The 115343-nt window shown below is 62.7% G+C and carries 100 protein-coding genes and 3 pseudogenes (2 of these 103 running past the window's edge); 46 read left to right on the top strand and 57 right to left on the bottom strand.

What is annotated here, in order from left to right:
* From VGN58_RS08340 to VGN58_RS08320, 5 genes are all read right to left on the bottom strand, one after another.
* A protein-coding gene (locus VGN58_RS08340; RefSeq protein WP_327482796.1) for a hypothetical protein crosses the window boundary here: on the bottom strand, window positions 1–95 show its 5' end (the start). It extends 400 nt beyond the left edge of the window; only the first 95 of its 495 coding nucleotides appear in the window; the start codon lies at window positions 93–95; the stop codon falls past the left edge of the window.
* A 228-nt stretch (window positions 96–323) separates the two neighbouring features.
* Window positions 324–1745, bottom strand: coding sequence for an HlyD family type I secretion periplasmic adaptor subunit (locus tag VGN58_RS08335; RefSeq protein WP_327482795.1), 1422 nt, complete (start codon window positions 1743–1745; stop codon window positions 324–326).
* Window positions 1742–3916, bottom strand: a complete 2175-nt coding sequence (locus VGN58_RS08330; protein WP_327482794.1) for a type I secretion system permease/ATPase — start codon at window positions 3914–3916, stop codon at window positions 1742–1744. The genes VGN58_RS08335 and VGN58_RS08330 overlap by 4 nt, the downstream gene beginning before the upstream one ends.
* A gap of 218 nt (window positions 3917–4134) precedes the next feature.
* Window positions 4135–4686, bottom strand: coding sequence for a hypothetical protein (locus VGN58_RS08325; RefSeq protein ID WP_327482793.1), 552 nt, complete (start codon window positions 4684–4686; stop codon window positions 4135–4137).
* A gap of 27 nt (window positions 4687–4713) precedes the next feature.
* On the bottom strand, window positions 4714–5646 hold the full coding sequence (locus tag VGN58_RS08320; RefSeq protein ID WP_327482792.1) for a DNA-binding protein: 933 nt from the start codon (window positions 5644–5646) through the stop codon (window positions 4714–4716).
* A gap of 102 nt (window positions 5647–5748) precedes the next feature.
* On the opposite strand from VGN58_RS08320, the gene VGN58_RS08315 reads away from it, so the two are divergent.
* The gene (locus VGN58_RS08315) at window positions 5749–6828 is read left to right on the top strand and encodes a site-specific integrase (protein ID WP_327482791.1); all 1080 of its coding nucleotides are present in this window, start codon (window positions 5749–5751) and stop codon (window positions 6826–6828) included.
* Between the two features lie 125 nt (window positions 6829–6953).
* Here VGN58_RS08315 and VGN58_RS08310 read toward each other — a convergent pair whose 3' ends face one another.
* Window positions 6954–7868 (bottom strand): helix-turn-helix transcriptional regulator, encoded by a 915-nt coding sequence (locus tag VGN58_RS08310; RefSeq protein WP_327482790.1) that lies wholly within the window; start codon window positions 7866–7868, stop codon window positions 6954–6956.
* A 112-nt stretch (window positions 7869–7980) separates the two neighbouring features.
* Between VGN58_RS08310 and VGN58_RS08305 the strand changes: the two genes are divergently transcribed.
* The 3 genes from VGN58_RS08305 (at window position 7981) to VGN58_RS08295 (ending at window position 12819) form a co-directional block, all read left to right on the top strand.
* Complete coding sequence (locus tag VGN58_RS08305; RefSeq protein WP_327482789.1) at window positions 7981–9159, top strand: nucleotidyltransferase; 1179 nt, start codon at window positions 7981–7983, stop codon at window positions 9157–9159.
* 663 nt (window positions 9160–9822) lie between these two features.
* Window positions 9823–10926 (top strand): SAVED domain-containing protein, encoded by a 1104-nt coding sequence (locus tag VGN58_RS08300; protein ID WP_327482788.1) that lies wholly within the window; start codon window positions 9823–9825, stop codon window positions 10924–10926.
* A gap of 63 nt (window positions 10927–10989) precedes the next feature.
* Complete coding sequence (locus tag VGN58_RS08295) at window positions 10990–12819, top strand: hypothetical protein (protein WP_327482787.1); 1830 nt, start codon at window positions 10990–10992, stop codon at window positions 12817–12819.
* Between the two features lie 225 nt (window positions 12820–13044).
* Here the strand turns inward: VGN58_RS08295 and VGN58_RS08290 are convergent, their stop codons facing one another.
* The 5 genes from VGN58_RS08290 to VGN58_RS08270 form a co-directional block, all read right to left on the bottom strand.
* Window positions 13045–16182, bottom strand: coding sequence for a CHAT domain-containing protein (locus VGN58_RS08290; RefSeq protein ID WP_327482786.1), 3138 nt, complete (start codon window positions 16180–16182; stop codon window positions 13045–13047).
* A gap of 217 nt (window positions 16183–16399) precedes the next feature.
* Window positions 16400–16792 (bottom strand): 4-oxalocrotonate tautomerase family protein, encoded by a 393-nt coding sequence (locus VGN58_RS08285; RefSeq protein ID WP_327482785.1) that lies wholly within the window; start codon window positions 16790–16792, stop codon window positions 16400–16402.
* A gap of 26 nt (window positions 16793–16818) precedes the next feature.
* Window positions 16819–17829 carry an NAD(P)-dependent alcohol dehydrogenase gene (locus tag VGN58_RS08280; RefSeq protein WP_327482784.1) on the bottom strand — a complete coding sequence of 337 codons (1011 nt, stop codon included), beginning with the start codon at window positions 17827–17829 and terminating at the stop codon, window positions 16819–16821.
* 763 nt (window positions 17830–18592) lie between these two features.
* On the bottom strand, window positions 18593–19354 hold the full coding sequence (locus VGN58_RS08275; protein WP_056878762.1) for an SseB family protein: 762 nt from the start codon (window positions 19352–19354) through the stop codon (window positions 18593–18595).
* 2 nt (window positions 19355–19356) lie between these two features.
* Window positions 19357–19629 (bottom strand): BPSL0761 family protein, encoded by a 273-nt coding sequence (locus tag VGN58_RS08270; RefSeq protein ID WP_046935214.1) that lies wholly within the window; start codon window positions 19627–19629, stop codon window positions 19357–19359.
* Window positions 19630–19852: 223 nt separating this feature from the next.
* Here VGN58_RS08270 and VGN58_RS08265 point away from each other — a divergent pair, with 223 nt between their 5' ends.
* Window positions 19853–20497, top strand: a complete 645-nt coding sequence (locus VGN58_RS08265) for a DsbA family protein (protein WP_327482783.1) — start codon at window positions 19853–19855, stop codon at window positions 20495–20497.
* Here the strand turns inward: VGN58_RS08265 and VGN58_RS08260 are convergent.
* The 3 genes from VGN58_RS08260 to VGN58_RS08250 form a co-directional block, all read right to left on the bottom strand.
* Window positions 20400–20954 (bottom strand): hypothetical protein, encoded by a 555-nt coding sequence (locus VGN58_RS08260; protein ID WP_327482782.1) that lies wholly within the window; start codon window positions 20952–20954, stop codon window positions 20400–20402. The genes VGN58_RS08265 and VGN58_RS08260 overlap by 98 nt on opposite strands.
* Window positions 20955–20996: 42 nt before the next feature.
* Complete coding sequence (locus VGN58_RS08255) at window positions 20997–23549, bottom strand: heavy metal translocating P-type ATPase (protein ID WP_327482781.1); 2553 nt, start codon at window positions 23547–23549, stop codon at window positions 20997–20999.
* Window positions 23550–23626: 77 nt separating this feature from the next.
* The gene (locus tag VGN58_RS08250) at window positions 23627–23989 is read right to left on the bottom strand and encodes a hypothetical protein (RefSeq protein WP_327482780.1); all 363 of its coding nucleotides are present in this window, start codon (window positions 23987–23989) and stop codon (window positions 23627–23629) included.
* 151 nt (window positions 23990–24140) lie between these two features.
* Between VGN58_RS08250 and VGN58_RS08245 the strand changes: the two genes are divergently transcribed.
* The 11 genes from VGN58_RS08245 to VGN58_RS08195 all read left to right on the top strand — a co-directional run bounded on the left by VGN58_RS08245 (window position 24141) and on the right by VGN58_RS08195 (window position 36997).
* Window positions 24141–24545, top strand: a complete 405-nt coding sequence (locus VGN58_RS08245) for a hypothetical protein (protein WP_187572539.1) — start codon at window positions 24141–24143, stop codon at window positions 24543–24545.
* Window positions 24546–24599: 54 nt separating this feature from the next.
* Window positions 24600–25868 carry a TolC family protein gene (locus VGN58_RS08240; protein ID WP_327482779.1) on the top strand — a complete coding sequence of 423 codons (1269 nt, stop codon included), beginning with the start codon at window positions 24600–24602 and terminating at the stop codon, window positions 25866–25868.
* A 10-nt stretch (window positions 25869–25878) separates the two neighbouring features.
* Window positions 25879–26916, top strand: a complete 1038-nt coding sequence (locus tag VGN58_RS08235) for an efflux RND transporter periplasmic adaptor subunit (RefSeq protein ID WP_327482778.1) — start codon at window positions 25879–25881, stop codon at window positions 26914–26916.
* Window positions 26917–26926: 10 nt separating this feature from the next.
* On the top strand, window positions 26927–30115 hold the full coding sequence (locus VGN58_RS08230) for a CusA/CzcA family heavy metal efflux RND transporter (RefSeq protein WP_327482777.1): 3189 nt from the start codon (window positions 26927–26929) through the stop codon (window positions 30113–30115).
* Window positions 30116–30196: 81 nt separating this feature from the next.
* The gene (locus VGN58_RS08225) at window positions 30197–31093 is read left to right on the top strand and encodes a cation diffusion facilitator family transporter (RefSeq protein WP_327482776.1); all 897 of its coding nucleotides are present in this window, start codon (window positions 30197–30199) and stop codon (window positions 31091–31093) included.
* The gene (locus VGN58_RS08220; RefSeq protein WP_327482775.1) at window positions 31086–32804 is read left to right on the top strand and encodes a phosphoethanolamine--lipid A transferase; all 1719 of its coding nucleotides are present in this window, start codon (window positions 31086–31088) and stop codon (window positions 32802–32804) included. The genes VGN58_RS08225 and VGN58_RS08220 overlap by 8 nt, the downstream gene beginning before the upstream one ends.
* Before the next feature lie 108 nt (window positions 32805–32912).
* Complete coding sequence (locus tag VGN58_RS08215; protein ID WP_327482774.1) at window positions 32913–33284, top strand: diacylglycerol kinase; 372 nt, start codon at window positions 32913–32915, stop codon at window positions 33282–33284.
* A 22-nt stretch (window positions 33285–33306) separates the two neighbouring features.
* Window positions 33307–34053, top strand: coding sequence for a hypothetical protein (locus tag VGN58_RS08210; protein WP_327482773.1), 747 nt, complete (start codon window positions 33307–33309; stop codon window positions 34051–34053).
* A gap of 66 nt (window positions 34054–34119) precedes the next feature.
* Entirely contained in the window at window positions 34120–35823 is a 1704-nt protein-coding gene (locus VGN58_RS08205; protein ID WP_327482772.1) for a glycosyltransferase family 39 protein, read from the top strand.
* Window positions 35824–35891: 68 nt separating this feature from the next.
* Complete coding sequence (locus tag VGN58_RS08200) at window positions 35892–36626, top strand: glycosyltransferase family 2 protein (RefSeq protein WP_327484607.1); 735 nt, start codon at window positions 35892–35894, stop codon at window positions 36624–36626.
* Window positions 36623–36997 (top strand): lipid-A-disaccharide synthase N-terminal domain-containing protein, encoded by a 375-nt coding sequence (locus VGN58_RS08195; RefSeq protein ID WP_327482771.1) that lies wholly within the window; start codon window positions 36623–36625, stop codon window positions 36995–36997. Before VGN58_RS08200 ends, VGN58_RS08195 begins: the two co-directional genes overlap by 4 nt.
* Here the strand turns inward: VGN58_RS08195 and VGN58_RS08190 are convergent.
* A complete protein-coding gene (locus tag VGN58_RS08190; RefSeq protein WP_327484606.1) occupies window positions 36994–37632 on the bottom strand; it encodes a cation transporter in 639 nt (212 codons plus the stop codon). The genes VGN58_RS08195 and VGN58_RS08190 overlap by 4 nt on opposite strands.
* Before the next feature lie 100 nt (window positions 37633–37732).
* On the opposite strand from VGN58_RS08190, the gene VGN58_RS08185 reads away from it, so the two are divergent.
* Window positions 37733–38140: a MerR family transcriptional regulator gene (locus VGN58_RS08185; protein WP_327482770.1), complete on the top strand. Its 408-nt coding sequence runs from the start codon at window positions 37733–37735 to the stop codon at window positions 38138–38140.
* A 78-nt stretch (window positions 38141–38218) separates the two neighbouring features.
* Here the strand turns inward: VGN58_RS08185 and arsH are convergent, their stop codons facing one another.
* From arsH to VGN58_RS08155, 6 genes are all read right to left on the bottom strand, one after another.
* On the bottom strand, window positions 38219–38938 hold the full coding sequence (gene arsH, locus VGN58_RS08180) for an arsenical resistance protein ArsH (RefSeq protein WP_327482769.1): 720 nt from the start codon (window positions 38936–38938) through the stop codon (window positions 38219–38221).
* Window positions 38931–39578, bottom strand: a complete 648-nt coding sequence (locus tag VGN58_RS08175; RefSeq protein WP_327482768.1) for an MIP/aquaporin family protein — start codon at window positions 39576–39578, stop codon at window positions 38931–38933. The genes arsH and VGN58_RS08175 overlap by 8 nt, the downstream gene beginning before the upstream one ends.
* Entirely contained in the window at window positions 39575–40078 is a 504-nt protein-coding gene (locus tag VGN58_RS08170) for an arsenate reductase ArsC (protein WP_327482767.1), read from the bottom strand. The genes VGN58_RS08175 and VGN58_RS08170 overlap by 4 nt, the downstream gene beginning before the upstream one ends.
* Before the next feature lie 21 nt (window positions 40079–40099).
* A complete protein-coding gene (locus VGN58_RS08165) occupies window positions 40100–40420 on the bottom strand; it encodes a metalloregulator ArsR/SmtB family transcription factor (protein WP_327482766.1) in 321 nt (106 codons plus the stop codon).
* 337 nt (window positions 40421–40757) lie between these two features.
* Window positions 40758–41225, bottom strand: a complete 468-nt coding sequence (cueR, locus tag VGN58_RS08160; RefSeq protein ID WP_327482765.1) for a Cu(I)-responsive transcriptional regulator — start codon at window positions 41223–41225, stop codon at window positions 40758–40760.
* Entirely contained in the window at window positions 41225–43657 is a 2433-nt protein-coding gene (locus VGN58_RS08155) for a heavy metal translocating P-type ATPase (protein ID WP_327482764.1), read from the bottom strand. Before VGN58_RS08155 ends, cueR begins: the two co-directional genes overlap by 1 nt.
* 169 nt (window positions 43658–43826) lie before the next feature.
* Here VGN58_RS08155 and VGN58_RS08150 point away from each other — a divergent pair, with 169 nt between their 5' ends.
* The 6 genes and pseudogenes from VGN58_RS08150 to VGN58_RS08130 all read left to right on the top strand — a co-directional run bounded on the left by VGN58_RS08150 (window position 43827) and on the right by VGN58_RS08130 (window position 50659).
* Window positions 43827–44087 carry a heavy-metal-associated domain-containing protein gene (locus tag VGN58_RS08150; RefSeq protein WP_327482763.1) on the top strand — a complete coding sequence of 87 codons (261 nt, stop codon included), beginning with the start codon at window positions 43827–43829 and terminating at the stop codon, window positions 44085–44087.
* 137 nt (window positions 44088–44224) lie between these two features.
* Window positions 44225–44620, top strand: coding sequence for a hypothetical protein (locus tag VGN58_RS08145; protein ID WP_327482762.1), 396 nt, complete (start codon window positions 44225–44227; stop codon window positions 44618–44620).
* Between the two features lie 74 nt (window positions 44621–44694).
* The gene (locus VGN58_RS08140) at window positions 44695–45999 is read left to right on the top strand and encodes a TolC family protein (RefSeq protein ID WP_327482761.1); all 1305 of its coding nucleotides are present in this window, start codon (window positions 44695–44697) and stop codon (window positions 45997–45999) included.
* Window positions 45996–47150: pseudogene (locus tag VGN58_RS08135) on the top strand (efflux RND transporter periplasmic adaptor subunit); the annotation flags it as partial. The gene VGN58_RS08140 and the pseudogene VGN58_RS08135, both read left to right, overlap by 4 nt.
* Window positions 47151–47348: 198 nt before the next feature.
* Window positions 47349–47441 (top strand): annotated as a pseudogene (locus VGN58_RS18340) (heavy metal-binding domain-containing protein); the annotation flags it as partial.
* A gap of 65 nt (window positions 47442–47506) precedes the next feature.
* Window positions 47507–50659 (top strand): CusA/CzcA family heavy metal efflux RND transporter, encoded by a 3153-nt coding sequence (locus VGN58_RS08130; protein ID WP_327482759.1) that lies wholly within the window; start codon window positions 47507–47509, stop codon window positions 50657–50659.
* Window positions 50660–50751: 92 nt separating this feature from the next.
* Here VGN58_RS08130 and VGN58_RS08125 read toward each other — a convergent pair whose 3' ends face one another.
* The 8 genes from VGN58_RS08125 to VGN58_RS08090 form a co-directional block, all read right to left on the bottom strand.
* Window positions 50752–51582: a DUF4198 domain-containing protein gene (locus VGN58_RS08125; RefSeq protein WP_327482758.1), complete on the bottom strand. Its 831-nt coding sequence runs from the start codon at window positions 51580–51582 to the stop codon at window positions 50752–50754.
* A 26-nt stretch (window positions 51583–51608) separates the two neighbouring features.
* The gene (locus VGN58_RS08120; RefSeq protein WP_327482757.1) at window positions 51609–54647 is read right to left on the bottom strand and encodes a TonB-dependent receptor; all 3039 of its coding nucleotides are present in this window, start codon (window positions 54645–54647) and stop codon (window positions 51609–51611) included.
* A 98-nt stretch (window positions 54648–54745) separates the two neighbouring features.
* Window positions 54746–55687, bottom strand: coding sequence for a FecR family protein (locus VGN58_RS08115; protein WP_327482756.1), 942 nt, complete (start codon window positions 55685–55687; stop codon window positions 54746–54748).
* Window positions 55684–56247 (bottom strand): RNA polymerase sigma factor, encoded by a 564-nt coding sequence (locus tag VGN58_RS08110; RefSeq protein WP_052756062.1) that lies wholly within the window; start codon window positions 56245–56247, stop codon window positions 55684–55686. The genes VGN58_RS08115 and VGN58_RS08110 overlap by 4 nt, the downstream gene beginning before the upstream one ends.
* A 115-nt stretch (window positions 56248–56362) precedes the next feature.
* Window positions 56363–58189: a PepSY domain-containing protein gene (locus tag VGN58_RS08105; RefSeq protein ID WP_327482755.1), complete on the bottom strand. Its 1827-nt coding sequence runs from the start codon at window positions 58187–58189 to the stop codon at window positions 56363–56365.
* On the bottom strand, window positions 58186–58875 hold the full coding sequence (locus VGN58_RS08100) for a PepSY domain-containing protein (protein ID WP_054668670.1): 690 nt from the start codon (window positions 58873–58875) through the stop codon (window positions 58186–58188). Before VGN58_RS08100 ends, VGN58_RS08105 begins: the two co-directional genes overlap by 4 nt.
* A gap of 68 nt (window positions 58876–58943) precedes the next feature.
* Entirely contained in the window at window positions 58944–61664 is a 2721-nt protein-coding gene (locus VGN58_RS08095) for a TonB-dependent receptor (protein WP_327482754.1), read from the bottom strand.
* Between the two features lie 117 nt (window positions 61665–61781).
* A complete protein-coding gene (locus VGN58_RS08090; RefSeq protein ID WP_074053011.1) occupies window positions 61782–62174 on the bottom strand; it encodes a CopL family metal-binding regulatory protein in 393 nt (130 codons plus the stop codon).
* A gap of 157 nt (window positions 62175–62331) precedes the next feature.
* On the opposite strand from VGN58_RS08090, the gene hutC reads away from it, so the two are divergent.
* The 4 genes from hutC to hutG are packed head-to-tail and all read left to right on the top strand — an operon-like array spanning window position 62332 to window position 67253.
* A complete protein-coding gene (hutC, locus tag VGN58_RS08085) occupies window positions 62332–63057 on the top strand; it encodes a histidine utilization repressor (protein ID WP_046932594.1) in 726 nt (241 codons plus the stop codon).
* A gap of 7 nt (window positions 63058–63064) precedes the next feature.
* The gene (gene hutU / locus VGN58_RS08080) at window positions 63065–64756 is read left to right on the top strand and encodes a urocanate hydratase (RefSeq protein WP_414710770.1); all 1692 of its coding nucleotides are present in this window, start codon (window positions 63065–63067) and stop codon (window positions 64754–64756) included.
* Window positions 64753–66291 (top strand): histidine ammonia-lyase, encoded by a 1539-nt coding sequence (hutH, locus tag VGN58_RS08075; RefSeq protein WP_202924162.1) that lies wholly within the window; start codon window positions 64753–64755, stop codon window positions 66289–66291. Before hutU ends, hutH begins: the two co-directional genes overlap by 4 nt.
* Window positions 66288–67253: a formimidoylglutamase gene (gene hutG / locus VGN58_RS08070; RefSeq protein WP_046934806.1), complete on the top strand. Its 966-nt coding sequence runs from the start codon at window positions 66288–66290 to the stop codon at window positions 67251–67253. Before hutH ends, hutG begins: the two co-directional genes overlap by 4 nt.
* A gap of 2 nt (window positions 67254–67255) precedes the next feature.
* Here the strand turns inward: hutG and VGN58_RS08065 are convergent, their stop codons facing one another.
* Complete coding sequence (locus tag VGN58_RS08065; protein WP_080955572.1) at window positions 67256–67654, bottom strand: MerR family transcriptional regulator; 399 nt, start codon at window positions 67652–67654, stop codon at window positions 67256–67258.
* Window positions 67655–67701: 47 nt separating this feature from the next.
* On the opposite strand from VGN58_RS08065, the gene VGN58_RS08060 reads away from it, so the two are divergent.
* From VGN58_RS08060 to VGN58_RS08050, 3 genes are read left to right on the top strand one after another with little or no spacing between them, the layout of a single operon-like run.
* Entirely contained in the window at window positions 67702–68064 is a 363-nt protein-coding gene (locus VGN58_RS08060; RefSeq protein WP_046934791.1) for a mercuric transporter MerT family protein, read from the top strand.
* A gap of 10 nt (window positions 68065–68074) precedes the next feature.
* Window positions 68075–68368, top strand: coding sequence for a heavy-metal-associated domain-containing protein (locus tag VGN58_RS08055; protein WP_046934792.1), 294 nt, complete (start codon window positions 68075–68077; stop codon window positions 68366–68368).
* A gap of 1 nt (window position 68369) precedes the next feature.
* Complete coding sequence (locus tag VGN58_RS08050) at window positions 68370–68582, top strand: GDCCVxC domain-containing (seleno)protein (protein ID WP_080955569.1); 213 nt, start codon at window positions 68370–68372, stop codon at window positions 68580–68582.
* Window positions 68583–68657: 75 nt separating this feature from the next.
* Here the strand turns inward: VGN58_RS08050 and VGN58_RS08045 are convergent, their stop codons facing one another.
* The 9 genes from VGN58_RS08045 to VGN58_RS08005 all read right to left on the bottom strand — a co-directional run bounded on the left by VGN58_RS08045 (window position 68658) and on the right by VGN58_RS08005 (window position 77737).
* Window positions 68658–69182, bottom strand: a complete 525-nt coding sequence (locus VGN58_RS08045) for a DUF305 domain-containing protein (RefSeq protein ID WP_046934793.1) — start codon at window positions 69180–69182, stop codon at window positions 68658–68660.
* Between the two features lie 74 nt (window positions 69183–69256).
* The gene (locus tag VGN58_RS08040) at window positions 69257–69571 is read right to left on the bottom strand and encodes a hypothetical protein (RefSeq protein WP_327482753.1); all 315 of its coding nucleotides are present in this window, start codon (window positions 69569–69571) and stop codon (window positions 69257–69259) included.
* A gap of 28 nt (window positions 69572–69599) precedes the next feature.
* Window positions 69600–71990, bottom strand: coding sequence for a heavy metal translocating P-type ATPase (locus tag VGN58_RS08035; protein WP_327484604.1), 2391 nt, complete (start codon window positions 71988–71990; stop codon window positions 69600–69602).
* Between the two features lie 76 nt (window positions 71991–72066).
* Window positions 72067–72609, bottom strand: coding sequence for a DUF411 domain-containing protein (locus VGN58_RS08030; protein ID WP_080955570.1), 543 nt, complete (start codon window positions 72607–72609; stop codon window positions 72067–72069).
* A gap of 70 nt (window positions 72610–72679) precedes the next feature.
* The gene (locus tag VGN58_RS08025) at window positions 72680–73528 is read right to left on the bottom strand and encodes a cytochrome c (protein WP_327482752.1); all 849 of its coding nucleotides are present in this window, start codon (window positions 73526–73528) and stop codon (window positions 72680–72682) included.
* Window positions 73529–73540: 12 nt separating this feature from the next.
* Complete coding sequence (locus VGN58_RS08020) at window positions 73541–74812, bottom strand: copper resistance protein B (RefSeq protein ID WP_046934796.1); 1272 nt, start codon at window positions 74810–74812, stop codon at window positions 73541–73543.
* Entirely contained in the window at window positions 74809–76677 is a 1869-nt protein-coding gene (locus VGN58_RS08015; RefSeq protein WP_046934797.1) for a copper resistance system multicopper oxidase, read from the bottom strand. The genes VGN58_RS08020 and VGN58_RS08015 overlap by 4 nt, the downstream gene beginning before the upstream one ends.
* 113 nt (window positions 76678–76790) lie before the next feature.
* On the bottom strand, window positions 76791–77210 hold the full coding sequence (copL, locus tag VGN58_RS08010) for a transcriptional regulator CopL (RefSeq protein WP_327482751.1): 420 nt from the start codon (window positions 77208–77210) through the stop codon (window positions 76791–76793).
* Between the two features lie 176 nt (window positions 77211–77386).
* Window positions 77387–77737: a helix-turn-helix domain-containing protein gene (locus tag VGN58_RS08005; protein WP_046934799.1), complete on the bottom strand. Its 351-nt coding sequence runs from the start codon at window positions 77735–77737 to the stop codon at window positions 77387–77389.
* Window positions 77738–77857: 120 nt separating this feature from the next.
* Here VGN58_RS08005 and VGN58_RS08000 point away from each other — a divergent pair, with 120 nt between their 5' ends.
* On the top strand, window positions 77858–78616 hold the full coding sequence (locus VGN58_RS08000; RefSeq protein ID WP_228903388.1) for a hypothetical protein: 759 nt from the start codon (window positions 77858–77860) through the stop codon (window positions 78614–78616).
* Window positions 78617–78636: 20 nt separating this feature from the next.
* Here VGN58_RS08000 and VGN58_RS07995 read toward each other — a convergent pair whose 3' ends face one another.
* Entirely contained in the window at window positions 78637–79689 is a 1053-nt protein-coding gene (locus VGN58_RS07995; RefSeq protein WP_054668669.1) for a DNA-binding protein, read from the bottom strand.
* 262 nt (window positions 79690–79951) lie between these two features.
* On the opposite strand from VGN58_RS07995, the gene VGN58_RS07990 reads away from it, so the two are divergent.
* Together VGN58_RS07990 and VGN58_RS07985 are read left to right on the top strand one after the other, a co-directional pair.
* A complete protein-coding gene (locus tag VGN58_RS07990) occupies window positions 79952–81529 on the top strand; it encodes an ATP-dependent nuclease (protein WP_327482750.1) in 1578 nt (525 codons plus the stop codon).
* On the top strand, window positions 81507–82595 hold the full coding sequence (locus VGN58_RS07985; protein ID WP_327482749.1) for a UvrD-helicase domain-containing protein: 1089 nt from the start codon (window positions 81507–81509) through the stop codon (window positions 82593–82595). Before VGN58_RS07990 ends, VGN58_RS07985 begins: the two co-directional genes overlap by 23 nt.
* Before the next feature lie 281 nt (window positions 82596–82876).
* Here VGN58_RS07985 and VGN58_RS07980 read toward each other — a convergent pair whose 3' ends face one another.
* From VGN58_RS07980 to VGN58_RS07955, 6 genes are all read right to left on the bottom strand, one after another.
* A complete protein-coding gene (locus tag VGN58_RS07980; protein ID WP_046935218.1) occupies window positions 82877–83152 on the bottom strand; it encodes a hypothetical protein in 276 nt (91 codons plus the stop codon).
* A 9-nt stretch (window positions 83153–83161) separates the two neighbouring features.
* Complete coding sequence (locus tag VGN58_RS07975; RefSeq protein ID WP_046935219.1) at window positions 83162–86350, bottom strand: efflux RND transporter permease subunit; 3189 nt, start codon at window positions 86348–86350, stop codon at window positions 83162–83164.
* A gap of 8 nt (window positions 86351–86358) precedes the next feature.
* Window positions 86359–87309: an efflux RND transporter periplasmic adaptor subunit gene (locus VGN58_RS07970; protein WP_327482748.1), complete on the bottom strand. Its 951-nt coding sequence runs from the start codon at window positions 87307–87309 to the stop codon at window positions 86359–86361.
* Window positions 87306–88583, bottom strand: a complete 1278-nt coding sequence (locus VGN58_RS07965; RefSeq protein ID WP_056878741.1) for a TolC family protein — start codon at window positions 88581–88583, stop codon at window positions 87306–87308. Before VGN58_RS07965 ends, VGN58_RS07970 begins: the two co-directional genes overlap by 4 nt.
* A 412-nt stretch (window positions 88584–88995) precedes the next feature.
* Window positions 88996–89613, bottom strand: coding sequence for a cation diffusion facilitator family transporter (locus VGN58_RS07960; protein WP_046932167.1), 618 nt, complete (start codon window positions 89611–89613; stop codon window positions 88996–88998).
* A complete protein-coding gene (locus VGN58_RS07955; RefSeq protein WP_127170488.1) occupies window positions 89610–90794 on the bottom strand; it encodes a DUF3703 domain-containing protein in 1185 nt (394 codons plus the stop codon). The genes VGN58_RS07960 and VGN58_RS07955 overlap by 4 nt, the downstream gene beginning before the upstream one ends.
* 99 nt (window positions 90795–90893) lie before the next feature.
* Between VGN58_RS07955 and VGN58_RS07950 the strand changes: the two genes are divergently transcribed.
* From VGN58_RS07950 to VGN58_RS18335, 4 genes and pseudogenes are all read left to right on the top strand, one after another.
* Complete coding sequence (locus VGN58_RS07950; RefSeq protein ID WP_046932166.1) at window positions 90894–91316, top strand: MerR family transcriptional regulator; 423 nt, start codon at window positions 90894–90896, stop codon at window positions 91314–91316.
* The gene (locus tag VGN58_RS07945) at window positions 91313–92581 is read left to right on the top strand and encodes a site-specific integrase (protein WP_046932193.1); all 1269 of its coding nucleotides are present in this window, start codon (window positions 91313–91315) and stop codon (window positions 92579–92581) included. The genes VGN58_RS07950 and VGN58_RS07945 overlap by 4 nt, the downstream gene beginning before the upstream one ends.
* Before the next feature lie 24 nt (window positions 92582–92605).
* Window positions 92606–93652 (top strand): annotated as a pseudogene (locus VGN58_RS07940) (DUF4158 domain-containing protein); the annotation flags it as partial.
* Window positions 93624–93827: a Tn3 family transposase gene (locus VGN58_RS18335; protein WP_414710769.1), complete on the top strand. Its 204-nt coding sequence runs from the start codon at window positions 93624–93626 to the stop codon at window positions 93825–93827. The pseudogene VGN58_RS07940 and the gene VGN58_RS18335, both read left to right, overlap by 29 nt.
* Before the next feature lie 344 nt (window positions 93828–94171).
* On the opposite strand, the gene VGN58_RS07935 is transcribed toward VGN58_RS18335, so the two are convergent.
* Window positions 94172–94498 (bottom strand): helix-turn-helix transcriptional regulator, encoded by a 327-nt coding sequence (locus VGN58_RS07935; RefSeq protein ID WP_327482747.1) that lies wholly within the window; start codon window positions 94496–94498, stop codon window positions 94172–94174.
* A 97-nt stretch (window positions 94499–94595) separates the two neighbouring features.
* Between VGN58_RS07935 and VGN58_RS07930 the strand changes: the two genes are divergently transcribed.
* Entirely contained in the window at window positions 94596–95345 is a 750-nt protein-coding gene (locus tag VGN58_RS07930; protein WP_327482746.1) for a hypothetical protein, read from the top strand.
* On the opposite strand, the gene VGN58_RS07925 is transcribed toward VGN58_RS07930, so the two are convergent.
* Window positions 95342–95740 carry an H-NS family nucleoid-associated regulatory protein gene (locus VGN58_RS07925; protein ID WP_187572563.1) on the bottom strand — a complete coding sequence of 133 codons (399 nt, stop codon included), beginning with the start codon at window positions 95738–95740 and terminating at the stop codon, window positions 95342–95344. The genes VGN58_RS07930 and VGN58_RS07925 overlap by 4 nt on opposite strands.
* Window positions 95741–95950: 210 nt before the next feature.
* A complete protein-coding gene (locus VGN58_RS07920) occupies window positions 95951–97024 on the bottom strand; it encodes a hypothetical protein (RefSeq protein ID WP_187572562.1) in 1074 nt (357 codons plus the stop codon).
* Window positions 97025–97180: 156 nt separating this feature from the next.
* On the opposite strand from VGN58_RS07920, the gene VGN58_RS07915 reads away from it, so the two are divergent.
* The 4 genes from VGN58_RS07915 to VGN58_RS07900 all read left to right on the top strand — a co-directional run bounded on the left by VGN58_RS07915 (window position 97181) and on the right by VGN58_RS07900 (window position 101620).
* Window positions 97181–97441 carry a hypothetical protein gene (locus VGN58_RS07915; RefSeq protein WP_244966571.1) on the top strand — a complete coding sequence of 87 codons (261 nt, stop codon included), beginning with the start codon at window positions 97181–97183 and terminating at the stop codon, window positions 97439–97441.
* 717 nt (window positions 97442–98158) lie between these two features.
* On the top strand, window positions 98159–98776 hold the full coding sequence (locus tag VGN58_RS07910) for a hypothetical protein (RefSeq protein ID WP_187572560.1): 618 nt from the start codon (window positions 98159–98161) through the stop codon (window positions 98774–98776).
* A complete protein-coding gene (locus VGN58_RS07905; protein ID WP_187572559.1) occupies window positions 98769–100667 on the top strand; it encodes a hypothetical protein in 1899 nt (632 codons plus the stop codon). The genes VGN58_RS07910 and VGN58_RS07905 overlap by 8 nt, the downstream gene beginning before the upstream one ends.
* Window positions 100664–101620, top strand: a complete 957-nt coding sequence (locus VGN58_RS07900; RefSeq protein WP_327482745.1) for a hypothetical protein — start codon at window positions 100664–100666, stop codon at window positions 101618–101620. Before VGN58_RS07905 ends, VGN58_RS07900 begins: the two co-directional genes overlap by 4 nt.
* Before the next feature lie 1432 nt (window positions 101621–103052).
* On the opposite strand, the gene VGN58_RS07895 is transcribed toward VGN58_RS07900, so the two are convergent.
* Window positions 103053–104054: a glucokinase gene (locus VGN58_RS07895; protein ID WP_327482744.1), complete on the bottom strand. Its 1002-nt coding sequence runs from the start codon at window positions 104052–104054 to the stop codon at window positions 103053–103055.
* A 156-nt stretch (window positions 104055–104210) separates the two neighbouring features.
* Here VGN58_RS07895 and VGN58_RS07890 point away from each other — a divergent pair, with 156 nt between their 5' ends.
* The 4 genes from VGN58_RS07890 to VGN58_RS07875 all read left to right on the top strand — a co-directional run bounded on the left by VGN58_RS07890 (window position 104211) and on the right by VGN58_RS07875 (window position 108805).
* Window positions 104211–104618 (top strand): CopL family metal-binding regulatory protein, encoded by a 408-nt coding sequence (locus tag VGN58_RS07890; protein ID WP_327482743.1) that lies wholly within the window; start codon window positions 104211–104213, stop codon window positions 104616–104618.
* A gap of 118 nt (window positions 104619–104736) precedes the next feature.
* On the top strand, window positions 104737–106539 hold the full coding sequence (locus VGN58_RS07885) for a copper resistance system multicopper oxidase (RefSeq protein WP_327482742.1): 1803 nt from the start codon (window positions 104737–104739) through the stop codon (window positions 106537–106539).
* Complete coding sequence (locus VGN58_RS07880) at window positions 106536–107447, top strand: copper resistance protein B (protein WP_327482741.1); 912 nt, start codon at window positions 106536–106538, stop codon at window positions 107445–107447. The genes VGN58_RS07885 and VGN58_RS07880 overlap by 4 nt, the downstream gene beginning before the upstream one ends.
* Before the next feature lie 119 nt (window positions 107448–107566).
* Complete coding sequence (locus VGN58_RS07875) at window positions 107567–108805, top strand: serine hydrolase domain-containing protein (protein WP_327482740.1); 1239 nt, start codon at window positions 107567–107569, stop codon at window positions 108803–108805.
* Window positions 108806–108808: 3 nt separating this feature from the next.
* Here the strand turns inward: VGN58_RS07875 and VGN58_RS07870 are convergent, their stop codons facing one another.
* The 7 genes in view from VGN58_RS07870 to VGN58_RS07840 are tightly spaced (each overlapping or abutting the next) and all read right to left on the bottom strand, a layout consistent with a single transcriptional unit that may run on beyond the window.
* Window positions 108809–110044, bottom strand: a complete 1236-nt coding sequence (locus VGN58_RS07870; RefSeq protein ID WP_327482739.1) for a beta-ketoacyl-ACP synthase — start codon at window positions 110042–110044, stop codon at window positions 108809–108811.
* Entirely contained in the window at window positions 110041–110775 is a 735-nt protein-coding gene (gene fabG, locus VGN58_RS07865) for a 3-oxoacyl-ACP reductase FabG (RefSeq protein ID WP_327482738.1), read from the bottom strand. Before fabG ends, VGN58_RS07870 begins: the two co-directional genes overlap by 4 nt.
* A complete protein-coding gene (locus tag VGN58_RS07860) occupies window positions 110772–111227 on the bottom strand; it encodes a hotdog family protein (protein WP_327482737.1) in 456 nt (151 codons plus the stop codon). The genes fabG and VGN58_RS07860 overlap by 4 nt, the downstream gene beginning before the upstream one ends.
* Window positions 111227–112417 carry a beta-ketoacyl-ACP synthase gene (locus VGN58_RS07855; RefSeq protein ID WP_327482736.1) on the bottom strand — a complete coding sequence of 397 codons (1191 nt, stop codon included), beginning with the start codon at window positions 112415–112417 and terminating at the stop codon, window positions 111227–111229. The genes VGN58_RS07860 and VGN58_RS07855 overlap by 1 nt, the downstream gene beginning before the upstream one ends.
* The gene (locus tag VGN58_RS07850) at window positions 112414–112962 is read right to left on the bottom strand and encodes a DUF3261 domain-containing protein (RefSeq protein ID WP_327482735.1); all 549 of its coding nucleotides are present in this window, start codon (window positions 112960–112962) and stop codon (window positions 112414–112416) included. Before VGN58_RS07850 ends, VGN58_RS07855 begins: the two co-directional genes overlap by 4 nt.
* Window positions 112950–114182, bottom strand: coding sequence for an NAD(P)/FAD-dependent oxidoreductase (locus tag VGN58_RS07845; RefSeq protein ID WP_327482734.1), 1233 nt, complete (start codon window positions 114180–114182; stop codon window positions 112950–112952). Before VGN58_RS07845 ends, VGN58_RS07850 begins: the two co-directional genes overlap by 13 nt.
* Window positions 114179–115343, bottom strand: the final stretch of a protein-coding gene (locus VGN58_RS07840) for a hypothetical protein (RefSeq protein ID WP_327482733.1). The gene runs 1202 nt beyond the window's last position; the window shows 1165 of its 2367 coding nt (coding positions 1203–2367); its start codon lies off the right edge, out of view; it ends in the stop codon at window positions 114179–114181. Before VGN58_RS07840 ends, VGN58_RS07845 begins: the two co-directional genes overlap by 4 nt.

Below are 115343 nucleotides of genomic sequence, written 5' to 3'. Positions count from 1 at the left end.
ATTTCCGATTGCTTCCAGGCCTTAGGCCCACCGAGTTCCGAGTACTTCTCTCCGTCGGCGGTTCGCTCGACCAGCACACGTAGCTCGTCGTTCACATCAGCGTGCTCCTGCCAATGCAGCGTTACGTCATTGCAACCAGCGAGAATAACTGTCAGTAGAACTATGAGTACTCGAAGAATCGCGTCGCGTGGCGACTTGTGTGACAAACGCGGCCGAAGCTGCTCTCCATTCAGATTCAGTGTAGCCACAGGTCCTCCGAGTTTGATTCGCAATCTTAAGTAAGAAGCCCAACTTCTCGTGCGGCATTCATAAGACCCTAGAAGTCACCTTTCCCTGAGTGATTCCTCACCATGTTGCTTCAGAGGGCTCAACAGGTAGTCGATCAATCGCCTTCTTCCCGTCTTAAACTCGACACTCAAGCTCATGCCCGGCGTAAGCGCCACTTTCACACCATCCACCACTAGTGTGGTATCTGTCAGTCGAACCCGGGCTGGAAAAACCAATCCCAGCTTTTCATCCTGCGCTGCATCATGGGAAATGGTTTCGACCACCCCGTCTAAGTATCCATAGCGGGTATAAGGAAAGCTTTCTACTTTGACTGTCGCCCGCTGACCCGGCCGAATGAAGCCGATGTCCTTGTTCAGAACGGTGGCCTCCACTTCCAGCGACTCCTCGCTGGGCACTACGGCCATGAGGGCTTGCGCGGGCGTCACGACACCCCCGATGGTATGTACCGTCAACTGCTGTACGTTGCCGTCTACGGGAGCGCGCAGCTGCATCAGCCTGTCTCGCTGCTGCGTCTTGGCGACCTGAGGCCGGTACTGCCCCACTTGCTCGCGTGCCTGGCGAAGGCCTTCGAACATTTGCTGACGCGTGTCAGCCTCCAGCACCTGTAGTTCCTCACGCGCTCCGGCGAGTGCCGAACCTGTCTCCAACAAGGTTGCTCGTTGTGCCGTCAGCGAGCGCTCCATCTCGACCATCTCCTGTTTTCGCGCCAGAAACTCGTGCCGACTGACGTACTGCCCATCCAGCAGCTTCTCCAAGTCGGCCACGCGCTCTCTGGAGATCGCCAGACTTTGCTCCATCGGCGAGATCTGGGAGCGCACGGTGTTCTCTTGTGCCTGACGCTGGGCGATGGTTGCTTGAAGGCTCTGTCGCCGCGCCTGGTACTCCGCCAGCTCGCTTGCCGCCAGCAACCACTCAGCACGCACACGATCATTTGGCAGGCCGGGCTCCTCAGGAGCACCGGGAAGAAGACCCGACTCGAGCGCCTTTGTCATTGCCTCAAAGCGGAGCGCAGCCAAGCGAGCATTGACCAGCGCGTCGCCCGCCTGCTCGAAATCCGCTCCGGTCGCAGTGGCATCCAGCTCGACCAGCACATCGCCCTTCCGTACCGCCTGTCCATCCCGGACCAGGATGCGGCGCACCACGGCGGTTTCGGCGGTCTGAATGACCTTGGTACGAGAGTTGACGACGGTCTTGCCCGAAGCGACCGCGACGATGTCCAGCTTTCCGAAGATCGACCAAAGCAGAGCCACACAGAACAAGGTCATGATGATCCGCATCGTCCAGCGTGCTGCTGGCGATGCCGGGCTCTCGACCAGCTCCAGCTGAGCGGGCAGGAAGGCTAGTTCGTCGTCCGACCGCTTCGGTGGGTCCAGTTGTGCGCGCACCTTCCAGGCCGCTGAGAACGCCTGGCCATAACGAGCCAGGAACTCTTTGGTCGCACTCAGGATGTGCTTCATGCGACACCTTGCTGGAGCTTGTAGAGGTGCGCGTACTGGCCGCCCGGACGGTCGACCAATTCCTCGTGGCGGCCCGACTCCACAATCTTACCCTTGTCTACAACGACGATCCGGTTGGCCATCCGCACGGTAGAGAGACGGTGGGCGATGATGAGTACCGTGCGCCCCTGGCAGATCGCCCGCATGTTCTGCATGACGGCATGCTCGGACTCGTAGTCCAGCGCACTGGTGGCTTCGTCGAAGATCAGGATACGAGGATTGGTCACCAGCGCTCGAGCAATGGCGATGCGCTGACGCTGTCCGCCCGAAAGCCCTGCCCCGTTGTCGCCCACCTTCGTGTCATAGCCTTCCGGCAGCTGGGTGATGAAATCGTGCGCGCCGGCCAGCTGTGCGGCGTGGATTACCCTCTCCAGCGCCATGCCAGGATCACCCAAGGCGATGTTCTCGCGGATGCTCCGGTTGAACAGGAAGTTCTCCTGCAGCACCACTCCCAACTGCCGGCGCAACCACGCCGGATCGGCCAGCGCCAGATCATGGCCGTCGATCAGGACGCGCCCGCGCTCGGGTACATAGAGGCGCTGCACCAGTTTGGTCAGCGTGCTCTTGCCCGAGCCTGAGCGCCCCACGATGCCAATGACCTCCCCCGGCGCGATATCCAGGTCGATGCCTGCCAGGACCTCTGCCGTATCCGGGCGGTAACGGAAGCCAACGCCCTCAAACGTCACGCGACCCTGTATCGCCGGCAGCGTCATGCGGCTGCCGGGCACTTCGGTCCGAGTATTGAGGATGTCGCCCAAGCGCTGGACAGAAATGCCTACCTGCTGGAAGTCCTGCCAGAGCTGGGCCAACCGCAGGATGGGCGCCGCCACCTGGCCGGAGAGCATGTTGAAGGCGATCAGCTGGCCAACCGACAGATCCCCTTGGATGACCAAGCGGGCGCCAAAGAACAGGATGGCGACGCCTACCAGCTTCTGCACCAACTGGATGCCCTGCTGGCCCACGTTTGCCAGGCGCGCCACCTTGAAGCCGGCACCCACGTAGCCCGCCAACTGCGCATCCCATGTGCGGGTTATGCGCGGATCCACGGCCGTGGCCTTGACCGTGCCTATTCCATTGATGGTCTCGACCAGGAAGGACTGGTTTTCGGCACCTCGTGCGAACTTCTCGTCCAGGCGCTTTCTCAGCACCGGCGTGATGGCAGCCGACCACAGTGCGTACACGGGAAGGGAGAGTACGACGATCAGGGTCAGCCAGAAGCTGTAGTAGAACATCACCGCCAGGAACACACCGGTGAATAGCAGATCCAACACCGAGGTCAGCGCTTGCCCGGTCAGGAAGTTGCGGATGTTCTCAAGCTCACGGACGCGAGCTACCGTCTCACCTACCCGGCGCGATTCGAAGTAGGCCAGCGGCAAGCTTAGGATGTGGCGGAAAAGGCGAGCTCCCAGCTCTACGTCTATCTTGCTGGTGGTATGCGAGAAGACATAGGTCCGCAGCCCGTTAAGAGTCACGTCGAAAACAGCGATCGCCACCAAGCCGATCGCGATGACTTCCAAGGTCGTCAGGCTCTGATGGACAAGCACCTTGTCCATGACCACCTGGAAGAACAGGGGCGTGACCAAGGCGAACAACTGGATGAACAGAGAAACGACGAAGACTTCCAGCAGTATCCGCCGATATTTGACCACCGCAGGCACAAACCAGCGGAAGTCGAACTTGGCCAACTCGCCCAGCACGGAGGCGCGCGACGCCACTAGCAACAATTGCCCACTGAAGCGTTCGGAAAACTGCTCTCGGGACAACACTTGGGGTCGCTGCAGCTTCAGATCCTGAATCAGGATTTGTTGATCATTGGCTTTGGCAACGATGAAGTGCTGGCCGTCGGGCTGGAACGCCATCGCCGGCAACGACACTTTGTCCAGACGATGGATGGGTACGGCGGATATCTTCGCCTTAAGTCCTAGTCGCTTTGCGGCCAGCAGGAGGCCGGTTGCATCAAACGGCTCGTTCCCTTGTCCGTACTCATGCTTGAGTTGACTGGCATCGGCCGCCACGCCGTGATACTGAGCAAGCAGCACCAGCCCAGCGAGACCCAGGTCTATGGGTGAGTCGTCTTCCTCGTCGGACGGCAATTCGTCCACCAGCACCAGTGGGCTGCTTCCCTGAGCCATCAGTAGATCCCCAAATCACTGTCAGCGCGTTCCCTACGCTCTCTGGCGGAATGGCTACCAGAGCGAACGGAGCCCGAGATGCCTACGCCGTCAGTGGCACGCGGCTCTCGGACGTATCCTGATTTTCCGAGCGCTCCCTTGTCAACAAGCTCGATCGGTTGTTTAGGCGTAAATGCATTTCTGTATGTGCATTTACCAGTGCGGCGGAGTCCTGGCCGTCAACCGTGCTCGGAACTGTGCCTTCGTGCAAAGCAATCACGCGGTAGTGTGAGCTCCCAGACGGAATGCATGGCTTGGACGCCTGGGACGCCGAGGGCCAACAGACCACGCAACATGCCCAGTCGCCTATGGCCTTCAATGAGCAGACGCGCCGGCATCGGCATGCCCCGAGGATGGGTGAGACCTTCGCTATTTGTGGCGACGATGATCGGGGTGGGGAATGTGCCGTGTTCGGTCATGTAGCGCCCAACCCAGAAGTCCAGATCTTCTTTGGGGTCCAGCTGGCGCGCAGCCAGATCGTCCCAGGAGTCGAAGCGGCCAATGTCCAGAATGGCCTGGTTGTCATACTGGCGTGGCTGAAATGCAAAGCGCTCGATACCGCGGCTGATCCACAGGCGTTCAAAGTCATCCCAATGCCGCCAGACCCACTCGCGGATGACGTCCTCCGGAAAATTGCTCAGCGCAGCCGGCCAGCGTTCTAGATAGGCCTCGAACGACTCCTTCTCCATGCCGCCATACCCGCGCACACGCAGCGTCTTCGGATCAACCATTGGGTTTGTTCCCGTCGGCGAGCTGAGCTAAGACGAGGTTTTGCGTCGCCGAGAACCTACTTGGGCCTTGGGCGGTGCGCTCGCTTTACGTGGCCGCGGTTGGGGCTGCTGCAGCTGCGCCAGAGTGGCTTGCAAAGCCGCGGGCAATTCGCCCAACCCCGCTAACTGATGCGCGAGCGCGTCGGCCCGGCCGCGCTGCACTCCAGCCTCGCGCTGCGCGGCAGCGGTGGCGGCCTGTGCGTCCTCTCGCTGCTGACGAAGGGTTTCGCTGGTGCGTTGCAGGGATGCCAGCTGGCTTCGCACGTCCTTCGCTTCCTGGCGAGCGCGATCGATCTCCCCATGCGCCCGGTCCTCCAACGCCCGCAGGTGCTGGGCTTGGGCATCGCGTTCGGCGATCAGACTTTCCTCGCGCTGCGTTGCGCGCTGTTGAGCAGCGTAGAGGTCAGCCTCCAAACGAGCACTGCGTGCCTCCAGGCTTGCGCGTTGTCCGCTCAGGTCGCGGATCTGCTCCTGCTGCAGATTGTTTGCCCGCTGCAGGTCAGCCAGACGCTGCTGGGTGGCCGCCAGCGCTTGGCTCGCCTGGTCTGCCGCGTCTGCCGCGTTGCGTAGCTGCGCCTGCCGCTCCCCTTCCCGGCTTTCAAGGTCGCGGCGCTGAGCATCCAACTGAAGCCGGTCCTGCGCCATGGCCTGTTCGGCGTCAGTTCGGGCAATGCCCACCGCTTGCTCCCAGAGCTGCTGCGCCAGGCGACTGACCGGTGCTGGCAACTCCGGTATCGCCTGCTGAGCGCTATGCAACCGCGGCGCCAGCCCCCGCCACCACGTCTCCAACCAACGCGTGACTGTGTTGGGCGAGCCGGTGCCCAGGTGCGCGCGGATGCGATCAACGGTAGGCCGTTCGCCGGCGGCGACCAGTTCATCGGCGGCGGTATGCACGTCGGATTCGGTGATGCCGCGGGCCATCGAAGGTCTCCTCCTGCAAAAAACGGGCTGGTCGCGCTGTACATCCGATAAGTGATGATTATCGCTAGTAGGCACCCTATTTCATAACGTACATTACATAGTATGAAACGAAATAGCACATTACCTACCCTGCCGGCGACGACCACGCACCTAGTGTTGCCGGAACAACTGGCCCAGCAGGCCGCCGACGCCGTGCGCGAACTGCTCGCCGAAGCGGCCGCGGCCAATACCACCCGCAGCTACGCGACCGCCCTGCGCTACTGGGCCGGCTGGCACCAAGCCCGTTACGGCGTCGAGCTGGCCTTGCCAGCCAGCGAGGCCGTGGTGATCCAGTTCCTGGTCGACCACATCCAGCGCAAGAACAAGACGGGGCTGGTCAGCGAGCTGCCGCCGGTGATCGACCAGGCCTTGGTCGCGGCCGGCCTCAAGGTCAAGGTCGGCCCGCTGAAGCTGTCGACCGTGGTCCAGCGCGTGGCCGTGCTGTCGACCGCGCACAAGCTCAAACGCCTCGCCAACCCCTGTGAGCTGCCCAGCGTGCGCACGCTGCTCAGCCGGGCCCGGCGCGCGGCGGTCAAGCGCGGCGAGCGCCCGACCAAGAAGACCGCGATCACTCGCGCCGAACTCGAGGCGATGCTGGCCACCTGTGACGACAGTCTGGAGGGCCGGCGCGACCGCGCCCTGCTCTGCTTCGGCTTTGCCAGTGGCGGGCGCCGGCGCAGCGAGATCGCGTCCGCCGATCTGCGCGACCTACGCAAGGTCGGCGAAGACGGCTACATCTATCGGCTGGAGTATTCGAAGACCCAGCAGGCCGGGGTGAAGGCGGATTCGACGCCGGACAAGCCGATCCTGGGGCGCAGCGCCGACGCGCTGGCGGCTTGGCTCGAGGCCGCCGGGATTCACGAGGGGGCGATCTTCCGGCGCATTTGGAGAGGGCGTGTTGGCCCCGCCCTGCTCCCCGGCTCAGTGGCCACTATCGTGAAGCGCCGGGCACGCTGGGCGGGGTTGGAAGGGGACTTTGGAGCGCACAGCCTGCGCTCCGGGTTCGTGACCGAGGCCGGCAAGCAAGGCGTGCCCCTGCCGGCGGTGATGGCGATGACCGAGCACCGGTCCGTGGCGAGTGTGATCGGCTACTTCCAGGCCGGCGCTGCAGAGGACAATCCGGCAGCCCGACTTCTGAAATAGTTAAGAACCAGCCTACGCAACATTCGCGTGGGTAGGTGAATTCACAAACTTGGAGACGTCCGAACTCCGAGCCGACCGACAGACACGCCTCCGCTCGAAGTCGAGATGCGTTCTCGGCAGTGCCATCATCTAGGAGTTTGGGTCCGCGCGATGCCTGCACGATCTTCGCTCATCCAGCGCTTCACTTCTTCAACGTTGTCAACTACGACGTGCTGGGTGGCCGGATTGTCTGAAACAACTAGTTCTTGCAAGTTCAAGTGGCGCAATGTGTAAAAGAGCATCGCTTTACGACACTCGAGCACACATCGATCCTCCTTCATGCCGTAGTCGCGCATCACGGCTTGTCGCTGCAGCGGGCTGAGATCTGGATGAGGCTTCAAGCAGACTGCCACGGTTGTGTTCCAGCCAACATCCGACTCGGGGTCGATCGGTTCTGGGCTCTCCACCGTTCTCTCAATAGACAGTCGGCCGATCGCAAAATCTCTGAAGAGCTGCCGCGTATGACACCACGCGCGAACATGCCATCTCAGGCCATCAAATCCGACCGCATGCGGAGTCAGCAGCCAATGGCGCGGCTCGGGTGCATCCATGGATTGATACGTCACCTGCAGGGTGTGCCGATCTCGTATTGCTCTCACGATCGTGGCCACTTCTGCACTGTGAATGGTGCGCGCCGGCGTGGCGACCACACCGGTCGGCGGGACAAAGCCAATGAAGCTGTCTTCCTCGGCAATGACTCCGCGGGCCAAGCGGCTCAGCTCATCTAGATACCGGGTTGCAACGGAGCGACCAAACTGAGGATCAAAGGTGGGAAGCGCAACGTAGGTGCGAAGCCTGGGGTCGTACTCCAGGTTTGACGGCGCTATGGACTGGTACAAGGCCAGATCGGCCGACGCCTGCGGAACTGAGATATCGAAGAACGCGATCAGGTCTTTCCGGTTAATGCGCCCGTCGTACTGCAGACGGACGTCAATGAAAGCCAACCGACGCGCTTGGCCCCATCGGGGTCTATCTGCGGCCAAGCCTGACGTCGAGGTCATGTAAACGGTTCCATCGGGACTTAGTCTAGGCTACCATGCGAATAGTTACTTGCCGATAAAGAAACTATTCGGATAGACTGTCAAGTGCCCCAGACTTGGCAGTCCCCATCCCATGACTCGTTTCTCAAACGACCGACTAGTGGCTTTGCTCAGGGAGATCGAACTGCCTGACCTGGCGTACGAGAAGGCCGAATCCCGCTATCAAAGCCTGGCAAAGTGGTTTTCACGTCCCGGCTCGGAGCTTCAACCCTACGACGCCCACCTGTTCGTCCAAGGCTCGTTTTCTCTAGGCACCTCCGTGCGGCCCATCAGCGCGGAAGAAGAGTACGACCTGGACTTCACCTGCAAGCTGCGCCGTGGCATGACGCGGCAGACCCACTCACAGGCCGACTTGAAGGCCCTGGTCGGTCGCGAGATGGCGGCCTATCGCGTCGCTCAGCAGATTCAGAAGCCGCTTGAACCCAAAACCCGCTGCTGGCGGCTGAGCTACCAGGACGCGATGCCCTTTCATATGGACGTCGTGCCCGGCCTGCGTGCGGACGATGTTCGTCGCAAGTACCTCAGCCACCGAATGCTGAGCCAGACCCTTCCCATGGCGCTGGCCGAACAAATCGCACGGCGTGCGCTCTGGATCACCGACGACACACTCAGCACCTACCCGCGGATCAGCGACGACTGGCCATCCAGCAATCCGGGCGGCTATCAGCAGTGGTTTCTCTCGCGCATGCAACAGGAGGATCCGTCCAAGATCCTCGCGAAGGCACACGTGGATCCCATGCCGGTATACCGAGGCAAGTCACCTCTGCAGCAGACCGTGCAGCTGCTGAAGCGCCATCGGGACGCCCAGTTCTCCGATGATCCCGATCTGAAGCCCTCCTCGATCATCATCACCACGATTGCCGCGCACGCCCATGTTCCGGGAGATGACCTGACCACATCCCTGCATCGAGCCCTGGCAGCACTCGAACAGGTCAGAGCATCCGACATCAACAACATCCTCAACCCGGTTGAGCCGGATGAAGACTTCGCCGATCGTTGGCGCCGGGCGGATCTCAGGCACCTCAATCTCAAGGGCCACTTCCATGATTGGATCAATACAGCGCGCAGCGCGTTTCAGCGCTATCTGACGCAGGACGTTCCCCAGCGTCTACTGGATAGCGCATACGATGACTTCCGGGTAGGAATGTCTGGTGATACGGCACGGGCACTCACCGGCGCCTCTGTCGTAGTGCCTTCAGCCCCTACCAAGGTCGCCCTGGCCGCCACTCCCGCAGCGCCGTGGGCTGAGTAATCCCATGCACTTTCGGGAGTCCGACATCGTGCAGGGGCTGGAGAAGTGGCCCCGCTTGCGTCGGCGTCCCAGTCGTGTCGCCTCGATAGCGGTCCTTGAGGGCGAGATCTTCTTTGAGCTTTCACCGGTAGGTAAACCGACGGTGCAAGACACGTATCGAGTTCGATTGGAAATCCCGATCGAGCCCGGCGCCAAGTTCCCGCTCGCACAAGAAGTTGGGGGGCGGATTCCCCAGGGATTGGACAGCCACAATCCAGAAGGGCGTTTGTGCTTGGGCTCTCCGCTCCGGCTGCTTACTCTGCTAGGTCAAGCTCCCAGCCTCAACACCTTCATTGAGCAGTGCGTCGTGCCCTTTCTTTATGCCCACACGCTGCGAGAACAAGGGTATGACTATCCGTTCTCCGAGCTAGCGCACGGTACGGCGGGACTTGTTGATGACTACGTACAGCTGTTCGGATTGAAGGGCGGCCATCAAGTGCCCAGCGCTCTGCATGCGCTAAGCCTTCGAAAACGCGTGGCGAATAAGCGGCCTTGCCCGTGTCAGTGCGGAAAGCGGCTGGGTCGGTGCCAAACTCGCCAATACCTAGCGCCATTCCGACACCTGGCACCACGATGGCTCTACCGCGCCGAACACATGGGCAGAAACTGGGGTAGCAAGCTGACATGAGCGCAACATGGACGCTGTGGTCCCAGCAGATTCTCGAGCACCTCGTTAGGTGGACAACGCGCCGCAGGCACGGCGGCCGTGTGCTGCTGAAGACTGGGGCCATGATCGTGATAGCCACCTTTGCCGGCGGCTATTCGCTTCAACTGAAACACCAAGCAACGCTTGGCAGCTGGACGGCCTGGCTGTCCACGGGTGAAGGCTTGCCCTTGGAGATGCTCAGGGTTGCCTTCTGGCTCGGGACGGTGCTGATTGCTATTGGCACGCTATGGATGTGCGTCAATGCCGCCGACGACCGCCGTAACGCCTCCCGTGCGACAGTTATTGCAGTCGAACTTCGCGGCTTGGTGGACACCTCCGACACACCGCTCAACGCAGCGATCCCACGACGGCTACCGGGTGCGCGTCTATCGATCCTGCTAGATCTGCGCCCTCAGGCTCGTGCAGGCGCGGCCGAGGCCGCCCTGCAGGAGCTGTTGCGACTACCGGACTTGCTGCGCCTTACGCGCGTAGATCGCCCTCGTGAGTTGACGCAACTTGTGGTCGGAGGTGTGGTGCAAGTGCCCTTCCTCTTTGCCGCGGGCATGCTGCTCGACGATGAAGGTGCGATTTTTTCCATGGACTGGGACCGTCAGGGAAGCAGGTGGCGAGAGCTTGATGAGCCTGATGACGGAGAGCGCTTTGAAGTGAAAGGCGTGGAAAGTCTGCCTGAGCATTCACCTCGGATATTGGTCGCGATCTCTGCTTCTTACGTGGTGGATCGCCGCGCGATCTCTGAAACTTTCTCAGGACTGCCTATGGTGACGCTGTCATTGCCAGACCCGCGCCCCAATGTCCTTTGGTCTGCAGAAAAACAGGCGGCACTTTCCCAACAATTCCTCGAACTGATGGCCATGCTCACAAACCGCGCGGTTGCACGTGTTGACCTGGTACTAGCCGCGCCGGCTTCCCTGGCCTTGCGCTTGGGGCGCGCTTATGACCTCAGAAATATGTCGAGCGTGTACTGTTACCAATACCAGAAGGACCACGTGCCGCCGTATCCATGGAGCGTCAATGCATCTCTGGGAGAACCTCTAAGTTTGAACTACACGCCCTCCAAGTAATCGCATCCACTTTCGGAGAAGAATCGTCCTGTGGTGGGAATGGATATCGGTCAGGGGAATCCCATGCTCTACGCTCCGACGTTCCAAGATTGTGCACTTGTAACTGATGACGCACTTCTGGCAGCGCAGGTATCCGCGCTCTTTACTCGTCAGGGACGCTATTTTCCGGTCATGGATGGGCCGCGGCTAGGACGTGAGGACGCGGAGAACGAAACGATACGTCGACGAAACGCGCTGGTTCTCGCTGGAATAGAACAAGTCCTGATCGGCGGCTTACCTGACGACGCGGCAGTAGCAATGGCGGTTGGCTGGCCGCGCTGTGCCCACCATGACGCATATCCGGATCTTAAGGCGATTGTTGGCGGGCGTAGTCGCTCAAGAGGAGCGCTGCACTGGGGAAAGGACAACTTGGGCGTAGGGGTGTACCAAGCGCGTCTTTCCTCACGCGAACTTGTAATCGACCTCGACGCCTCGCCGGAGATATCGTTGGTAAGCCGGGGCCAACATCTGCTTGTAGTGTTCGAACGGGGTGATGCATTGGCGGAAGTGATCGCCAGCAACATCGCTTTCGCGAGCAATGCTTCTTTCGCGACCATCCCAGAGTTGGCCGAGGAACTGCATGATCATTGGATCGAGGATATATACGATCTTGGCGAAGGCGGCGAGGTAAGTGCGCGCTTCAATGCCATTGTAGATCGTGCTCGACAGCACGTCGGGGCGCTGGAGCTGACGGGCTATCAGTCTATTCTTTTTGTTACGGCCGGATTTCCTTGGGGGGTGATCGCTCCGCATACGGCCGTTACCCACATGTACCGCTACCCCGACTTTGGACGGTCTACGATCGAGGGCATCTGGGCCTCCCAAGGGCGAGCGCGATCGACGCGTACTGCTCTGCTTGTCGACCCGGGATCGGTCGAGAGCGCAGAGATGGTCGATGTAGCGCATGCCCTTTATGAACGGGGAGCGTTGGTGCGTACGATTAAGGGGTCAGAGGCCACTCCAATGATGGTGCATTTTCTTCTTGACCTCGTCCCGTATGACGTCATCGTGATATCCAGCCATTCCGGAGACGCTCAGGGACATCGGCTTACCTATGAGTTCCCGGACTTGGAAGGAAAGTGCCGAAGGCTGGTTGTGGATCGCGCCCTTAGCTTTAGCTACGACCGAGTCGAGGATATGTTTCGGGTAATGGAGTACTACCGCTTTCATTCATTGGACGGCGTAAGCTGGCGCGACAAAGCCGGCAAGGACGCGCTACCTGTAGGTAGCGCTATGTTGGCCTGGCGAGATCTCGGTGGACTTGAGGGGCGCAATGAATACTTGGTGGCCAGCGAGGAGGTCGGCCGCGTCCCCGGCTCAATGGGAATCCAGATGCATGGAGAAATCATGCTTTTCGCATCGCATGCATTCGCCATGGGATCGGCCCCCCTTTTCTTCAACAATTCTTGCTGGTCGTGGCACGAATTGAGTATGCGCGCTACATTCGCAGGTGCACGTGGTTACATTGGAAGCCTCTATCCTGTCGTGGATCCTGAGGCTCAGGAAGTTGCGCGAGCACTGTTCGCATCGCCTTCTGACGTTACGATTCCGGTAGCGTTGTGGCGAGCCCAGCAGCATGTTTACGGAAGCGCTTCACGTCGCCCCTATGTAATGGTCGGACTTCCGTATCTTTCGCTTCCGCGCAATGAGGCCGATTCTATCGCCTTTCTGCTTAAGGCTTATCGAGGGGGGCGCGCTGCATGGGCAGCCAAGGCTCAGGAGTCTGCGCACGAGGACGTGCGACGCAATGCAGCTCGATATGAGAGGTTTCTTCGTGAAGATGAGGCCCGGTTCCACCGGCAAGTCCGCGCTCTTGGCATGAGCGTCAGTACTGAATCGCAAATTGTCTCGTAAGCCCCATCTACTACCATTCCCTACCCTCGATAAATCTCGCTTATCCCCCTGCCCTCCCCAATATCCGCTCTCGGCCATAAGATCTGCAGGTGCGGCCGCTTGCGACCGACACATCCCTGGACGGGGAAATTCCCCGGGCCAGGGACGCATGCTTCGGGGAGCCCCATCAGTTCGGCCGCTATGGGCGCCCTTCAGCATCACCGGATGATCCTTCAAGTCACCCGACTAGGCCCACTTCTGGCATGGATCGCCATACAGGTTCATTGCCAAAGTCCGAGAAGGATCGCCGCTTATTTCCTTGTTCGCATCATGGCAAGCCTGAATGGCGAGCTTGCCTGACTTCCAATGCTTCAGGAACTTTGGTGCCCAGCTAGCCGCAACCATGGCTTCAACGGGCCACGGGGAGGCAATGACCGTCGAACACCCCATTGACAGAAGCTGCTTGGCCAAGCCGCTAGTAGTGTTGGCGTCAGGCACTTTGTCTGAGCGGCCGCCACTGCAAACAAACAACACTGCCACACGCGAGTTGCGAACAGCCTTTGCGACCACATCAGGCGGGATCTTCAGCGACCCCTCGTCATTCAAGGTATGGAAGTAGTTACCCTCGGGGGATACTTGTCCGTGGGCGGCGATAAACACCAGATCTGAGCCTGTGAGCGCGGCAGGTGGATAGCTTCCAGTATCCAATATCACTCCGTGATCCTCGAACTCCCCCCGCAGGAAATCAAGCAGCACATTGAGGGTCTGTGTCTGATCGCCGGCGTTGGATATCCACGCGTTCAGTCGCGGCACGGGAGTGGGAAGTCGTTTGAACGACTCTGCGAGCCACGCTAGAGACGGCGCCGCGCCAACGGGTTGAGAGGCGCCGAAGAAGCCGTCGTCGGTCCAAAGCAGATTGCTTGGCATCGAGCGCAGCTCAGCCTCCATCACGACAAGGGTCGCGCACGATGGGAGAGTCTCCCATCTGCAATCGGCCAAGGACCGTTGCATCACGTCCTCCTTCTGCCAACTCTCCCGTCCTACGTCCTCGCAGTACCCATATGGGTACTGCAAGGACCACCGCTTGAAGGCTTCGTAGCTGAAGGCACCCTCTTCCACAAGCTTGAACTGACCTGCCTCGTACCTAAGCGAGATCAGCTGACCACGGTTGTCGAAGGCGGCCAGCACCAGAGCTATCCCGCGCTCATGCAGGTGCTCAGCTACTTCCATGATCTCCGAAGTGGATCCGAACGCGTGAGGGGGCCTTGCGTTATGCATCCATCCCGGGGCGGCGACGCCACTGTCAGCCAAGAGTTCAAACGGCAGCAAAAGCTCGCTGGCTTCCGCCTGATCTCGTTCAAGCGTCAGCACCATCCTAGCGGCGACGGTCAACTGCGCTGAATCGTACGCGGCATCGTTAGCAAACTTTGCCGGTTCTGCGGTCCGGTACTGCGTCCAAAGCGCGCCGATAGGATTCCCGCTGTCCATCAGCGATTGGACGAACGGCTTTGATGAGAAGGCGCTATCCGCCAGAAGACTCATCGCTTGAGCTGCCTCATCTGGGATATCAATGTTGAAGGTCTTGGAAAGCTTGATGAGCTGACCGAGCAGCGTCAGCGCCTGAACGCCTTCTTCGCCTCTGTCACGCGCCTCTTGAGCAGCTTCGGAGGCACGCCGAAGAAGATCAGGGAGTTCGTGAACACGGGTGTGAACATCGCGAACAAGCCTTTCAAGCTCAATCGTAAGCCCGATGTGGACCTGCTGGTGTCGATGCTCGCTGTAGCTTCCTTGAGCCTGCAAGGCGCTGTTGGATATCTCCAATGCCTCCAGAGCGTGATCAAGAAGTCCGGATTCCCTAAGCAATCTTGCCCAAAGGTTGATTTCGTTGAAGCTGGTCAGCGGCGTCTGCCCGATGTTAGGGCCCGCGATGGCGCATGCAAAAGCGACCAAGCTGGTTCGACGGTCCTGAAGCCGACTGTAGACATCGGCCATGGTGAACCATGCAGCTTGGGCGCTCCGCGAATCGCTGCATTGTGAGAGCAGCTCTTCGCAAAGGTCTCTGGCCTGTTGGGGGTATCCAGCGTTAGCTAGCCTCGTCATCGCAACCCGGAACAACACAGTTGTGAAATTAGGCGCACTAGTGTGAGGCGCAACGCCACAACCAAGAAGAAGCCAGTTCTTCAGGTCATCGACGTCCTCGCCTGATTCAACTGCTATCGCCCCCGAACTCATCAGCGTGCAGATGGATGCCATGCACACGTCTGGATCGACCGTAATCAACTCCCGCGGCAGCTTGGTCTTACCCGGGATGCACGGCTGGCGCTGCCTAATCCAGTGCATACACGTCTCTGGAATACTGCTTTTCTGTAGCGCCTCAATCGAACCAGAGGCCGGCCACATATCTGGTCCCAGGAAGAGCCCCCCTTCACCGACGAGGTCGAAGGCGACCGTCAGGATCAGTGGCAGGCCAATGTCGCCACTTCGCTCAACTGACAGCAGCTCTATCAGACGTTGTCGGACGTAACCTTGCTCGGGGCGCACAGCCAAGTAACCAACAATCCCCTTGATGATGGCCGCAACCTTGGACTCAACGAGTGAGAAGTCAACTGAGCCCCTCCTCAGCAGAAAAGCGTCCAGGACGGCCAACAGTTCTCTGACTTCTTCATCCTTCTCTGATCCGATAAGGCGGAGCGCGACGTCGAGCGCCCTCACGACCTCCGCTCTTGCAAGCAGGTATCGAAGAGTAGCCAGAGCTACCAGGCTGCCTGGCGACTCGTCGGCCAGTTTCACCATCGCCTCGACATCAGGTGAATCCGCATCTGCCAGCTGCTGTAGATGGAAAAGGGGTTCACGCGAGTTCATGAACTCAGGGTGAAGCGCCATCGCTGCTTCGGCGAAGCGCTCCTCTGCTAGCGCCCGCTGCCAGACAAGATTCTGGACGCCGGTATAGGAAGGGTGTTCATTAATCATGCGCGTCTCGAAATGGCCCTGAAGACCCCTAGCGCCAATTCGTTGAGAAATCCGGGAAGCAATGTACAGCGAGTCCACTGGGAACGCTTCATCGACTACACGGTCCAGGAAGCTCTTGGCATCAGAATCGGCTCCAGCATCTGCACACACACGTGCCAACCGGAGCAGTGCTTCTGGATTGGGGTCGGCAGGAAGCACCAGGCGCTTGGCCAATCTGTACGCTTGCTCTGGCAGCCCGGCGGCGTGCAACATCTGGACGCCTATGATCTTTGTATCATCCGCACTCGCCAGTCCCAAACTCTCTAAGTGCGTTAGCGCCGCTCCCACTTCTCCATTGGCAAGCATTTGGTCGCACCGAGCGAGTCCCTGCTGGATCCTTGGCTCCCAATTTTCGTATGCGTTCTGCTGATTCATAACGACCTGCTCATTCCTCCGTCCGTGATGTGTAAGCCATACCTTTGGCTCCGAAGTGTCTAAGGAAACTCTAGGCGATTCAAGTTGCAGAGATGCTAGGGGCGGGGCCATGGCAGAGTCCATCCGACAAGTAGGCGAATGTCCGGTTCCGGTCAGCAGCGGGCATCCGTACTACCCTCGATAAACATCCATTATCACTCGAGGTGAGCGTGGAAGATCACGAACGATGGAATCTGGCTTCTTGAGTCCGTCCTCCATAACCATAGGCCGAGGCGCGCGCATCGTGGACATGGACATAGCTTGTCGGGTGTACGGTGCCTAACAGGCGCTCAAAGCAAGCGAATACCTCGGCAAGATACTTTGCCTTCTCCGCTTTGGTGTTGGTCTCGTCCGTCACGATGATCTCTAGCGAGAAGCTTGAGACGCCAATCTCGCTCAGCGTCTTTCCTCCGATCAGCCAATCTTCTGGCCGCACATAGGTAATGATCGTCGCGATCAGGTCGGGCTTCTTTCCTAGGATTCGGCTGGTCAGATCGCTCAACTGAGCAGATATCTCCGCGGTCAGTGATGGGGACGAAGATGCAGAGACTTTGGTGTTGATCAGAGGCATGAAAGGGTTCGCGTGAAGCCGAGAGGCTAGTTGATGGTGATAACCACTTTGCCGATGGGCCTTCCATGTTCCATGCGCGCAAACGCGTCAGCCGCTTTAGCGAAAGGAAAGATGGTGTCGATAACCGGCACGATGGCGTGCTCGTCGATGAAGCGGATGAGCGCTTGGGTCATTTTCTTGGAACCCACTACCACTCCGGTGAGCGACTTTCCGCCGATGAGCGAGAATGGATCGATGCTCAATGCAAATCCGCCAGCGACGCCACCGATGGTCACGACTTGGCCGCCGGGGCGCAGACTTCGCAGCGAGCGAGCAATCGTGCCGGCGCCACCGATGTCCATCGCCAGATCTACGCCGCCGGTCGTGCGGAGCACCGTTTCGTCCCAGTTGGGATCGGTGTTGTAGTTGATGGCGGCCTGTGCACCCATTGCCACCATGTGCTCGATGCCCTCTTCCCTCCCAGAGAGCACCGTGACACGCAAGCCGGCTGCCAGCGCGAGTTGGACCGCCCATGTAGACACGCCGCCGGTGCCCTGAATCAGCACATGAGCACCATCGGGCAACGCGCCCAGCTCAAACAACGCGTGCCAGGCAGTGACCCCTGCGCACGCGATTGTAGAAGCTTGCTCCCATGACAGAGTGCGTGGCGCGTGCACCAATGCGCTTTGGTCGACCACCAGATGTGTCGTCAGTACACCGTCGATGTTGCCACCCAGCGACAGGGACAGAGCTTGGTCACTGGGAAATCCATCAGTCCACAGCGGGAAGAAGATGGGAAGTGCGGCATCACCGATAGAGAAGTCGGTGACTGCAGGGCCGACAGCAACTACTTGTCCGGCGGCGTCCGACAGTGGGATCCGGGCTTCACCGGCACCCACCTGACCGTGAGCAACGAGTAAGTCACGGTAGTTGAGCGAGGCGGCATTGACGGCCAGTAACACCTGGTTCTCACCCAAGGACGAAGGCGGAACCTCGATTCTGTGGAGACTTTGTGGACCCTGTCCACGGGTGACGCGGTAGGCGTGCATGAGGCTCATTCGGCGAGTCTGGTGAGAGGTGACGATCGATATGGCGCAATGTCATAACGCACTTTTTCTCGCCACTAATGGACAATGTGGGCCGGATAGCCGATCGAGCTGAGTGCTTGCTTTATAAGCTCAAGCGGACGGCGGGTTTCGAGGCTAATACGGCGTTGGTCCGGCATGAACTGCGCCCGCATCGAAGGGTCTACGCTCATCAACGCACGTCGAATGGGTGCCACACATGCGCTGCAAGCCATGGCCGGGATATGTAGTCGATGCATGCGTTGCTGCTCCAACCAGCAGGGATAGCCAGCGTCGGGCTTCCTACTATGGGAACGTCAATGCCCGTTCGTCGGACTCGCCAAGTCATCCAGAATCGAGGGTCGGCAGGGATTCGTGAGAAAAACAGCCGAATCGGCTCTAACACCATGATTCAACGAGGAAACACCCCTCGACGTCAGGCAGTTCGTGGATTACAGAACTAGGCTTGATCGAACCAGAAACCGTGTGACACAGGCATTCCTGGAGTACTGCTCAGGCACGCGTGCCCTTCTTGAATATTGGATTCAAGAGTTTCCACGCTCCTGACCCAACGAAAACACTCAAGAAGGCTCCGACCGTCGCCTGATCCATTGCAGCAGTTCCTCGTGCGGGATCGTACGTCCAGCGTCGACGTCGGCCATACCCTTGCGCGTTCGCCGATCTTTCTCTTCCTCGGTCAATTCCGGAAGGAGTGCTAGTAGCTTGTCTTCAGGGCTCATAGGCCGATGAGCTGCGCTCAAGTTGACTTGATTCTCGTGAATATGGGCAGGATCTGGGGATCATCCAGGCCCGCCGGCAAAGGCTGCGATACGTCGTGGACCGCCAAGTCGATGATGACGTCCAAATTTGAGCATAAGGGCTGTATGGCGGTGGTCACCAGACGAGCGGCCCGCTCGGCGAAAGCCAGGTCGACCACCAGCCAGATCAACAGACCGGGAGGCTGTTCGACGCCTCCTGACGAGTGAGTTTCCAGGAGATAAGCCGACGAGACGAAGTCGGCGTGCTCAAGGCTGGCGCTGATGGCCGGAGCGAGCCAAGCCGGTGCCGCCGGGGCAGGTCTTACCGCGAACTCAGCCGGCGACAGCCGTTCTACCCTGGCCAGAAAGCCCGTATCCAACAATGTCGCAACCTCTTCCGGGTACAGGACAACGCCGCCGTCGTTGGGATTGAGCATCAACGTCGCGCCGCGAGTACCGGTTAGCAGCTCACGGCCTGAAACTCCCAGAATTCTGACAGCAGCCGAGCTGGCCGCCTGCGCCTTGTCGAGCGAGGTAAAGAAAGGGATCGCGTCGAAACCGTCAGGATGGCGGAACTGGACTAGCCGCAGTGTCCGCGCGTCGTCCGAGACGGGCGCATGCACGTACACGATCGCATCCATCAGTCGCTTGAAGAATGCGCGTTCCTCGGCTGCGCTGTCGCGGGCCCGTTCAAAGGAAGCCTCCAGCGCTGCCTCCGCAGACGTAGTCCCTCTTCCACGCGGCCTGCTCGGTTGCTTCATGGTCAGATGCGATGAGGGCCAAGCGGGTATCCGGAGAACCAGTCCGCCTCGATCTCGGTGCTCAAGTAGGGTCGTACGAAGGCCGACTGGGTCAGCGCTCGCAGCCGCTCTTCGTGCTCGGCAATCGCCTCAATGTCGCTGACCGTTGGATAGTGCCGCAGCAGTCGGTATGCCTCTTGCCGCACCTCTTTGGGCACGGCTTGGCTGGCGGCTAGCTGCCTGAGGAACGCGCCTGCCTGCAGCACATTGCGGGTGCGCTCAGATGGCATCGTCATGGCATCAAGAATGACTAAAACTAAGGAATGCTTAGCTTATCGCGTCTGTGGCCAGCCAGCGCACGGCGCAGTTACGGATCTTGCGAATTCCAACTTAAACTAATATAATCAATAACTTACTTCGCATAACGTCGCTTATGTAAAGCCGCGTGCGGCCGGTACCCTTGCTTGATTCCGCACGCTGTTTTTACTGGCACCCGCCGGTGCACCGCCCCTGGGGCCGGTGACCGCGACGGTCACGATCGTGGAATTCTTCGACCCGACCTGCGAGTCCTGCCGTGCGATGTATCCCCACGTGAAGCAACTGCTGGCCGCCCGTCCCAAGGACGTGCGTCTGGTGATCCGCTATGTGCCCTTCCATGGACAGGTCTCCAAGGAAGCGATTGGTGTGCTGGAAGCGGCCCGGAAACAGAAGAAGTTCGAGCCGGTGCTGGAGACCTTGATGCAAAACCAGCCTGTGTGGGCCAGCCATGGCGCGCCGGATCCGAAGAAGGTGTGGGAGTTTGCCGTCGCCGCAGGCTTGGACCGTGCGAGTGCACAGCGCGATCTGGCGACCGGGGCGGTCGAGACCCTGATCAAACGCGAAGTGGCCGCCGTGGAAGCGGCCGACATTCGCGGCACGCCAGCGATCTTCGTCAACGGCAAGCTGCTATCCGAACTGGGCCCCCAGCAACTGAGCGCGCTTATCACCAGCGAACTCCAACACACCCGGAAGAAACCAGAATCGCCCGCCGCCTGGCGCCTAGAGGCAGCGTCCCACGCGATTAGCATCAGGGCGCCGGTGGTTGCGCCGATCCGGACGTGGCGCCGGCCTGCGCCAGTGGCCACAGTCCCCACCATGCCAAGGGGGCCAGGATCACCACGCTGAGCATGCCCGGGAAGTAGTGGTAAGGCTGTGCCAGAAAAAGCGGCAATACGAAGTGGGCCAGCTCCGACAGCCCCATCGACGCGAAGAACGTCCAGGCCAGATAGCGACCGAAATCCCTGCTCTGCCCGGCCAACCAAGGAATCAGCAGCCAGGGAAGGAAGCCGGTCGCCAGCATCAGCAGCACGGCAGGATCGGTGCTTTGGGGGATGGCCGTGCCGCTGATCTGGGCCAGAACATCAAAAAATTGGGCGTAACGCTCCTCGGGTTTGTGCAACAACACGAACGCCGCCAGCGTCAGCCAGTAGGGCGCACGAAAGCGGCGGTAGACGATCGGGCCGCGCACGCTGAGCCACAGCACCAGACCGCCGACATAGCCGACGGCGAAAATGCTCGCCGCCAAGCCACCCAGTGCGAGGTAGCCACTTGCCACTGCCAGTACGCTCAGCGTCACCGCCATAGCTAGCGTGCTCGCCTGAGGTCTGGTGGGAGTGTCCACGCTTCATCCCTTGTCTTTGTAGGCCAGCAGACGCAGTGCGTTGAAGACCACCAACAATGTGGAGCCCTCATGCACGGCTACCGCCGGACCGATGCCGAGCCCGAAAATCGTGGCCGGCACCAGGAAGGCGACAATGCCGAGGCTGACGAAGACGTTCTGCCGGATGATGCCGCGCGTGTGACGACTCAGGCCCACGGCGAATGGCAGGTGCTTCAGGTCATCGGCCATCAACGCCACATCTGCCGTTTCCAGGGCCACGTCCGAGCCGGCCGCGCCCATGGCGATGCCGACGGTGGCATTGGCCATCGCAGGCGCATCGTTGACGCCGTCGCCAACCATGGCGACCTTGTCCTGATCGCGCAGCTTGCGGATCGCCTCGACCTTGTCTTCGGGCATCAGGTCGCCCCATGCCTCGTCCAGGCCGACCTCCTTGGCCACGGCCTGGGCCACCTTCTGGTGATCGCCGGAGATCATGATCATGCGCTCGATGCCCATGGCCTTCAGGCGCACCAGCGCCTGCTTGGCCGCCTCGCGTGGCGTGTCCATCAAGCCGATCGCGCCGAGCTCCCGATCGCCCAACCGCACGACCATGGTCGTCCTGCCCTGCTCGCGCAACGCGGCGATGGCCGCTGCCGCGGCGGCGCCCAGGGCGGGAACCTCGTCCGCGCCGAACATCTCGGCCTTGCCGATCCATACCGGCTGATCGCCCAGACGGGCTTTGACGCCGCGGCCGATCAGGTTTTCCAAGGCCGAGGCCGTTGGCAACTTGCCCGTATCCAATCGACTGCGACCATCTCGCGCGATCGCGGCGGCCAACGGATGATCACTCAGCGACTCCACCGCGACCGCTACCTGCAGCAGCTCGGTCTCCGACGCCCCGTCCACCGGCACCACATCGGTGATGCGCGGGCGCCCTTCGGTCAGGGTGCCGGTCTTGTCGAAGGCCATCGCCTTCAACGACCCCAGATCCTCCAGCGGCGCGCCGCCCTTGATGAGCACGCCCCCACGCGCCGCGCGGGCGATACCGGACAGGACCGCGCTCGGGGTGGCGATGGCCAACGCGCACGGACTGGCGGCCACCAGCACGGCCATGGCGCGATAGAAGCTGTCGCGGAACGGCTCATCCACCACCACCCAAGCAAACAGCAGCAGGAACGCCAGCGCCAGTACCGCGGGTACGAAAATCCGCTCGAAGCGATCGGTGAAGCGCTGGGTGGCCGACTTGCGTGTCTCGGCCTCGCTCACCATCTTCACCACGCGCGCCAGCGCGGAGTCCTCGGCGCGCTTGGTCACTTCCACTTCGATCGCACCGGCCCCATTGATGGTGCCTGCGAAGACCCGACTGGCCGCATCGACACTGTCGGGCCGGCTCCGTGCCTGTGCGGGATCCTCCACAGGCCGCTTGTCCACCGGGATGGACTCGCCGGTCACCGGTGCTTGGTTGATGCTGGAGTTGCCCTTCAGCAAGAATCCATCGGCCGGCAGGCGCTCGTTGGGACGCACCAGTACCCGATCACCGAGCTGCAGGTCACCGACCGGAATCTCGGTGGTGGACTCGCCGCGGATGACGATCGCCGTATCCGGCGCGAGCTCGGCCAGCGCTTCGATGGCGCGCTTGGCGCGTCCCATCGCGTAGTGCTCCAGCGCGTGACCCAAGCTGAAAAGAAACAGCAGCAACGCACCTTCGGCCCAAGAGCCCAGCGCGGCGGCGCCGGCGGCGGCGACCAGCATCAAGGTGTCGATTTCAAAGCGCTTGAGCTTGAGGTTGTCGTAGGCCTCGCGCAGCGTGTACGCACCGCCAAAGACGTACGCACCGATGTAGCAGGCTGTGGGGAACCATCCCGGCAATGAGGCGGCGAACTTCTCGATCAGAAAGCCCACCAGCAGCAACGCACCACAGGTCAGGGCGAAGATCAGCTCGGTGTTGGGGCCGAGCAGGCCGCCGGTGTGGTCGTGGTCGTGCTTCTCCTCGCCGTGTTCCCCCCCCTTGCCGTCATGCGCATGACCGGCGTGATCGTCGTGCTGGGACGGCTTGCCCGTCACCACGCGGGTAACGCCCATGCGCTTGAGAGAGGCCTCCAACCCGCCCTCGTCGATCTTCTCGCGCTCGAACTCCAGGTACACCGTGCCGGCCGAGCTGGCGCGGGCTTCCAGCACGCCGAACACCGAGCTCATCTGTTCGGCCACAGTGCGGGCGCGTCGCTCATGCCCGATGCCGGTGACCGTCCAGGTGAGGTGACCGAAGCTTTCGGTGACGCGTGCGCCCGCGGCCTGGGCCAGCTCGCGAATGCGGGCCAGCGACATCAACTGCGGATCGAAGTGCACGCAGAGTTGGCCGGGTCCCTCCCCCTCGGCAGGTCGGATGTGGACGCGGTCCACCCCGGGGCGTGCGAGCAGTTCGCTCTGCAGGCGCTCGATGCACGCATCGGCAGCATCGCGCACGTGGGGAAGCACAACGGGAATGTCCAGGCGCAACTTGCCAGGGGAGGTATCCATATCGATCTCGTCAGTGCTGCGCAGATGAACCTGAGTGTCCACAGCGCAAGTGAGTGCCACGCGACAGCACGGTCGTTGCGACCGGCGCACGCGATCCCAAAGCAGCGGCTACGCCAAGGCGGCGTGCGCCGGCGCGATCACGCGATGGGTGGGCGTAAGGGGTGCGTAGAGCGCTGGGCCAGCGCCAGGACCGCGGCGATGGGCGTATAGGCCTGGCCGGGGATGAGCGGCCCAGGGGCCGGGAAGTCCGGCAGGATCACCGCGTGTGCGCACACGTCCGAGTGATGGAACAGGCTGTGCGCCCCCGTAGCGTGCTCATCGGGCACCTCGCCCTTGGCATCGTGCGCATGCGCGGCTGCGCGCAGGTGCGGTGCGCTGTGCTCCAGACCATGCAGCTGCCCGAGCTGGGTCAGGACCGGATGGGCCAGCACCGCCGCCACGATCAGCCACAGCGCGCCCAAGGCGAGCCATGATCGGGGATGGGCGGTCAGAAGGCGCACGCGGAGGTCCCGGGCTGCACGAATGGCCCGACGATACCCAACCCGGTCGCGCACGCCAAGCGCTGTTACACCCTAACGCTGCAGCGCGATGACAGTTTCCTGAATTGCGTGATTGTCTAACGCGCAAGGGACTGACTACCATGCGCGCACCATGACGCGTGCCCTACGCCAACTCAGCCGATTCCTGCGCCTGCCGGCGCTGGCACTGCTGTTGTTCGCGGTGGTGGCCAATCCGGTGCTGGCGGCCGTGGGCGATATCCACGAATCGGCCCAGGCCGTGGCCGATCATGCCGATCCCGAGCACTGCGATGTCAGCGATGACGCCACCAGCGCGGTGGTCGATCAGGATGCCGGCGATCAGGACGAGGGTTCGGCCGGCGATCTGCTGCACGCGCTGGTCCATGGAGCCCATGCCTGCGGCCATCCGGTGGCTATTCCCTCGCCCGCCCTTGTGGTCGAACCGCTCGCTCCTCAGGCGATCGCGCCTGTGCACGAGATCCAGCCGCTGGATTCCCTGCAGCCGCTGTCCCTGACCCGTCCTCCGATTACGGCCTAACGCTGCACGCCGGCTTGCCGGTGCATCGTTTTTTCGCCTAATCGGAGATATCTCATGTGGTTGCGACTGGCAGCGTGCGCTGCCTTTTTGGTCGTGCCCGTTGCGTACGCGCAAACGGGGACGGCGCCTTCTTCTACCCTTTCGTTGGACGACGCCATCGCGCGCGTTGCCACGACACACCCTGACCTGCGCATCTTCGACGGACGTCGTCAGGTCCTGGATGCCAACCTGGCATCGGCGGCCCTCAAGCCCCCGATGACCCTCGGCGCAACCATCGAAAACACGCTCGGCACCGGCAACTATCGCGGTTTCAGCGAGGCCGAGCTCACCGTCACCCTGGCCGGGGTGATCGAGCGCGGCGGCAAGCTCAATGCCCGGCAAGCCCTGGCGTTGGCCAACATTGATACGTTGGCGCCGCAGCGCGAGATGGCACGGCTGGACCTGCTGGCCGAGACGGCGCAGCGTTATCTGGCCGTCACCGCCGCAACCAAGCGCAAGAGCATCGCCGAGTTGGACATCGTCCAACGCAGGCGCGCCGTCGATGCGGCACGTACCCGCCTGACCGCCGGTGCCTCGCCCGAGTCGGTCGTGCTCACCGCACAGGCGGCCTTGGCCACGGCCGAACTGGATCGCGATCGCGCCATTGCCGATGAAGCGGCCACGCGCCAGAACCTGGCGGCCCTGTGGAATGAGCGCACGCCCAGCTTCACCGTGGCCGCGGGCAATCCTTTGGTGCTGCCGGAACTGCAGAGCTTCAATGCACTGAGTGACTACCTGCAGAACACGCCCGAGCTTGCTGAGTTGGCGGGCGTGGAGCGTGTGCGTGAGGCCCAGCTACGTCTGGCGCGTACGCAAGCTACGCCTGATCTGCAGTGGCAGGCCGGTGGACGCTACAACCGTGCCACGAGCGATGTGGGGTTCATGGCCGGCATCAGCATTCCGCTGGGGTCGGCACGCCGTGCCGCACCGGGTATCCGTGCTGCTGAAGCCGAACTGGCCATGACGCCGATCGAACGCGAATCCCTGCGCATCGATCTTTACTCCGCGCTGACCAACGCCTACGGCAATTACTCCACGGCACGTTTGGAAGTCGGTCGCCTGCGTACCGACGTGATCCCACGCTTGGAGAAGGCTGAGAAGGCCGCCGAGTACGCGTGGAAAGCCGGTGCGATCAGCTATCTGGAGTGGTCGCAGCTGCAGGCGCAACGCGTGGAAGCCAGCGTGCGCCAGCTGCAAGTGGCCGTCGACGCACAAGCTGCCCTGATCGAGATCCAGCGCCTGACCGGGCAGCCGATCGTCGCCAGCGGCACCACCACCCCATAAGGATTTCCACATGAAGAACGTTGCAAAGATTGCAGCTCCGACGTTGCTGCTGGGCGCTGTCCTGATGCTGGCCGCTTGTGGTGGTTCCAAGGACGCCACGGAAGAGAAAACGGCGCCTGCCAAAGAAGCCAGCGCTGAGGGTGACGATCACGGCGCCGAAGGCGAAGCCGGGCACGAGGAAGGGGAAGCCGGCCACGGTGAGGAAGCCGGTGGTCATGAAGAAGAAGGTGCCGAGAAGACCACGATCCCGCAGGAAGAAGCTGACAAGAGCGGCGTGAAAGTCGCGAAAGTCAGTGAGGGCGCCATCAAGAACGAATTGGAAGTCCAAGGCGTGCTGACACCGATGGAGGGCGGCGTGGCCCAGGTCACTGCGCGCTACCCGGGTGTGGTGCGTGCCCTGCGCGCCAACGTGGGCGATACCGTGCGTCAAGGCCAAGCGCTGGCCGTGGTGCACAGCAATCTCAGCCTGACGACCTACACCATCACCGCACCGATCAGCGGCGTCGTCCTCAGTCGACAAGGCAGTGTCGGTGGCGTAGCCGCCGAAGGCCAGCCGCTGTTTGAGATCGGCAACCTGTCCAAGGTGTGGGTCGACCTGCACGTGTTCGGGGCCGATGCGCAGTACCTGCGTCCGGGCGTGGCCGTCACGGTCAGTCGCCTGTACGACAACGTCAGTGCGACGACGACCATCGAACGCGTGCTGCCCAGCACGTCAACGGCGAGCCAGAGCCTGGTCGCCCGTGCCGCACTGCTCAACGAGGATGGCTTCTGGCGTCCAGGCACTGCAGTCAAAGCGCAAATCACGATGTCCACCAGCGATGCGGGCGTTGTGATTCCGCAGTCGGCCATCCAGAGCATGGACGGCAAGGACGTGGTGTTTGTGCGTGACGGCGATACCTACACGGCGCGGCCGGTGAAGCTGGGTGATCGTGACTCCACGCAAGTGGCCGTGCTGGAAGGCGTGAAGGCCGGCGAGGACATCGTGGTGACCCAGAGCTACCTGGTCAAGGCGGACATCGAAAAGTCCGGCGCGACACACGCGCACTAAGGAGACCGTCATGCTCGAAAAAATCATAAAAGTCGCGATTAATCATCGCTGGCTGGTCATGACGTTGACGGTGGCCTTGATCGCCATCGGCATCTGGAGTGCCCGTCAGATCCCTATCGATGTCACCCCCGACATCACCAACGTCCAGGTTCAGATCAACACCGAAGCGGCAGGTTACTCGCCGCTGGAAGCGGAGCAACGCGTCACGTTCCCCATCGAGACGGCCATGGCCGGTCTGCCGAAGATGGAGTACTTCCGCTCGATCTCCCGCTACGGCCTGTCCCAGGTCACCGTCGTGTTCAAGGACGGGACGGACATCTACTTTGCTCGGCAGCAGGTCTCCGAGCGTGTAGCACAGGTGAAGGCGCAAATGCCCGAAGGTATCGAACCCACTCTGGGTCCGATTGCCACCGGCATGGGCGAGATCTTCTCCTACACTATCGATGCCGATCCCAAAGCCCGCAAACCCGATGGCACGCCCTACACCGCCACCGATCTGCGCACGCTGCAAGACTGGGTGATTCGTCCGCAGCTGCGCAATGTTCCTGGTGTGACGGAAGTCAATACCATGGGCGGCTTCAAGCGTGAGGTTCACGTCACGCCCGATCCGGCCAAGCTGCGCTCGCTGGACCTGACCTTTGAAGATGTGGTCACGGCCCTGCAGGCCAACAATCAGAACGTGGGCGCCGGCTACATCGAACGTAACGGTCAGCAGTTCCTGGTGCGTGTGCCGGCACAGGTCTCGGACATTCCTGCCATCCAGAAGATCGTCGTCACCCGTCGTGATGGCGTGCCGATTCGGGTTCGCGATCTGGCCAATGTGGCCGACGGTGAAGAACTGCGTACCGGTGCGGCGACCCAGAACGGCCACGAGGTCGTGCTCGGCTCGGTGGTCATGCTGGTGGGCTCCAACAGCCGTGACGTCTCCCAAGCCGCGGCCGCCAAGCTTCAGGAAGCGGCCAAGAGTCTGCCCAAGGGCGTGACCGCCACGCCGGTGTACGACCGCACCTCGCTGGTGGATCGCACGATTACCACGGTCGCCAAGAACCTGATCGAAGGCGCGCTACTGGTCATCGTCATCCTGTTCCTGCTGCTGGGCAACTTTCGTGCGGCGTTGATTACGGCCGCGGTGATTCCGCTGTCGATGCTCTTCACCCTGACCGGTATGGCGCGTGGCGGCGTGTCGGCCAACCTGATGAGCCTGGGCGCCTTGGACTTCGGTCTGATCGTGGACGGTGCCGTCATCATCATCGAGAACTGCCTGCGTCGCTTTGGCGAACGTCAGCATGAACTCGGGCGTGAGATGACGCTGGAAGAGCGCTTTGAAGTGGCCTCCAGCGCCTCGGCTGAAGTGATCCGTCCGAGCTTGTTCGGTCTGGGCATCATCACCGCCGTCTACCTGCCGATCTTTGCCCTAACCGGTGTGGAAGGAAAGATGTTCCACCCGATGGCCATCACCGTGGTGCTGGCGCTGACGGGCGCGATGATCCTGTCCCTGACCTTCGTACCGGCTGCCGTGGCGATGTTGCTCGGTGGCAAGGTCGAAGAGAAGGAAAACTGGCTGATGCGTTGGTTCCGCGGGCGCTATGAGCCTTTGCTGGATCTGAGCCTGCGTAGCGGCAAGCTGGTGGCCGTCGGCGCGATCGCCCTGCTGGTCGGCAGTGGCCTGCTCGCCTCTCGCATGGGTAGCGAGTTTGTTCCCAGCCTGGATGAGGGCGACTTCGCGCTTCAGGCCATGCGTATTCCCGGTACCAGCATGACCCAGTCCTTGGGCATGCAACGCATCGTGGAAGAACGCCTGCTGCAGTTCCCGGAAGTGGAGCGAGTGTGGTCAAAGATCGGTACGGCAGAAGTGGCCTCCGACCCGATGCCGCCCTCGGTGGCGGACACCTTCGTGATGGTCAAGCCGCGTGATCAGTGGCCCAACCCGCGCAAGCTCAAGGCGGATCTGGTGGCCGAAGTTGAGGCGGAGATGAAGAAGATCCCCGGCAACAACTACGAGTTCACCCAGCCGATCCAGATGCGCACCAACGAGCTGATCTCGGGCGTGCGTGCGGACGTGGCGATCAATCTGTACGGCGATGACCTAGACACGTTGTTGGAAGTGGGCCAGAAGCTGGAGGCGGCGGCACGGACCGTACCGGGTGCGGCCGACGTGCGTCTGGAACAGGCCGCTGGCCTGCCCATGCTCTCGGTGCTGCCCGATCGGGATGCCTTGGCGCGCTATGGCCTGAATCCGGCTGACGTGCAGCGCAACGTGGCCACCGCCATCGGGGGTGAAGTCGCCGGCCAGCTGTTCGAGGGCGATCGACGCTTCGACATCGTGGTTCGTTTGCCGGAACAGCAGCGACTGGATCCCACGGCGCTCTCCGCGTTGCCCATCTCGCTGACGGCGGCCATCGCGGCCAACCAGGCTGATGAGTCGGTGGGTACGCAGGCCAACGCCGCTCAGGCACAGATCGTACCGCTGAGTTCGGTGGCGCGCGTGGAGATCTCCGAAGGGGCCAACCAGATCAATCGTGAGAACGGCAAGCGGCGCATCATCGTGACCGCCAATGTCCGTGACCGCGATCTGGGTAGCTTCGTCTCCGAACTGCAGTCCACCATCGATCAACAGGTGACGGTGCCTACCGGCTACTGGATCGAATACGGCGGCAGCTTCGAGCAGCTGATCTCGGCCAGTAAGCGTCTTTCCATCGTGGTGCCGGTGACCCTGGTGCTGATCTTTGCCCTGCTATTCATGGCCTTTGGATCGGCCAAGGACGCGCTCATCGTCTTCAGCGGTGTCCCGCTGGCCTTGACCGGTGGCGTGCTGGCGTTGGCGCTGCGCGGGATCCCTCTGTCGATCTCGGCGGGCGTGGGCTTTATCGCGCTCTCGGGTGTGGCGGTGCTCAACGGCCTGGTGATGATCAGCTTCATCCGAAGCCTGCGCGAGAGCGGCCAGCCGATGGCCGAAGCCATTCGGGAAGGTGCGCTCACGCGTCTTCGACCGGTGCTGATGACGGCGTTGGTGGCCTCGCTAGGCTTCGTGCCGATGGCCCTGAATGTCGGTGCGGGCTCGGAAGTGCAGCGTCCGCTGGCCACCGTGGTCATCGGCGGAATCATCTCCTCCACGTTGCTGACGCTGGTGGTACTGCCGGTGTTCTACCGGTGGGTGCACACCCGCTTCAATCGCACCCCGGCGCACATGAAATCGTGACAGGGCACGGCGGCGGTGTACGCACCGCCGCCCTACCCCGTTCCTAGCCGCTCTTTTGCATCTGTTCTTAGGAGAACACGCATGAGCACAGGGCATGATCATGGAATGTCCGAAATCCGGTACGAGAAGCCCCTATGGTGGGCGCTCGGCCTGACTTCCACGTTCCTCATCGCCGAGATCATCGGCGGTCTGGTAACAAATAGTTTGGCGCTGCTATCCGATGCGGCGCACATGATGACGGATGTCATCGCCCTCACCGTGTCGTTGATCGCGGTGCGTATGAGTCGACGTCCGGCCGATGCTCGCCGCACCTATGGCTATGCCCGTATGGAAGCCATCGGCGCGATCATCAACGGCGGTCTGTTGTTCGTGGTCGCCGGTTACATCCTGTGGGAAGCGGTGGGACGTTTTCGTGAACCGCCGGAAGTTGCGTCCACGGGCATGCTGGTTATCGCCATCATGGGTTTGATCGTCAACCTGATCTCCATGCGTCTGCTACGCGCCGGTAGTGGCACCAGCCTGAATGTGAAGGGCGCCTACCTGGAGGTTTGGAGTGACATGCTCGGATCGGTGGGCGTGATCGTGGGCGCGATCGTCATCAAGGTCACGGGTTGGACGCTGGTCGATCCGATCATTGCAGTGTTGATCGGCCTGTGGGTGCTACCCCGTACCTGGACCCTGCTCAAGCAGGCCGGCCATATCCTGATGCAGGGTGTGCCGGAAGGCATGGATGTGGCGGCCATCCGCAAGCGGCTGATCGAGATGCCGGCTGTGCAAGAGGTCCATGATCTTCACGTGTGGTCGCTGGGGACCGGGCAGGTCGTGCTGACGGCTCACATCGTCCTAGCCGCGGGTGTACCCGACCCGGACACGATCCAAGTCGAGCTCACCCGGGTGATCGAGCAGCAGTTCGATATCCACGACGTGACATTGCAGGTGGAACGCACTTCGTGCAAAAGCGAGGTGGGCCATGCCTGACCGGAATCGAGCGAGTTTCCGCAAGGTTTTCGCCCGATTCCAAGACACATCGCTCCGAGGTTCAACAAGCGCACACCGTCTGCGTTGGCGGGTAGCGCTGAGCCTGGAGCTGGTCATCCTGTTGGTTGCCATCTTCTTTGCGTTCACCGCAAACGGCGCCTTCTGGGCCAGTGTCAAAGAGTCAGGCGTCCTGAGCGGGGCGAGAGAACTGCGTTTCTACATCGGGGTGACCGCCGCCCTGGTCGGCTTGCATGCGTTGCTGTTCGGCTTGGTGATCAACCGCTGGATTGCCCGACCAGTTCTGGCGGTCCTGCTGGTGGCCACCGCTTCAGCGGCGTACTTCGCCAGCATGTACGCGGTATATCTGGACCCGAGCATGGTCCGCAACGTGATCCAGACCGATGTGGCCGAGGCTCGCGAGCTGTTGACCTGGGACATGGTGGGCACGGTCGTGCTGATGGGCGTGCTGCCGGCGACCGCGTTGTGGCTACTGCACTTCCCCCGCTTCACGCTCAAGCAGGCCCTACTACGCCGGACGCTGTTTCTGGGCGCGATGTTGCTGCTCACGTGCGCGGGGGTGATGGCCACCTTCCAGGACATCTCCTCGCTGATGCGCAATGACAAGGCGCTGCGCTACCTGATCGCTCCGGGCAACTACCTGGCGTCCATCACGCGCGTGCTCAGTCAGGAGGCTAGGAGTCCGAAGGGGCCACGCCAGATCGTGGCGGCCGATGCCAAGCAGCAGGCGCACGCACCGTCGACCAAACCCCACCTGCTGGTCGTGGTGGTTGGCGAAACCGTACGCGCACAGAACTGGGGACTCAGTGGCTACACGCGGCAGACCACGCCACAGCTGTCCAAGTTGAATGTCATCAATTTCAGCGACGTCACCGCGTGCGGGTCCAACACGGAAGTCTCCGTGCCCTGCATGTTCTCCCTTGCGGGCCGGCGCAACTACGACCGCGAGAACATCGTGGGCTCCGAGTCGCTGCTGCACGTGCTGGAGCGGGCCGGCGTCAAGACGTTGTGGCGGGACAACCAAACCGGCTGCAAGGGCGTCTGCGATGGCTTGTCCTTCGAGTCCTACCGCAAGCCGCCGGACAACTCGCTGTGCGATGACCAGGCCTGCCGTGATGCGGTGATGCTGCAGGGCTTGCACGATGTGATCGATGACAATCCCGGTGACACTGTGGTGGTCCTGCATCAACTGGGCAACCACGGACCGGCGTACTTCAAGCGCTATCCGGAAGGGCTGCGCAAGTTCCGGCCCGACTGTCGCTCCTCTGATCTGGGCAACTGCACGCGGCAGGAGATCGTCAACGCCTACGACAACGCCATCCTGGAAACGGATGACTTCCTGTCCAAGACGATCCAGATGCTCTCGCAGGACACCACGCACGACACGGCGATGATCTATGTCTCCGATCACGGCGAGTCGCTGGGCGAAGGCAACGTCTATTTGCACGGCTTGCCCTACTCCATTGCACCGGACACCCAGATCAAGGTGCCGATGGTGGCGTGGCTCTCACCGGGCATGGCCGGCGGTGAAGGCGTCAACACTGCGTGCGTGCGCAGTCGGGCAAGCCAGCCGATCAGTCACGACAACCTGTTCCATTCGGTGCTTGGTCTGATGCAGGTCAGCACCACGGCTTACGACCCGAAGCTGGATGTTTTCTCGGGATGCCAGAGCACGGCAGGAGCCTCGCCATGAGGCTCCCGTGTTGCCCCTCACCTCTTGCCCGGCATCTGTTGCCGGGCCTTCGGCCGCTTCGCGCCACGCGCTTGAAGCAGGCACTCACTTCTTCTCAAGGAATTTCCCATGGCTGACGGTTACGGCCACCTGCCGCGTGGTCCCAAGCGTTTGATGATGGCAGCGCGTTGGTCTGCTCAAGGACTGCGTGCGGCCTGGCTGCATGAGTCGTCGTTTCGGCTCGAGGTTGCGCTCGCCCTGGTGCTCGCACCTTTGGGCCTGCTGCTGGGCGAGACCGGTGTGGAGCGTGCACTGCTGGCCACCACGGTCTTGCTGGTGCTGCCGGCCGAGCTACTCAACTCGGCGATCGAGGCGGTCATTGAGCGCTACGGCCCCGAGCATCACGAGCTGGCCGGTCGTGCCAAAGACATGGGTTCGGCTGCGGTTTTCATGACGTTGGCGGTTACCGCCCTGACATGGCTGGCCATCTTGGCCAGCTGATGGCGTCGGGCTGGAGGTTTATATGGCGTACATCCTGTTAGCAGCACTGATCTTTGCGGTGGGCTGGGGCCTGAAATCGGCAATGTCGATTCCCCACCCCGATGGCCTGACCGTCATCCTCAGCAGCACGGTGGTGCTGACCGGCGCACTGTTCTGGGTGGTGGCTACCCTGCACGCGCTGGATCTGCTGGTGGCGTTCAAGCGCGACGATCGCCGGTATCTGTCCGAGTTCGCGGTCGCGATGCGGCCACGCCTGCGTGAGTTGCTGGTGGCCGCCCCGGTAATGGTGCTGGGCTTGCTCATCGCCTATCGATCCGTGGGCACCGCCGGCACCGTGGTCGCCGCCCTGGAGGCGCCGTTCTATGCGCTGGCCATCGCGGCAGCGCTGATGGCCAGACCCCTGCAGGCCACGCAGGTGCGGCGGCGGCGCACGGGCCTTGTGCTGAGCGTGATCTACGGCGCCCTGTTCGCCATCACCGCGATCCTGCAGTCGGCTGTCGCCACCCGCACGGGCATGCAGGGCGCCGCGCCGTGGCTGGGGGTGACGTCGGCCCTGGCAGCGATCGCGGCCTGGGTGTCGGCCGCCAAATTCAGAGCTTCGATCGAGCAGGCACGCGCCCTGTCATCACCGGTGATCGAGAGCTTCGGCAATCCCTTTCCCCGCCGTCAGAACCGGCCGTCCCCGCCGGACGGGACGTCGCCGCGTTCGCGCAAAGGCCCGTTCGGGCCGCCGCCGCACGGCGGACGAAAGCGTCGACGCCGCTTCTAGATCGCGCGATCCCGCACCCAAGGTTTCCCGTTCATTTTTTCCTCTGTTTGCACGAGCGATACGCCGATGCGTCATTCCCTTAGCGACCTCTCCCCTGGCCAGACATGGCTGCTGACCGTGCTGGTCATCGCGGCGCTACTAGCCGGCCTGGGCTTACGCGAGCCGATGCCCGCAGACGAGCCGCGCTTCGTACTGGCGGCCAAGACTATGGTGGAGACCGGCCAATGGCTGTTCCCGCAGCGCGGGATAGAGCTCTACGCCGAGAAACCGCCCACCTTCATGTGGCTGCTGGCGGCCAGTTATGTGCTGGTGCGCAGTTGGGATGTGGCATTCCTGCTGCCGTCCTTGCTGGCCGCGCTGCTGACGCTGTGGCTGACCGGCGATCTTGCCCGGCGCCTGTGGGGAAAGCGCACGGCCGACTACGCCGTGTTGGGCCTGTTCGTCTGCCTGCAGTTCGTGCTGCAAGCCAAGCGCGCGCAGATCGACATGGTGCTGGTGGGCATGACCACGCTCTCGCTATGGGCGCTGGTGCGCTACCTGCTGGAAAAGCCCAGCCCCTGGCTGCTGATGGTGGGCACCTTCGCCGCCGGCTTGGGCTCGGTCACCAAGGGCGTGGGCTTTCTGCCGTTGTTGGTGTTCCTGCCTTGGCTGTGGGTGCGGTGGAAGTCGCCCCACCCCCTGCCCTCGCACCGAGGGGTGCATGTGCTGGCCGGCATTGCGGGTTTTGTGCTGGGCGCGGGTGTGTGGCTGGTACCGATGCTGGCCACGGTGGCGGCCTCATCGGATCCGGCCCTGCACAACTACGCGCGGGAAATGCTGTTCAAGCAGACCGGCACCCGCTATGCCAATGCCTGGCACCACGTAAAACCCGCCTGGTACTACCTGCAGACCATGCTCACGCTGTGGCTGCCGGGCGTGCTGCTCGCGCCGTGGTTGCTACCGGCGTGGTGGCGGCGCGTGCGGCGCGTGGACCCGCGTTACGCGCTGCTGCTCGGTTGGGCGCTGCTGGTGCTGGTCTTCTTCAGTGCCAGCCCGGGCAAGCGCGAGGTCTACATCTTCCCGATGCTGCCTGCCCTGGCGCTCGCCGCATCGCCGTTGTTGGCCGGCTTGCTGCGCCGGCGTGGCGTACGCGCGGTGCTGTGGTCGTACCTGTCGGTGGTGGTCACCCTGACGGGCGCCTTGGGGCTGTGGTTGCTGACCGCCTCGCCCGAGCGCGTGCAAGGCCTGCTCGACGGACGCGGCATGGACATGAGCACCGTCAAGCAGGTCAGTGGCTGGCTGCTGGCCTTCACCGTCGTGAGCCTGGTCGTGATGGCCGTCGCACGCCGACGGGTGGTGTTTGCGCTGGTGGCGGTCACCGCCTCGCTGTGGATCGCCTATGGCGTGGGATTCATGCCGGCGCTCAGTCCTGACAGTTCTGCCAAAGCGCTGATGCAGCGCGTGGAGGCCACCATTGATCTGGATGCGGAGCTGGCCATGCTCGGCTGGCGCGAACAGCACCTGCTCCAGGCCGACCGACCGGTTACCGAGTTCGGTTTCAAGAAGCCCTGGGTAGAGCAATGGCAGCAGGCACACACCTGGCTGCTGCAGGACCCCACGCGACGCTGGCTGTTCCTGCGCAAGGAAGCCATTGGGCCTTGCCTGGATCCAACGCAGGTCATCGACATCGGCGCCTCCAATCGACGCGCCTGGATTCTTGCACCGGGCACGGCCTGGATCGCGGACTGCGAAGTCCCGGCCACGTGGTCAGCCGATGTCAGCGAAGACTGACTTCTCCTTCCTTTCCCGCACGCCTCACTGCTGAGTCCTTCGCCATGCAAAGCCCGTCACTGCCCCGGATGCCCAGTCTGTCGGTCGTCATTCCCGTCTTCAACGAACGCGGCAACATCGGGCCGCTCGTGCAGGAGGTGGCGCACCACCTGCGCGGCAAGATCGCCTTCGACATCATCTGTGTGGATGATCGCTCCGACGATGACACACGCGAGGTGCTCGGCTGGCTCAAAGCCGAGGTGCCCGAACTGCGGGTGTTGCTGCACCATCAACGCAGTGGGCAAAGCACCGCCATCCGCAATGGCGTCAAGCACGCGTTCTCGCCCTGGATAGCCACGCTCGATGGCGATGGCCAGAACGATCCAGCCGATATCCTCAAACTGATAGCGGCTCGCCAGGCCGCGTCACCGCAGGTGCGGCTGTTTGCCGGCTGGCGCACCGAGCGCAAGGACACGGCCAGCAAGCGCTGGGCTTCGCGCTGGGCCAATCGCATCCGGCAATCACTGCTGCGGGATGACACGCCCGATACCGGCTGTGGCATCAAGCTGTTCGACCGCGCTGCCTTCCTGGACCTGCCGTACTTCGATCACATGCACCGCTATCTGCCAGCACTGATGCAGCGCGCCGGCTGGAAGACGCTCAGTGTGCCGGTCACTCACCGACCGCGGGGATCGGGCCAGTCCAAGTACACCAACCTGGGCCGTGCCCTGGTGGGCATCCGCGACCTGATGGGCGTGGCCTGGCTGATCCAGCGCAACCATGTAACTGCCACCAGCGAGCTTAGCGCCGGCCCCAAGTCATGAACGTCATGGACCAGGAAATCCTGTGGCTGAGCTGGACGGGCTTGCACACCACGCCGTGGAAGCTCATTGGTCTGACCGGCGCGGCCTTGTTCGGCGTGCGCTGGCTGGTCCAGTTCATGGCGTCCAAACGCGCCGGCCGGCCGGTGATCCCGCGCCTGTTCTGGTACATGAGCTTGTGCGGTAGCCTGATGGCCTTGAGCTACTTCCTGTTCTCGTCCAAGCAGGATGCCGTGGGCGTCGTGCAGAACCTGCTGCCGGCCTTTACCGCCGCGTATAGCCTTTATCTGGACATACGCCATCACCGTAGCATTGGTACGAGCGCCTTAGCCAAACACGCCTCGTCCCCTTCCGAGGACGATCACTCCTGCTAGATCGTGGCACTGGGCTGCGCGTTTGGTCGACTTTCGCGCCACGCAGCCCGCAACACGCGCACCGCCGAGCGCAGGAACAGAACCAGCAACGCTGCGGCAATCAACAGATCGGGCCAACCCGCGCCGAAGGCCAACACCAGCGCCGCGGCCAGGATGACGGCAGCCCCCTCGTAGATGTCATTGCGCGAGCACTCCCACGCCGAGGCCATGTTGATATCGCCGGCGCGATAGGGGGTCAGCAACCACAGGCAGACCGCATTGGCCGCCAAGTTAAGCAACGCAGCCACCCCCATGCTCTCAAAGATCGGAACACCCGGATGGGCCAAGCGCCAGACGATCTGTACGCCTACCGCGAACGCGGCCCCTAGGATCAAGAAGCCTTTGAGCAGGGCCACCCGGCCCTTCAGGTGTGCCGATGCGCCCACCACCGCCAGGCTCACCGCATAGGTCAGCGCATCCCCGAGGTTGTCCAGGCTTCCGGACAACAGGGACGAAGAGTGGGAGTGCCACGCGGCGACGGCCATCATGACGAAGGTCGCCAGGTTGATCAGCAGCACGATCACCAGCACCTTGCGCTGCTTGGCTTGCATACCCGCTACATCGACTACCTTGCCGCAGCCACAGCATTCAGGCATCACGCGCTCCATTGAGGGGCCACTCCTGCAACCGGAAAATCACAGTTTGGGCTCGGCTAGCGTAAAGTCTGTAGTAACTACAGAGTCAAGCGATCCTTCCATGAAGATCAGTCAGGCTGCCGAAGCCAGCGGATGCCACCTTGAAACCATCCGCTACTACGAGAAGATCGGGCTGCTGCCCCACCCCACCCGCACGGACAGTGGTTATAGGGTTTATACGAGCGCCGATATCGAGCGCCTGCGGTTCATCGCGCGAGGGCGGGATCTGGGCTTCAGTCTGGAAGAGATCCGCAGCCTCCTGCAACTGGCCAGCGATGAGCGTTTGTCCTGCGACGACGTCGATCGCCTGGCGCGTACACATCTGACCGATATTCGTGCGCGCCAGGAAGATCTTCGCCGGATGGCCGATGAACTTGAGCGTGTCATCATCAGTTGCCACGGGGGACAGCGGGCCGAGTGCACGATTCTTTCGACGCTACGCCAGCCAATGCAACGTTCCAAAGTCTGACTTTGTAGCGGATTTCTACTCTCGACCGGAAGCGGACGTAGGGAGCTGGCCAGAAAGATGGACGGATCACTTCCACACCTAGATGGCGCGGAGGCTGACCCGCTTGGCAAGCTCTTCCGCGCTCTCCTTCCGCTCGCTATAGCGATCGACCAGGTAGGGCGAGACATCCCGGGTCAGTAGCGTAAACTTCATTAGCTCTTCCATGACGTCCACGACGCGGTCATAGAACGCGGAGGGCTTCATGCGCCCATCTTCATCGAATTCGTTGAACGCCTTTGCGACAGAGGACTGGTTGGGGATGGTGATCATGCGCATCCAACGTCCAAGCACACGGAGCTGATTCACCGCATTGAAGGACTGCGAACCGCCGGAGACTTGCATGACGGCCAGCGTCTTGCCCTGAGTTGGTCGCACGGAGCCTTGAGATAGCGGAATCCAGTCGATCTGCGCCTTCATGATGCCGCTCATAGAACCGTGTCGCTCGGGTGAGCTCCAGACCATGCCCTCCGACCAATGCACCAGTTGCCGCAATTCCTGCACCTTCGGATGCGTGTCGGGCTCAGCATCTGGAAGGGGCAGGCCTGTCGGATCGAAGAGCCGGGTCTCAGCGCCCATTGCCTGAAGTAGTCGAGCCGCCTCCAGCGCGAGCAACTTGCTGTATGACCTCTTCCTCAGCGATCCGTAAAGCAGAAGGATCCGCGGGGCATGCGCAGCAAGTACGGTCGGGGATAGGCGGTCAATCTCGGGCAAATGGAACAGCTCGGCCGAGATGTTGGGCAGATCGCCAGGATTAGACATGAGGCTTTCCAAGTAGCTTGTGGATCGTTGCGCCCAGGGCTGCCCCAATGACCTGCGCCACAACGAAGGCAGGCACGTCGCCAGGCGAAATGCCGGCGAAGCTGTCACTGAACATGCGGCCGAAGGCTGCTGCAGGATTCGCGAATGAAGTCGACGAGGTGAACCAATAGGCCGCACCGATGTACGCAGCCACCATCACGGCCACACGGGACGCAGGTGCCCGGAGCACAACCAACAGCAAACCTGCTGTTGCAACGATCTCGCCCAGCCATTGGCCCATGCCGGTTCGCACCTTCGTGGAGAACTCCAGCACCGGAAGATCGAACATGGCATTCGCCAACAAAGCACCGCATACCGCGCCCGCGAGCTGAACCAGGATGTATGCCGGCAAAAGGGTCTTGGGCAGTTCGCCACGCGCCGCCATCACGGCACTGACCGCGGGGTTCATGTGCGCACCACTGATCGAACCGAACACCTCAATGAGGACGTAGAGCCCGCCGACCGTTGCCAGCGCATTTGCTAGCAGTGCGACGGCGTCGTTTCCACCTGCAAGGCGCTCGGCCATGATCCCCGAGCCCACCACCGTCACCAGCAGCAGGCCCGTGGCCAAGAACTCTGCAAAGAGGCGCTGGCGGATCATTCCGCACCGACACGCCCGATCTCGCCCAGCTTTGCCTGTGCGGCCAGACGGTCGAGGCTTTGCAGCGGCAGTGATAGCAACAGCTCGATACGGCGGCGCAGTGTGGCGAACGCTGCGGTATAGGCTCGACGACGGTCTTCTTCATCGCCCGTGGCGGCTACCGGGTCGGGCACACCCCAGTGCGCGAGTGCAGGATGGCCCAGCCATACGGGGCACGCCTCTCCCGCAGCGTTGTCGCAAACCGTGATGACGATGTCCATCTCGGGCGCACCTTCCACGGCGAACTCGTCCCAGTTCTTGCTGCGCACCTGGCTGGCGTCATAGCCGATGGCCGCGGCAAGCTCCCGCGCCATCGGCTGGACGTGGCCGCTGGGATGGCTGCCGGCGCTATAAGCCTTGAATCGGCCGTGGCCCAGCACGTTGAGGATCGCCTCGGCCATGATGCTGCGTGCGGAGTTGCCGGTGCACAGGAACAGTACGTTGTAGGTCTTGTCGGTCATGTCGTATCTCTGGAATGCGGATCAACGGAGCTTCTGCTTGACTGCCGGCGCGCAGGACTTCCCGCCGCAACAGTTCTCCGTCAGGAAGCCAATCAGACCGTTCATGCGGTCGTCGTCGGCACGTATCCGGATGACCCGTCCTTCCCGCTCGTCAGTGACAAGCCCTGCGGCACGTAACTGGTTCAGATGGGCCGTAAGGGTGGCAGGCGGCAGATCGAGCTGATCGCGTAGCTCGCCAACGGCCATTCCGCCTGGGCCGGCCTGTACAAGCGCGCGATAGGCGGCAAGCCGGTGGTCGTGCGCGAGCGCACGAAGCGCTTGAACGGTCTGGGGCGTATCCATACTTCTATATTTCCGGAATATAGGAAGTCTTGCAACCCATCATTGCAGATAGATGACCGCTTGGGGTCGTACCAGACGCCTAACGAACAATATGGGCCGGATAGCTGATCGAGCTGAGCGCTTGCCTTATCAGCTCAACCGGACGGCGTGTTTCGAGGCTAATACGGCGTAGGTCCGGCATGAACTGAGCCCGCATCGAGGGGTCTACGCTCATCAAGGCGCGTCGAATGGGCGCCACACATGCGCTGCAGACCATGGCGGGGATATGTAGTCGATGCATGCTTTGCCGCTCCAACCAACAGGAATGGTCAGCGTCAGGCTTCCTATCGTGGCAACGTCAATGCCCGTTCGTTGGACTCGCCAGATCATCCAGAATCGGACATTCCGGGCGATTATCGCCATGGCATCGACTGGCAAGGTTGCGCAGCGTTCGCTGCATGGCCTGCATCTCGGTAATCTTGATCTGTAGATCGTCGATGTGGCCCTGGGCCAGTTTCTTGACCTGGGCGCTGGCTCGCCGGTCATCGCTCCACAAGCCTAGGAGCGATTGGATTTGTTTGATGGAAAATCCCAGGTTGCGGGCACGACGAATGAACCGAAGCCTGTGCACATCGGCATCGGTGTAAAGGCGATAGCCCGCAAAGGTGCGACCGGCCGGAGGGATCAGATCGATCTCTTCATAGTGGCGAATCATCTTGGCGCTGACCTCGCTGAGCGCGGCGGCCTCGCCGATGTTATGCAATCCGGCTTCGCGCGCGTCGGCCAGTTCGGGCCGCAGTGCCCTGGAACTGCGTCTGGTTGCCATCATGCCTCTCCCACATCGATCTTGGTTGGCTGCCAACGGCGCAACAGCAGCGTGTTGGCAATCACGCTCACACTGGACAAGGCCATCGCTGCGCCGGCGATGACCGGATCAAGCAAGCCCAGGGCCGCCAGAGGAATCCCGACCACGTTGTAACCGAAGGCCCAGAACAGGTTCTGATGGATCTTGCGGGTCGTGCGGCGGGAAATGTCGATGGCATCGGCGATCAGACCCGGCTCAGCGCGCATTAGGGTAACCCCAGCGGCATGCATCGCCACATCGGTACCGGTTCCCATGGCCACCCCCAGGTTGGCGGCAGCCAGCGCTGGCGCATCGTTGACACCATCGCCGACCATGGCCACCGGTGCCGACTGAGCCAATTCAGCGACCAACGCAGCTTTCTGCTCAGGCAATACATTGGCGCGCACCTCTTGGATGCCCAGCACCTTTGCCACCGAGGCGGCGGCGCCGGGGTTGTCGCCAGAAATCATGACGGTGCGCAAACCCAGCGTGTGCAGCCGTTGAACAGCCGCGGCCGCATCCAGACGCGGCGGATCCTCAAAGGCCAGTATGCCGAGCAACTGCGGATGATCGGTGCCCTGCTCTGCCAGCCAGGACACCGTGTGGCCGGTCTGGCTGAGTAGTTCGGCCCGGGTCTGCAATGCCGTGAGCGCCACGCCATGCTCAAGCATCATGCGAGTACTGCCCAGCAACAGGTTCCTGCCATCCACTGTGCCAGTGATGCCGCGGCCAGGCACCGCCTGCACGTCGCGTGCGAGCGGAATGGCGCGCTGGCCCATCACGCTCAATACGGCCCTAGCCAAGGGGTGCTCGCTGCCTTGCTGCAGGGCCGCCGCCAATGGCAACAGATCGGCCGCGTGGCCACGGGTGGCAATCTCTTCGGTCAGTACAGGACGTCCTTGGGTCAACGTGCCTGTCTTGTCGAAGGCCACCACCCTTACGGTACGTGCCACTTCCAGCGCCTCGGCATCCTTGACCAGAATGCCCGCTCGGGCGGCCACGCCGGTGCCGGCCATGATCGCGGTCGGAGTCGCCAACCCCAGCGCGCATGGGCATGCGATGACCAGCACCGCTACCGCGCTCAGGATCGCCTGGTTCCAATCACCCGTTCCCAAACCCCACCCGAGCAGCGTGAGCAAAGCCAGGCCGATCACCACCGGCACGAAGATCGCGCTCACCCGATCCACGGTTCGCTGAATAGGTGCCTTCTTGGCCTGTGCATCCTCCACGAGGCGAATGATCCGAGACAACGCGGTCTCGGCGCCGATGGCCAGTGTGCGTACCAAGATGCGGCCTTCGCCATTGATAGCCCCACCGGTGACGCGATCGCCCTCCCCGCGCGCCACGGGCATGGACTCCCCGGTGATCAGGGATTCATCCACGTGCGTGCGGCCCTCGGCGATCACGCCATCCACGGGGATGCGCTCGCCTGGCCGCACACTGACGATGTCCGAGAGGGCAACCTCGTGAATGGCAACCTCGCGTTCTTGTCCGTCCTGATACATGCGTGCGGTGGCTGGCCGCAGTGCCTGCAATGCCCGGATCGCTTGCGTGGTCTGTTGCTTGGCGCGGGCCTCTAACCACTTGCCCAGCAGGATCAAGGTAATGATGACCGCCGAGGTCTCGAAGTACAGCGCGGCATCGCCGTGGTGTCCGGCATCGTTGAACAAGTGATAGACACTCAGTCCATAACCGGCACTGGTCCCCAAAGCGACCAGCAGATCCATGTTGCCCGTGCCGGCGCGCAGGGCGTGCCATCCAGCGCGATAAAAGCGCGCACCGATCCAGAACTGCACCGGCGTTGCGAGCAAGAACTGCAGCCAGCCAGGTAGCATCAAATGCTGCCCTGCGACCCATCCCAGCATCGGGACGACCAACGGCAGGGAGAGGACCGCAGCGATCAACAGTTTGAGGGTGTCACCATTGAGCGTCTTGCGCGCCGATGCTGTATCGGTGTTGCCTTCCGCGGTCTGCGGTTCGATCGCGCGGTAACCCGCTGCGCTGACAGCGGCAACCAGGGATGCGACCTCCGCCAGTGACGTGGCGCGTATGCGCGCGCGCTCGGTGGCCAGATTGACCGACACCTCCATCACGCCCGGCACAGCGCGCAGCGCACGCTCTACCCGTGCCACACATGAAGCGCAGGTCATCCCTTGGATGATCAGATCCCACTCTTTGCTGGCAACCTCATAACCAGCCCGCTTCACCGCCGCGATCAAGGCAGGAAACGCGGCTGCCGGCGCGGTGACTTCGGCCACTTCTGTTGCTAGATTGATCGACGCATCGCTCACGCCGGCAACGGAGCGCAAGCTGCGCTCTACCCGGCCTACACACGAGGCGCATGTCATGCCGGCGACGCCGAAGCGATGCGTGTCCGTAGACGCCGGCGGCGGCGAAGTGAGCGTTATGTCCATGGAGTAAGGACCAATAGGAACGAGCAGGTAGCCTGAGCCCTCCCATGATGGGAAGGTCAACAACGCGGGACGGGGCACCACTGAACTTGCCTGTCGTTTGACCTTCCCACCGTGGGAAGGCCCATCGTGACACCGTCGGCAAACCGCCGATGCTTTTGGAGGGTTGTCCATGAATCTCGTTGTTGAAGGTATGACCTGTGGTCATTGCGTCCGGACGGTCACCCAAGCCATTCAGGCCGTTGAGCCCCAGGCCCAGGTGGACGTCGATCTGGGCAGTGGCGTGGTCAAGATCGAGGGCCTGCTTGCCGTAGAACAGGCGATGGAGGCCATCCAGCGGCAAGGCTATGTGATCGCCGCCGTGCTCCCTTCTGAGGCCGATACGCCACCCACCCCGGCTGCATCCTCTTGCTGCGGCGGATGCCACCGCTGAGGCCACGCGACGGCTTGATCCTGATCAATGCCCGTCGGCCCCAAGAGGGTTAGACTGGCCATCATGAGAGCTCGCACGTCCCCTGCCCTGACCCGCCCAGCGTCCGCAGGCGCTGCTTCGAGCGTTCGGGAGCTGTCATGGTGAAGCTGCTGAGGCGATGGCGGCGCCCCCGTCCTCGTGCCCGACTGGCATGGCTGGGACTGTGGGCGCTGCTGTTGCAGCAGCTGGCACTGGTGGCCTACGCCTGTCCGTTGGAATCAGTGGAAGCCGGACAAGCGACCCTGATGGTCGGTTGCGAAGAGATGTCCGCGCCGGATCCGGATGCTCCGGCGTTGTGCGACCAGCATTGCCAGCGCGATCACATCGCCACGGCCGATGCGAAGGCCCCTCAAGTGCCTTACCAGCCGGCGCTGGTCGCCTTCGCGCTGGTGCAGGCTCTGTTGCCACCGGTACACGCGCAGTTCTATCGGGATGTTCCGGTGTGCGTGTCCGATCCGCCTCCCCTGCAGCGCTTCTGTAGCCTGCTGATTTAAGCCCCCTCCTGGATTGACCCGTGCTCGTGCTGCATGCGTTGCAGCGCGTTCGTTGTCGTTTGTCCGGAGGTCTTATGGAGATGTCTTTCTTCTTGCGTGCAAGGCGCAGGATGGCGTGTGGATTCGTGTTTGCCCTGGCCCTTAGTGGTCCCGTGGTGGCAGCACCGCCCGCTATCCCGATCAGCTACACCGAAGCCCTACAACGGGCGCTTGCTAACGCCCCTACCCTGCAGGTGCGCCGATCCCAGATCGATGCCAGTACCGAAGAAGCCGCGCGTGCTGGCGCGCTGCCCGACCCACGTTTGATCGTGGGGCTGGCGAACTGGCCCGTCAGCGGACCCGATGCCTTCAGCCTGCGGGCCGATGAGATGACCACCCAGCAAGTCGGTCTGATGCAGGAGTTTCCTGCGCGTGCGAAACGACGTGCCGAGCAAGCGCTGGCGCAAGCGACGCTGGCGCAAGCCCGCTCACTGTCGATAGCCGAACAGCAGATGGTGGTCCAAGCGGCCGCGCAGGCCTGGATTGAGCTGTGGAGTACGCAGCAAGCCGTAGATGCGTTGGAAGGTTTGCGCGAGCCGGCGCGCATAGCCGAGCGTGTGGCGCGTGCTCGCTTGGCAGGCGGCACGGCCGGGGCTAGTGACGTGCTTGCCGCCCAGGCCGCCCTACTGCAGTTGGAAAATCGCCTGGACCAGGTACATGCGGAGCACGCCGCGGCGCAGGCCGGCCTGGTGCGGTGGTTGGGTATTGCACCAGAGGCGATCTTGGCCAGTGGTACGGCGCCGGATTTTGCGCAGTTGCCATTGGAGCCCACTCAACTGCTGGCCAAACTGGACCAGCACACGCCACTACTGGGCTGGGAGGCACGCCAGAGCTTAGCCCAGGCCCAGGTGGATGCGGCTGTGGCCGAAACCCGCCCGGATTGGAGTGTGGAGCTCACCTACGGACGTCGCGAGCGTGCACCCGACGGGATGCCGCGCAGCGACATGCTCATGGTGGAAGTGGGCGTGGGCCTGCCGCTGTTCCAGAAGAACCGCCAAGCACGAGGTATCGCGGCACGACGGGCCGAGCTGGAGGCGGTGTCTGCAGAGCGCGATGAGGCCCGGCGCATCCAAGCCGAGTCGGTACAACGCGCGATGGCGCGATGGCGCGGGTTAACCGGCCAGTTGGAGCGTCAGAACACGCAGAGCCTGCCTTTGGCGCGCGATCGCGCACGCACGGCGTTGGCTGCCTACGGCGCCGGTGCCGACCTGCAGCCGTGGCTGGAAGCGCGGCGCGATGAGATCGAATTGCAACTGGAGAACGCCCGCCTGCTGGGCGAACAGGGCCGTGCCTGGGCGGCACTGGCCTATCTGCTGCCCCATGAGGAGAACACGCCATGAGCCCGACCAAAACGCGTCTCACACAGCTCGCCGTGGCCCTCGGGTTGCTGGTGCTCGGCTTTGCCGGCGGCTACGCCTGGATGACCCGATCCTCTGGTAACACCCCGCCCACCGGCACGAGCAGCGCGGATCAAGCGCGCAAGGTGCTGTACTGGTACGACCCCATGGCGCCGGAGCAGCGATTCGACAAGCCGGGCAAATCTCCGTTCATGGATATGGAGTTGCTGCCCAAATACGCAGATGAGGCCATGGGGGGCGGAACGCAGATCGATCCGCGCCTACAGCAGAACGTGGGCATACGCACTCAAGAAGTGACGGTAGAGTCACTAGGGAGTGCCGTACGTGTGCCGGGCACGCTGACGTGGGATCTGACCCAGGAAACCGTGGTCAGTGCGCGCATGGAAGGCTTGATCACCCACGTGCAGGTAAAGGCGCCGTTTACCGAGGTTCGTCGTGGTCAAGCGCTGGCCACCGTGCAGGCCCCGGCATGGAACGCCGCCATCGCCGAAGCACATGCCCTGAGCCAAGCTCAGTCCGCGAGCGCGCGTGAGCTACAGGGTGCCGCGCAACAACGGTTGCGTTCGTTGGGCGTTCCTTCTGGCGCCTCGGTCAGAAGTGGCGTCGTGCTTGGCGCAGACCACAGTGGTGTCGTGACCGAGATCCTGGCACGCGAGGGGCAGACGGTGATGCCCGGTACGCCTCTGTTCAAGATCAATGGGCTGGACACGCTGTGGCTGGAGGCCTCGGTGCCCCAGGCAGCGCTGGGCACCTTGCGACCAGGAACCTCAGTGCAGGCCACGGTCAGCGCATGGCCGGCAGAGCGCTTTGCCGGACAGATCCAGGCGTTGCTTCCCCAGGTCGACATGGCTAGTCGCACGCAGCGGGCGCGAATTGTGTTGCGCAACCCGCAGCGTCGGCTGGTGCCGGGCATGTTCGCCGAGGTTCTGGTGCAGCCCGATGCCGAGCAGGCCCTGCCAGTCGTTCCCACGGAGGCGCTGATCGCCACTGGGCGGGACAGCCGGGTCATCGTGCAGGATCCGGACGGGAGCTTCCGGCCAGTGCGGGTGAGTGTCGGTCGTAGCGTGCAAGGGCGCACGCAGATCGTGGCAGGCTTGGCCGGTGGTGAACGCGTGGTGGTCTCCGGTCAGTTCCTGCTCGACTCCGAAGCCAGTCTCTCCGGTGCGTTGGAACGCCTGGGCGCTGCACAACCGACAAGCCCTGCCAGCGCATCAGGTGTACACGAGCGCCATGACGCCGGGCACGACGCACGCACTGTCGTGCCGTCACCGTCCAGACAGCCTGCGCCTGTCGCGCCAGAAACCTCTACCTCCACCCCGCCGCGCTGCCCGGTGCAGTACTGGTATGACCCGATGGTGCCGGAGAAGCATTTCGACAAGCCGGGCAAGTCACCGTTCATGGATATGCTGTTGGTACCCAAGTTTGGCCCCGCCGCGGCCGCTGATTGCCAGGCAAGCGACGTCATGCCCGAAGCGATGGAGGGCACGCCATGATCGCGCGCCTGATCCATGCTTGCATCGCCAATCGCGTGCTGGTGCTGGTTGCCGCCGCGCTGTTGGCCGTGGTCGGCATCTGGTCGGTAAAGAACACGCCGCTGGATGCGCTGCCGGACCTGTCGGATACCCAAGTCATCATCCGCACGCAATGGGCGGGGCAAACCCCGCGCATCATCGAAGACCAGGTCACCTACCCGCTGGCCACCACAATGTTGTCCGTGCCCGGTGTGAAGGCGGTACGCGGCTTTTCCTTCTTCGGTGATTCCTTCGTCTACATCCTGTTTGACGATGCCACTGATCTGTACTGGGCTCGCTCTCGGGTATTGGAGTACTTGAGCCAGGTGCGCGATCGACTTCCGCCTAACGTGAATCCAGCGCTGGGTCCTGATGCGACCGGACTGGGCTGGATCTACCAGTACGCCCTGGTGGATAGGACCGGTCAACGCGATGTGGGGCAACTGCGTGCGTTGCAGGACTGGTTTCTTCGCTATGAGCTCAAGACTGTGCCGGACGTGGCTGAAGTAGCCAGTGTGGGCGGTGCGGTGCGCGCCTGGCAGATCCAGCCCGATCCGCAGGCGTTGGCGGCCCGTGGACTGACGGTGGCCGAGCTCATCGAGGCGGTGGATGCGGCCAACGGCGCTACCGGTGGCTCGGTGATCGAACAAGGCGAAGCCGAACTGATGGTGCGCAGCGAAGGCTACCTGCGCACACAGGAGGCGTTCGAACAGGTGCCGGTGACCGGCAACGATGGCATCCCCGTCTTGCTTGGCGAGGTGGCCACGATCAGTCGCGGCCCGACCTTCCGTCGTGGTATCGCAGAGTTGGATGGTCAAGGTGAGGTGGCCGGCGGCGTGATCGTCCTGCGCACCGGTAAGGATGCCTTGGGGGCCATCCGGAACGTCAAAGCGCGACTACAGGCGTTGCAATCCAGCTTGCCCGAGGGCGTGGAAGTGGTCCCGGTATACGACCGCTCCGAGCTGATCCAGGATGCAGTGCGCAACCTCACCCATAAGCTTGGCGAGGAGTTCCTGGTCGTAGCGATGGTATGCCTGCTGTTCCTGTGGCATTTACGCTCGGCGCTGGTGGCCGTCATCACCCTGCCCTTGGGCATCTTGGCGGCCTTCATCGTGATGCACGCCCAGGGGATATCCGCCAACTTGCTATCGCTAGGTGGCATCGCCATCGCCATTGGTGCGATGGTCGATGCAGCGGTGGTGATGATCGAAAATGCACACAAGCACCTGGAGCACTGGCGCGAAGCGCACGGCCGGGAACCCCAAGGTGAGGAGCGCTGGCAGTTGATGGCCCGCTCGGCTGCCGAGGTCGGACCGGCCCTGTTCGCCAGCTTGCTGGTCATCACCCTATCCTTCGTGCCGGTCTTTGCCCTGCAGGCGCAGGAAGGGCGATTGTTCTCGCCCCTGGCCTACACCAAGACCTACGCGATGGCCGCCGCAGCAGGCCTGTCGGTGACTTTGATCCCCGTCTTGATGGGCTACCTGATCCGCGGCCGCATTCGCCCGGAACAGCAGAACCCCATCAATCGCATCCTGATCGCCGGCTACCGGCCCATCCTGCTGTGGGTCCTCAAACATCCCGGTGTCACCTTGCTGCTCAGCGGCCTGCTGCTGGTGCTCACCTTGATCCCCTTCAGCCGGCTGGGCAGTGAGTTCATGCCGCCCTTGGAAGAAGGCAGCCTGTTGTACATGCCCACGGCCCTGCCAGGCCTGTCCGCCGACAAGGCGCGCCAGTTGCTTCAGCTCTCGGGCCGGATGATCAAGACCGTACCGGAAGTCGAACACGTGTTCGGCAAGGCCGGCCGTGCCGAGAGTGCGACCGATCCGGCGCCTATCGAAATGTTTGAGACCACCGTGACCTTCAAGCCGCGGGATCAATGGCGCCCGGGCATGACCCCTCAGAAGCTACGCCAGGAGTTGGACGCCGCGGTCAAGATTCCCGGTCTGACCAATCTATGGGTACCGCCCATTCGCAATCGTATCGATATGTTGGCGACCGGCATCAAGAGCCCGATTGGGATCAAGGTCTCCGGACCGGATGTGGAGCAGATCGAGCGCCTGAGCCAGCAGATCGAGCAGGTGGCCAAGACTGTGCCCGGCGTGAGTTCGGCACTGGCCGAACGCGTCACCGGCGGGCGCTATGTCGATGTACAGGTGCGCCCGGAGATCGCTGCACGTTATGGATTCACTCAAGGCCAACTCCAGCAACTGATTGCCACGGTCGTTGGCGGTGATCCAATCGGGGAAACGATCGAGGGGCGCGAGCGCTATCCCATCGTCTTACGCTACCCCCGTGGCCAGCGTGACTCGTTGCAGGCCTTGCAGGATCTGCCGCTGATCGCGCCAGGCGGTGTGCAACTGACCTTGAGCCAGGTGGCGGAGCTGTCGGTCAGCCCAGGCCCGCCGATGCTCAAGAGCGATAACGGCCGGTTGGTGGGCTATATCTACGTGGATGTGGCCGATCGCGACCTGGGATCGGTGGTCCAGGACCTGCAAGCCGCGGTGCAGTCCCAGGTGAGCTTGCCTGCCGGCTATGGGGTGGCCTGGTCAGGGCAGTACGAGTACCTGCAACGGGCATTGGCACGCCTGCAGTGGGTGGTGCCCGCGGCGTTGGCGATCATCTTCCTGGTCATCTGGATGGTGTTCCGCCGGCTCAGTGATGTATCCATCATCCTGCTCAGCTTGCCCTTGGCATTGGTGGGCGGTTTCTGGTTGATCTGGGGGCTGGGCCATGCGATTTCGGTGGCCAGCATGATCGGATTCATCGCCCTGGGCGGCGTAGCGGCTGAGTTCGGCGTCATCATGCTGCTGTACCTGCGCCATGCCTGGGAGCAGCGCTTGGCCAGCGGTGCGCCGGAAGATGAGTCTACCCTGCAAGAGGCTATCTACGAAGGTGCCGTGCAGCGCGTACGCCCCAAGGCGATGACGGTAGCCGTCATCCTGGCCGGCTTGTTTCCGCTGTTCATCGGTGCCGGTGCCGGCTCGGAGGTCATGCAACGTATCGCCGCGCCGATGCTGGGTGGCATGCTCACCGCACCGGTTCTCTCCATGGTGGTGATTCCCGCAGCGTTCTATCTGGTGCGGCGACGTGGATTGCGCGCGGCGCGAGGCGACCAATGCGAGACAGACTGAGCACTTGAGGTGCGTCCCCACAAAAAGACGCCAGTCATGGAAGAAGTCATGACTGGCGTCAAAGGGGAGAGTACAGCCTACGTGCTTACTTATCAGTGCCGGGCGTGAGGGGAGATCTCAAAGCTCAGCGACGCCCGATCCGACACAAAATCCAACCCCTTTTGTGTAGAGGGCACCATGTGATTGGTGTGGATGTACCAGGTCTTGGCGGCGTTCACCTGGAAACTGGCTTGGCCTTGGGCATCGGTACGCAGCAGCGTGGCGCTACCGTGCCCGCCCTTGAGCGGTGCGTCAGCGCGATGGCCGACGTACACGCGCAGGTTGGGCACTGGCCTGCCCTGCTGCAGTATCTGGAACGACAGCTGTTCGCCGACCTTCACGCTTCCAGGATTGCGGGCCAGGCGGATCTCCAACGGATAGCCCAGCGAGGCGGCGAAGTCGTCGGTCAGTTTCGTGCCCACCTGACCAATGGCACGGGCATGCTTGGTGTAGCTATAGGTGACCCCGTTGGGGAACTTGCTCGCATCGTAGGTGGCCAGCGTATCGGGCAAGTCTTCCAACTCCAGGTACTTGCCGAACTCGCTGGCCGTACGGGTGCTGGTGGAAGCCATCGTCGAGACGCCCAGCAGATAGGTGCCCTCGCCCGCCGGATGCACGGCGAGCTGGCTTTGCTTGCCGATCTCTTTCCAACTGGCCAAATCCGGGACCGCCTTGGCACCACCCTGGCTCAGCGAAACGTCCTGTAGACGCGCCCGGGTGACTGCGCCAGCACTTTCATCGAAGGTGCCGTTGTTCACCAAGGCGGTGTTCGCCTCACCCGCTGCGGTGCCGGGCTTGGAGAAAGCGACAAACAGGTCGTGCGCGCCGGCGCTGCCGGCCACCGCGAATAGCAGTAGTGCGGCGGATAGTTGCGTGTTTCTCATGATGTGTAGCTCCTTGGGGTCGTGACTTACCAGTGGTAACCAAAGCGGACGTTCCAGCGACGACCCAGCAAGTCGTACGTCATGGTGTCGGTGTTGGCGTTGGGGTTGTTCTGCACGAACGGCGCCTTCTTATCGAGCACGTTTTCAACGCCGGCCGAGATGTCCCATTTCTTTTTGATGCCGTAGCTCAATTGCAGGTTGTGGTACACCACGCTGGACACATGCGAGCCGATCGTGCCGGGCACGGCGATGATGTCGTCCGCGCTGCCGATGTACTGCGCCGAATAGACGCCAGTCCAACGGTTCTTGCCCATGCGCAGTGAGCCCAAGCCACGCCACTGGGTGTAGCTACCCAAGCCGCTGGTGATCTTGCCGGCGTACTCAATGGTGGTGGCACCGGCGAAGGGAGTGACGTCGTAACGCTCCAGATACGAGGCGTCCAGACTCGCGCTGGCCTGCCAGCCGGCCACATCGAATTGATACAGCACACCGATATCAACACCTTCGGATTCCTCGCTGGCCGCATTGACCTGCTGGGACGAGAGGTAGTTGACCTCACCGGTGATCGGATCACGGGTGAAGTTGGCCGGTGAGCAGAACGGATGGGCCAAGTTCGGTGTGGTGTAGCACGCACGCAACTTGACCGAACCTTCAATGCTACGGATCGCATTCTCGATGCGGATACGGTAGTAGTCGGCCGTGAGCGTCAGCCCCGGCGCAAAGCCTGGGGTCCACACAAAGCCTGCCGTGAAGGTCCGCGCATCTTCAGGCTTGAGGTCGGGATTGCCGCCGGTCGTGGTGAGGATGGTGTTGCCCAACTGACGAAAGTTGGTCGGCACGCCCGCGGCTTGGCAGTTGGCCCGAATGACCGAGTCGGCCGGCAACGTGCTCCAGTTGCTGCACGGGTCCAGCGTGGTCAGGCTGCCTTGACCGATGCCACCGAACAACTCCGGAATACTGGGGATACGAAAAGCCGTTGCGTAGTTGAGACGAATCTTGAGGGGTTCGGCCACCTGCCAATCCAGCCCTACCTTGTAGTTAGTGTCACTGCCGAACAGGTCGTAGTCGGAGTAGCGGCCGGCCAGGTTCAGGGTTGCGTAGTCCACCAACGGGACGTCCTGCAGCAGCGGGACGGCAAACTCGACAAAGGCTTCCTTGGCCGAGTACTCACCTTCGATCGGATCCTGACGCACGATGTTGGCGCTGCCGTTGACTACCAGCGGATCTGGGTACAGCCATCCGCGTTCCTTGCGAAACTCCACGCCCGAGGCGAACGCAACGCTACCGGCAGGCAAATCGAACAAGGCGCCGGAGATCGTACCGCTGACCCCTTGCTGGCTATTGCCACCGGATCCACGCTGGGTAAACAGGATGTAATCCAGCACTTCGGGCGTCAGGTTTCCGTAGCCCAGGTAGTTGCCGCACGGAACCGCCGCCCCTGGTGTGTTGCTGCACAGGCTGGTGTTGAGCGTGTTCTCGACCCGATCAAGGTTGGCGATGTTGGTCGAGCTGTCCGTGGCTGAGTTGCGGCCCCAGTTCATCGCGATATTCCACGCCCAGTTATCGCCCCACTGCCCCTCCAAACCAAGCACGGTACGGAACGTATCGACCTCCTGCTCGGTGATGCGCGCCCCGGCTTCTTCCAGACGCCGACGTTCCAGGGTCAGGTTCTGGCCGGTGGGATTGGTGGGATTGGTGGCGGCGATCCGGATGGTGCGATACACCCCCAAGGTGTTGGGCGAAGCGCGCTGATTGGACTGGCGATTGGTCGCCATCAGTTCCGTGAACAGACGGGTGTTCTCGGTCAGGTCGAATTGACCAAAGCCACTCAAGCCCACTCGCTTGATCGGGCTGACCGCATTGAGCAACAAGTTGTAGTTGTAATTGTGCTTGGCCGGATCATAGAGCTCGTAGGAGCGTGGATCCCCGTTGGGGTCCTGGTTGAAGTTGACCACGCGACCATCGGCCAGCCGGGCTCGCCCACCGATGGTGGACGAGTTGCCCACGCACTGCAGGGTGCCGGCCACCACACCCAACGGACACGGTGCCCGCGAAGCCATGGTGATGGTGCCGCTTTCGGCATAGGTCAGGGCACCCGACATTGAGCTGCGCTCGCCGGTGGTACCGAAGGCGAGGTTGAAGGAGCCGATCTCGCCATCGCCCTGGAAAGTCTGACCATAGCGGGTGGATAGCTCCATGCCATCCATTTCCTTGCGCGTGATGATGTTCACCACACCGGCCACGGCATCGGCGCCGTAGATCGCCGATGCGCCGTCCTTCAGGATCTCGATGCGATCAACCAGGGCCAAGGGCACCACGTTCAGATCCACCGAATTGTTGGCGCCGGTACCACCGTTGACCACGCGTCGGCCGTTGAGCAGTACCAAGGTGCGGTTGACGCCCAAGCCACGCAGGTTGATCTGGGTGGTGCCGTTACCGTTACCCGTCCAGAAGTTGTTGGATTGCGAGCCGGCTGCACCGGCCGATGCAGGCAAGCGCTGCAGCAGTGTCTCGACCGAGACGGCACCGGAGCTCTGGATGGTCTCGGCATCAATGACCGTGGTGGGGCCCACTCCGGACATCTGGGCGCGTTTGATGTGACTGCCGGTCACCTGGACCGCATCAAAGGTGGTGGGTGAAGCGGCCGACGGCGTTGAGGCGTCGGCGCCGCCGGAGAGGGAGGCGCTGTACGAGGCATCGGGACCGGCTTGCCCTACACCGGAGGTCGGTGCGTTGCGCGTAGGCGTCGGCGTGTTGGCACCTTCTCGCACGATTGCCAGCGCGCCGCTTTGATCGCGCTTGACCGTCAGTCCGGTTCCGGCGAGCAGGCGGTTCAGCGCTGCATCCTGGGACATGTCCCCACGCGCGCCTGCGGTGCGTCGATCACGAACGTCTTCGCTCAAGTAGACCAGGCGAACGCCCGATTGCCGGGCATAGGCTTCCAGCGCGACTTTCAGATCCCCTTCGGGAATATCAAAACTGCTCGTTTGTGCAGCGGCGGAGGCCGCGATGACCAGACCACACATGACAGCCAACGCTGTCCTCGCCACTTTCGTACGTGCCATGCATTTTCCCCAGGTCGGCGCGAATCGGCCTGATATCTGTGACGAGAGGACGGCACGCTTCCGGTATGAAATATTTCAGATTGATGTCTGGTGGCGTCTCAGTGCGGTTGGGACACGCGAATCTGATCACCCTGCGTCTCCACGCGCAGGTTGAAGCCGGTGGCCAACAGACGTGCGAAGGCATCCACACCTGTGGCATCGAAACTGCCGCCCACACGCATGTGGGCCGTTTCCGGATCCATCAGTACCAACTGCTTATCGTTGTAGCGATTGAACTGGGCCGCCACATCCGCCAGCGTGGTTTGATCGAACTCCAGGGTTCCATGGCGCCAGCTCAAGGACCGGCGCACCTTGTCCTGAGCGTTTACCGCCACCAGCGTTCCCGCCGGCTTGCTGTATAGCAGTCCCCCGCCCTGCACGATCACCGGCGGCCGGCCGGGTTTGGCCACTAGCGGCTCAACGCGCACCTTGCCTTCCAGCACCGCCACTTCCAGGCGCTCGCGTTCCTGCCTGACGGAGAACTTCGTTCCCAGCACCACGACACGATAGTCACCGGCATGGATGACGAACGGGTGCGCCGGATCGGGCTTTACATCAAAAAATGCCTCGCCCTTGTCCAACCATACATGGCGCAGCGAGGGGTCCACCTGCGCCCGCACCTGCGTGTGCGTGTTGAGCTCCAGGCGGGAACCGTCCGAGAGGGCGATCACTTCCCGGCCGCCAACCTCGGTGCTGTAGCGCGTGCCAGGGCCCCACTCCGTGAGGGTGAACAGCACCGCCAGCATGGCAACACTGGCGGCAATGGCCCAGCGCGTCGGTGCACGCCAATGACGTGTGCGCGGCAGCTGCACGCCGCGCACGGCCGCCAACCGGTCCGCACGCGTCCACACCGACTTCAGACGAAGCCAGGCCACACGATGGGCGGTGTCCTGTTCCAGCCAGGCTTGCAGCTGCATCTGGTCTTGGGCAGTCCATTGCGGGGACTCGGCCCGGTTGATCCATTGCGCCGCGACCTGTTCGATGTCCTTGTGTGGGCTCATGGCTGCGAACGTTCCTTGTTGAAGCGCCGTGACGGACGCTGGATCTTGCCGGTACCGCCGAGCATGAAGTCGGCCAAGGCACGCATACCCAACAGGGTCTGACGCTCCACCGTATCTTCGGCGATCCCCAATCGTCCGGCCACTTCGCGCTGGGATAGACCGTAGATCTTGCGAAGCTCCACGATCTGTCGACATTTGTGGGGCAGTTTCTGCAAGCCTTGCTGCAAGCGGCGCAGTTCATCACGGGCGCCTAAGTGTCGCTCCGGCGTGACCTCATCGCTTTGCATGACCGCCTGCTCCACATCGGCCATCGCTTCAATGGACACAATGCGAGAGCGGCGAATGCGATCGATGAGCAGGTTGCGTACGGTGGTCATGACAAAGGGCTTGGTCTGCGCGGGCAAGCCCCGTCGCGCGGCTTCGTAGATGCGTGCGTAAGCCTCCTGCCTAAGATCAGGAATCTCGCTGTCCTCATGTCCATGCCGGCGCAGGAAGGCATGGATCAAGCCTTCCAGGGGCAGGACATGGGATATGAACCACTCATCCAGCGCCGTGGTCACCGGGGTACTCGCTGATTCATCAGGCAGGCTCAAGCACGTCCACTCACTGGGACGAGTGCATGGGAAAAATCCGGTACGCCTCACCCCGCCGGCACGTTCGGCCGGCGGGACTGCCTCAGATCTTGAAGTCGTCGAAGGCTACCTGGCTGTCGGGTACACCCAGCCGAGTCAGCAGCTCGCGTGTGGCCTTAAGCATGGCTGGCGGTCCGCACAGATAGAACTCGCAATCGGCCAAAGCCTGATGAGCCTTGAGCAGGCGGTCATGCGCTACCTCATGCACCAGGCCCCGCAATAGCGCATCGTCGTTCTGCGCTTCATCCGACAGCACCAGGTGCCAGCTGAAGTTGTCGTGCTGCTGGGCCAGGCCCTCCATCTCCTCGATGTAGGGCGCTTCCTTGAGACTGCGCGCCCCATACCAGAAGTGGATCCGCTCACCGCCCTGCCCCGCCAACAGCGTCCGAATCATCGCGCGCAGCGGGGCCATGCCCGCGCCGCCGCCGATGAAGACTTTCTCCCGTCCGTGAGGCTTGAGCGCAAAGTCGCCGAAGGGGCCGCTGAAGCAGACCCGATCCCCGGGCGAGAGCGTATACAGGTAGGTCGAGCCCCTGCCAGGAGGATGGCGTTTCTTGTCCGATCGTCCAGGACTGAAGCGGGCCAGCAAGGTCAGTCGCCCCTGTGCCTGATCGACAGGCAAAGCGAGCGAATACGCCCGACGGACCGGTTCGCGGTTGACCAACTTCTCGGGCAGGTCCACGCCCGCCCACTCCTGATGGTGGTGCTCGGGCCGCACGAGCTTGTTCACCGGTACCTCGTAGTTGGGCACATGCACCTGCAAATAAGCGCCAGGTTGATATTCAGGACCGGGGGCCTCGTCGGGCTTGAGCACGATCTCGCGCAGGAAAGGCGTCACCGCCGTGACCTGTTCCACGGTGGCGCCATACTCGGTCCACAGGCTGGCCCCGCCAGCCACCTCGACATCGGTATCTTCCGTCACGGCCAAGTTGCAGGCCAGGCGATAGCCCATCTTGACCTTGCTGGCACCCAAGTGGGCGCGATCGGCCGCGGTAGCTTTGGGCGCCACGCCGCGGAAGCGCACCTCGCACAGACCACAGCTCTGCCCTCCTCCACAGTTGGAAGGCAGTTGCACGCCCTCGCGTGCCAGCGAGACGTAGACGTTGTCGCCTGCCGACGCTCGTACGGTGCGCAGCCGTGTCCCATCCGGACCGAATACCGACAACTCGCGTGCCGGACGCCAGCGGCGCGGCACGAACTCGCTCCAATGGAAGCTGGCAAACAGCAGCCAGATGCCGGTCAGCGCCAACCACAGACCGCCGATTGCAGCGGTGACCACCAGCGGGTTGTTGAAGTTCTTGCGCCCGGTGTAATCCATGATGTGCAGCATCCAGAACACATCGAACAGGCGCCAGGTCTTGTTGCGGTGGTAAAGCACCTCGCCCGTCTGGGCAGACAGGTACACCGTAGTGTCCTGGCCATCGTCGGTATCCACGCGCCACAGTCGGCCTTCGTGATCGCGTACCTCACCACTCCACTCCAACAGGCGCGGCGCTTTCAACGTGCCAGGGCCGGTATAGGAGGCTTGCGCCAGGCGTGTGGCCCAGGCCGCGTCCAAGGCAATGTGTTGACCGGACACGGCGTTGGCCAAGGTAATGCCCTGGGTATCGGCCAACTGATAGACCGGGGTATCCAGCAACCAGCCCGAACTGACGCGACTGATCTTCTTGTTTCCACCCAGGAAACTGGCCGGCGAGCGGGCGTTGGCAGGCCACTCATGGGCCGCATGCTCGTGAGCTTGGAACTCATGGCCCTGCACCTGATCGTGGTCCAGCCAGCTCATCATCACGCCGCTGGCCATCCAAAGCAGCAACTGCAGGCCGATGATCAAGCCGACCCATTTGTGCAGCGTTCTCATCCAGGGCGTCATGCTGCGGCCCTCCTGCGAAAGCTGTAGAACAGCAACCAGGCACCGCTGAGTACGAACACCAAGCCAACCGCCGAGGCCACGCGCAACAAGGTGTTGTTGACGTCCGAACGGGCCTCGTAGTCCATGATGTGGAACATCCACAGGAAATCAAACCAGCGCCACAGGCTGTGCCGCCGCGCCAGTAACTCGCCGCTGTAGGGCGAGAAATACAGGGTGGTTTCACCGGCATCGGCGTAGTGCACCGCCCACATGGGAACCGGGCGGGTGGCCACTTCTTGCGGCGCCTGGGTAACCCACTCGACCCGAGCTACGGGTGCCTGGCCCTGATAGACGTCTTTTGCCAAGGCGATCGCCATCTGCTGATCACCTGGGGAGAGCACCTCCCCCGTCGTGGCGTCCAGCAGGTACACCTGATCGCGGGCGTGAATCTCGTAGACATCCCGCTCAAGCAGCCGCTTGAGCTTGACCTGCGTCATGCCCGGATAGCGCCGCTGCAGTTCCTCACCGGACAAGTGGGTGGGTGCCACCAGCGGCTGCTGATGGGCATGGGCCAGGTGATCGCCGTGGATGATGTCCAAGGAGATGACCGTCATGTACACGCCACTGATCATCCAAAGCAGCGCTTGCACGCCGATGATCAGGCCAATCCATTTGTGGGCCTTGCGTGCCCAGAAAGCCGATTTCATAGTGATCTCGTTCGACAAGAGGACAACGCCTGCTCCCGTCACCAGGACGGGAGCAGGCCAAGCAGGCCTTACCAGTGGTAACCCACGCGTGCATACCAACGACGACCCAGCAGGTCATACGTCATCGTGTCGGTATTGGCGTCGGTGTAGCTCTGGATGAACGGGGCTTTCTTGTCGTACAGGTTGTCGATGCCGAAGGACACATCGAAGGTCTTGTTCGGTGCGTACTTGAGCTGGACATTGTGGTAGGTCACGCTGGGGGCATGATCGCCAATGTCGCCTGGGCTGGCGTTGATGTCATCCGCCTTGCCGATGTACTGCAAGCTGTAAGAACCGGACCAGGCTTCGCGTTCCATCGTCAGCGAGGTCAAGGCGCGCCAGTGAGTAAAGCTGCCACGGCCACCGGTGATCTTGCCGGCGTACTCGATCACATCCGCCCCTGGGAACGGCCGCACGTCGTACTGATCCAGGTAGGACACATCCACGCTCAGAGTGGAGTCGAAGCCTGCGACTGCGAACTCATACAGGCCTCCCAGATCGATGCCGCGAACACGCTCGTTGGCCGCATTGACCGGCTGGGACGACAGGAAGTCCACTTCACCGGTGATCGGATTGCGGGTGAAGTTGTCATTGCCGCAGAACGGATGCGCCAAGCCCGGGGTGTTGTAGCAGATCGACAGCTTGGTTGAGCCATCGATACGCTGGATCGCGTTGTCGATCTTGATGTTGAAGTAGTCCACCGTCAGCGTCAGCCCTGGCAGGAAGCTCGGGGTCCAGACCGCGCCCACGGTCAAGGACTTGGCATCTTCCGGCTCCAGGTCAGGATTGCCGCCGGAGGTGGTCAGGATCGTGTTGCCCGGCTGCACGTAGCCTGTCGGTACGCCGTACGCCTGGCAGTTCTGACGCACTACCGAATCAGCCGGCAAGCTGCTCCAGCCGCTACAGGGATCGGTCGTGGTCAGGTTGCCCTCGGCCACGCCACCAAACAGTTCGGGAATGTTAGGGATGCGGAAAGCCGTGGCGTAGTTGGCGCGCACCTTCAAGGACGGCACGATCTGCCAATCCAGCCCCACCTTGTAGTTCACGTCTTCGCCGAACAGATCGTAGTCGGAGTAACGCACCGCGGCATTGAGCGTCAGGCTCTCGGCGATCACGCTGTCCTGCAACAGCGGCACGGCAAACTCGGCGAAGGCTTCCTTGGCCGTGTACTCACCGGCGATCGGATCCTGTTGGTTCGTGTTGGCAATGCCCAGTACCGTCAGCGGATCGGGATCGCGCCAACCACGCTCCTTGCGAACCTCAATGCCGGAGGCAAAGCCCACCCAACCGGCCGGCATCTCGAATAGCTGGCCGCTGATGTTGGCGGTGAAGCTTTTCTGGTCGTTGCCGCCGTTGTCGCGCGTCCTGAACAGGATGTAGTTGAGCACCTCGGGGGTCAGGTCGCCGTAGCCGAGATAGTCACCGCAAGGGATCGCCGCGCCGGGCGTGTTGCTGCACAGCGCGGTGTTGAGCGTGTCATCCACCCGGTCCAGGTTCGCCACATTGGTCGAGCCATCCACACCGGTGTTGCGGCCCCAGTTCAGCGCGGCCGACCAGTCCCAGTTCATGCCCAACTGGCCTTCAATGCCCGCGACCACGCGGAAGGTATTGGTTTCTTGGAAGAACTCGCGCGGGCCGGCCTCTTCCAGGCGGCGGCGCTGCAGCAGCAGGTCTTGGCCGGTCGGGTTGGTCGGGTGGCTGGCCGCGATGTTGATCGGGCGATAGACACCCAGGCTGCCGGGCGTGGCCAGCTGATCGGACTGGCGGTTGGTGAACATCAGCTCGGTGAACACGCGCGTGGTTTCATTCACCGTGCTGTCGCCGAACAGGCTGAAGCTCAAACGCTTGATCGGATTGACGGCATTGAGATAGGGATTGCCGTTGTAGTTATGCTTGGCCGCCGAATACGGTTCATAGAAATCCCCGTCACCATTGGGATCCTGGTTGAAGTTCACGCGCGAGCCGTCGGCTAGCAAGGCGCGCCCACCGATGGTGGCCGAGCTGCCCACACATTCGAGTTGCCCGTCGACCTCACCCAAGCCGCACGGTGCGCGTGAGGCCATGTTGACCGTGCCGGTCTCCGAGTAGTTGATGCCGGCCATCAACGAACCGCGGTCTGACGTAATACCCCAAGCGAAATCGAACGACTTTTCTTCGCCATCGCTTTCGAAGGTCTGTCCATAACGCACTGCCGCCTCGGCACCGTCGTAGTTCTTCTTGGTGATGATGTTCACCACACCCGCCACGGCATCGGCACCGTAGATGGCTGAGGCACCGTCCTTGAGGACCTCGATCCGCTCGATCAGCGCTACCGGGATGATGTTCAGGTCCACCGAGCTGTTGGCACCGGTGCCACCATTGACCACACGACGACCATTGAGCAGAACCAGCGTGCGGTTAATGCCCAAGCCGCGCAGATTGACCTGGGTAGTGCCGTAGCCGTTCTCGGCCCAGTAGGCATTGGACTGGCTGCCGGCAAAACCGGCCGAGGCCGGCAGGCGCTGCAGCAGCGTCTCCACTGAAGTGGCACCGGAGCGCTCGATGGCTTCGGCATCAACCACGGTGACCGGACCAACACCGGACAGCTGCAGTCGCTTGATATGGCTGCCGGTGACCTGGACGGTGTCCAGCGTCTTGGCCGACTCGCTCGTGGCGCCCTGTTCAGCCTGCTGAGCCAGAGCCACCGTGGAAAAACCGGCGCACAGAAGGGCACCGACGGATACCGCCAAAGGATTGCGCTTGAAGTACATGGGTTCTCTCTCCCCCGAAGGGCAATGCATGCGTATGACCCTGGTGCCCCAGACGTGGGGGCCTATGCGACATCAGGGCGTGCGTAGACGTCGCCAATCAATGGCGACCAAGCAGCATTAGCCGATGGGAGGTCGGAACAGCCGGGATACCTGTCGTCGCAGCGGCGGCAACTCAGGCGTAGGTAGGTAGGTGCTCGTCAGGGCGTGCTGGGCGGCAAAGATGACCGGCACACGCCCGGCGAAGAAGGTGAGCACACAGCTGCAGTCGCAGGAGGTGGTGCTGCAGTCGCACTGATGATCGTTCTGATCACCCTGCCCGGCTTGCTTGCCACCGGGACGAATTTTGTTGCAATCGTTACTAATCTTGGCGCGTTCATTGACACGCGCGCCGCCGTGCACCGAGTGGGTGCCATTCACCGCACCTGGGGGAGGAATATGCCGCACGGCCATCCGCGTGGTGGCCTGCGCGCTCAGGATCCCATCCGCGCAGAGCACGAGGATCAGGAACATACGCAGTAGCACGCGAAGCGACGGCATGAGCGTGTGGCGAACCCGTAGGTTGTCTATACCACAGCAATAGCACGAGGAAATTCTTAGTGTCAACTGCTTGTGCAGCACAGCATCGAAAGTGGTTGGACTGGTTGTATAGACATGTAATGCTTGGGCCATGGACGAACCCAAGCCGCACTACCAGAAGCTCAAGCACTTCATCCTGCGTCACATCACCAACGGCGACTGGCCCGCGCGCAGTCGCGTCCCCAGCGAGAACGAACTGACGGCCAAGTTCGGCTTGTCTCGCATGACAGTGAATCGAGCGCTGCGCGAGTTAACCGACGCCGGCGTGCTGACCCGAGTGCAAGGCGTGGGCACGTTCGTCGCGGGGCCCAAGGCCGAATCGGCGATGTTTGAGGTGCGCAACATTCGCGAAGAGATTCAGTCCCGCGGCCAGACACACTCGGTCCAGGTGCTGATCTGCGAGACGGTCGAGGCGCGCTCCAGTGTGACGACCAACTTCGGCCTGACACCGGGCACGGAGCTGTTCCACAGCCGCCTGCTCCACCACAGCGATGACAAGCCCGTGCAGTTGGAGGATCGCTTTGTGCAACCCAGCGTGGCGCCGGATTACCTGGACATCGATTTCCACACCGAGATTCCGCATCAGTACTTGATGCGCGTTGCGCCGCTGGAGCGCGCCGAACATGTGATTGAAGCCGAGACGGCCAGCAAGCGTCTGGCTGCGCAACTGAAGATCAACGAAGGCGATCCGTTGCTGGTGCTGACCCGACGTACGTGGTCGCGCGGACAGGTGGCCAGCTTTGTGCGGTTGATTCACCCGGCATCTCGTTACCGCTTTGTGGGCACCTTCCAGGTTGGCGCCCCCCTGACCCCTTGAGGATTTGATGGATACCTTGGAACGCTCCGCTTCCCCTGCGCGCACCGTTCGCGCTCCGATCGGCACCCAGCTGCACTGCAAGAGCTGGCTGACTGAAGCGGCCTACCGCATGATCCAGAACAATCTGGACCCCGATGTTGCCGAGCGCCCGGAAGACCTGGTGGTCTACGGCGGCATCGGTCGTGCTGCGCGCGACTGGAAAAGCTTTGACCGTATCTTGGAAACGTTGCGATCGCTTGAGGATGATGAATCCTTGTTGGTGCAATCGGGAAAACCGGTAGGCGTGTTCCGCACGCATAAGGATGCACCGCGCGTACTGATCGCCAACTCCAACCTGGTGCCCCACTGGGCGACTTGGGAGCATTTCAACGAGCTCGATAAGAAGGGCTTGATGATGTACGGGCAGATGACCGCCGGCAGCTGGATCTACATCGGTAGCCAGGGCATCGTGCAGGGAACCTACGAGACGTTCGTTGAGCTGGGTCGCCAGCACTACGGTGGCAACTGGCAGAACAAGTGGATCCTCACCGCAGGCTTGGGCGGTATGGGCGGCGCGCAAGCATTGGCCGCAACGCTAGCCGGCGCCAGCAGCATCGTGATCGAGTGTCAGGAGTCGCGAATCGATTTTCGCATTCGCACACGCTATGTCGATCACAAGGCCACCTCCATCGAGCAGGCCCTGCAGATCATTGAAAGCAGTCCAGTCCCCGTGTCGGTGGGATTGCTGGGCAATGCGGCCGAATTACTCCCGCAGTTCGTCGCTCTTGCACGCAATGGCGGCGCCCGCCCCCATGCGGTGACCGATCAGACCTCGGCGCATGACCTGATCAACGGGTATCTGCCGTCGGGATGGACGGTGTCGCAGTGGGAGCAGGCCCGGGCGGGCAGCGACGGCCAACGCCGTGAATTGGCGCAGGCCGCGGCCGCCTCGTGCGCCACGCACGTACGCGCCATGCTTGATTTCCACGCGCTGGGCGTGCCGACGATCGACTACGGCAACAACATCCGGCAAGTGGCCCTGGATCAAGGCGTGGACAATGCCTTCGCCTTCCCTGGCTTCGTGCCCGCCTGTATCCGTCCGCTCTTCTGCCGGGGCATGGGGCCTTTCCGATGGGTGGCCCTCAGCGGCGACCCGGAAGATATCTACAAGACCGATGCCAAGGTCAAAGAGCTGTTTCCGGATAACACGCATCTTCACCAGTGGCTGGATCAGGCGCGGGAGCGCATCGCGTTCCAAGGCCTGCCTGCCCGCATTTGCTGGCTGGGTCTGGGCGAGCGACACAAAGCGGCTTTGGCATTCAATGAAATGGTGCGTAACGGCGAATTGAAGGCGCCCATCGTGATTGGGCGTGATCATCTGGATTGTGGCTCGGTCGCCAGCCCCAACCGCGAAACCGAAGGCATGCGTGATGGTTCCGATGCGGTATCGGATTGGCCGCTGCTCAATGCCCTGCTGGCCACCAGTGGCGGCGCCACGTGGGTAAGCCTGCATCACGGAGGCGGCGTGGGCATGGGGTTTTCGCAGCATTCGGGTGTAGTCATCGTCTGCGATGGCACTGAACAAGCCGACCGGCGGCTGGCGCGCGTGCTATGGAACGATCCGGCCACCGGGGTCATGCGCCATGCTGATGCCGGCTACGAGCAAGCATTGGCGTGCGCGCGTGAGCATGAGTTGATCTTGCCGGCCATCCTGGAGTGAGCATCATGCTGAACTTGACGCCTGGCCAAGTGACCTTGGCGCAGCTGCGGCAGATCGCCGAAGGTGCCGCCCCCATCGCACTGGACCCCGCCTGTTGGGATCAGGTGCGCGCCTCTTCCCAAGCCGTCCAGGCCATCGTGGTGGCCGGTGAGCCTGCCTATGGCATCAACACCGGCTTTGGCAAGCTGGCCAAGGTCCACATAGCGCGCGAGCAATTGGAGCAACTGCAGACCAACCTGGTGCGCTCCCATGCCGTTGGCATGGGCCCGCTGCTCGATGACGCCTGCGTACGACTGATCTTCGCCACCAAGATCGCGTCTCTGGCCCGAGGCTACTCGGGCGTACGCGAGCAGACGCTGGCTACGCTAGTGGCGATCTACAACGCACAGATCTGGCCCTGCATTCCTGCCCAAGGCTCAGTAGGCGCCTCCGGCGATCTGGCACCGTTGGCGCACCTGACGTTGGCAGCCATGGGCGAAGGCCACGTGCGGGTTGACGGACAGGTGCTGCCCGCCAGCCAGGCGCTGGAACACGCGGGCATCACCCCGATCCGGCTGGCGGCCAAGGAGGGGCTGGCCCTGCTCAACGGCACGCAGGTATCCACCGGCATTGCATTGATGGCGCTGTTCGCGGCAGAGCAGATCTACTCAGCTGCCGTGTTGAGCGGCGCGATGAGCGTCGATGCCGCCTGCGGCTCTGACTCGCCCTTCGATCCGCGCATCCATGCCGTGCGTGGCCAGCCGGGCCAGATTGTCGTGGCCAAGCACTACCTTCGCCTGCTGGCCGGTAGCGCGATCCGTGAGTCGCATCGTCAGAACGACACGCGTGTGCAGGATCCTTACAGTCTCAGGTGCCAGCCTCAGGTGATGGGGGCCATACGCGACGTGATGCAACATGTGGCACAAGTGTTGTGGACAGAGGCCAACGCGGTCTCTGATAACCCACTGGTCTTCACCGATACCAGCGAAGTGATCTCGGGTGGCAACTTCCACGCCGAGCCCGTGGCCTTTGCTGCGGATCAACTGACCATGGCAGTGTCGGAGATCGGTGCCTTAGCCGAGCGCCGGATTGCCTTGTTGATCGATTCGACTTTGTCAGGTCTGCCCGCATTCCTGGTGGCCAACCCGGGCGTCAATTCAGGTTTCATGATCGCCCACGTGACCGCCGCTGCACTGGCCAGCGAAAACAAAACCCTCTCCCATCCCGCCAGCGTGGATTCTTTGCCGACCTCGGCCAACCAGGAGGACCATGTCAGCATGGCGACCTTCGCCGCGCGCAAGTCTCGCGAGGTGGCCGATAACGTGCGTCGCATCGTGGCCATCGAAATGCTTGCCGCCTGCCAAGGCATCGAGTTCCGACGGCCGCTGCAGTCTTCGCAGGCTTTGGAAGCGGTGCACGCGCAGGTACGCGCCCTGGTACCCCGCTACGACGAGGACCGCTATCTGGCCCCCGAGATGCAGGCCATCGAGGCCTTCATCCAACGAGGGGGGCTGCAACCGTTCCTGGAGTGGCCATTGCAGGAGACGGGCAGGTGAATCCTGCATGGGCGGGGCGCGTGGATCTGCCGTTGTCGGCCGATACCCAGCGCTGGCATCAGGTGGTGGCGTCGGACCCGGATCTTGGCGCTCCTGGCATTGCCCTGCTGGGCTTTGCCAGCGATGAAGGCATTCGTCGCAATGCCGGACGGCCAGGTGCTGCACAAGGGCCCGATGCACTTCGCAGGACGTTGGCCAACCTGCCCGTGCTACAACCCTGCCCTCTTTACGACGCAGGCAATATCGTCTGCGAGGATCGTGCCCTGGAGCTGGCACAGGCCCACTACTCCCAGCGCGCCCAACAACTCTTGGATAGCGGGCATTGGGTCGTCGGCTTAGGCGGAGGTCACGAAATTGGCTATGCCAGCTATGCGGCCCTGTGCGGCCACCTCGGACCATCACCATCGCGAATCGGCATTTTCAACTTCGATGCTCATTTCGATTTACGCGAGCAGGGGTGTGCGAGTTCCGGCACGCCCTTCCTTCAAGCATTGGAGCACGCCCACAGGAGTGCCACGCCGCTCCAGTACCACTGCATTGGCGTCAGTCGCTCCAGCAATACACCGCGCTTGTTCGCTACGGCCGAACGTGAGGGCGCCCACTACATCACCGATGACGCCCTAAACGCGTGGAATTGGCACGCACAAGCGGAAGTGGTGAATCGCTGGTGTGATGCGGTGGACGTAATCTACCTGACCCTGTGCCTGGATGTATTGCCGCAAGCCACTGCTCCGGGTGTGAGCGCGCCTAATCCAAGAGGCGTGAGCCTAGAGGTCGTGGAAGCATTGATGGACTTGATCCTGGCTTCAGGAAAGGTGCGGTTGATGGATGTGGCTGAGCTGTGTCCGCCCTTGGACTTAGATCAAGCTACTGCGCGCATAGCCGCTCGCCTAATCCACCGCGCCTGTAGCGCGGTACGACCGGCGCTCAACAGGAGCGGGCAGCTGAACTCTATGGCTTGAGGCTACCGACTTGTCCTTGCCAACCGATCTAGCGCGGGGCAAGCATCACCCGCGGAGGCTTGGCATTCGTCTACCAATTGTTTCAGCCCGGTCTCCAACAAACGCAAATCTTCAATGCGCTGGCGGACTTCGCTCAACTTCTGTTCCGTCAGCAATCGGGTTTGCTCACACGCGCCCCTGCCCTCGATCTGCAACAAACTAGCTATCTCATCAAGACGGAACCCGGCCGCCTGAGCTCGTCGGATAAATCTAAGCCGGCTAACATCAGCCTCACCATAGCGCCGTACACCGCGTTGTGGACGTTCGGGCTCAGGAAGCAAGCCCCGCCGCTGGTAATAGCGAATCGTCTCGATATGTACATCCGCGGCCTTTGCCAGCCGACCGATGGTCATGGCACTCATGATCACTGCTTGACTCCGTACCATGGTACGGAGAATAACATACTGCCATGAGTCAGCATCGTCCTCCCAAGTCCTTTTTGCCACCTCTTTGGGGCGCGGCGGTTGCCGCTGTTGGCGCGTCAATATGCTGCGTGGTGCCGCTGGTGCTGGTCTTAATGGGAATCAGCGGAGCATGGATCGCTAACCTCACGGCCTTTGACGTCTGGCGCCCTTGGTTGAGCGCGCTCACCATACTTTGCTTGGCTTGGGCGTTTTGGACCCAGTATCGCTCAGGCGCGCAGCGGTGCAGCAATGACGGTGGCTGCACGGATACCCCATCACTAAGGCGCCGCCGTCGTTGGCTCTGGATGGCCGCCAGCGGGATCGTGCTGTTGCTACTCTTTCCCTATTACATTAGCTGGTTCTTGTAAGGAGCACTTTATGCGCGCAATGCTTCTTGGTCTGATCATGACGATCTGGATGTCGGCGGCTTGGGCCATCACACCTCAACGGGTCATGTTGCATGTGGAGAACATGACGTGTCCGGCATGCAGCATTACCATCGAGAAGGCCTTGGACAAGGTGCCTGGGGTAACGTCCACTCAGGTAGACACACGGGCTGGAACAGTGACCGTTATTTTTGATGCGAAAATCGTGGATTCAGCGAGAATAGCAAAGGCGATCACTGACGCCGGTTTTCCAGCGACCATCAAGACAGGATCGGAAAGTGGCTGACATGCAACTGGCCAGCACCTTGACTTGCCCTGTATGCGGTCATCGGGCAACAGAGACCATGTCCACAGACTCATGTCAGTTCTTCTATGAATGCGTGAACTGCAATAAGTTGATTCAGCCCAAAACAGGCGATTGCTGCGTTTTCTGTTCTTACGGCACGGTGCCGTGCCCGCCTATTCAACGGCACAGCTCCTGCTGTTCTGGCGCAGCCTAGCTAACCCCTCCTGGGCGGGGACACCGTTTTACCTAGTCTTTGAGCGGCGCAAGTAGACAGCAGACGTCACCGCGATCAATTGGCGAGAAGTTGCTTCATCTGGGCGATCTCTTGCTTCTGCGAGGTGATGATGTCCAGGCAGAGTCTGGTCAGCTCGGGATCCTTCAGGCGGTTTTCTTCGCACATCAGGATGGCGCCGGCATGATGGGGAATCATAGAGCGGATGAACTGCCGATCAGTCACCGCGGCCTGCGTACGGATTCCCCACCAACAGAACAGCATGAACGCCACGGTCACGCTGGCCAGGATCAGGTTACGCCGACGATCGGGGTACATGCTGGACATGAGCCAAAGCTCGATCAACAGCATCGGCGCAGCCATTAGCCCTGCCATGTAGAGCTGGTTGACGTTGTGATAGACGTTGGCCCACTGATCGACCATGGCATACATCAGGGCGTACATAGCCAAGAACGACAGGGCCATCATCAGCAGCAGGCGACCGTAGTGCCCCTGATGCGTCTGACCGGGACTTCCTTGCGAGGCGTGTTGCCCTAGATGCTGCGTGTGCGTGCTTTCGTGCTTACCGTGCGAAGAAGACATGTCGATCTCCGTGGGAATAGCAGAACATCGCCGAATCCCGGGGGCCAAGGACCCAGCCCCCGGGGAGATAGCAGTTACATACCCTTGCCGGCAGCGAATTCCTGCGGGCTCAGCTTGCCGTCCTTGTTGCTATCGAGCATGCCAAAGTGGGGCGCCAGCTTGTGCTTGGCCAGCTCTTCCTTGGACAGCGAGCCGTCCTTGTTGGCATCGAGCTTGGTGAAATCGGCATCGGCCGCGGCCGGCTTGTGCTGACCATGCTCCTGCTTCTTGTGATCCATCGGCTTGTGCTGACCGTGGTCGGTGGTGGGCGTGGTGGTCTGGCCGCCGGCGAAGGCCGCGCCAGAGATCAGGAACAGGGCCATCATCGAGAGGGAGGCATAACGTTTCATTGCAGTACTCCTTGTGGGATATGAGCCATCAGTGACAAGAATGGCCGCGCGCAGGCTCATCGGCGCGGTCAGGGTGGGAGGTGGCGACAACGGTGGAGCCGGACAAACGCAAGGCATTGGTGACCACCGACACCGAGCTCAGGCTCATGGCCAGGGCCGCCATCATCGGACTGAGCAAAAGGCCGAAGCTGGGGTACAACAGGCCGGCGGCGATAGGCACGCCGATGGCGTTGTAGACGAAGGCAAAGCCCAGGTTCTGCTTCATGTTGGCCACCGTCGAAGACGAGATGGCACGGGCTTGCACGATGCGCCTCAAATCACCCTTGACCAGGGTGAGCTGGGCGCTGGACATGGCCACATCCGTACCCGTCCCCATCGCGATGCCCACATCGGCCGCCGCCAGGGCCGGCGCATCGTTGATGCCATCACCGGCCATGGCTACACGACGCCCTTGGGCTTTGAGTTGCTGAACCAGTTCGGCCTTGTCCTGAGGTTTGACGCCGCCACGCACATCGTTGATGCCCAGCGTGCGCCCCACGGCCTCGGCCGTCGCCTGTGCGTCACCGGAGGCCATCACCACGTGCAGGCCATCAGCACGCAGCAGGTTCAAGGCAGGCAAGGTCGTGGCTTTGATGGGATCAGCCACCGCAATTGCGCCGGCCAACCGCCCATTGACCGCCAGGAACATCACGCTAGCGCCTTCTTTACGAAGACGCTCGGCGCTGCTTTGCAAAGGGGCTACATCGGCGCCAACCGACGCCATTAGGCTTTGGTTGCCGAGCACGACATCCTGATCGGACACGCGCCCGCGGACGCCTTGGCCGGTGAGCGAATCAAAATCCTGGGCAGCCACCAGGTTCAAGCCACGTCGCTGGGCTTCAGCCACGATGGCCTCGGCCAAGGGGTGCTCGCTGCCCTGCTCCAGACTGCCGGCCAAACGAAGGATCTGATCTGCGTCGAAACCGGCGTAGGAGAGCGTGTCGCGAAAGGCTGGACGCCCCTCGGTCAAGGTACCGGTCTTGTCCACAATCAACGTGTCGATCAAACGTAGCTGTTCGATCGCCTGAGCATCGCGGAACAGGACCCCAACCTGTGCAGCGCGGCCGGTGGCGACCATGATCGACATGGGGGTAGCCAAACCCAAGGCACACGGGCACGCAATGATCAGAACGGATACGGCGTTGAGGACGGCAAAGGTCCAGGACGGTTCGGGTCCAAACAGGCCCCATCCGAAGAACGTGAGCACCGCCGTGGCCAGCACGGCCAGGACGAACCAGTACGCCACCTTGTCCGCCATACGCTGCATCGGCGCGCGAGAGCGCTGGGCTTGGGCCACCAACTGCACAATCTGCGCCAGTACTGTCCCGGATCCGACTTTGTCCGCCCGGATGACCAGGGCGCCCGTCCCGTTGAGCGTGGCGCCTATGACGTGATCACCGACAGTCTTCTCCACCGGAATGGGTTCACCGGTCAGCATCGACTCATCGACACTGGTGCGACCTTCGATGACTTCCCCATCGACCGGCACCTTCTCGCCCGGTCGTACGCGAAGTAGATCACCCACGTGCACGTGATCCAACGCAACGTCCTCTTCGCCCCCATCGGGTTTGACGCGGCGAGCCGTCTTGGGCGCCAACCCCAGCAGGGACTTGATGGCCGCGGAGGTTTTGGAGCGCGCCCGCAGTTCCAGCAGCTGGCCGAGCAGCGTGAGCGAGACGATGACCGCCGCCGCCTCGAAGTAGACCCCTACCCGTCCATGCTCGCGGAAAGAGTCCGGAAACAGGCCCGGCGCCAGGGTGGCCACCACGCTGTAGCCAAACGCAGCGGCCACGCCGATGCCGATCAGCGTCCACATGTTGGGGCTGCGATTGCCGATGGACTGTAGGCAGCGCTCAAAGAAAGGCCACCCCGCCCAGAGCACCACCGGGGCGCTCAGCACGAGCTCAATCCAAGTGCGCGCCTGCGTGGACAAGCCGGGCAGACGATGTCCCAGCATGGCCAGGACCAGGACGATCAACGTCAAAGGCAATGTCCACCAGAAGCGTCGGGCGAAATCGCGCAGCTCCGGGTTTTCGTCCTCCTCCAGCGAGGGCATCTCCGGCTCCAGCGCCATGCCGCAGATCGGACAGGTGCCGGGACCTGACTGACGAATCTGCGGGTGCATCGGGCAGGTATAGACCGTGGCGTGGGTATCGCTGGGTGGGGCCACCGCGGCTGGGGCGGTCACTTCGACTTGCTGGGGAGCATCGTCCGTATACCGGTCGGGATTGGTGATGAACCGCTCTCGGCATTTGGCTGAGCAGAAGTGATACTTCGTTCCGCCATGCAGAGCGTGGTACGGCGTTCTAGCCGCGGAGACCTGCATACCGCATACCGGATCACGAACCGAGTCTGGACCATCGCTGGCACCCTGCGGCATCGCCTTGCCGGCTTCATCGTGGGAATGAGGGGACATGGATCACTCTGGGCTGGAAGAAGGGATCGCGAGCAAACTGTCAGCTGCGTTGACCGTGCAGGACGTAAGGCTGCGTGGTGCCATCGGGCAGTACAAATTCCACCGTATAGGGTTGAACACGTCCGTCGGGCATCTCCATGCCAGGAGAACCGGCAGGCATCCCCGGTAGCACTAATCCGCGGCCTACCGGGCGCTCACGCAGCAGGCGCAGGATGTCCTGCACCGGCACATGACCTTCGACGATGTAGCCATCGATCTCGGCGGTATGGCACGAGCCGCGTCCATAGGGCACGCCCAAGCGCGCCTTGATGGGGTTGAGGTCTTCGCTGTTGTGCACCTCAACCGTAAAACCTGCTTTCTCCAGATGCTCCACCCACAGTTGGCAGCAACCGCAGGTCGCACTCTTATGTACTTTGACCAACGGCAACGGACGCTGCGGTTGAGTGACCTGCTGCGCAGCCGCCGATGTCGGAGATTGGGCGTCCGATGCCGCCTCTGAATTGACAGCCGATTCGGGGCGCGCGCATGCGGTCAGCGACAAGGCCGTGGCCAGCAGAAAGAGACAGCTGCGTGAAGTGTTCATCATGCTTCCTTAAGAGATGCCCGAGCGCCGAGGCGCTCGGGCGTGGAGCCGGGGCAGCTCCATGAAGGGATCAATGCTGGTGATCGTGGCCGTCATCGGCCTTGGGAGCTGGCTCGGCTGGTTTGGCTGGCATGGAGCCGTGCTGATCGTGCTCGCCCTCGGACTTGGCCTGCGCAGGTTGCTTTGCCGGCTCGGCCGCATGCACGTGCGTCTTGCCGTCGGCATGCACATGCGTGGTGCCTTCCTTAGGCTTGCTCATGTCCATGCCCATGCCACCTGCTTCATGCCCCTGGCCATGGCCATGGCCATCACCCATCTCTTCGCTATCACCGCCGCCATGGTGATCTGCACCCGCTTCCTCGCCATGCGAGTGCCCGCCGGTCTCACCGCCACCGTGTGAATGGCCATCACTGCTGGCTACCAACGCCTGGTAGCCGGCCTTGTCCAGCTTGGGCAGCTTCTGCAGGAAGGCCGACATGTTCCAGATGAACTCATCGTCCATGCTGCCGCCCCACGCAGGCATGCCGCTGGCCTTGATGCCGTGCTTGATCACCCAGAACGCCTCAGCTGGACCCACCGGGTGCTTGCTTAGGTTTGGTGGCGCGGGGTACAGACCCTTGCTCATCTCGGTGGCCGCCGCATCTGGCGAAAGATGACAGGTCACACACATAGCGTTGTAGTTGCCCGCACCCTGGCGGATACGCTCAGGATCATCCAGGTTCGTGGGTACCTGAAGCTTGGCGGCGCGCACCTCAATGGAACGCTCACGCGCCGTTTCAAGTAGCGCATACACCGGGCGACTATGCGGATCATCAGCGGCCACGTTGTACACGCCCAGAGAGACCGCGGCAGTTGCCGCGACCGCAACCAATCCCACGCCGGCACCGAGCCATACCCACATCCTTTTGTTGGATTTCATTGTCAGTTCCCCTTAGAACCAGGTACGAAGGCCGATGACCAAGCGCGTGTCTTCAAAAGACTCGCCATGCTCGCGTCGCATGTCTGCGGTATTGCCAAACGCACGCTCGTACACCACGCCGATGTAGGGAGCGAACTTTCGGGTGAACTCATAACGAAGTCGCAGGCCCGCCTCAGCGGTACTCAGACCCGAACCTATTCCGCGCAATGGATCGTTCTTGCCATACGCCGTGACCTCCACCAGCGGCTGCAGGATCAGCCGATTGGTCAGCAGCAGTTCGTACTCGGCCTCGACATTGGCAGCAGTCTGGCCGCCTTCGCCGAGATAGGCTGTGGCGGATACTTCGAACTTCATCGGTGCCAAGCCCTGTACGCCGATAGCGGCGAAGTTCTGCGAAGCCCCCGGCTTGAAGTCATGGCGCACACCGGCCACCACATCCCACCACGTGGAGATACTGCGGCCGTAGAGCACTTCCAGATCAGCCGACTCGGTCTGACCATCTGTGCGTTCGCCTTCACTGCGGAACCAGACGCGATTGAGGTCCGTACCGATCCAACCCTGACCCTCCCAACCCAGCCCGGTGCCCGGATCGGCATCCCAGGCTTCCAGGCGATTGAGCAGTACGTAGCTCTTGATCGAATTGTCATGCACCGGATGCGCGTGTGCGGGCGCGATGGCCGCCTGACGATCAGCCTCGGTCACCGCAGGAATCGGGGTGCGCGGCTGCGTTGGTGCGACAGGCCCATGTCCCATCTGACTGTGGTCCATGCCCTCCATCGATTGCATGCCAGCTTCTGGCGTAGCGGATGCGGGCGAACCGTGGCCCATCTGCGAATGGTCCATCCCCTGCATCGCAGGCGTGGACGTGCTGGAGGCGTCGGACGCAGCGGGCTGTGCCATCTGACTGTGATCCATGCCCTGCATCGGCTGCGTCTGCGCTTTGGGCGCTGCAGGTGTACTCGCGGGCGAGCTGTGCCCCATCTGCGAGTGGTCCATGCCCTGCATGGCAGGCTCGGCTGCTTGAGCCGGCGGCGCGGCATGGCCCATCGCCGCATGATCGATAGTCGCTTCGCTGGTCTTGGCCGGTGTTGTAGGTTTGGGGGCTGGCGCAGGCTTTGATGTCGGCGCCTGATGTGCAGAGTGATCCTGAGCCTGGGTCTGCGCGCCCTGCTCCATCGGCATGGAGCCGTGCTGCATGGATTGGGCGCTGGCCGCATTGGCCAGGGCCAGCGAGATAGCCAGGGTCAGCGCAGTCAGGGTGGTATTGCGTCTATTGATGTTCATTCGTCGACCCTCACCGTGCGCATCATTCCGGCTTCCATGTGATAGAGCAGGTGGCAATGGAACGCCCAGCTGCCCAACGCATCGGCACGCACGCGATACGTACGTCGGCTGCCTGGCGGCATGTCCACCGTGTGCTTGCGCACCATGAAGTTGCCGCTATCGTCTTCCACATCGCTCCACATGCCGTGCAAATGGATCGGGTGGGTCATCATCGTGTCGTTGACCAATACGATGCGCATGCGCTCGCCGTAGTTCAGCCGTAGCGGCTCGACATCGGAAAACTTCTGACCATTGAAACCCCAGGAGAATTTCTCCATGTGTCCGGTCAGATGCAGCTCGATCTCGCGACCGGGGTCGCGTCCGTCAGGGTCTTCAAAGGTGCTCTTGAGCATGGAATACGTCAGTACATGACGGCCGTTATCGCGCAGGCCATTGCCCGGATCGTCCAAGCGCGAAGTCACGCTCATGGCTTGGTTGTCCAACAGCGGATTGTTGGTCTCGCTGGCAGGGTGTGATTGCATGCCCCCATGCTGCATGCCGGCCATGGCACCATCGCCGGCGGCAGGCATCGCGTGACCCGCATGGGCCGAGGCCTCATTGCCGCTGGCAGGTGGGGTCATGCCGGGCATGCCCATGGCTGCACCACAGCCGCCTTCCATGCCCTTGCTGCCGCCAGACATATCCATCGATCCATGATCCATGCCCATGTCTGCCATCGTCAGCAGCGGCCGGGGATCCACAGACGGAAGAGGCGCGCGTAGTCCTTCGCGCACGGCGAGCGTGCCGCTGACGTAGCCGGTGCGACCGGAGTCCTGGGCAAAGATGGTGAATGCGTCCTGCCCGGAGGGCTCCACGATCACATCGAAGGTTTCTGCTACTGCAATGCGGAACTCGTCGACCGAAACCGGATGGACGTACAAGCCATCCGCCGCGACCACGGTCATCTTCAACCCCGGAATACGCACATCGAAGTACGTCATGGCAGAGCCATTGATGAAACGCAGACGCACCTTCTCGCCACTGCGGAACAACCCGGTCCAGTTGCCCAGAGAGGTCGTGCCGTTCATCAGGTAGGTGTAGGTGTTGGCGTTGACGTCGGACAGATCCGTGGGCGTCATTCGCATCACGCCCCACATCTTGCGATCTTCCAACGTGGCCGACAGACCATTGCGCTTCACATCGCGCGCGAAATCGCCGACCGTGCGCTTGTAGTAGTTGTCATGGCCCGGCATCTTCTTCAAACGATCGAACAGGGCCGTCGGGTCCAGGTCTGTCCAATCGCTCAGCATCACGACGTAGTCGCGATCGAAGCTGAAAGGCTCTGGCTCCAGTGGATCGATCACGATCGGTCCATAAAGCCCAGCTTGTTCCTGGAAACCTGAGTGGCTGTGGTACCAGTAGGTTCCGCCCTGATGCAGGGTGAACCTATAGTGGTAGGTCTCACCACGTCCGATGCCGTCAAAGCTCAGGCCCGGCACGCCGTCCATGTTGGCCGGCAGAATGATGCCGTGCCAATGGATGGAAGTATCCGTGCCATGGAGGGAGTTGGCCGGCAATGCATTGGAGACACGCAGGTTGACCGTGGTGCCTTCCCGCCACCGCAGCAACGGCGCCGGAACGGACCCGTTGACCGTGATCGCGGTGCGGGTCTTGCCGGTGAAGTTCATCGGCGTCTCGCCGATGGTCAGGTCAAACTCGGTGCCCGACAATACGTTGGCTTGTCCGGGGCCCTTGAGCGCCCAACTGGCTTTGGGCCAGAACCCCAATCCTGCGACTGCGCCTCCCAAGGCCAAGCCTTGGACAAATCGCCGCCGCGAAGGCAGCAGCGGTCCACCATGTGGACCACGAAAATCATCATGCGACATGTAAATGCTCCAAGCGTCGTGTTGCCACCGGCAGGCGGTGGTACAGAGCGGGTGGCTGGCCTATACAGGCATGCAAGCCACACCAACGGCGCCATTGCGGCGCCTAGGGACGCTTAGCCGATCGGTGGTCGGATCAGATGACGCAAGGCAGGCGCCGGATGCCCCAAGGGCAGCGGCATGACATCCAGGCCCAAGGCCAGTTGTACCGAAACATGCAGGCGCGCAGGCAATGCGCTCGCGCACGCGTGCACGCAGGCGCACCGGCACGCAGACGACTTGCAACAGTCGGGGCCGGCATGATCGCCGTGCCCAGTGCCAGCCTTTTCAATCGATGTGGCATCGGGATGATGCTCAGCACTGTGATGGGCGACGCAGTCTTCGTCGACTTGCACCGCGGCAGCGACTTCGCTGGCCTGCTCTTCCATCACCGGATTCATACTGACCGACGCAAACGCCGACCACGCCCCGTTAAGCACGAGCATGGCGATCAGGATCAGTCGCAGTAGAAGTGAGGAGGCTGACACGGGCGACATGGTAAATCACTTTAGACAAGGCGCGCGTGTATCGGTCGTGAACAAAATCTCAGGCAGGCCTGAGATGCCGCGCCCCGTTAGTCGCGCTAGCCGCGCCCACTGGTGTTCCATCCGGGGGCGCTCCAAAGGGCCGGGTTGAAGCGAAGTGCTGCCCATAAAGCGAGCGACCGTACGGCCTACTTCTCGGATGTGCTCTCGATCAGCTTCACCAGCTCGCGCTTCTGCTGCTTGCTGAGCGAGCCCCAGCGTAGGAGCAACTTGGCCAGCAGATCATCATCGGTGTACAGCAACGCGGCGGGGATCCCCAACGCTTGAGCCAACCGCTCAGCGGTCTCCAGCTTCGGCTCGTGCTTGCCACGCTCGTACTGGTTGATTCGGGGGCTGGCCACGTGAGGATCCAGACCGGCCCGGATGCCCAACTCCTTCTGCGACAAGCCCGTGTGCAGGCGGGCTTGTTTGAGGCGTCGAGCGAAGGTCGGTGTTGAGTCGACTGACAAAGTCACGCGCGCACCCCATGGAGACCCCATAAGGATGGCGGATGTACCCTGCCTTGCATACTAAGATATTCTTAGCTTTGAGGCAACCGGCGACCCCGGTAGCGCTGCCATCGCCAGGAGCCACGCCGCTCCCTCACCCCCGGAACCCGCATGCCCGGAACCTCGTCAATGACGCCATCTGGGGTCGCCAGCATCGAGGCGTTGGGGCTTCGTGGCACCCTTTTCCTTGCCGCGCTGCTGGCCGCGCAGCTACGACGCATACCGGTGGCGCCCACACGCCGCTCCACCTTGCTGGTGCTGGACGCCTTGCGAGACTTGGCCCTGATCCAAGTTCCCTGGCCAGCGGATCGATGGCAGATCCGACCCGATGCCGAGGTCACGCCCATCGAAGATCTGCAATGGGCTTTCGCCTGGTCTACCCACGAGCGCAGGCACCTGCTCCCGGTGCTGGAAGACCAACTCGGTGATATGGCACACGATGTAGAACTGGCGGACGCAAAACTAGAGCTGTGGGATGAACTTGCACTCTGGGAGACCGAGCAGTTTCTAGAGCAGCAATTGCTCAAACATCACTTCGACCCAGGCTGGGCACGTGATGTGGGGTTCGTGTTTCAATCCGGACCGCGGGGTCTGCCGATCGCGCAGTGGCGCTATTGTTGCTGGGCGGCGGTACGCCAAGGCGCGTCGGTGGCAATGCGTCTTGGCGTGCACGACAGCGCCCATGTGCGCGAGGCCATCTTTCAAGAGGTCAAGAAGCGCTTGCGCTACCTGATGACCAGTTCGCCCCAGCAAGGCATGTTCAAGCCCTACCATCTGGCACCGGAGTCCTCAGTAGCCAAGCTGTTCGTAGACTGGGTCGTACCTATGGAATGGGCGTACTGGACTGGGGAGCGCTATCCCGGCCGCTAGCAGGCAAACGAGTAGCCTCGTTAGTCCGCTCCCCCACCCTGCGTACTGCTGCGCCGGGTTCTCTTCACCGTATTTTGTGCCGGCGTCAGTTGATTCAGCAGGGGCTCCAGCGCTTCAAGACGCGCGTTGGCACGCAACGCATCGGCTTCAGCGCTCTGGCGGCGCTCACGCTCCTGCGCAAGGGTGTCTTGGACTTGAGCTAGCTCGCTGCGCAGGGCATCCAAGGCCTTGACGTCAGTCTTCCAGCGCTCCTGCAGTGCCATGTGGTCCGTTGCGGTCTGGCGCAACGCCACGATCTCGCTGTGTTGGCCTTCGTGGACCTGCCTCAACTGGACAAGCTCACGCTCAATCCGCCCATGGCGCTCCAGCCATTGGCCATTGTCGCGGTTAAGCACCAACAGCTCCTGATTCTTCGCGCCCAAGGCTTCATTGGCCTGACGTAAGGCTACTTGCAGCTCTTGGATCTGATGCTCGTGACGGCGAAGCTCTTGCTCGCGCTGCTCTTTGGTTGAAGCGCGGTAGTGCTCGAGCGCTTCCCGGGCGTGGGCATGCTTGTCCTCCAGAGAACGCGTATGCGCCTCGTAATCAGCCAGCCGCACCGTCATGCCGGCGATGCGCTCATTCAACTGGGCGATTTCCGCGACCTTGTCGCGCAGATTCTGCTGAAGTAGGGCGTGAGCGGCTTGCTCTTGCGTCAAGCTGGTCTCAGTGCGCTGCAGCTGACTGCCCAGGGCAGCGGCTTCCTGTTGGGCGGTGGAAAGCGCTTGTTGCTGACGCTGGAGTTCGGCCCCATGGCGTTCTCGCTCCCTGGTGAGGATCGCTTCTGCCTCCTCTTGAAGTCGCGCAGCCAGGCGCGCGACCAAGTCTTGCAAGGCCTCACTCACGGCCACCGCACGTGACGGACCGCCGCCCTCCTCCTCTTCCAGTTCACGCAAGTAGCGATGGATCGTGGTCTTGGAGCCCGTGTTGCCCAGAGCCACCCGAACCGCGTCCACGGAAGGCTTCTTGCCTTGGGCCAGCAGCGCGTCACGCGCTTTCTGGACATCCCCTTTGTAGAGTCCTGCGCGCGCCATGATGCTGTTCTCCAATTATTTCGTAATGTATTACATACCATGTAATTACATACTAATAAAGAGTGCAGGCGGCCGTTCGGCGGCGGCTTTGCTCAGGCGGGATAATGTTGAATTATCCCGCGTGATCGGCCGCCAGCCGCCTCCGGGGTGTCTCACCCGTACGAAATCCGCCCCACTGGCCCGGTTTAGTATGAACGCCATGCCGGCGTGTCCGGATGGCTCCGGGCGCCGTGCTCGCGCTGCAGTCGTACAGGGATGAACCATGCCGATCGAACGAGTCGTCATCGAGAACTTCAAGGCGTTTGGCCACCTGGATTTGCCGCTCAACCCCCACATGAACCTGATCGTGGGCAACAACGAGGTCGGCAAGTCCACGCTATTGGAAGCTATTCATGCTGTCGTGACCGGCCAATTGCACGGACGAGGCATCGCCTACGAAATCACCCCCTACCTGTTCCACCAACCGGCTGTCGACGAGTATCTGGCACGTCTGCGGGATGGACAGCCTGGTTCGCCTCCGCGGATCGTGATCGAGGCTTACCTCGGACGGGATGCCACCCTGGCTTCATTGCGGGGTACCAACAACTCCCTCGGCGCTGACATGGCCGGCATTCGGCTGCTGATCGAACTCAACGAAGACTATCGCCCCGAGTTCGATGCCTATTTGCGCGAGCACCAGGGGGGCAGCTTGCCGGTGGAGTACTACACCGTCCGCTGGTATTCCTTCGCCAACAATGGCGTCACCGCCCGCGGCATCCCATTCGACTCCACGATAATCGATACCACCAGTGCCAAGACCTTTTCAGGCACGGATCGCTACATCGGCAGCATCATCGACCAGGTGCTTTCTCCGGCTCAGCGCGTGGCCTTGTCGCTGAGTTATCGCCGCATGCGGCAGAGCTTTTCCCAGGAAACGGACGTGGCGGCCATCAACACGTTCCTGGCCGAAAATGCGGGCGATGTCAGCAATAAGACGCTGACCGTGGGTGTGGACACCTCGGCGCGGTCGACGTGGGAGGCCAGTCTGTCTCCCTACCTGGACGATCTTCCTTTCACCCACGCCGGCAAAGGCGAACAGAGTGCGGTCAAAATGAAACTGGCCATGCGCGCGGCCGGTGCTGCGCACGTGCTGCTGGTAGAAGAGCCCGAGAATCATCTGTCCTTCTCCAGTATGACCCAACTGATCGACAAGATCGCAGCTCTGTCCACCGCCCAGCAAGTCATCATTGCAACGCATAGCAGCTTCGTGTTGAACAAGCTCGGCGTGGACAACGTGATCCTCTTCAGTGCACGCGGACACATAAAACTGGACCAACTGCCGACCGATACGCACGACTACTTCATGAAGCTGCCGGGTCATGACACCCTGCGGTTGATCCTGGCCAAGCAGGCGATCCTTGTCGAGGGCCCCTCGGACGAGTTGATCGTCCAGCGAGCCTTCAAGGATCACCACGGCGTGTCGCCGTTGGCCCGTGGCGTGGACGTGATCTCGGTCAACTCCCTGGCCTTCAAGCGATTTCTGCAGATCGCCCAACGCCTGGATATCCCAACCGCTGTCGTTACCGACAACGACGGCGACGTAGCCCTGCTGCAGGAACGCTACGCTGATTTCCTGAACTACATCTACTATGACTCCGATGAGGACGCACCCTCGCTGGAGCAACAATTGATCAAGGCAAATACGCTGGCGCAATTGAATCTGGTGTTGGATAAAACGTTCGCCGATGAGGCGGCGCTGTTGAAGTTCATGAAGGGCAACAAGACCGATACAGCGTTGGCCATCTTCAATAGTCCCCACTCGATCGTGTTTCCGGACTATGTCCAGCGTGCCATCGCCTAATCAGGTACTGCTCTCGGCGGCCGGTTCGGGCAAGACGACGATGTTGGTGCGCCAGTCCCTGGCGCGCCCGCAACGCCGGATCGCCATCCTGACCTACACGCTTGAGAACCTGGAAGAGATCAGGCGCGCGTTTGAACGGCAGGCTGGCGCCGTGCCGGCGCACGTGTCGCTCTACAGTTGGTACAGCTTTCTGCTGCGCGAGTGCATTCGGCCCTATCAGGCGGCGCTGTGTGCCCAGCCCCGCGTGGAGTCCATCCTCTTCGTTGAGGGCAGGACCAACAATCGTGCTCCCCGTAGTCAGGTGGCTCGTCACTATCTGGCCGGCGATCGAATATATTCCGATCGCGCCGCTGACTTTGCCGTGCGCTGCGATGAGATTACCCAAGGCCGTGTCATCGAGCGTTTGGCGGCCATGTACGACGAGCTCTACATCGATGAGGTCCAGGACTTGGCCGGCTACGACCTGGACCTGGTCGAGCGCCTGCTCTCCAGCGGCATCGAGATCACGCTGGTGGGTGATACCCGCCAGGCGACCTACGCCACCAACCATTCTCCGCGTCACCAGCAATACCGTGGTGTGGCCATGATGGGGCTTTTCCAAGCCTGGCAGGCGCGGAACTTGTGTCAGATCCAGCATCGGGTGATCAGCCACCGCTGTGCGCAGTCGCTGTGTGATCTGGCCGATGCGCTGTATCCGCAGATGCCGCGCACCGAGTCAGGAAATAGCGAGCTGACCGGGCATGAGGGCATTTATGTGGTGGCACCCACTCTGGTGCAAAAATATGTACTGCAGTTCGCGCCCACCGTCCTGCGTTACGACCGGCGGGAAGCCTGCGATGGCTATCCTGCGGTCAACTTTGGACAAGCCAAGGGACGGACATACTCCCGCGTGCTGATCTATCCCAATGGCCCCCTGGCCCAGTTCCTGCGCACCGCTGACGCCTCCCGTATCACCTCACCGGCGAAGTACTACGTGGCGTTCACGCGGGCCCGGCAAAGCGTGGCCTTTGTCCTGGCAGGCGCCTGCGCCTGGCCAGGGCACCAAGTCTATGAGTCCCGAGACTAGTCGGGTGCTGCTCCCACGCTGCCGGCGCGCCCGGTGGGCTGCACAAGGCGTTGGTGTTCGGCCTGGCCTTTGGCCTGCTGGCGCTCTCTGGCGCACTGCTATGGCGAGCACGCGCTCCTCCGTGCCCAGCCGACCCCAGGCTGGCCGCCACCTGCACGCGATTGCGACGGATCAGCGTTTGGGTTGTGGGGCGTAGCAGCGCTCAGCACGACCTTGGGAACGGTGTTTGCCTTCGGTTGGATTGGTTGAGGGTTCGGAGGGCGGCAATGCCGCCCTCCGCTTTACCTCTTTTCGATAGGCCCACGGGTCGGTTGCGCCGGTGCCGGCCCGGGATCGTTGAATGTCAGGTGTAGTTCTGTTACGCCGAACTGAGTGGCGAGAATCTGGCCCACGACGGCCTGCACTGTGGCCAGGTCCACCGCCGATGAGGCCACTGTCACCGTGGCCTGAATGCCCAGCCCGGATGCGGCAGGCATCCACCGCAGATCGTCGACCGCCTTCACCCCGGGATCGGCGAACATCGCCGCACGCACAATTTCCAGGTCAGGCTTGGGCATGATGCTGCCTCATGCGAGCGCCGTGGTCGGGAGAACGGGCCGGTCGCGCTCACGGTGTAACCACCGGTACAGCACGGGCAATACAAACAGGGTCAAGGCGGTCGAGGACAAGATGCCACCGATCACCACGGTCGCCAGGGGCCGCTGGACTTCCGAACCCGCACCGACATTGAGAGCCATCGGCAAGAAGCCCAAAGAAGCCACCAGCGCGGTCATCAGCACCGGACGCAGCCTGCCGAGCGCACCATCGCGCACGGCCTCATCCAGCGGATCGCCTTGTTCGCGCAGGCGTCGGATGAAGGCAATCATGACCAAGCCGTTCAACACCGCCACGCCCGATAGGGCGATGAAGCCCACGCCGGCGGAGATGGACAACGGAATTCCGCGCAGCGCCAGCGCGATGACGCCGCCGGTCAGCGCCAGCGGTACCCCGCTGAACACGATCGCAGCGTCCTTTGCCGACCCAAAGGCCATGAACAGCAGAGCAAATATGAGAGCCAAGGTGACCGGAACGACTACGGAAAGGCGCTGGCTGGCGGAGATCAATTGCTCGAACGTGCCTCCATAGGCCACCCAGTAGCCTTCCGGCATCTTCACTTCCTCGCCGATTTTGGTGCGCAAATCTCCCACGAAACTTCCCAGATCGCGTTCGCGCACATTGGCCGTGATGACCACGCGTCGCTTGCCGTTCTCGCGGTTCACCTGGTTCGGTCCACGCTCGACTTGGATGGTAGCGACCTCACGTAACGGCACGGTCCGAGGGCTACCGCCACGCCATGTCGCCTCACGGCTGGACTCATCGGGACTATTGTCCTCGGGCAAGGGAATCGGCAGGTCTGCCAGCACCGCCGGATCTGAGCGCAATGTTTCGGGTAGCCGGACCACGAGAGCGAAGCGACGATCGCCTTCAATGAACTGGCCCGCTACCTGACCACCGATAGCGGTGGCCACCGTCTCCTGCACATCTCCTGGATTCAATCCATACCGTGCCAGCGCTACCGGGTCTGGGGTTACCGTGAGCAACGGCAGTCCGCTCACTTGCTCAGACTTCACGTCCTCAGCACCAGGCACTTCACGCATTGCCCGCTCGATGCGGCCAGCAAGTCGTGCGAGCTGATCCAGATCATCGCCATAGACCTTGATCGCCACGTCCGAGCGGACGCCGGAGATCAGTTCGTTCGTGCGCATCTGGATGGGCTGGGTGAACTCATAGTTGCTACCGGGGATTTTCTTGGCGGCTTGCTCCAGTTCTTCGATCAACTCTGCCTTGGGCTTGCGGGGATCTGGCCACTGATCCCGCGGCTTGAGCATGAGGAACGTGTCGGCCATCGAGGGGGGCATCGGATCGGTGGCTACCTCGGCGGTACCGATCTTGGAGAAAATGTTGGCCACCTCGGGAAACTGCGCCAATCGCTTCTCCAATGTTTCCTGCATCGCCACCGATTGCTCCAGACTCGTGCCTGGAATCCGCATCGGCTGCAGCGTGATGTCGCCCTCATCCAGGCTGGGCACGAACTCCGATCCCAGCCGCGTGGCCAGGATGCCGCACGCGACCACCAGTACCGTGGCGCCGCCCAGTACGGCCAATCGACGGCGTAGCGCCCAATCCAGCAGCGGCGTGTAGCGAGCTCGTGACCAGCGCATCAGTCGGTTATCGTGCTCGGCCACGCGTCCACGCAGGAAGGTTGCAATGGCCGCTGGCACGAACGTCAGCGACAGCATCATCGCGCCGGTCAGCGCCAGGACGACGGTAATGGCCATGGGGTGGAACATCTTCCCCTCGACGCCGGAGAGGGCAAAGATCGGCAGATAGACGGCCGCGATAATGCCCAGACCGAACAGGCTCGGTCGAATGACTTCCGCCGTTGCCGAAGCCGTCAGGTCATATCGCTCTTGATCGTTGAGTTGCCTGCCCAGCGCATTCTGCGCCTCGCCGAAACGACGCAGGCAGTTCTCGATGATGATGACCGCACCATCCACGATAAGCCCGAAGTCCAACGCGCCCAGGCTCATCAGATTGCCCGATACGTTGCCTCGCACCATGCCGATGATGGTGAACAGCATGGCCAGCGGGATCACAGCTGCGGTGATCAACGACGCCCGGACATTGCCCAGTAACAGGAACAACACCACCACCACCAGAAGCGCGCCTTCGATCAGGTTCTTGGCAACGGTCCCTATGGTGCGATCTACCAACGCCGTGCGGTCATACACCGCCTTGGCGTGCACACCTTCGGGCAGACTGGCGTTGGCAGCCTCCAGCTTGGCCACAGCGGCCCGAGAAACGTCGCGACTGTTGGCGCCAAACAGCATAAAGGCCGTACCGACGACCACCTCATGCCCGTTCTGCGTGGCCGCGCCGGTGCGCAGCTCCTTGCCTTCGCCAACGGTGGCGACATCGCGCACGCGGATCGGGACGCCATCACGACGATCCAGCACGATGCTGCCGACCGCGTCCACATCCCGTAGCTGGCCCGGTACGCGCACCAGGAACTGCTGCCCGTTGCGCTCGATGTAGCCGGCTCCCACGTTCTGGTTGTTGCGCATCACCGCGCCAACAACGTCTTGGAGCGTGAATCCCAGGGCTACCAGTTGCGCTGGATCGGGAGTGATGTGGATCTGCCGTTCAAAGCCACCGATGGTGTTGACCTCGGTCACCCCAGGCGTGGTGCGCAGTTGCGGGCGGATCACCCAATCCTGCAGCGTCCGCAGGTCCGTGGCCGTGTACGGGGAGCCATCGGGCTTGCGGGCATCGGGCTCGGCTTCCACCGTGTACATGAAGATCTCACCTAGACCGGTAGAGATCGGCCCCATCTCAGGATCTAGCCCCTCAGGAAGCTGAGACGTGATTTGCTGCAGGCGCTCGGCGACCTGCTGGCGCGCGAAGTACAGGTCCGTCCCATCCTTGAAGACGACCGTCACCTGCGATAACCCATAGCGAGACAACGAGCGGCTGTAGTCCAACTGGGGCAAGCCGGCCATCGCCGTTTCAATGGGGAATGTCACCCGTTGCTCGGCTTCCAGCGGCGAGTAACCTGGCGCCTGGGTGTTGATCTGGACCTGGACGTTGGTGATGTCAGGCGTGGCGTCAATGGACAGCTGACGATAGCTCCACACGCCGAGCGCAATAAGCGCTGCGGTCAGTACCAGCATCAGCCAGCGATGGCGAATGGAAAAATGGATGAGGCGTTCGAGCATGGCGGGCCTCACTCTTCTTCTTCGACGGTGGACTTCTCGATGTCGGCCTTGACCAGGAAGCTCTGGGCCACCACCACCTGCTCACCGGCCTTCAGGCCTTCTAAGACTTCCACCCGTTCGGCGTCGCGTCGGCCTAGCTTCACCGGGCGCGTGTGATAGACCTCGCCCTGTTGCACGTACACCACGTCCCGATCTTCGGCGGTCTGCAGCGCGGTCACGGGGACTACCAGATCCGCTTCTGCGCGATCAACGGTAATGCGTGCTTTAACGGCGGAACCTGGCCGCCAGCGTCCATCGGCATTGCGCAAGCTCGCGCGTGCGATCGTGCTTTGGCTGGCCGTGGCGGTGCCGGGCAGCACGCGTTCCAAGGTCGTCTGCTCGGAAACGCTATCACTCAATCGGCTCACGGTCACCGGCACACCAGCTTCGATGTGCCCGGCGTCCCGTCCGAAGATATGCAGATCTACCCACAAGGTGGACAGATCTGCGATCTCGAACAAGGGCGCGCCTTCGGCGGCAGACGTGCCGACCGAGGCGGTCCGCGCCATCACCACGCCGCTTATGGGGGCGGTAACGGAATAGGTCGTCAGGCTCAAGTTGCTCTCCACCGTCGCGAGCACCTGTCCTGCCTTGACCTGGTCGCCCACGCCTACGCGAACGGCACGCACAGGACCGGGGAAACGTGCAGTCACCAGGGCGATGCGACCTTCGACCGGCGTAAGCAGCCCTTGGACTTCATGCTCATCGGCGATCTGGCCAGGACCCACGCGGGCGGCGCGGATGCCGGCGGACTGTGCCGTTTGGGCCTCGATCGTGGTCTGTTGGGGCCGTTCTTCGTGCTCGCCTTGTTCTTCGGCCTCATGGCCTTCTTCGGCCTCGCCACGGGCATTGGGTGCCGGGCCACTACAAGCCGTCAGGGCCAATGTCAGGGCCAGCGCGATCCAGGGGAAACGGCTCATGGGGTCAACTCTCCGGAGGTGGCGGCAGCGGCAGAGGCAACCATGGCCTGGCCGGTGAGCCGTTGGATTTCGATGAGGGCACGTTGCGCATCGAGCGCGACGTCCAGTTGTTGCTGCAGAGCTGCGGTCCTTTCGGACTGCAGCTGCGCCCATTCCAGATAGCTGATGGCCCCAGCGCGATATGCACGCTCGGCCGCTTGCTCAGCCTTGGTCAGCTTGGGCAGCACATCGTCTTGAAGACGGGCCACTTCGTCACGGGCGACGGTGTAACGGCCGTGGGCTTCGACCAGGGTGGAATACAACGCCATTCCCTGCGCCTCACGTTCGATCGAAAGCACTTCCAACTCCGCCTCAGCGGCACGAATCTCTGGTTGCGCCCGGCTTCGAGCACCCAAAGGCAGCGAGATGCCCCCCACGAGCGCGGTGTCGCTTGTGTCCTGCATCCGACGCACGCCGACTTGCCAAGCCAGATCCGACGTGCCTGCTGTGCGAGCCAGATTCAAACGTGCTTCGGCAATGCGCCGCTCGTCGACAAACTGGGCCAGCTCGGGAGAACGCTGCAGTTCTGAGGAAAGGGTTTCCAGAGAACCGATCGCCGGTAGTGCGAGCGGGTTGCCAGCGACCGGCGCCGACACGGGTTCACGCTCCCCCCAGAGGGCGGCCAGATGCTGGCGTGCAGCGCTGGCTTGCTGGGAGGCCCTTGCTTGGGCCAGCTCGGCTCTTGCCAAGGCAGCCTGTGCAGTCAACAGCACCGACTCGGGTGAGGCGCCGGCCTGCACACGTTGACGAGCAGCGGCCACGGTACGCTGGCGCTGTTGGATATCGACTTGGGCAATCTTGGCGGCCTTGTCCGCTGCAACCAATGCCAGATAGCGCCGCGCCGTTTCAGCCAACAGATCCAGCCGACGAGCTTCCCGCTGAACAGCCAGCGCATCGATGCGGCTCTGCGCCAGGGCCCTGCGCGCATCCAGTTTCCCGCCTCGCTCCAGCACCGAGCTCAGACTCACGGTGAACTCGGCGCTGTCCAAGCCTCTCGCATCTCCGGTACCCAGGGCATTCTCCACCTCGGCACCCAATGTCCAAGGCGGGCGCTGATTGGCGCCCTCGTGCTCGGCCGCCAGTACCGCGGTACGTGCCTGCACCAGGCGCAGGTCTGGATGGGCTTGGGCAACGCGGTCGAATGCGTCGTCCAATGTCATGGGGTCGACCGCCCAGGCAGGTATCCCTGCACCCAGCAGCAACCAAGCGGCCAGCGCCGCACGTCGCACTTGCATAGCAACACTCCAGAAGTTCAGACCAAGGGTTAAGGACTGGCCTACGCCAGCGCTTGGCCCGCAATAGGCGGTCGGAACGGATCGACCAATGGCCCTGTGGGCACCGTCTCCACCGCGTGTGGCTCTACGGCCTGCTGCTGCGGAGCAGGAGGTGGCGCCCAAGTCATCGCCGGAGCGGCGACTGCGTGCGCGCAGCAATGCGCGAGTTGATGCAACTGATGGAGCGATTTGCCCAAGGCGCTCTCATCAGCGGCCGCGTGGGACGTCATCAGCACTGCGTGAGCGCCGGACCACGTATGGGCTGCCTCGTGCATTTCGCCCACCGCCGTAAGCACCGGGTGCCATATGGCACCCAGTGCCAGGCTCAGCGCCAGCAGCCAGCGGAACGCGGGCAGAGCTCGCACACGCATCTTCACGCGGTCGGCTTGCCCACTTGCGTGCTGGCCCGACGTGCGTCACGCAGGATCTCGATGGCTTCCTTGATCACGTACAAACCGATAAGGGTGCCAATCACATAGTCGGGATAGGGATTGGCCAGCCACCACACCAGTACGCCCGCAAGAATGACGCCGATGTTGGCCACCACGTCGGCTCGGGTAAACAGCCACGTTGCTCGCAGATGGACCTCCCCGGACTTCAGCGGCGAGAGCATGCGCAACACGATGACGTTGACTACAAGCGATAGCAGCGCGGTGCCGATCATCCATCCGCTGAGTGGTTCGGCGCCCTGTAGTACCCGTCGTCCGACCTCCACCAGCACGCCAATACCCAGCACCAGCAGAATGCTGCCACTGAGCCAAGCGGCATTGGCCTTGAAGCGGGCCGTGCGTCCGATGGCCACCAATCCAATGGCGTACGCGGTGGCATCAGACAGCATATCCAGCGCGTCAGCCAGCAGACCTGTGGAATGGGCAATCCAGCCGGCGATGCCACCAATGACGGCCATGGCCGCGTTGAGGACCAAGGCAATCCACAGTACACGTCGCTCCTGGGCGTTCTTGGCCTCGTGATGGCAGCCACAGTCACTCATCGGGTGTTCTCCATGTAATTACGCAGTTCTGAAGGAATCGGCATCGTGCGCAAGGCGTTTACCCGAGCGCCACCGGTATTGCCTTTAGGCATCCACACCCATGTCAGAGTCGCAGCGGCCATCAGGCGCAGCAGTTGTCCAGCCATTTCGCGCATGTCGTGGGCTTGCCACGCCCATCTTGCGAACGCCCAATGACTACGCACGTGCAAGCGCGTGCGGTGCTGCGAGAGCACGTGGGCCAATTCGTACCGTTTGTAGGCCGTCGTGAGATCGCCTTGTTGTAGCGCTTGATCGCCTTGCCAAAGATATTGCGCAAAGGCCGTATCCCGTTGATCTGGAGCCTCGTTAAACGGCCAGCACATCTGCGCCCAATAGCTGGCAGGCATCGTTTCCTCGCGCAACCCGACCTCGCCGGCGCGCAGCGTTTCAGGGCGATCAAGGAAGGTGCCGCACAGACGATCCCAGATCATGAAGAACTCGCCGAAGTTGACCTGGGCATCTTCATAGTCACGCTTGTGATGCCACCGATGTACTTCGGCCACGCCTAGCCAGCGACGTAGCGGGCCAACGCGGTAGTCCAAGTTGGCGTGTTGGAAAGCCAGTTGAACACTCATCAGTGTCAGCCACGCACTGATCACCAGCGGCGGCGCACCCAAGGCGACAGTCAACCCCAAGCCCGGGCCGGCCATCAGCAGTGCACTCAACGGGTGACGACGTTCTCCATTGAGCCAATACAAGCGCTCAGCGCTGTGGTGGATAGCGTGCAGTTTCCATGCCCATCGCACCCGATGACTGAAGCGGTGCATGGCATACAGGCCCAAGTCGATCACCAGCCCCGCCAGCAGCATCTGCCCGATCAGGGGCCACTGGGTCGGCCATAGGCTGCCGGCGGGCAGCAGGCCGCGAAAGGCATGCAATCCATAGGCGGTGCCGGCCAGCAGGCCAAAGTTGACGGCGCCATGCATCAAGTCGGCTTTGAGGTCGCCTTGGCTATGGCGCCATGACGGCTCGTAGGGCTGCAGCCACTCCAGCAGCGCCACCATGGCAATGCCCGCGGTCGCCAGGATCGCCAAGGTTGGCCAAGCCGGCAGGCCATCGGCCAATACTGCGGCCGTGCCGGCCAGAACCGCGCCCATCAGGGCGGGATACGCGGCATACCGGATCAGGCGTGAGCGCAACATGGAGAGCTCCGGACACGGGTAGAGGCGCGCGGGCGGGAGGCTGGCGGCTGGACAGGGGGCAAGGTAAAGTCCGTAGCTACTACAGAGTCAAGTCGCCACATGAAGATCAGTCAGGCCGCCGAGGCCAGTGGGTGCCATCTGGAAACCATCCGCTATTACGAGCGGATCGGCCTGTTACCCCAACCTGGTCGCACCGGCAGCGGGTATCGCGTTTACGAGCCTGCCGATATCGAGCGTTTGCGCTTCATTACCCGCGGCCGGGATCTGGGTTTCAGTCTGGAAGAGATCCGCAGCCTGCTGCAGTTGTCCGGGGACGACCAGATGTCCTGCATGGACGTAGATCGGCTGGCACGCAGTCATTTGGCTGATATCCAGGCCCGGATGGAGGATCTGCGCAGGATGGCCCGGGAACTGGAGCGGGTGATCGCCAGTTGCCATGGCGGACAACGTGCCGAGTGCACGATCCTCTCTACGCTGCGACAACCGGCCGGTTGCGCGTCGGCGGAGTGCTGCCAGGCGTGAGCGATGTGGACCGCTACCTCGAAGCGGCCACGCGTCAGAACACGCAGCGCAGCTATGCCTCGGCGCTGCGCCACTTCGAGGTCGAATGGGGTGGCCATCTGCCGGCGACGCCCGATAGCGTGGCCCGCTATCTGGCCGAGCAGGCCCCCAAGGCAGCAATCAACACGCTGAAGCAACGACTGGCAGCACTGGCGCATTGGCACGCCGAGCACGGGTTCGTCGATCCCACGCGTACGCCGCTGGTACGCAAGGTCCTCAAGGGCATTCAGACGCTACACCCCCGAATCGAAAAGCAGGCCACGCCGTTGCAGCTGGCCCAGCTGACCCAAGTAGTCGGGTGGCTGGACCAAGCCACGCTGGCGGCCCAGGAGCGCGCCGACCACGCGTATGCCTTGCGTGCCATGCGCGACAAGGCGCTGGTGTTACTGGGCTTTTGGCGAGGATTCCGCGGCGATGAGTTGATCCGGCTGCAGATTGAGTACTTGGAACTGGTACCCGAGCAGGGAATGATCTGCTTCCTGCCGCGCAGCAAGGGCGACAGACAGTCGGCAGGCAATACGTACAAGGTGCCCGCTCTGTCGCGCTTGTGCGCGGTCAGTGCCACGCAGGCCTGGGTGCAGGCAGCCGCGCTAACTCAAGGCCCGCTGTTCCGGCGTGTCGATCAATGGGGCAACGTCGGCAGCCAAGGGTTGCATCCGAACAGCCTGATCCCCTTGCTGCGCGACCTGTTTCAGTCCGCAGGTCTGGAGGCCGTGGGAGGCTACAGCAGCCATTCCCTTCGCCGGGGCTTTGCGGGCTGGGCCAATGACAACGGCTGGGACGTGAAAGCCCTGATGGAGTACGTCGGATGGCGAGACGTGCACTCGGCCATGCGTTACATCCAGGGCCGCGATCCGTTCGCCCGCCAACGCGTTGAAGCCGGCCTCCAGGCCGCGCCGCCCCCCGCGCTCGCCTCGGCGGCGCTGCCAGCGCCGGCCGCGACCGTGAGCCTGACGCTGCGCCTGCTAGTGAGCCCGTTTACGCCCCGAGGCAGGGGCGCTGGCCGCGCTCGGGCACGCATTGAGGCGATGTGCCTATCCCCGTTTCAAGCCCATCGGCTTGATGCCGAGGGAAGCGAGTACCGACTCACGATGCCGGTGGTCGACGCCGCGGACATGGACGAGAGGATGGCCATGCTGCTGGATGAGATGCATCGCGTTGCCGATAACCACCACTGCTTTCTGGAAGCCTCCGTGCGCGCCGAGGACGGGCGTCACTGGGATTGACCTCAACCCTGACCAGGGCACTGCATGGCGACGCTGCACGAGACCGCGTATCCGCGCCTGAAACCTGATCCCACGGCCAAGGAACTGGACGAGATTTACACGCCCAGCGGCGGCGAAGTGCGCCTCGCACGTAGCATGGCGACCCAGCCAACCACTCAGTTGGCTGTGCTCATTCACCTGAAGATGTTCCAGCGGCTGGGCTACTTCGTGATCCTAGCCGATGTCCCAGAACGGATTCGGCAACATATTGCCCAGGCAGCCGGGCTGCGCCGGGCGCTATCCATCCGAGACTTGAATCGCTACGACGTCTCCGGCGCTAAACGCGCCCATATGGCGCGCCTGCGAAAGTTCCTGCGCGTTCGTCCGCTGGATGTCAGCGGGAGGGAATGGCTGGCAACGGTGGCCCAGGCCGCCGCTCAAACCAAGCATGTCATCGCCGACATCATCAACGTGCTGCTGGAGGAGCTGGTTCACCATCGCTTTGAGCTGCCGGGCTTCAGTACGCTGGAGAAGATTGCGGTTCAGGCCCGCGAGCAGGTGCATGAGCAGTATTACCGCAGCATCAATGAGGCCTTGACCGCGCCAGCCAAGAGCTTGATCAAGGAACTGTTGGCCGCACCGGCCAATGCCACATATACCGGCTGGAATGCGCTAAAGCGCGAGCCCAAACGGCCCACCAATAAGGAAGTGCGCTTTTATCTGCAACATATCCAACGCCTGCAACATCTGGCCCAGCAGTTGCCGGCCGTGGATATTCCGGTTCCGAAGCTGAAGCAGTTCCGCGCCATGGCGCGTGCGCTCGATGCCAGCGAACTGGCCGAACTCAAGCCGGCCAAGCGCTATGCCTTGGCGACGATCTTCATTCGGTCCCAGCACGCCAAGACATGGGACGATGCGGCCGACCTGTACATCCGGCTGATGCAGAACCTGGAGAACACGGCCCAGCAAAGACTGTTGGCCTACCAAGTAGAGCACGGCAAGCGTGCTGATACGCTTATCGCGCAGCTCAAGGAGATCCTGCATCCTGCACAACGTAGACCAGATGACACGCACGTTGGCCAGCCTGCAGGAGGAGGGGATGGAGTTGAATCCCGAGGTTCTGGGCGGCTTGTCGCCGTATCGGACCAGCCACATCAATCGGTTCGGAGACTACACGCTCGACCTGGAACGTAAGGTCGCGCCTCTCCAATTCACCGAGATCGTTTTGGAGCCCCACTGGACGCAGATCGCCGAGCCGAGAGGGTAGCGGACTCTGTCTATTCAGTTTCGACGCGAAGTGCTAATAGGCCACTTCGTGGCCTCAGCGGCGTATGAAGAAGAAAAGCACGCAACATCAAAAACTTAAAGCGGATTCGGCTGTATTTCTCACGAATCCCTGCCGACCCTCATACTTTTCCTACCCGCGATAACGATCCCTAATCGTTCAATCCGATTCATTGCCCAGAATCTCGGAGGTTATTCCGAACTGGTCTTTTCGCCATCAGCAGATGACGACCCCATGTCAGGGCTCGGTAGGGTGAATGAGCACGCTGGCGGAGTCAGTGCCCGACGGGACACCTCCCCAAGGCTATCGCCCATGCGATTGTCCCTCTACTTTCCGGGCGTGGCCTCGACCAGCTTGACCAGCTCGCGCTTCTGCTGCTTGGTCAGTGATCCCCACCGAAGCAGCAGCTTGGCCAGCAGATCGTCATCGGTATAGAGTAAGGCGGCCGGAACGCCCAAGGCCTCGGCCAGCTGCTTGGCCGTGGCCGAGCGCGGCTCATGGACGCCACGCTCATACTGGTTGATGCGGGTGCTCGCCACGTCGGGCTCCATACCAGCCAAAACACCCAGCTGAGCCTGCGTCAGGCCTCGTCCCAGGCGCGCCTGTTTCAGGCGCCTGGCGAAATTCGATCGCTTGTCAGCTGATTCGGACACACAGGCCTCGGGTCGCATCCAGATGAAAAGGATGGCCGAAGTGCCTGCCGCTGGATACTAAGTTAATCTTAGTATCCCTGCAATGCGGCCGGCTTCGATGACGCCTCACACGCTGGATGACCTGGGATTGCCTGGTGCCGTGTACCTGTGGGCCCTGCTTCAAGCTCACCAGCAGCGTTTGGCGATTGCGCCCACGACAGAGCTGGCCATGGAAGCCCTGCAGGTCCTGGCTTCCCATCAGATCCTGGCCCTGCCGGGGGAGGCATCAGTTTCGATGCTAGGAGCGCGGCAGACGCCGCTGGAGGGCATTCCATGGAAGTGGACCTGGAGTTCCTACCAGGCCGAGAGCGCCTTGCCGGCGATCGAGGATTTTCTGGCCTCGGTACCTTGCGACGAACTGGTCCTGACCCTAGGTGCGGAGTTGTGGCAACGCCTAGTGTGCGATGAGGCCCAAGCGTTCTACGCCGAGCAGTTAGTCCGCTGCCAATTCGACCTTCACTGGCAGCAGGACATGGCCTTTGCCCAGCGCCTGTCGCGCCTGTCGCTAAGCGCCGCGCAATGGCGATACTGCGCGTGGGCGGCGGTCCGCCAAGGCGCCGCGTTGGCGCGCCAAGGCACCCTGCCCGCCTCCCGGGTACGCGAAGGCATGTATGGCGAGATCCTGCGACGTGCCGCGGCAGTGGCGGCCGGTCGTTACGGCCGCTGTGGCTTCACCCCATCTTCGGTGCGGCCGCCGACGGCGCTGGCGCAAGGCTTTGCGTGTCAGTGGTTCAATCTCGGACCCACCTACTGGACCGCCCTGCCAAGTACCGAGGCCCTGCACCCTGCACTTATGACGTCTGGCTAGGCGCCCGGATACTTGGGGAACTTCTCGTTGGGATGCTTGGCCTTCCATTCCTTGTAGGCCGCGGTGCCCTCCCAGGCGGTAAAGGAGCGTGGCGGGCGCCCGCGGCCGCTCCACGTCTCCTGCGTGTGTGGCAACCAGTACTTGGGCGCCACCCCCTGATTGCCGGTGGACTTTTTGACCCGAGCGGCGTTGCTAGCCCCGACCGCTGCCACTATCTCTGCCTTTTGCTTGGCGCTGAAATGCGCGTTGTACTGGCCCACCAGATTCATAACCTCGGCAAAAGCATCAGCCGCCTGTTGTTGGCGCAGTTGGACTTCCTGCCGTTCCAGGTTGCGAAGTTCTTCTTCCAGCTTGGCTTTGGCCGTGGCGATGGAGTCCAGGGTGGGCTTACTCATGCGGTGTGGTGACCTTTGGAAAAGAAAGCAGCGGGAAATGGAGTGTAAACACCCTGCTGTGAGTGTGCTTGATGCCCGCTTGGATCGATCGCATCACTACCGAGAAGCGGACTCCTGGTCCGGCTGAACTGCGTGACCATATTGCCGCGCGAAATCACGACGCTCGCGCTCAGCAAGCTCTCCTAGTGCAGTATCGCAGGTACGACGCTCCTATGAAACAGCCATATCGCGCAGACGCCGCGATCGAAACGCAGCGCTGGCTTCACCGCCACATACTCTCAGGCGCACCGCTCTAGGCGGCACACTCACGGCAGGGCCCTGCCCCAATACAGCCAGCGCGCAGGTCCGATAGATTCGACAGCGCCTAGCGTACAAGTGAGCCTCCGGATTGCTGGCCCCTTCGCGGACGCCATAGTGGGGACCGAGCCCAAGGCGCATATCCCAGCCCAAACTTCCCTCAAACAACGCGTAGCAAGACGAGGAATCGCCATGGTGGACAGGCTCGACGGTTCCACTGTCCTCGTAGAGCCAGCGGACCTCATCAAATGCCTCGGCGCTCTCCAATAACTGCTGGGGGTCAGGATTTAACGTCAGGTCCCTGCCGCTGCAAAGCGGGAAAACAAACTCGAAGAAGAAGGCCATCAACGTGTAGCGGATGCAGTGCAGCTCTTTCGATGCCAGCACCATCAGCAGGATGGAGTGAAGATACTCCCCGATGCTCAGGTAATTATCCTCATCTCCGGCATGCAGAGCCTCCCTAAGCACCCAGACGGCCGCCACCAACGCTTCCAAGCCGCTGGCTCGCTCACATAGGCGATCGAGCGAGTCATCCCAAGATCGGGCGATGACGACTCGACCTTGTTCGAGGACAAACATGCAGTCGCGTATCGGATAAGGCAGCGAATCCAGCATCGCCACATCCATATGCCTCGGCCGCTTGCAATCGAGCATCCACCATAACCGCGAATTCAGCACTGCAGCGCTTCCGGGCACATGAACCTCAATCTTGCTGAGAGTGAGAGCACTTGGAACATGTTGTCCCTGCGCATACTTCGCCCAGAGGTTCTGGTGATGCGCTCCCTCCTTCACATAGGTTTCGGGCTGAAGCAGTCTTCCTACCGCATAGGGTGTAAGCGGTGCATCGCCAGGCAAATTGGCGCGTAAAAACTCAAACCATGCACTGACCCGTAGTACACCGATTACCTGCTCCATCAAGTAGGCACTATTTCCGGCATCAATCCGCCTGTAGATTTGCGCAATGCGCTTGGACTCGTACTCGGACATCAGTAGGCCGCCCAGTGGCTTATGACACCGCTAGAGTAAACCCTTTACTCCTACCTTCCCACGGAGCAACGCGCTAGCGTTGTCATGACATAGACCCGAAGGAGCATGTGTGTGGCGGAGCCTGCTGCATCTCCACTGGGACCAACACCTGAGGCGTTGGAAGACCTGCTGACGCGCGATCTGCTCCGTACCTATGGGCCCTTGATCGGCCAGGAGGAGCTTTGGCGGGCTCTCGGATACAGCTCGCTGGACGCTTTTCGCCAGGCGCAATTGCGTGGCACCGTGCCTGTGCGTGTGTTTGCCGTGGAAAACCGGCGCGGCAAGTTCGCTTTGGCCCAAGACGTCGCCAATTGGCTGGCGCACCAGTATCGCCGTTCTGGCGGCGACCGTCTTTTCACTTTTAGCTCAACCCAGTAAGTGCATCCGGGAGCTATGCCGCACTCCCGCTTCCGCGATAGGTGACAGTGCCGACCTCACGCAGGCACCTCAAGAGTATTTCAGACCAGCGGCCTAAGCCAGAAATGTTGACGCCCGGTGGCGACCGGGCGTCTTTAGAGCAGCGAACAGCACGAACGCGCTGATCCTACTCCCATTTCGCCACTTGGTACACCTCTTCCTATCTGGAAGTTCGGGTGCGGGAGAGAACTGCTTGGAGTAGCGCCATGAGCCCTATCCGTTCAAAGGTCGAGCCCCGGTATCTGGTGTTTTCCAGATTTGAGCCGCGTCCCTATCACTTGCCCGAAATGTATGTGCACCGGGTGGAAGTGATCCACGACGATACCTCGCCCCGTCCCCAGCTTGGCCGACGTCAGTACGAAGGCTACGCGGTCTATGACGTGGCCCGAAACCGTCTGGTTCGATTGTTTGTCTACCAAGAGCCAGAGCACGTGCTGACTGAGTGGCGACTGCCATTGCCCGATACCGTCATGGACGTTCCGGTCCTCTCGACACAGGTCCGCCCAACCCTTGGACTATTCACGACCGGAGCTCAGTCTTCCTCACGTGCATCTACCGAAGGTGGGGAAGCACGTGACTAGCCCCCTGAACCCCGAATCGCGTGCGTATTATGCAGAGGATCCGCACCCACCCCTAACTTCTCGCGCTCTTACCCCCCGTGAAGAGCGCAAGAACGACGTGTATTACTACCTGTCACCCAAGCACAAGATGCGGGTCGTTTCCGTCGTAGAACCCTGCCGACTTGCACTCGCGCTGGAGTATGAGTTCGATCCCGATGTGGTGAGCTACGTCGAGCGACCACGGTTCCTTTCAGTCGAGGATCGTCAGATCGAGTTGTGCTTCTGGGTCAGTCGGAGAAGCGGCGCCGAGAGTTTTTCCATCTTTCGCCGCCAGTCCAAGCCCAGCATTCAGGCTGTACGAGCCGAAGAACGTGTATGCAGCAGGCTCCTGGAAGCGGCCCGAACCGCCGGGTTGACACTGGCCATCCGCAAGCCCCAGTCGCTGATCTTGGCCAGGGTCGCAAATGCCACGCGCTTGGAATTGCTGCCTTACGTACAAGCGGCCGATGCCTTGGCAGGTCTCACCGTATTCACCGATGCCGTCCTTGAGCATATGCGGACCCATCCCTTCAGTTCCTTCCATGCCATTGAAAGAACCCTGTGCGGCCCGTTTGACTGGCGTGACGTGCGCAGCGCGACGTGCTGGCTCATCCATCGCGGCCTTCTCCATCTCGATGTGAACCAGCGCCTCATGGTCTCCACACGGGTGTCCTTGCCGGAGGCAGCCCATGCATGAGCTGAACCTCTTGGAGATTGGACAGTGGGATCAGTTTGAGCCCAGCGAATTGCTGCCTGATCAAAAGAATGCCTTCGACGCTCGGCGCAAAGCTGTACGCGCCGTCGCGGCGGGATCGTCCATGACGTCGGCGGCCAAACAGTATGGCGTCCACGTAAAGACGCTGGCAGCGACCATAGAGAAGGCCCGCACGATCGCACCAGACCGCAAGCCTTGGGGCTGGCGCGCCTGCATTCCCCATCGCGTCAGGCATACCAACACCGCCGAAGCCGATGAGTACCCAGCCTTTGCCGCCCCTGGTGCGTTCAAGGCTTTTCTGAAGAAGGCTACTGCCTTCCAGGAACTGCTGACCGACTACTCCGGTCCGCTTCCAGGCCGCAATGCTCCCAGCAGGAGGTTCGAATCCTTCTTCAAGAACCTGTGCAAGTGGATACGGGACAACGTGCCTAAAGATCGCTATCCCGCCAACGACAAGACCTACGCGCGTCGCAGCATTCTCGCATTCTTGCATGTGCAGCGCGAAGGACAACCGTTCATCGATGAGGACTTTGAGGTCGAGGATGCAAATGCAGCGGGCCAACTGGGCGAGGTGTTTGCCCTGCAGCTCACCGACTGGGCACAGTACGACGGACATGCTTTGGACTGCCCGTTCTATATTGAAGGTGAGGATGGCAACGGCCAGCCCTTTCTGCAGCAGATCCTCCGGTCCTGGCTGATCGTCGGCTACTTTGCGCTGTTGCGCTTGTGCTCGAGCTGGACGCTGTCCTTCGGCCTCAATTATAGCGGCACTGACTTCAATGTGACGTGCGCTAACAGTCTTCGGCAATGGGCGCCACGCGACCTGGTTGCGCCGACGATGGTTTACGTGCCTGGCAGTGGCATTGGCACGGCACCGGCGATCGGCGTCGTGGCGATGCCATCAATAACCAGCGCAGACAACGCAATGGCGCATCGGCTGGACGTCAATCGCCAACGTATGGCGAGCCAGCTGCTGGGAGTCATCCACTTCGGTCGCGCTCACGTTCCGGAGACGCGCGGTCACTTGGAAGCGTGGAACAAGAGAATCGAAGAGACTGTCATAAGGGAAATTCCCGGAGCCTATCGCCCCGCGGGTGAGAACAGCGATACGGCCACCAACACAAACACGTCCGATCCTCAGGTCTACCCCGCCGATACCACTGCGCTTGAGGATCTGATGGATGTCACGATCAGCGGCGCAAACGCTACGGAACTGGATGCGCTACAGAATCGCTCCCCCATCCAGGTGCTTCAAACATTTGTGGGAACGGGTGGCTGGGTGTTCGCCGCGCGTGACCATGCGGAGCGTGCCAACATGCTGTCCACTCTGCAATGCTCGGTCAAGATCTCGGGATCTAAGAAGCGCAAGCGACAACCCTACGTGAGATTCCGACATGCGCGATACCGCTCCATCTCTTTGCGGGGCCGTTGGGATCTAGTGGGAAAGAAGTACTCTGCAACGGTCGACATCCTCGATGCTAGGTTTATCAACCTGTATGACGAAAAGGGGGAGTTGTTTGTTGTCCTTCGAGCCCTGCGGCCATGGAGCCGCACGCCGCATAGTTTAGGACTTCGAAAAACGATCCACCGTCTGTCGCGCGCGGGCAGGCTTGAGATCAAGGGCGCCGCCTGCGCCGTCTATGCACTGAAGCACTACTTACGTGAAAAGTTCTCGGAAAGTCGAGAGGCCGCCACCCTGATGGCAAAACACCGTACGGAGCTGGCTGCCGCAGGTTCATTTCCCTCTCCTACCCAGCTGGTCACAGAACCCGCTTCCAGTACTGCTTCCGCCAAACCAGCCTCCCGTCTGGTCGACGTGTACGTCCCGCTCACGGGACGGGTGAATCTTGGCAAGAAGGCAAGTCCGCCATGACCACCTTCTTCGATCATGAGGGGCGTCCCATCATCCCGACGGCTGCAATGGAGGATCAGCTCACGCAGGTTGCATCAGCCATAGAGGCGGAATACCACGGGATGGGGTTGCATTCTTTCACCCGCTTTGGAAAGAGCACGCTTGCAGAGTTTATATGCGTCTACCACGCCTGGCAGAGAGTGGCTTACGTGGCCAAACATCTCGATCTGCGAGCGGTTGGAAGCGGTGAGGGCGCCGTATTCGACTGGTTCCTAACGCAGATCGGAGTAAGAACTGTTGCTCGACAGGGTAGTGATCAGAAGCTCGAAAGAATTGTGAGCAATGTCCAGATGCAGCTCCAGCCCACAGGAGCACGTCGCTTCATGCCGATATTCGACGACGCCAACCTACTGGAGGCTGATGCTTTCAACCACATCTGCACGATCGACAAAGCTCTTTACAAGAACGGAGTTTCATTTTTCGGAATATTCCTCTTTCAGGACGGCCATACCTCTGGAAAGAAAGAAGGCATCAACACACTCATGGTTCCGCCGCAGATTCGAAGTCGCTATCTGACACGCTACCACCGCATGCACGGAATTCGTGGCCCAGACGACCTCTATGTATTTCTACAGCGATTCGAGGACGAAGTAGAGCATGCAGCGGGAGCCGGTGTTTCTTTACCAAGGCACCTCGCCCCGCGAATCTATGAGGGCGAGTTCCGCATGTGTAATGAGAGCGCTCGGATATGGGAAGAGGGCTGCATCCAGAGAGTGGCTGCTCGTCGATCGCAGTTTGATGATTGGCCCATGAAGGCAACCAGCTTGATCGCATACTTCCTTTCGACTCGAGTGATCTGCTCCCCTGGCTTTTCTGGACTTACTCCTGAGCACATCGGCGCGGCCGTTCGCTTCTCGGATCTGGCCCTGTACAACGCCGAATCAGGCGAGGTGGTTTTCAGTGAAGACCTCTGATTGCAGCAGCCTACCTACCATTGGTCACCGCGATGTCTGTGATCTCGCTGGCATCTCCTCTTTTGGATTTGTCGTCCAGAACCTACGGATCAACTACTTCGTCCCATCGGACGCCTTCGCCACAATGGGCGTGCGCCTGACTTATAGCGAAGACTGGAGCCAGCGCTTATGCCGATCACGGAAACTGATTGATTCGCTACTAAAGGCGGTGCCATCTGCATCGGCGTTGCGTCCTTCGTGGAATGTTGAACAGTGGCAGGCATTCGGTAATGCGCATATCCACTGGCGCACAACATTGACTGTATGTCTCGAATGCCTTCAGACCGGATATCACTCGCTGCTGTTTCAAATGCCTTGGGTCAATCGCTGTCCCTGGCATGATGTCCCACTGACATCACGCTGCCCTACCTGCGCTGCGCCCCTCTGGAAGAGCATTCGGCCCGACGTATCGCCTCTAGTGTGCGTGTGCGGAATGGATTTTGTGGATGACCGGCAACTGCTCCAGGAACCTGCGAAGCTGATAAATGCCAGAACCAGGCACGTGGGGCGGTATCTGAAGTGGGCCCGCGAAAGCCGTATCCAGCGAGACGTATTCGGATTGGAGCAGGACTTGCCCCTCTGGGAGGATGCGGCGATGGGGCTTTTCAAGACCAAGCTCCCCTGGCGCCACCCCTCACCGACAGCAACGGATGTCCTGACCAGACGGTCGACCGTTCAACATCAAGCTAAGAGAACCGAGAATGCTGAACGGGCTAATCTCTTACGGATAGCAAGTGACACAGGTAGAGCCAAGGATCTCTTCCTGGAGCTACCCCTTTCCTTCGAACTGCCCATGAAGCGGGTGTCGCGCTGTGTGGCTTCCAAGTTTCCGGCCGGCAGCTTCTCCGAGCGCGAGCGAATCTGCTTGGGGATCGATGGCACATCCGAGTATGAGGAGTGGCAGCCCCGCCCCTCTGTAATTCTGGTGAGGGCATATAGTGTTAAGGACAGGCTCTATTTTGACGGGCGCATCCTTTCTCGGCCCGTCCAAGCCATTCTCCGGCAGATCTGCCTGACGATGGCCCAACACGCGGACTGTGATCGCCTCGACGACTACATGCGTGCCTACGGACGAGTATTGTTCCGAGGATACGCGACCGCGGCCTATCACACCTTGGCCAAAATCGAGTCCCCCCATACGCCACCGGGAGTGGCCTGGAAGCCGGTCGTCTTCGTTCGCAGAAGGTGGCAGCGAAGCCGATTGGACTTCCTCTGGTTTGGAGACCAGCCTACTGGTTAGAAAGGCAGACACTCTACAGCCCGAAAAATCTCTGCGATGGGCACCAAAGCGGTAAGAATGTCTACATTGGTCCCGAGAAGTCCCACATTGCTTGCAATGGTCATTGCAAGCCCAGTCGCTCTGGTGCGCCGAGGCGTACCAAGAAACAGTTACTTAGCGGCTACCAGTTTCTCTGCGATGAACAACCGCCCCCAGCAGTCCCAACTGCCCATGTTCCACCCGCCACACCGGCACCCGTTCCAGTTGCTCGGTCATCACGCCCTTGTTGAGGTAGCGCTGCAGGAACCGGCCGTCGTGCAGGAACTCCGGAATATGCGCCGTCACGCCGCCGGCCAGGTACACGACCCGCGCACCGAAGATGATGGCCAGATCACCGACGACACTGCCCAGCCAGCCGCAGAACGTCTCCAGCGTCTCGCGTGCCAGCGGATCCAACGCGGCCGCGGCCACCAGCGCGCCCGCGTCCGCGTGCACCGGCGTCGCATCGCGCAGCTCGCATAGGCACCGGTAGAGATTCATCAGGCCCGGGCCGGACAGCACGTGCTCGTTGTGCAGATACGGACGGTCTTTCAGCAGGCGCCGCACGATGTCCAGTTCCAGCGCATTGCCGGCGGCCAGCGATGCCTGGCCGACTTCCGTCGGCAGCACGCGTGGCGGCTGGCCCTCGATCCAGACCGCCGCGCCCAGCCCGGTGCCCGGGCCGATCACCAGCGCCGGTGACGACGCACCCGAGACGGTCGACGGCGTCAGCGGCGACAAGGTGTCCGGCGCCAGCGTGGGCACGGCATTGGCGACGGCCTCGAAATCGTTGATCAGCTGCACCCAGGCCAGACCCGCACCGGCGCGCGTCTGTTCCACCGACACCGCCCATGGCAGGTTGGAATTGATCAGCCGGTCGCCCTCCAGCACGCCCGCGATGGCCACGACCGCGCCATGGGACGGCGTGCCGGCGGCGTAGTCGCGGAGGATCGAGGCGAGGTCGGGATGCTCGGCGCAGGCGTAGCGGCGGTAATCGTGGATCTCGTTGCTGCCGCCGGCGTCGATCCAGCCCAGCCGCGCATAGGTACCGCCCACGTCGGCGACGATGATGCGGTGAGGGATCGGAGACTGCCGGGAGGGATCGGTGGAAACGCCCGCGGGCCTGTTGCTCGTCATTACCGTGCCCGCCATGCCATTGCCGCGTTGTCCGAAGTCCTCTGAAGCCCGGCAAGGATATCGTGTCCCGGTGGGCCTGGGCAGCGTGCGCCGCCAGCTCACGCTTGCTGAACCCCTCCGCCACGGTAGGCGCTCCCGCTGGCGTATCATGCGCGCATGCCCCGCTTCGCCACCCTGCTCCGTGCCCTGCTCTGCCTTGCACTGCTGCTCAATGGCACGGCGTACGCGCATGCCGCCACGCGCATGGCGATGGGCGACATGGCGGCAACGGCCCAGGCCGACGACGGCGTTCCGCCCTGCCATGAAGGCGTGCAGATGGACATGACGGTGGATGTCGAAGACGCATCCCCGTCCGCCCACCACGACGACGATGCCGGTCTGCCCGAGTGCTGCAAGGCCGGCAACTGCGACGGTTTCTGTGCCCAGCATGCACCGGCGGTGACCTGGCTGGCGCCATTGGACCCATCGCGCTATCCCGCGGCGGACGCCCCGACCTACCACGCCGACGCGCACGCCTCCGTGCGCCTGCCCCACCGTTTGCGACCTCCCATCCTGGCCGCCTGAAGCCGCTTCTGCGGCCCTCCGCCAGCCCGGTGCCGAACATCGCGCACGGGTGCCACGACCACGACGGACGCCACCGCGACAGCGGCTGGCCGTGCCGACGATGCACAGGATGATGTGAATGAAATACGACGACTCCACACCCGGACGCCTGGGTGCGTTCCGGCCCACGCGTCGCCAGTTCGTCACCGGTCTCGCTACCGGTGGCGCCGCCCTGGGGTTGGGCCTGGCGCGCGCGCCGGCCTCCGCCGGTACGCCGGCCCGACGCGGCGGCGCGGCCCTGGTGACCGGCACCGAGTTCGCGCTGGATATCGGCGCGATGCCGGTCGACATCACCGGCCGCACGCGACCGGCGATCACCGTCAACGACAGCCTGCCCGCGCCGACGCTGCGCTGGCGCGAAGGCGACACGGTCACCGTCCGCGTCCGCAACCGGCTGCGCGACATGACCTCGATCCACTGGCACGGCATCCTGCTGCCGTCGAACATGGACGGCGTGCCGGGGCTGAGCTTCAACGGGATCGCGCCGGGCGAAACGTTCCAGTATCGGTTCCAACTGAAGCAGTCCGGCACCTACTGGTACCACAGCCACTCGCTGTTCCAGGAACAGGCCGGGCTGTACGGCGCGCTGATCGTCGATCCGCGCGAGCCGGCCCCGTACCACTACGATCGCGAGCACGTCGTGCTGCTGTCCGACTGGACCGACCTGGATCCGGCCGCCCTGTACCGGCGCACGAAGAAGATGCCGGAGCACGACAACTACTACCAGCGCACGCTGGTGGACTTCGTGCGCGACGCGCGCCGCGACGGGCTGGCGGAGACGATCGCCGACCGCGGCATGTGGGGCCGCATGCGGATGACGCCCACCGACATCTCCGACATCAACGCGCACACCTACACCTACCTGGTGAACGGCGCCGCGCCGGCGGGCAACTGGACCGGCCTGTTCAAGCCGGGCGAAAAGGTGCTGCTGCGCTTCATCAACGGCAGCGCGATGAGCTATTTCGACGTGCGCATCCCCGGCCTGAAGATGACCGTGGTGGCCGCCGATGGCCAGTACATCCATCCGGTCAGCGTGGACGAGTTCCGCATCGCGGTGGCGGAGACCTTCGATGTGCTCGTCGAACCGATGGGCCAGGACGCTTTCACGATCTTCGCGCAGGACATGGGCCGCACCGGCTATGCGCGCGGCACGCTGGCCGTCCGCGATGGACTGGCAGCGCCGATCCCGTCGCGCGACCCGCGTCCGCTGCTGACGATGGCCGACATGGCCCACGATATGGGCGGCCATGGCGCGCACAAGGGCATGGAAGGGGGCTGCGGCGCGATGATGGGCGAAGGCGGCTGCGGCGCGAACATGGGCGCCATGGACCACGGTGCGCACGGCGCGACATCGAACGCACCGAACCATCCCGCCAGCGAAGCCGGCAATCCGCTGGTCGACATGCAGTCCTCCGCCAGCGAACCGAAACTCGACGATCCCGGCATCGGCCTGCGCGACAACGGGCGCCAGGTGCTGACGTATGGCGCCATGCACAGCCTGTTCGAGGATCCCGACGGTCGCGAACCGGGCCGCACCGTCGAACTGCACCTGACCGGGCACATGGAGAAGTTCGCCTGGTCGTTCGACGGCATTCCGTTCGCCAGCGCCGAGCCGTTGAGACTGAAGTACGGCGAGCGCATGCGCATGGTGCTGGTCAACGACACGATGATGCAGCACCCGATCCACCTGCACGGCGTATGGAGCGACCTAGAGGACGCCGACGGCGGCTTCCACCTGCGCAAGCACACCATCGACATGCCACCGGGCACGCGACGCAGCTACCGCGTACGCGCCGATGCGCTGGGGCGATGGGCATTCCATTGCCACCTGCTGTACCACATGGAAGCCGGGATGATGCGGGAAGTGAGGATCGAGGCATGAAGACCCACTCCCCTGCCCCGCTCGGTCTGGTCGCCGCGATCGCATTGACACTGGGTTTCGCCGTGCCCGCCTCGGCACAGCATCACGACCATGCGCATCATCGCGCCACGACCGATGCGCCGACGCAGGACGCGCACGCGCATCACGACCACGCCGCGATGTCGCAGGCAGAACCGGCGACTGCATCCACGGCACCGCGCGAGCCGATTCCGGCCATCACGCCCGAGGATCTGGCGGCCGCGTTTCCCGACATCGACCACCACGCCATGCAGCATGCGCCGGCGTTCAACCACAAGGTGACTTTCAATCGGCTGGAAGCCTGGGACGCCGATGAAGGCACCGGCCAGGCCTGGGAAGGCAGTGCGTGGTTCGGCACCGATACCGACCGCCTGTGGCTGCGCAGCGAGGGCGAACGCATGGGCGGGCATACCGAAAGCGCCGACCTGGAGGTGCTGTATGGCCGCAGCGTGTCGCCGTGGTGGGAGGTGATGGCGGGCATCCGGCATGACTTCAAGCCCGGCAACGCGCGCACGTGGGCCGCGTTCGGCGTGCAGGGCATGGCACCGTACCGGTTCGAGGTGTCGGCGACCGCGTATGTCAGCGATGATGGCCAGGTCGCCGCCAACGTCGAAGCCGAGTACACGCTGCGCATCACCAACCGCCTGATCCTGCAGCCGCTGGTGGAAGTGGACATCGCGGCCGACGACGATCCGGACTACGGCATCGGGCGCGGCGTGACGGGCATCGAGGCCGGCCTGCGCCTGCGGTACGAGATCAGCCGCCGCTTCGCCCCGTATGTCGGGGTGGTGCACGAGCGCGCGCTCGGCGACACCGCCGATCTGCGTCGCCTGGAGGGCGAGTCGGTGCGCGATACCCGTGTGGTGGCGGGCGTCAGGCTCTGGTTCTGAGGGAGGCGTGATGCGCCGGGAGCCCGCAGGGCGATGGCGAGGAGGATTGACTGGACCAGGGCCGGTTCCGGCGCATGCATGCCCTCGGGTAGCATGCGAACGGGATCAAGGAGGAAAGGATGCCGCGTCGCCCGATCGTCCTGCTGCTCGCCCTTTCCCTCGCGGCCGGCGGGTGCGCGAATCTTTCGGGGATCGCAACGGAGGACGGCCCACCGTCCGACTTCGATGTCTCGCGGCCTTACGACCCGCTGGCGGATGCACGGAGGCTGGCGCAGCCGCTGGTGGAACGGGGGCGCACGCCCGGGGTGATCGTGGGCATCCACACCGCCGACGGCCGCCGGCGTTATTTCAGCGACGGGGTGATGTCCCGGAGCACCCCGGCGGCGCCACAGCCCGATACCGTCGCCGCCGTCGGGTCGATCACCAAGGGCTGGGTAGGCGCCCTCGTCGAACTGATGGTGGAGAACGGTGAGCTGGACTGGAACAGCACGCTGCGCGAGATGCTGCCGCCGCAGACTGTTCTCAGCGACGACGCGGCTTCGATCACGCTCAGGCAGTTGGCCACGCATACGTCCGGACTGCCGAGGCAACCCGCCACGCTCGAGACCCTGCGCCTGTTCACCGGCTATCTCTTCACCGGCGAGGATTTCTATCGCCGGCTGGATGCCGGACGTGCGCTCGACTACCTGGAGGAGTGGGAAAAGCCCAAGGCGGACCAGGATGGATCGCGCTACTCGAATCTCGGCTACGGCCTGCTCTGCCATGTGCTGGAGCTCAGGACCGGGCAGACCATCGACGCCCTGCTCCAGGACCGGTTGCTCGCACCGCTGGGCATGAGCAACACCTCGTTCGGCGCGACCAGCGTCGACGAAGGGACTCGGATGAGCGGACATGCCGGCGACCAGCCGAAGTTCATCAGGCGCGGCAAGGAGGTGGCGGACTGGACCATGAACCCGTTCATGCAGGGCGTGGGCGGTGGCTACTCCACCACCGAAGACCTGCTCCGCTATGCCGCCGCACACCTGCCGCTGTCCGGTACTGAGTTGGATCTCTCGGCGACGCTCGACCCGGCCGGACCCAGCGTCGCCTGGCACGCCGATCCGTTGAAGGAGCCGGGCGTCTTCTATCAGTTCGGCGTCAATTCCGGGCACAGCGCGTTCGTGGGCATCGACGTCTGCCGCGGGATCGCCGTGGTGGTGTTGCAGAACAGCTTCAATTGGAACGACGAGGTCGGAAGGAAACTGATGCGTCGCATCGCGATGGCGGAGGATGCCCGTCGCGCGCCCGACCCGACCGGTTGCCGGTCGCGCGAATCTCTCGACACGACGGGACAGGCATCGCGCCCTGCCCGGCAGTGACGCTCACCAGCGCCTGAAGATCAGCGACGTGTTGATGCCGCCGAAGGCGAAGTTGTTGTTCATCACGTAATCGGTCTGCAGCTCGCGGCCCTCGCCGGTGATGTAGTCGAGGTCGGCGCAGCGCGGGTCGCGTTCTTCCAGGTTCAGCGTGGGCGCGAACCAGCCCTCGCGCATCATCTGCAGCGCGATCCACGATTCGTACGCACCGCAGGCGCCCAGCGTGTGGCCGACATAGCTCTTCAGCGAACTGATCGGCATGCGGTTGCCGAACACCGCCGCGGTCGCCGCCGTCTCGGCGATGTCGCCATGGTCGGTGGCGGTGCCGTGCGCGTTGACGTAGCCGATCGCGTCCGGCGACAGGCCTGCATCTTCCAGCGCCAGCCGCATGGCCTGCGCCATCGTGCCGGCGCTGGGCTGGGTGACGTGCTGGCCGTCGCTGTTGGTGCCGTAGCCGACGATCTCGGCCAGGATGGTGGCGCCGCGCGCCTGTGCGTGTTCCAGGTCTTCCAGCACCAGCGTACAGGCGCCCTCGCCCAGCACCAGGCCGTCGCGGTTGGCATCGAACGGACGCGGCGTCAGCTCGGGCTGGTGGTTGCGCACGCTGGTGGCGAACAAAGTGTCGAACACCGCCGCGGCGGTGGCGTCCAGCTGTTCGGCGCCACCGGCAATCATCGCCACCTGCTTGCCGCTGCGCACGGCTTCGTACGCGCAACCGACGCCCTGGCTACCCGAGGTGCAGGCGCTGGAGGTGGTGTACACACGCCCGGTCAGGCCGAAGAAGACGCCGATGTTCACCGGCGCGGTGTGGCTCATCATCTTCAGGTAGGTGGTGGCGTTGATGCCCTCGGTCGTGTGCTCGTTGAGCATGCGGCCGAAGTCGCCGACCGCTTCATGGCTGCCGGCGGAGGAGCCGTAGGACACGCCCACCCGGCCGCTCTTCAGCAGCGGATCGCCCAGCAGTCCCGCCTGCTCCAGCGCCAGCTCGGTGGCGCGCACGGACATAAGCGCCACGCGCCCCATGCTGCGCGTGGTCTTGCGGTTGTAGTGCGCCGGCAGCTCGAACGCCTCGGCCGGCGCGGCCAGCCGGGTATTCAGGCCCTCGTACTTGGCCCAGTCGTCCATGTGGCGCACCGCGTTGCGGCACTCGCGCAGGCGCAGGTGCACGCTGGGCCAGTCGTGGCCGAGGGGGCTGATGGTGCCGGCGCCGGTGACCACCACGCGTCGATCGTTGCGACTCATCCGACCAGGCCTCCGTTGACCGAGATCACCTGGCGGGTGACGTACGACGCCTGCGGCGACATCAGGAAGGCCACCACGGCGGCGACTTCCTCGGGCCGGCCGACGCGTTTCATCGGGATCATCTTCAGCGCTTCATCGACGACCTCGCCACTGACCATCTCGGTATCGATCAGGCCCGGCGCCACGCAGTTGACGGTGATGTCGCGGCTGGCCAGTTCCAGCGCCAGCGCCTTGGTCGCGCCGATGATGCCGGCCTTGGCCGCGCTGTAGTTCACCTGCCCGCGATTGCCGACCAGACCGGACACCGACGACAGCGTGACGATGCGCCCCGGCTTGCGCCGCCGCACCATCGGCATGACCAGCGGATGGAGGATGTTGTAGAAGCCGTCGAGGTTGGTGCGCAGCACGTCGTCCCAGTCCTCGCCGCTCATCGCCGGGAAGGCGGTGTCGCGCGCGATGCCGGCGTTGCAGACGATGCCGTGGTAGGTGCCGTGTTCGCCGATGTCGGCCTCCAGCGCCTGCGCGGCGGCGGCACGATCGGCCACGTCGAACGCCAGCACGCGCGCCTGCCGGCCCGACTCGCGGATCTGCGCGGCGACGCCTTCCGCCTCGTCGAGGCGGCTGCGGCAATGCACGACCACGTCGAAGCCGTCCTGCGCCAGCCGCAGCGCGATGGCCCGCCCTATCCCCCGGCTCCCCCCGGTGACCAGGACCGTCTGTTCTTCACTCATTCCTGCGTACTCTCCAGATAGGCCATCGCATCGGCGGGCTCGTACACCGACACGTTGGCGGTCGCCAGTTCCTCGCCCTCCCCCAGGATGCGGCAGCGGAACATGCCCAGGCCATTGTCGCCCATCAACTCGCGGATCGCCTCCACGCGCAGCACGCTGCCGGCACGGAACCACGACACGCGGCTGTCGTAGCGGCGCGTACCGAGCAGGAACCCGACCGACGGCGCGCGTCCGGCCGCCCGTGCACGGCACCCCGACCAGGCGGCGATGCTCTGTGCCATGTATTCCACGCCGACCCAGGCCGGCACGCCGTCGGCATGGCAGAAAGGTCCTTCGTCGGGCACCCGCAGCTCGACGGCCACGCTGTCCTCGTCCCAGGCGAGCAGCCGGTCGACCAGAAGCATCGTGCCGCGATGCGGTACCACGCGTTCGATGTCGTACAGCTCGCGCATCAGGCTCCTCCGAACACCAGCACGGCGTTGCTGCCACCGAAGGCGAACGACTGGCTCAGCACGTGGCGCAGTGGGCGGTGCGCGGTAGCGCCGGGCGCGACGAACGCCAGCGGCGGCAGGTCCGGATCCACCGCGCCATCCCACCAGTGCGGCGGCAGCAGGTGGGTGGGATTGTCGGTCATCGCCAGCCAGCACAAGCCCGCTTCGATCGCACCCGCCGCGCCCAGGGTGTGCCCGGTCAACGGCTTGGTGGCGCTTGCCGGCACCTCGCTGCCGAGCGCCGCAGACACCGCGCGGCTTTCCATCGCATCGTTCTGCGGCGTGGCCGTGCCATGCAGGTTGATGTAGTCGATCTGCGACGGCGCCAGCTTCGCCCGCGCCAGCGCCTGGCCGATGGCGTCGATGGCGCCGATGCCCTGCGGTTCGGGTGCGGAGATGTGGTGGGCGTCGGCGGTCTCGCCCCAGCCGAGCAGGCGCACCGGCCCCGGCGCGCGCGTCATCAGGAACAGCGCCGCGCCCTCGCCGATGTTGATGCCGTGCCGGTGCGCGGAGAACGGATTGCAGCGCTCGACGGACACCGATTCCAGCGCCATGAAGCCACGCACGGTGAAGGCGCACAGCGAGTCCGCGCCACCGGTGATGACGGCATCGACCAGTCCGCTTCGCAGCAGGCGGGCGGCGGAGGCCATCGCCTTCGCGCTGGAGGAACAGGCCGTGGAAATCGTCCACGCCGGGCCACGGGCGCCGGATTCGGCCGCTAGGAATCGCGACGGCGAGCCGATTTCCTGCTGGACGTAATGGAACCCGTCCGGCCACTGCCCATGACGATGCCAGTGCGTCATCGCCTGCTCGGCCTCGCCGATGCCGGACGTGCTGGTGCCCACCACCACGGCGACACGCGACGGCCCATGGCGCTCGATCGCCTGCTGCACCTGCTCGTGGATCTGCAGATACGCCGCACGCAGCAGCGCGTTGTTGCGGCCATGCAGTCGGACGGGATGATGGTCGAGCGACGGCAGCGGACCGGCGACCGCACCCAGTGCCAGCGTCTGTCCGGGCAACAGGCGGTCGTTGGGCGCCACGCCCTGCGGCGCATCGGCGCGGAACATCGCCGCGCGCACCTCGTCGACGCCGTCGCCGAGCGCGCAGACGATGCCGAGCCGGTTGAGGAAGATGGCATCGCCGCTCATGGCTGCTGCGCTCCGCCCGCGACCGATTCGATCGTCAGTTCATAGCCGTCGGCGTCATTGCGGATGCGCAGCGTGCCGGCATCCACCTGTTCGCGCTGCAACCAGACCCGGCCGTTGTGGCGCAACTCGCGCAGCGTGCCACGCTCGGTCAGCTCCCACCCGGCGGGCAGGACCGGCCTGATCGCATCGGCGGGCCACAGGCTGAACTGCAGGTCGTCGAGCACGCGCTCGCCGCGCACGGCGGCAGGCAGCCACGCGGCGCGCGCTTCGACCAGGTCCGTTCCGTCCCACTGCAGGCGAACGCCGGTGCGGCCCATCGCCTGTACCGCCAGCCGCACCTCGGTGGCGTCGATCTCGAGCAGCGCGTCCAGCTCACGCACCTGCGTGCCGAAATGGAATACCAGACGCTGCTGCGCAGACAGGGTGTGTCCCAGCGCTGCCGGCGCCAGTCGCAGCGACGGCAGGGCCACGGTGGGGCCTGTGGACCGCGTGGCGCACGCGGACAGCAGCAGGCAGGTCATCAGCAGCACGATCAACCGGTGCACAGTTGCTCCAGCACCTGCAGGCGGCGCTGCGTGTCGGCGACGTACGGATTCGTGCTGTCCCACGCGTAGCCGGCAAGGATGGCGCAGATCATGCGGCGGATGTTCGGCGGCGGATCGGGATGGAAGATGATCTTCTGGAAGCCGCCGGCGTACCACGATTCGACGAACCGCCGGAAGGTCTGCACGCCGCCACGCAACGGCACGGCGAAGTCGGCTTCCCAGTCCACCGTCTCGCCTGCGTACCGGCGACGCAGGCACTCGCTGGCCAGCTGCGCGGACTTGAACGCGATGGTGACGCCGGAGGAGAACACCGGATCGAGGAATTCGCCCGCATTGCCCAGCAGCGCATAGCCCGGACCCCACAGCGACGACACGTTGGCCGAGTAGCCGGTGATCTGGCGCACCGGCAGCACGGCCCACTCCGCGTTTTTCAGCAGGCGCGTGAGGTTGGGGTCCTCGCCGACGATGGCCTGCAGGCGTTCCAGTTCGGTGCCGCTGTAGCGGTCGAGGAAGGCCTGCTCCGCCACCACGCCCAGCGAGCAGCAGCCATTGGAGAACGGAATGGTCCAGTACCAGACATCCACGTGCTCGGGATGCGTGGTGATCAGGATCTTGTTGCGGTCGAAGCCGGCGTCGTGCGGAATGTGGTCGCGCACGTGGGTGAAGATGGCGCCACGCACCGGGAAGTTCGACGGCGACTCCAGCTTCAGCAGGCGCGGCAGCAGGCGACCGAAACCGCTGGCATCGAGCATGAAATCCGCTTCGATGACGTACTCCTCGCCTTCCGGCGAACGTACCGTCACGCGCGGCGTCTCGCCCGGTTCGGCGGACAGCACCTCGTGCCGGTAACGGACCTCGGCGCCCATCCGTTCGGCGCCCTTCGCCAATACATGGTCGAAGTCGGCGCGTTGCACCTGGTAGGTCGTGCCCCACCCCTCGGAGAACTTGTCGCGGAAATCGAATTCGGTGGTGCGCTCGCCGCGCACGAACGCGGCGCCGTTCTTGTACTGGAAGCCGGCTTCCACCACGTCCTGCAGCAGGCCGGCCGCCTGGATGTATTCCATGCTCTGCGGCAGCAGGCTTTCGCCGATGGAGAAGCGCGGGAACTGCTCGCGCTCGACCACCAGCACCTTGCGGCCCTGCTGGCGCAGCATCGCCGCCGCGACCGAACCGGCCGGGCCTGCGCCGATGATCAGGATGTCGGTGCGTTCCGTCTTCATGCGGGAGAGTGTCCATCCGAGGGGAGTTCGTCCGGACCGGGCCGGAACAGGGGCGACAGCAGCCAGACCAGGCCGATGCCGAACAGAAGGGTCAGGCCGAACGCACGCAGCGCCGGGGTCGCCGACAGGCCCAGCAGGCCGAACGAGAGCCAGGTGCTGGCGGCGCCGACGCAGACCGCCAGCCACGCGCTGGGATCGCCGCGATGCTCGACCAGGAAGATGCCGTAGTCGATGCCCATGCCCAGCAGCAGCATGAGCGCCAGCACGTTGAACAACTGCAGCGGCTGGCCCAGCCAGCCCAGCAACGCCACCGTCAGCACACCGGCCAGGAGGGTCGGCGCGATCACCCGCCACGCCTGACCGCGATAACGCAGAGCCAGCACCACGAACACCACCACCACGCCCGCCAGCAGCAGCCACGACATCATGTGCCGGTAGTGCCCGAGCAGGCGTGACATGTCGGCGGTGCGATCGACCCAGCGCACGCCGTCCAGCCCGTCGGCCTGCCTGGCGAACGTGGCCAGCGCCTCCGGCTGCGAGCGGTCGTTGACCAGCACCACCGAGGCCACGCCCTGCCCCACCTCGCCCAGCCACAGATGACGCACGGGCAACGAGGCCGGCGACGCCAGGAAGGTTTCGATACCGAGGGCGTCGGTAGCCAGATCGCCGCGCTCGAGGCTCTCGCCCGTCACCGCCGACAGCCGCGCCAGCACCTCCCGTTCGACGCGCGACGTCAGTGCCGCGTCCTCGTCCTGCCTGCGCTGCGATGGCAGCCAGTCGCTCAGCGCCCGGTGCCCGCCGACGGCACCGCCGGCCTCGGCCTGGCGCAGTCGTGCGACCAGTTGTTCCTCGCGCTGCAGCACCTGTTCCGCATCGCGGCCCTGCACCAGGAAGAACTGCGCCGGACTGGGCAGTCCGAGCAGACGGCCGGCCTCGCGCTGCTGTTCGATCAGTTCCGGCGGCGAAGACTGCAGGCCGCGCAGGTCGTCGTTGCCCTGCACGCGCAGCAAGCCCGGAACAGCCACGACTAGCACCACGACGGCAGCCACCAGCGCGCCGCGACGGCGCGACACGCGCGGCCAGCGCGCCAGCGTGCCGCCCAGCCAGCGCGAGAAGCGGGTCGCGCGCACCTGCCCGCCATCCAGCCACGGGAACAGGAAG

This window comes from Pseudoxanthomonas sp. (genome assembly GCF_035999195.1).
GTDB lineage: Bacteria > Pseudomonadota > Gammaproteobacteria > Xanthomonadales > Xanthomonadaceae > Pseudoxanthomonas_A.
This window is presented reverse-complemented; position numbering and strand designations above follow the sequence as displayed.

Bases quoted from the DNA above. Each gene is read 5' to 3' on its own strand.
- VGN58_RS08280 (WP_327482784.1), bottom strand. From the start codon at position 17,829: ATGAGCCTCATGCACGCCTACCGCGTCACCCGTGGACAGGGTCCACAA.
- VGN58_RS08015 (WP_046934797.1), bottom strand. From the start codon at position 76,677: ATGTCGCATGATGATTTTCGTGGTCCACATGGTGGACCGCTGCTGCCT.
- VGN58_RS08275 (WP_056878762.1), bottom strand. From the start codon at position 19,354: ATGAAGCAACCGAGCAGGCCGCGTGGAAGAGGGACTACGTCTGCGGAG.
- VGN58_RS07895 (WP_327482744.1), bottom strand. From the start codon at position 104,054: ATGACGAGCAACAGGCCCGCGGGCGTTTCCACCGATCCCTCCCGGCAG.
- VGN58_RS07975 (WP_046935219.1), bottom strand. From the start codon at position 86,350: ATGCTCGAACGCCTCATCCATTTTTCCATTCGCCATCGCTGGCTGATG.
- VGN58_RS08145 (WP_327482762.1), top strand. From the start codon at position 44,225: ATGGTGAAGCTGCTGAGGCGATGGCGGCGCCCCCGTCCTCGTGCCCGA.
- VGN58_RS07900 (WP_327482745.1), top strand. From the start codon at position 100,664: ATGACCACCTTCTTCGATCATGAGGGGCGTCCCATCATCCCGACGGCT.
- VGN58_RS07990 (WP_327482750.1), top strand. From the start codon at position 79,952: ATGCCGATCGAACGAGTCGTCATCGAGAACTTCAAGGCGTTTGGCCAC.
- VGN58_RS08045 (WP_046934793.1), bottom strand. From the start codon at position 69,182: ATGTCTTCTTCGCACGGTAAGCACGAAAGCACGCACACGCAGCATCTA.
- VGN58_RS08035 (WP_327484604.1), bottom strand. From the start codon at position 71,990: ATGCCGCAGGGTGCCAGCGATGGTCCAGACTCGGTTCGTGATCCGGTA.
- VGN58_RS08175 (WP_327482768.1), bottom strand. From the start codon at position 39,578: ATGATCCGCCAGCGCCTCTTTGCAGAGTTCTTGGCCACGGGCCTGCTG.
- VGN58_RS08270 (WP_046935214.1), bottom strand. From the start codon at position 19,629: ATGACGATGCCATCTGAGCGCACCCGCAATGTGCTGCAGGCAGGCGCG.
- VGN58_RS08210 (WP_327482773.1), top strand. From the start codon at position 33,307: ATGGCGTACATCCTGTTAGCAGCACTGATCTTTGCGGTGGGCTGGGGC.
- VGN58_RS07970 (WP_327482748.1), bottom strand. From the start codon at position 87,309: ATGAGCCGTTTCCCCTGGATCGCGCTGGCCCTGACATTGGCCCTGACG.
- VGN58_RS08105 (WP_327482755.1), bottom strand. From the start codon at position 58,189: ATGACGCCCTGGATGAGAACGCTGCACAAATGGGTCGGCTTGATCATC.
- copL (WP_327482751.1), bottom strand. From the start codon at position 77,210: ATGTCGCCCGTGTCAGCCTCCTCACTTCTACTGCGACTGATCCTGATC.
- VGN58_RS08060 (WP_046934791.1), top strand. From the start codon at position 67,702: ATGAGTCAGCATCGTCCTCCCAAGTCCTTTTTGCCACCTCTTTGGGGC.
- VGN58_RS08185 (WP_327482770.1), top strand. From the start codon at position 37,733: ATGAAGATCAGTCAGGCTGCCGAAGCCAGCGGATGCCACCTTGAAACC.
- VGN58_RS18335 (WP_414710769.1), top strand. From the start codon at position 93,624: ATGACACGCACGTTGGCCAGCCTGCAGGAGGAGGGGATGGAGTTGAAT.
- VGN58_RS08115 (WP_327482756.1), bottom strand. From the start codon at position 55,687: ATGAGCCCACACAAGGACATCGAACAGGTCGCGGCGCAATGGATCAAC.
- VGN58_RS08215 (WP_327482774.1), top strand. From the start codon at position 32,913: ATGGCTGACGGTTACGGCCACCTGCCGCGTGGTCCCAAGCGTTTGATG.
- VGN58_RS08290 (WP_327482786.1), bottom strand. From the start codon at position 16,182: ATGAATCAGCAGAACGCATACGAAAATTGGGAGCCAAGGATCCAGCAG.
- VGN58_RS08005 (WP_046934799.1), bottom strand. From the start codon at position 77,737: ATGGGGTCTCCATGGGGTGCGCGCGTGACTTTGTCAGTCGACTCAACA.
- VGN58_RS08170 (WP_327482767.1), bottom strand. From the start codon at position 40,078: ATGACCGACAAGACCTACAACGTACTGTTCCTGTGCACCGGCAACTCC.
- VGN58_RS08235 (WP_327482778.1), top strand. From the start codon at position 25,879: ATGAAGAACGTTGCAAAGATTGCAGCTCCGACGTTGCTGCTGGGCGCT.
- VGN58_RS08095 (WP_327482754.1), bottom strand. From the start codon at position 61,664: ATGTACTTCAAGCGCAATCCTTTGGCGGTATCCGTCGGTGCCCTTCTG.
- VGN58_RS07855 (WP_327482736.1), bottom strand. From the start codon at position 112,417: ATGAGCGGCGATGCCATCTTCCTCAACCGGCTCGGCATCGTCTGCGCG.
- VGN58_RS07875 (WP_327482740.1), top strand. From the start codon at position 107,567: ATGCCGCGTCGCCCGATCGTCCTGCTGCTCGCCCTTTCCCTCGCGGCC.
- VGN58_RS07995 (WP_054668669.1), bottom strand. From the start codon at position 79,689: ATGGCGCGCGCAGGACTCTACAAAGGGGATGTCCAGAAAGCGCGTGAC.
- VGN58_RS07965 (WP_056878741.1), bottom strand. From the start codon at position 88,583: ATGCAAGTGCGACGTGCGGCGCTGGCCGCTTGGTTGCTGCTGGGTGCA.
- VGN58_RS08050 (WP_080955569.1), top strand. From the start codon at position 68,370: ATGCAACTGGCCAGCACCTTGACTTGCCCTGTATGCGGTCATCGGGCA.
- VGN58_RS08055 (WP_046934792.1), top strand. From the start codon at position 68,075: ATGCGCGCAATGCTTCTTGGTCTGATCATGACGATCTGGATGTCGGCG.
- VGN58_RS07870 (WP_327482739.1), bottom strand. From the start codon at position 110,044: ATGAGTCGCAACGATCGACGCGTGGTGGTCACCGGCGCCGGCACCATC.
- VGN58_RS07885 (WP_327482742.1), top strand. From the start codon at position 104,737: ATGAAATACGACGACTCCACACCCGGACGCCTGGGTGCGTTCCGGCCC.
- VGN58_RS08090 (WP_074053011.1), bottom strand. From the start codon at position 62,174: ATGTTCCTGATCCTCGTGCTCTGCGCGGATGGGATCCTGAGCGCGCAG.
- VGN58_RS08260 (WP_327482782.1), bottom strand. From the start codon at position 20,954: ATGGCGGTGACGCTGAGCGTACTGGCAGTGGCAAGTGGCTACCTCGCA.
- VGN58_RS08320 (WP_327482792.1), bottom strand. From the start codon at position 5,646: ATGGCCCGCGGCATCACCGAATCCGACGTGCATACCGCCGCCGATGAA.
- VGN58_RS08025 (WP_327482752.1), bottom strand. From the start codon at position 73,528: ATGAAATCCAACAAAAGGATGTGGGTATGGCTCGGTGCCGGCGTGGGA.
- VGN58_RS08300 (WP_327482788.1), top strand. From the start codon at position 9,823: ATGAGCGCAACATGGACGCTGTGGTCCCAGCAGATTCTCGAGCACCTC.
- VGN58_RS08225 (WP_327482776.1), top strand. From the start codon at position 30,197: ATGAGCACAGGGCATGATCATGGAATGTCCGAAATCCGGTACGAGAAG.
- VGN58_RS08100 (WP_054668670.1), bottom strand. From the start codon at position 58,875: ATGAAATCGGCTTTCTGGGCACGCAAGGCCCACAAATGGATTGGCCTG.
- VGN58_RS08190 (WP_327484606.1), bottom strand. From the start codon at position 37,632: ATGCCTGAATGCTGTGGCTGCGGCAAGGTAGTCGATGTAGCGGGTATG.
- VGN58_RS08195 (WP_327482771.1), top strand. From the start codon at position 36,623: ATGAACGTCATGGACCAGGAAATCCTGTGGCTGAGCTGGACGGGCTTG.
- VGN58_RS08040 (WP_327482753.1), bottom strand. From the start codon at position 69,571: ATGAAACGTTATGCCTCCCTCTCGATGATGGCCCTGTTCCTGATCTCT.
- VGN58_RS08305 (WP_327482789.1), top strand. From the start codon at position 7,981: ATGACTCGTTTCTCAAACGACCGACTAGTGGCTTTGCTCAGGGAGATC.
- VGN58_RS07860 (WP_327482737.1), bottom strand. From the start codon at position 111,227: ATGCGCGAGCTGTACGACATCGAACGCGTGGTACCGCATCGCGGCACG.
- VGN58_RS07985 (WP_327482749.1), top strand. From the start codon at position 81,507: ATGTCCAGCGTGCCATCGCCTAATCAGGTACTGCTCTCGGCGGCCGGT.
- VGN58_RS07950 (WP_046932166.1), top strand. From the start codon at position 90,894: ATGAAGATCAGTCAGGCCGCCGAGGCCAGTGGGTGCCATCTGGAAACC.
- VGN58_RS08200 (WP_327484607.1), top strand. From the start codon at position 35,892: ATGCCCAGTCTGTCGGTCGTCATTCCCGTCTTCAACGAACGCGGCAAC.
- VGN58_RS07980 (WP_046935218.1), bottom strand. From the start codon at position 83,152: ATGCCCAAGCCTGACCTGGAAATTGTGCGTGCGGCGATGTTCGCCGAT.
- VGN58_RS08020 (WP_046934796.1), bottom strand. From the start codon at position 74,812: ATGAACATCAATAGACGCAATACCACCCTGACTGCGCTGACCCTGGCT.
- VGN58_RS08325 (WP_327482793.1), bottom strand. From the start codon at position 4,686: ATGGTTGATCCGAAGACGCTGCGTGTGCGCGGGTATGGCGGCATGGAG.
- VGN58_RS08150 (WP_327482763.1), top strand. From the start codon at position 43,827: ATGAATCTCGTTGTTGAAGGTATGACCTGTGGTCATTGCGTCCGGACG.
- VGN58_RS08315 (WP_327482791.1), top strand. From the start codon at position 5,749: ATGAAACGAAATAGCACATTACCTACCCTGCCGGCGACGACCACGCAC.
- VGN58_RS07955 (WP_127170488.1), bottom strand. From the start codon at position 90,794: ATGTTGCGCTCACGCCTGATCCGGTATGCCGCGTATCCCGCCCTGATG.
- VGN58_RS07920 (WP_187572562.1), bottom strand. From the start codon at position 97,024: ATGTCCGAGTACGAGTCCAAGCGCATTGCGCAAATCTACAGGCGGATT.
- VGN58_RS07960 (WP_046932167.1), bottom strand. From the start codon at position 89,613: ATGAGTGACTGTGGCTGCCATCACGAGGCCAAGAACGCCCAGGAGCGA.
- fabG (WP_327482738.1), bottom strand. From the start codon at position 110,775: ATGAGTGAAGAACAGACGGTCCTGGTCACCGGGGGGAGCCGGGGGATA.
- VGN58_RS08330 (WP_327482794.1), bottom strand. From the start codon at position 3,916: ATGGCTCAGGGAAGCAGCCCACTGGTGCTGGTGGACGAATTGCCGTCC.
- cueR (WP_327482765.1), bottom strand. From the start codon at position 41,225: ATGGCAACCAGACGCAGTTCCAGGGCACTGCGGCCCGAACTGGCCGAC.
- hutU (WP_414710770.1), top strand. From the start codon at position 63,065: ATGGATACCTTGGAACGCTCCGCTTCCCCTGCGCGCACCGTTCGCGCT.
- VGN58_RS07930 (WP_327482746.1), top strand. From the start codon at position 94,596: ATGACGCCTCACACGCTGGATGACCTGGGATTGCCTGGTGCCGTGTAC.
- hutC (WP_046932594.1), top strand. From the start codon at position 62,332: ATGGACGAACCCAAGCCGCACTACCAGAAGCTCAAGCACTTCATCCTG.
- VGN58_RS08140 (WP_327482761.1), top strand. From the start codon at position 44,695: ATGGAGATGTCTTTCTTCTTGCGTGCAAGGCGCAGGATGGCGTGTGGA.
- VGN58_RS08120 (WP_327482757.1), bottom strand. From the start codon at position 54,647: ATGGCACGTACGAAAGTGGCGAGGACAGCGTTGGCTGTCATGTGTGGT.
- VGN58_RS07880 (WP_327482741.1), top strand. From the start codon at position 106,536: ATGAAGACCCACTCCCCTGCCCCGCTCGGTCTGGTCGCCGCGATCGCA.
- arsH (WP_327482769.1), bottom strand. From the start codon at position 38,938: ATGTCTAATCCTGGCGATCTGCCCAACATCTCGGCCGAGCTGTTCCAT.
- VGN58_RS08130 (WP_327482759.1), top strand. From the start codon at position 47,507: ATGATCGCGCGCCTGATCCATGCTTGCATCGCCAATCGCGTGCTGGTG.
- VGN58_RS07905 (WP_187572559.1), top strand. From the start codon at position 98,769: ATGCATGAGCTGAACCTCTTGGAGATTGGACAGTGGGATCAGTTTGAG.
- VGN58_RS08205 (WP_327482772.1), top strand. From the start codon at position 34,120: ATGCGTCATTCCCTTAGCGACCTCTCCCCTGGCCAGACATGGCTGCTG.
- VGN58_RS08000 (WP_228903388.1), top strand. From the start codon at position 77,858: ATGCCCGGAACCTCGTCAATGACGCCATCTGGGGTCGCCAGCATCGAG.
- VGN58_RS08065 (WP_080955572.1), bottom strand. From the start codon at position 67,654: ATGAGTGCCATGACCATCGGTCGGCTGGCAAAGGCCGCGGATGTACAT.
- VGN58_RS08335 (WP_327482795.1), bottom strand. From the start codon at position 1,745: ATGAAGCACATCCTGAGTGCGACCAAAGAGTTCCTGGCTCGTTATGGC.
- VGN58_RS08220 (WP_327482775.1), top strand. From the start codon at position 31,086: ATGCCTGACCGGAATCGAGCGAGTTTCCGCAAGGTTTTCGCCCGATTC.
- VGN58_RS08285 (WP_327482785.1), bottom strand. From the start codon at position 16,792: ATGCCTCTGATCAACACCAAAGTCTCTGCATCTTCGTCCCCATCACTG.
- VGN58_RS08310 (WP_327482790.1), bottom strand. From the start codon at position 7,868: ATGACCTCGACGTCAGGCTTGGCCGCAGATAGACCCCGATGGGGCCAA.
- VGN58_RS08155 (WP_327482764.1), bottom strand. From the start codon at position 43,657: ATGGACATAACGCTCACTTCGCCGCCGCCGGCGTCTACGGACACGCAT.
- VGN58_RS07845 (WP_327482734.1), bottom strand. From the start codon at position 114,182: ATGAAGACGGAACGCACCGACATCCTGATCATCGGCGCAGGCCCGGCC.
- VGN58_RS08125 (WP_327482758.1), bottom strand. From the start codon at position 51,582: ATGAGAAACACGCAACTATCCGCCGCACTACTGCTATTCGCGGTGGCC.
- VGN58_RS07890 (WP_327482743.1), top strand. From the start codon at position 104,211: ATGCCCCGCTTCGCCACCCTGCTCCGTGCCCTGCTCTGCCTTGCACTG.
- VGN58_RS08165 (WP_327482766.1), bottom strand. From the start codon at position 40,420: ATGGATACGCCCCAGACCGTTCAAGCGCTTCGTGCGCTCGCGCACGAC.
- VGN58_RS08030 (WP_080955570.1), bottom strand. From the start codon at position 72,609: ATGAACACTTCACGCAGCTGTCTCTTTCTGCTGGCCACGGCCTTGTCG.
- VGN58_RS07925 (WP_187572563.1), bottom strand. From the start codon at position 95,740: ATGAGTAAGCCCACCCTGGACTCCATCGCCACGGCCAAAGCCAAGCTG.
- VGN58_RS08240 (WP_327482779.1), top strand. From the start codon at position 24,600: ATGTGGTTGCGACTGGCAGCGTGCGCTGCCTTTTTGGTCGTGCCCGTT.
- VGN58_RS08295 (WP_327482787.1), top strand. From the start codon at position 10,990: ATGCTCTACGCTCCGACGTTCCAAGATTGTGCACTTGTAACTGATGAC.
- VGN58_RS08245 (WP_187572539.1), top strand. From the start codon at position 24,141: ATGACGCGTGCCCTACGCCAACTCAGCCGATTCCTGCGCCTGCCGGCG.
- VGN58_RS08230 (WP_327482777.1), top strand. From the start codon at position 26,927: ATGCTCGAAAAAATCATAAAAGTCGCGATTAATCATCGCTGGCTGGTC.